General features: G+C 35.8%; 99 protein-coding genes and 1 tRNA gene (1 of these 100 only partly in view). 67 read left to right on the top strand and 33 right to left on the bottom strand.

The features are described 5' to 3' along the window. Positions 1-195: 195 nt before the first annotated feature. Positions 196-1,191, bottom strand: a complete 996-nt coding sequence (locus tag SKM54_RS08035; RefSeq protein ID WP_321086986.1) for a glycosyl transferase family protein — start codon at positions 1,189-1,191, stop codon at positions 196-198. A gap of 180 nt (positions 1,192-1,371) precedes the next feature. Between SKM54_RS08035 and SKM54_RS08040 the strand changes: the two genes are divergently transcribed. From SKM54_RS08040 to SKM54_RS08065, 6 genes are all read left to right on the top strand, one after another. After that, positions 1,372-2,514: an acyl-CoA dehydrogenase family protein gene (locus tag SKM54_RS08040; protein WP_321095086.1), complete on the top strand. Its 1,143-nt coding sequence runs from the start codon at positions 1,372-1,374 to the stop codon at positions 2,512-2,514. Positions 2,515-2,872: 358 nt separating this feature from the next. Further along, entirely contained in the window at positions 2,873-3,982 is a 1,110-nt protein-coding gene (pheA, locus tag SKM54_RS08045; protein ID WP_154772419.1) for a prephenate dehydratase, read from the top strand. Between the two features lie 70 nt (positions 3,983-4,052). Continuing rightward, positions 4,053-5,144 (top strand): histidinol-phosphate transaminase, encoded by a 1,092-nt coding sequence (gene hisC / locus SKM54_RS08050; RefSeq protein WP_321095087.1) that lies wholly within the window; start codon positions 4,053-4,055, stop codon positions 5,142-5,144. 3 nt (positions 5,145-5,147) lie between these two features. After that, positions 5,148-7,397: a bifunctional prephenate dehydrogenase/3-phosphoshikimate 1-carboxyvinyltransferase gene (locus SKM54_RS08055; RefSeq protein ID WP_321095088.1), complete on the top strand. Its 2,250-nt coding sequence runs from the start codon at positions 5,148-5,150 to the stop codon at positions 7,395-7,397. Between the two features lie 116 nt (positions 7,398-7,513). After that, a complete protein-coding gene (locus tag SKM54_RS08060; RefSeq protein ID WP_154772415.1) occupies positions 7,514-7,882 on the top strand; it encodes a hypothetical protein in 369 nt (122 codons plus the stop codon). Between the two features lie 37 nt (positions 7,883-7,919). Beyond that, positions 7,920-8,540: an FMN-binding negative transcriptional regulator gene (locus tag SKM54_RS08065; protein ID WP_321095089.1), complete on the top strand. Its 621-nt coding sequence runs from the start codon at positions 7,920-7,922 to the stop codon at positions 8,538-8,540. A 7-nt stretch (positions 8,541-8,547) separates the two neighbouring features. Here SKM54_RS08065 and SKM54_RS08070 read toward each other — a convergent pair whose 3' ends face one another. Beyond that, on the bottom strand, positions 8,548-9,072 hold the full coding sequence (locus SKM54_RS08070) for a DinB family protein (RefSeq protein WP_321095090.1): 525 nt from the start codon (positions 9,070-9,072) through the stop codon (positions 8,548-8,550). Positions 9,073-9,172: 100 nt separating this feature from the next. Further along, on the bottom strand, positions 9,173-9,805 hold the full coding sequence (locus SKM54_RS08075; protein WP_248102740.1) for an alpha/beta hydrolase: 633 nt from the start codon (positions 9,803-9,805) through the stop codon (positions 9,173-9,175). 124 nt (positions 9,806-9,929) lie between these two features. On the opposite strand from SKM54_RS08075, the gene yaaA reads away from it, so the two are divergent. Then, a complete protein-coding gene (yaaA, locus tag SKM54_RS08080) occupies positions 9,930-10,709 on the top strand; it encodes a peroxide stress protein YaaA (RefSeq protein WP_321086994.1) in 780 nt (259 codons plus the stop codon). 66 nt (positions 10,710-10,775) lie between these two features. On the opposite strand, the gene SKM54_RS08085 is transcribed toward yaaA, so the two are convergent. Beyond that, entirely contained in the window at positions 10,776-11,258 is a 483-nt protein-coding gene (locus SKM54_RS08085) for an FKBP-type peptidyl-prolyl cis-trans isomerase (protein WP_154772411.1), read from the bottom strand. Between the two features lie 234 nt (positions 11,259-11,492). On the opposite strand from SKM54_RS08085, the gene SKM54_RS08090 reads away from it, so the two are divergent. From SKM54_RS08090 to SKM54_RS08100, 3 genes are all read left to right on the top strand, one after another. After that, positions 11,493-12,314, top strand: a complete 822-nt coding sequence (locus SKM54_RS08090; protein WP_321095091.1) for a PhzF family phenazine biosynthesis protein — start codon at positions 11,493-11,495, stop codon at positions 12,312-12,314. Between the two features lie 132 nt (positions 12,315-12,446). Beyond that, entirely contained in the window at positions 12,447-15,212 is a 2,766-nt protein-coding gene (locus tag SKM54_RS08095) for a M16 family metallopeptidase (RefSeq protein WP_321095093.1), read from the top strand. A 221-nt stretch (positions 15,213-15,433) separates the two neighbouring features. Further along, positions 15,434-18,199, top strand: coding sequence for a M16 family metallopeptidase (locus tag SKM54_RS08100; RefSeq protein WP_321095094.1), 2,766 nt, complete (start codon positions 15,434-15,436; stop codon positions 18,197-18,199). Positions 18,200-18,286: 87 nt separating this feature from the next. On the opposite strand, the gene SKM54_RS08105 is transcribed toward SKM54_RS08100, so the two are convergent. Continuing rightward, positions 18,287-18,688: a DUF3144 domain-containing protein gene (locus tag SKM54_RS08105; protein ID WP_154772407.1), complete on the bottom strand. Its 402-nt coding sequence runs from the start codon at positions 18,686-18,688 to the stop codon at positions 18,287-18,289. Between the two features lie 109 nt (positions 18,689-18,797). Between SKM54_RS08105 and SKM54_RS08110 the strand changes: the two genes are divergently transcribed. Together SKM54_RS08110 and SKM54_RS08115 are read left to right on the top strand one after the other, a co-directional pair. Beyond that, entirely contained in the window at positions 18,798-19,430 is a 633-nt protein-coding gene (locus tag SKM54_RS08110; protein WP_321095095.1) for a hypothetical protein, read from the top strand. Positions 19,431-19,618: 188 nt separating this feature from the next. Continuing rightward, on the top strand, positions 19,619-20,083 hold the full coding sequence (locus SKM54_RS08115; RefSeq protein WP_321091727.1) for a hypothetical protein: 465 nt from the start codon (positions 19,619-19,621) through the stop codon (positions 20,081-20,083). A 93-nt stretch (positions 20,084-20,176) separates the two neighbouring features. Here SKM54_RS08115 and SKM54_RS08120 read toward each other — a convergent pair whose 3' ends face one another. After that, the gene (locus tag SKM54_RS08120) at positions 20,177-20,602 is read right to left on the bottom strand and encodes a hypothetical protein (protein ID WP_321095096.1); all 426 of its coding nucleotides are present in this window, start codon (positions 20,600-20,602) and stop codon (positions 20,177-20,179) included. A 181-nt stretch (positions 20,603-20,783) separates the two neighbouring features. Beyond that, entirely contained in the window at positions 20,784-22,244 is a 1,461-nt protein-coding gene (locus SKM54_RS08125) for a CYTH domain-containing protein (protein ID WP_321095097.1), read from the bottom strand. Between the two features lie 229 nt (positions 22,245-22,473). Here SKM54_RS08125 and SKM54_RS08130 point away from each other — a divergent pair, with 229 nt between their 5' ends. The 7 genes from SKM54_RS08130 (at position 22,474) to rapA (ending at position 30,206) form a co-directional block, all read left to right on the top strand. Further along, entirely contained in the window at positions 22,474-22,857 is a 384-nt protein-coding gene (locus tag SKM54_RS08130; protein ID WP_321095098.1) for a DUF962 domain-containing protein, read from the top strand. Positions 22,858-23,151: 294 nt separating this feature from the next. Continuing rightward, positions 23,152-23,775, top strand: coding sequence for a thiamine phosphate synthase (thiE, locus tag SKM54_RS08135; RefSeq protein WP_321095099.1), 624 nt, complete (start codon positions 23,152-23,154; stop codon positions 23,773-23,775). Between the two features lie 29 nt (positions 23,776-23,804). After that, positions 23,805-25,109, top strand: coding sequence for a glutamate-1-semialdehyde 2,1-aminomutase (hemL, locus tag SKM54_RS08140; RefSeq protein WP_321095101.1), 1,305 nt, complete (start codon positions 23,805-23,807; stop codon positions 25,107-25,109). A gap of 87 nt (positions 25,110-25,196) precedes the next feature. Continuing rightward, on the top strand, positions 25,197-25,613 hold the full coding sequence (locus tag SKM54_RS08145) for a GlcG/HbpS family heme-binding protein (RefSeq protein ID WP_321089624.1): 417 nt from the start codon (positions 25,197-25,199) through the stop codon (positions 25,611-25,613). A gap of 130 nt (positions 25,614-25,743) precedes the next feature. Continuing rightward, a complete protein-coding gene (locus SKM54_RS08150) occupies positions 25,744-26,448 on the top strand; it encodes a phosphopantetheine-binding protein (RefSeq protein WP_321087010.1) in 705 nt (234 codons plus the stop codon). A 132-nt stretch (positions 26,449-26,580) separates the two neighbouring features. After that, the gene (locus SKM54_RS08155; protein ID WP_154773400.1) at positions 26,581-27,225 is read left to right on the top strand and encodes an RluA family pseudouridine synthase; all 645 of its coding nucleotides are present in this window, start codon (positions 26,581-26,583) and stop codon (positions 27,223-27,225) included. A 152-nt stretch (positions 27,226-27,377) separates the two neighbouring features. Further along, positions 27,378-30,206 carry an RNA polymerase-associated protein RapA gene (rapA, locus tag SKM54_RS08160; RefSeq protein ID WP_321095102.1) on the top strand — a complete coding sequence of 943 codons (2,829 nt, stop codon included), beginning with the start codon at positions 27,378-27,380 and terminating at the stop codon, positions 30,204-30,206. 105 nt (positions 30,207-30,311) lie between these two features. Here the strand turns inward: rapA and SKM54_RS08165 are convergent, their stop codons facing one another. Then, the gene (locus tag SKM54_RS08165; RefSeq protein ID WP_171501338.1) at positions 30,312-31,538 is read right to left on the bottom strand and encodes a pyridoxal phosphate-dependent aminotransferase; all 1,227 of its coding nucleotides are present in this window, start codon (positions 31,536-31,538) and stop codon (positions 30,312-30,314) included. Between the two features lie 221 nt (positions 31,539-31,759). Here SKM54_RS08165 and SKM54_RS08170 point away from each other — a divergent pair, with 221 nt between their 5' ends. Then, complete coding sequence (locus tag SKM54_RS08170) at positions 31,760-31,942, top strand: hypothetical protein (protein ID WP_154773402.1); 183 nt, start codon at positions 31,760-31,762, stop codon at positions 31,940-31,942. Between the two features lie 55 nt (positions 31,943-31,997). Here the strand turns inward: SKM54_RS08170 and SKM54_RS08175 are convergent, their stop codons facing one another. Continuing rightward, complete coding sequence (locus SKM54_RS08175) at positions 31,998-33,437, bottom strand: sensor domain-containing diguanylate cyclase (protein WP_154773403.1); 1,440 nt, start codon at positions 33,435-33,437, stop codon at positions 31,998-32,000. 197 nt (positions 33,438-33,634) lie between these two features. After that, positions 33,635-34,417, bottom strand: a complete 783-nt coding sequence (locus tag SKM54_RS08180; RefSeq protein WP_154773404.1) for an A1S_2505 family phage non-structural protein — start codon at positions 34,415-34,417, stop codon at positions 33,635-33,637. Between the two features lie 222 nt (positions 34,418-34,639). Between SKM54_RS08180 and uvrB the strand changes: the two genes are divergently transcribed. The 5 genes from uvrB to SKM54_RS08205 all read left to right on the top strand — a co-directional run bounded on the left by uvrB (position 34,640) and on the right by SKM54_RS08205 (position 42,087). Beyond that, positions 34,640-36,667, top strand: a complete 2,028-nt coding sequence (uvrB, locus tag SKM54_RS08185; protein WP_321089629.1) for an excinuclease ABC subunit UvrB — start codon at positions 34,640-34,642, stop codon at positions 36,665-36,667. Between the two features lie 97 nt (positions 36,668-36,764). Further along, positions 36,765-37,355 (top strand): lipocalin family protein, encoded by a 591-nt coding sequence (locus SKM54_RS08190; protein ID WP_248103741.1) that lies wholly within the window; start codon positions 36,765-36,767, stop codon positions 37,353-37,355. A gap of 150 nt (positions 37,356-37,505) precedes the next feature. Continuing rightward, on the top strand, positions 37,506-38,450 hold the full coding sequence (gene rarD / locus SKM54_RS08195) for an EamA family transporter RarD (protein ID WP_321095104.1): 945 nt from the start codon (positions 37,506-37,508) through the stop codon (positions 38,448-38,450). A gap of 170 nt (positions 38,451-38,620) precedes the next feature. Next, positions 38,621-40,390, top strand: a complete 1,770-nt coding sequence (locus SKM54_RS08200) for a hypothetical protein (RefSeq protein WP_248104079.1) — start codon at positions 38,621-38,623, stop codon at positions 40,388-40,390. Between the two features lie 239 nt (positions 40,391-40,629). Continuing rightward, entirely contained in the window at positions 40,630-42,087 is a 1,458-nt protein-coding gene (locus SKM54_RS08205; RefSeq protein ID WP_171501341.1) for a glyceraldehyde-3-phosphate dehydrogenase, read from the top strand. Positions 42,088-42,147: 60 nt separating this feature from the next. On the opposite strand, the gene SKM54_RS08210 is transcribed toward SKM54_RS08205, so the two are convergent. Beyond that, on the bottom strand, positions 42,148-43,002 hold the full coding sequence (locus SKM54_RS08210) for an SDR family oxidoreductase (RefSeq protein WP_321089632.1): 855 nt from the start codon (positions 43,000-43,002) through the stop codon (positions 42,148-42,150). A 120-nt stretch (positions 43,003-43,122) separates the two neighbouring features. On the opposite strand from SKM54_RS08210, the gene SKM54_RS08215 reads away from it, so the two are divergent. Next, positions 43,123-43,494, top strand: coding sequence for a winged helix-turn-helix transcriptional regulator (locus SKM54_RS08215; protein ID WP_154773408.1), 372 nt, complete (start codon positions 43,123-43,125; stop codon positions 43,492-43,494). A 150-nt stretch (positions 43,495-43,644) separates the two neighbouring features. After that, entirely contained in the window at positions 43,645-44,238 is a 594-nt protein-coding gene (locus tag SKM54_RS08220; RefSeq protein ID WP_154773409.1) for a cold shock domain-containing protein, read from the top strand. A gap of 76 nt (positions 44,239-44,314) precedes the next feature. On the opposite strand, the gene SKM54_RS08225 is transcribed toward SKM54_RS08220, so the two are convergent. Continuing rightward, positions 44,315-45,511, bottom strand: coding sequence for an MFS transporter (locus tag SKM54_RS08225; protein ID WP_154773410.1), 1,197 nt, complete (start codon positions 45,509-45,511; stop codon positions 44,315-44,317). Between the two features lie 261 nt (positions 45,512-45,772). Here SKM54_RS08225 and cgtA point away from each other — a divergent pair, with 261 nt between their 5' ends. Then, the gene (gene cgtA, locus SKM54_RS08230) at positions 45,773-46,987 is read left to right on the top strand and encodes an Obg family GTPase CgtA (RefSeq protein WP_154773411.1); all 1,215 of its coding nucleotides are present in this window, start codon (positions 45,773-45,775) and stop codon (positions 46,985-46,987) included. Between the two features lie 29 nt (positions 46,988-47,016). Next, on the top strand, positions 47,017-48,150 hold the full coding sequence (proB, locus tag SKM54_RS08235; protein WP_321095105.1) for a glutamate 5-kinase: 1,134 nt from the start codon (positions 47,017-47,019) through the stop codon (positions 48,148-48,150). 708 nt (positions 48,151-48,858) lie between these two features. Here proB and SKM54_RS08240 read toward each other — a convergent pair. Together SKM54_RS08240 and SKM54_RS08245 are read right to left on the bottom strand one after the other, a co-directional pair. After that, a complete protein-coding gene (locus SKM54_RS08240) occupies positions 48,859-49,455 on the bottom strand; it encodes a phosphatase PAP2 family protein (RefSeq protein ID WP_321095106.1) in 597 nt (198 codons plus the stop codon). Between the two features lie 152 nt (positions 49,456-49,607). Further along, the gene (locus SKM54_RS08245) at positions 49,608-50,312 is read right to left on the bottom strand and encodes an SIMPL domain-containing protein (RefSeq protein WP_248103925.1); all 705 of its coding nucleotides are present in this window, start codon (positions 50,310-50,312) and stop codon (positions 49,608-49,610) included. A 462-nt stretch (positions 50,313-50,774) separates the two neighbouring features. Between SKM54_RS08245 and SKM54_RS08250 the strand changes: the two genes are divergently transcribed. The 10 genes from SKM54_RS08250 to SKM54_RS08295 all read left to right on the top strand — a co-directional run bounded on the left by SKM54_RS08250 (position 50,775) and on the right by SKM54_RS08295 (position 62,182). Beyond that, a complete protein-coding gene (locus SKM54_RS08250) occupies positions 50,775-52,148 on the top strand; it encodes a diaminobutyrate--2-oxoglutarate transaminase (RefSeq protein ID WP_154773558.1) in 1,374 nt (457 codons plus the stop codon). Next, positions 52,148-53,680, top strand: coding sequence for a pyridoxal phosphate-dependent decarboxylase family protein (locus SKM54_RS08255; protein ID WP_321087029.1), 1,533 nt, complete (start codon positions 52,148-52,150; stop codon positions 53,678-53,680). The genes SKM54_RS08250 and SKM54_RS08255 overlap by 1 nt, the downstream gene beginning before the upstream one ends. Before the next feature lie 185 nt (positions 53,681-53,865). After that, entirely contained in the window at positions 53,866-55,137 is a 1,272-nt protein-coding gene (locus SKM54_RS08260) for an amidohydrolase family protein (protein WP_321095107.1), read from the top strand. 265 nt (positions 55,138-55,402) lie between these two features. Beyond that, on the top strand, positions 55,403-56,428 hold the full coding sequence (locus SKM54_RS08265; RefSeq protein ID WP_154773561.1) for a substrate-binding domain-containing protein: 1,026 nt from the start codon (positions 55,403-55,405) through the stop codon (positions 56,426-56,428). Positions 56,429-56,517: 89 nt separating this feature from the next. Further along, on the top strand, positions 56,518-57,897 hold the full coding sequence (gene pstC, locus SKM54_RS08270; protein ID WP_154773562.1) for a phosphate ABC transporter permease subunit PstC: 1,380 nt from the start codon (positions 56,518-56,520) through the stop codon (positions 57,895-57,897). Beyond that, complete coding sequence (pstA, locus tag SKM54_RS08275) at positions 57,897-59,285, top strand: phosphate ABC transporter permease PstA (protein ID WP_248103934.1); 1,389 nt, start codon at positions 57,897-57,899, stop codon at positions 59,283-59,285. The genes pstC and pstA overlap by 1 nt, the downstream gene beginning before the upstream one ends. 14 nt (positions 59,286-59,299) lie before the next feature. Then, positions 59,300-60,220 (top strand): phosphate ABC transporter ATP-binding protein PstB, encoded by a 921-nt coding sequence (gene pstB, locus SKM54_RS08280; protein WP_154773564.1) that lies wholly within the window; start codon positions 59,300-59,302, stop codon positions 60,218-60,220. 154 nt (positions 60,221-60,374) lie between these two features. Beyond that, positions 60,375-61,337 carry a protease SohB gene (gene sohB / locus SKM54_RS08285; protein ID WP_248103936.1) on the top strand — a complete coding sequence of 321 codons (963 nt, stop codon included), beginning with the start codon at positions 60,375-60,377 and terminating at the stop codon, positions 61,335-61,337. Between the two features lie 161 nt (positions 61,338-61,498). Continuing rightward, positions 61,499-61,903 carry a hypothetical protein gene (locus tag SKM54_RS08290; RefSeq protein WP_228273471.1) on the top strand — a complete coding sequence of 135 codons (405 nt, stop codon included), beginning with the start codon at positions 61,499-61,501 and terminating at the stop codon, positions 61,901-61,903. Positions 61,904-61,930: 27 nt separating this feature from the next. Beyond that, positions 61,931-62,182 (top strand): hypothetical protein, encoded by a 252-nt coding sequence (locus SKM54_RS08295; RefSeq protein ID WP_248101874.1) that lies wholly within the window; start codon positions 61,931-61,933, stop codon positions 62,180-62,182. A gap of 203 nt (positions 62,183-62,385) precedes the next feature. Here the strand turns inward: SKM54_RS08295 and purB are convergent, their stop codons facing one another. The 4 genes from purB to SKM54_RS08315 are packed head-to-tail and all read right to left on the bottom strand — an operon-like array spanning position 62,386 to position 66,199. Continuing rightward, positions 62,386-63,774, bottom strand: a complete 1,389-nt coding sequence (gene purB, locus SKM54_RS08300; RefSeq protein ID WP_321087039.1) for an adenylosuccinate lyase — start codon at positions 63,772-63,774, stop codon at positions 62,386-62,388. A 56-nt stretch (positions 63,775-63,830) separates the two neighbouring features. Further along, positions 63,831-64,562 (bottom strand): high frequency lysogenization protein HflD, encoded by a 732-nt coding sequence (gene hflD / locus SKM54_RS08305; RefSeq protein ID WP_154773569.1) that lies wholly within the window; start codon positions 64,560-64,562, stop codon positions 63,831-63,833. Positions 64,563-64,575: 13 nt separating this feature from the next. Next, complete coding sequence (gene mnmA / locus SKM54_RS08310; RefSeq protein WP_321095109.1) at positions 64,576-65,709, bottom strand: tRNA 2-thiouridine(34) synthase MnmA; 1,134 nt, start codon at positions 65,707-65,709, stop codon at positions 64,576-64,578. 4 nt (positions 65,710-65,713) lie between these two features. Then, positions 65,714-66,199: an NUDIX hydrolase gene (locus SKM54_RS08315; protein ID WP_321089638.1), complete on the bottom strand. Its 486-nt coding sequence runs from the start codon at positions 66,197-66,199 to the stop codon at positions 65,714-65,716. 256 nt (positions 66,200-66,455) lie between these two features. On the opposite strand from SKM54_RS08315, the gene SKM54_RS08320 reads away from it, so the two are divergent. Continuing rightward, positions 66,456-67,754 carry a flavin monoamine oxidase family protein gene (locus SKM54_RS08320; protein ID WP_321095110.1) on the top strand — a complete coding sequence of 433 codons (1,299 nt, stop codon included), beginning with the start codon at positions 66,456-66,458 and terminating at the stop codon, positions 67,752-67,754. 174 nt (positions 67,755-67,928) lie between these two features. Here the strand turns inward: SKM54_RS08320 and SKM54_RS08325 are convergent, their stop codons facing one another. From SKM54_RS08325 to SKM54_RS08345, 5 genes are all read right to left on the bottom strand, one after another. Continuing rightward, positions 67,929-68,693 carry a hypothetical protein gene (locus SKM54_RS08325; protein WP_321095112.1) on the bottom strand — a complete coding sequence of 255 codons (765 nt, stop codon included), beginning with the start codon at positions 68,691-68,693 and terminating at the stop codon, positions 67,929-67,931. Positions 68,694-68,740: 47 nt separating this feature from the next. Beyond that, entirely contained in the window at positions 68,741-69,271 is a 531-nt protein-coding gene (locus SKM54_RS08330; RefSeq protein WP_321095113.1) for a gamma carbonic anhydrase family protein, read from the bottom strand. Between the two features lie 109 nt (positions 69,272-69,380). Beyond that, positions 69,381-70,529 (bottom strand): D-alanyl-D-alanine carboxypeptidase PBP5/6, encoded by a 1,149-nt coding sequence (gene dacC, locus SKM54_RS08335; protein ID WP_154773200.1) that lies wholly within the window; start codon positions 70,527-70,529, stop codon positions 69,381-69,383. 118 nt (positions 70,530-70,647) lie between these two features. Further along, positions 70,648-71,022 carry an MCR_0457 family protein gene (locus tag SKM54_RS08340; protein ID WP_321091132.1) on the bottom strand — a complete coding sequence of 125 codons (375 nt, stop codon included), beginning with the start codon at positions 71,020-71,022 and terminating at the stop codon, positions 70,648-70,650. Between the two features lie 178 nt (positions 71,023-71,200). Continuing rightward, on the bottom strand, positions 71,201-71,569 hold the full coding sequence (locus SKM54_RS08345) for an MCR_0457 family protein (protein WP_321095114.1): 369 nt from the start codon (positions 71,567-71,569) through the stop codon (positions 71,201-71,203). 108 nt (positions 71,570-71,677) lie between these two features. Here SKM54_RS08345 and surE point away from each other — a divergent pair, with 108 nt between their 5' ends. The 3 genes from surE (at position 71,678) to SKM54_RS08360 (ending at position 74,484) form a co-directional block, all read left to right on the top strand. Continuing rightward, positions 71,678-72,448, top strand: a complete 771-nt coding sequence (surE, locus tag SKM54_RS08350) for a 5'/3'-nucleotidase SurE (RefSeq protein WP_321095116.1) — start codon at positions 71,678-71,680, stop codon at positions 72,446-72,448. 186 nt (positions 72,449-72,634) lie between these two features. After that, on the top strand, positions 72,635-73,456 hold the full coding sequence (locus SKM54_RS08355; RefSeq protein ID WP_321095117.1) for a peptidoglycan DD-metalloendopeptidase family protein: 822 nt from the start codon (positions 72,635-72,637) through the stop codon (positions 73,454-73,456). 98 nt (positions 73,457-73,554) lie between these two features. Continuing rightward, positions 73,555-74,484, top strand: coding sequence for a LysR family transcriptional regulator (locus SKM54_RS08360; RefSeq protein ID WP_154773204.1), 930 nt, complete (start codon positions 73,555-73,557; stop codon positions 74,482-74,484). Positions 74,485-74,560: 76 nt separating this feature from the next. Here the strand turns inward: SKM54_RS08360 and SKM54_RS08365 are convergent, their stop codons facing one another. After that, on the bottom strand, positions 74,561-75,772 hold the full coding sequence (locus SKM54_RS08365) for an aspartate aminotransferase family protein (protein ID WP_321095118.1): 1,212 nt from the start codon (positions 75,770-75,772) through the stop codon (positions 74,561-74,563). A gap of 200 nt (positions 75,773-75,972) precedes the next feature. Between SKM54_RS08365 and grxD the strand changes: the two genes are divergently transcribed. Beyond that, positions 75,973-76,314 (top strand): Grx4 family monothiol glutaredoxin, encoded by a 342-nt coding sequence (grxD, locus tag SKM54_RS08370; RefSeq protein ID WP_154773206.1) that lies wholly within the window; start codon positions 75,973-75,975, stop codon positions 76,312-76,314. Between the two features lie 56 nt (positions 76,315-76,370). On the opposite strand, the gene SKM54_RS08375 is transcribed toward grxD, so the two are convergent. Further along, the gene (locus SKM54_RS08375; RefSeq protein ID WP_321095119.1) at positions 76,371-79,001 is read right to left on the bottom strand and encodes a Lon protease family protein; all 2,631 of its coding nucleotides are present in this window, start codon (positions 78,999-79,001) and stop codon (positions 76,371-76,373) included. A gap of 151 nt (positions 79,002-79,152) precedes the next feature. Between SKM54_RS08375 and SKM54_RS08380 the strand changes: the two genes are divergently transcribed. The 4 genes from SKM54_RS08380 to rpmE all read left to right on the top strand — a co-directional run bounded on the left by SKM54_RS08380 (position 79,153) and on the right by rpmE (position 83,300). Continuing rightward, on the top strand, positions 79,153-81,336 hold the full coding sequence (locus tag SKM54_RS08380) for an AmpG family muropeptide MFS transporter (RefSeq protein ID WP_407061300.1): 2,184 nt from the start codon (positions 79,153-79,155) through the stop codon (positions 81,334-81,336). A 1-nt stretch (position 81,337) separates the two neighbouring features. Beyond that, positions 81,338-81,739: a lactoylglutathione lyase gene (gloA, locus tag SKM54_RS08385; protein WP_154773207.1), complete on the top strand. Its 402-nt coding sequence runs from the start codon at positions 81,338-81,340 to the stop codon at positions 81,737-81,739. Between the two features lie 145 nt (positions 81,740-81,884). Next, positions 81,885-82,865, top strand: coding sequence for a bile acid:sodium symporter family protein (locus SKM54_RS08390; protein WP_321095120.1), 981 nt, complete (start codon positions 81,885-81,887; stop codon positions 82,863-82,865). Between the two features lie 207 nt (positions 82,866-83,072). Then, positions 83,073-83,300 carry a 50S ribosomal protein L31 gene (gene rpmE, locus SKM54_RS08395; protein WP_154773209.1) on the top strand — a complete coding sequence of 76 codons (228 nt, stop codon included), beginning with the start codon at positions 83,073-83,075 and terminating at the stop codon, positions 83,298-83,300. A 94-nt stretch (positions 83,301-83,394) separates the two neighbouring features. On the opposite strand, the gene SKM54_RS08400 is transcribed toward rpmE, so the two are convergent. Genes SKM54_RS08400 through epmB form a run of 3 tightly spaced genes read right to left on the bottom strand, consistent with a single transcriptional unit; the run spans position 83,395 to position 88,310 of the window. Further along, positions 83,395-85,554: an EAL domain-containing protein gene (locus tag SKM54_RS08400; RefSeq protein WP_321095121.1), complete on the bottom strand. Its 2,160-nt coding sequence runs from the start codon at positions 85,552-85,554 to the stop codon at positions 83,395-83,397. Continuing rightward, entirely contained in the window at positions 85,536-87,281 is a 1,746-nt protein-coding gene (locus tag SKM54_RS08405) for a GTPase (RefSeq protein WP_321095122.1), read from the bottom strand. The genes SKM54_RS08400 and SKM54_RS08405 overlap by 19 nt, the downstream gene beginning before the upstream one ends. A 12-nt stretch (positions 87,282-87,293) precedes the next feature. Continuing rightward, on the bottom strand, positions 87,294-88,310 hold the full coding sequence (gene epmB, locus SKM54_RS08410; RefSeq protein WP_154773212.1) for an EF-P beta-lysylation protein EpmB: 1,017 nt from the start codon (positions 88,308-88,310) through the stop codon (positions 87,294-87,296). Positions 88,311-88,680: 370 nt separating this feature from the next. Here epmB and efp point away from each other — a divergent pair, with 370 nt between their 5' ends. From efp to SKM54_RS08470, 12 genes are all read left to right on the top strand, one after another. Then, positions 88,681-89,250 carry an elongation factor P gene (gene efp / locus SKM54_RS08415; RefSeq protein WP_120402416.1) on the top strand — a complete coding sequence of 190 codons (570 nt, stop codon included), beginning with the start codon at positions 88,681-88,683 and terminating at the stop codon, positions 89,248-89,250. Between the two features lie 172 nt (positions 89,251-89,422). Then, positions 89,423-91,525, top strand: a complete 2,103-nt coding sequence (locus tag SKM54_RS08420) for a carbon starvation CstA family protein (protein WP_321091123.1) — start codon at positions 89,423-89,425, stop codon at positions 91,523-91,525. A gap of 12 nt (positions 91,526-91,537) precedes the next feature. Continuing rightward, the gene (locus SKM54_RS08425) at positions 91,538-91,840 is read left to right on the top strand and encodes a YbdD/YjiX family protein (RefSeq protein ID WP_154773214.1); all 303 of its coding nucleotides are present in this window, start codon (positions 91,538-91,540) and stop codon (positions 91,838-91,840) included. A 271-nt stretch (positions 91,841-92,111) separates the two neighbouring features. Further along, the gene (locus SKM54_RS08430; RefSeq protein WP_407061301.1) at positions 92,112-93,074 is read left to right on the top strand and encodes an AAA family ATPase; all 963 of its coding nucleotides are present in this window, start codon (positions 92,112-92,114) and stop codon (positions 93,072-93,074) included. A gap of 9 nt (positions 93,075-93,083) precedes the next feature. Beyond that, positions 93,084-93,989, top strand: coding sequence for a DUF58 domain-containing protein (locus SKM54_RS08435; protein WP_321095159.1), 906 nt, complete (start codon positions 93,084-93,086; stop codon positions 93,987-93,989). Positions 93,990-93,994: 5 nt separating this feature from the next. Further along, positions 93,995-96,010 (top strand): transglutaminase family protein, encoded by a 2,016-nt coding sequence (locus SKM54_RS08440; protein WP_321095123.1) that lies wholly within the window; start codon positions 93,995-93,997, stop codon positions 96,008-96,010. A 32-nt stretch (positions 96,011-96,042) separates the two neighbouring features. Continuing rightward, a tRNA-Val gene (locus SKM54_RS08445) sits at positions 96,043-96,119 on the top strand. A 706-nt stretch (positions 96,120-96,825) separates the two neighbouring features. After that, positions 96,826-99,057 carry an NADP-dependent isocitrate dehydrogenase gene (locus SKM54_RS08450; RefSeq protein ID WP_321095125.1) on the top strand — a complete coding sequence of 744 codons (2,232 nt, stop codon included), beginning with the start codon at positions 96,826-96,828 and terminating at the stop codon, positions 99,055-99,057. A 394-nt stretch (positions 99,058-99,451) separates the two neighbouring features. After that, positions 99,452-99,619 carry a hypothetical protein gene (locus SKM54_RS08455; protein ID WP_154773218.1) on the top strand — a complete coding sequence of 56 codons (168 nt, stop codon included), beginning with the start codon at positions 99,452-99,454 and terminating at the stop codon, positions 99,617-99,619. A gap of 364 nt (positions 99,620-99,983) precedes the next feature. Further along, positions 99,984-101,306 carry an NCS2 family permease gene (locus tag SKM54_RS08460; RefSeq protein WP_154773219.1) on the top strand — a complete coding sequence of 441 codons (1,323 nt, stop codon included), beginning with the start codon at positions 99,984-99,986 and terminating at the stop codon, positions 101,304-101,306. 64 nt (positions 101,307-101,370) lie between these two features. Next, complete coding sequence (locus SKM54_RS08465) at positions 101,371-102,372, top strand: adenosine deaminase (protein WP_321095126.1); 1,002 nt, start codon at positions 101,371-101,373, stop codon at positions 102,370-102,372. Between the two features lie 86 nt (positions 102,373-102,458). Then, positions 102,459-102,803, top strand: coding sequence for a hypothetical protein (locus SKM54_RS08470; protein ID WP_321095127.1), 345 nt, complete (start codon positions 102,459-102,461; stop codon positions 102,801-102,803). Between the two features lie 58 nt (positions 102,804-102,861). On the opposite strand, the gene SKM54_RS08475 is transcribed toward SKM54_RS08470, so the two are convergent. Further along, a complete protein-coding gene (locus SKM54_RS08475) occupies positions 102,862-103,416 on the bottom strand; it encodes a cytochrome b (RefSeq protein WP_311917638.1) in 555 nt (184 codons plus the stop codon). 212 nt (positions 103,417-103,628) lie between these two features. Between SKM54_RS08475 and SKM54_RS08480 the strand changes: the two genes are divergently transcribed. Both SKM54_RS08480 and rnhB read left to right on the top strand, forming a co-directional pair. After that, positions 103,629-104,006: a hypothetical protein gene (locus SKM54_RS08480; RefSeq protein ID WP_171501217.1), complete on the top strand. Its 378-nt coding sequence runs from the start codon at positions 103,629-103,631 to the stop codon at positions 104,004-104,006. Between the two features lie 61 nt (positions 104,007-104,067). Then, entirely contained in the window at positions 104,068-104,649 is a 582-nt protein-coding gene (rnhB, locus tag SKM54_RS08485; protein ID WP_321087070.1) for a ribonuclease HII, read from the top strand. 69 nt (positions 104,650-104,718) lie between these two features. Here rnhB and csrA read toward each other — a convergent pair whose 3' ends face one another. The 3 genes from csrA to alaS all read right to left on the bottom strand — a co-directional run bounded on the left by csrA (position 104,719) and on the right by alaS (position 109,245). Continuing rightward, the gene (gene csrA, locus SKM54_RS08490) at positions 104,719-104,973 is read right to left on the bottom strand and encodes a carbon storage regulator CsrA (RefSeq protein WP_154772205.1); all 255 of its coding nucleotides are present in this window, start codon (positions 104,971-104,973) and stop codon (positions 104,719-104,721) included. A 234-nt stretch (positions 104,974-105,207) separates the two neighbouring features. Next, a complete protein-coding gene (locus SKM54_RS08495; protein ID WP_321095129.1) occupies positions 105,208-106,488 on the bottom strand; it encodes an aspartate kinase in 1,281 nt (426 codons plus the stop codon). A gap of 63 nt (positions 106,489-106,551) precedes the next feature. After that, positions 106,552-109,245 (bottom strand): alanine--tRNA ligase, encoded by a 2,694-nt coding sequence (gene alaS, locus SKM54_RS08500; RefSeq protein ID WP_321095131.1) that lies wholly within the window; start codon positions 109,243-109,245, stop codon positions 106,552-106,554. Positions 109,246-109,648: 403 nt separating this feature from the next. Between alaS and SKM54_RS08505 the strand changes: the two genes are divergently transcribed. The 5 genes from SKM54_RS08505 to SKM54_RS08525 all read left to right on the top strand — a co-directional run bounded on the left by SKM54_RS08505 (position 109,649) and on the right by SKM54_RS08525 (position 114,883). Continuing rightward, positions 109,649-110,677 carry a type I glyceraldehyde-3-phosphate dehydrogenase gene (locus tag SKM54_RS08505; RefSeq protein ID WP_321095132.1) on the top strand — a complete coding sequence of 343 codons (1,029 nt, stop codon included), beginning with the start codon at positions 109,649-109,651 and terminating at the stop codon, positions 110,675-110,677. Positions 110,678-110,977: 300 nt separating this feature from the next. After that, on the top strand, positions 110,978-112,144 hold the full coding sequence (locus tag SKM54_RS08510; RefSeq protein WP_321095133.1) for an ATP phosphoribosyltransferase regulatory subunit: 1,167 nt from the start codon (positions 110,978-110,980) through the stop codon (positions 112,142-112,144). 70 nt (positions 112,145-112,214) lie between these two features. Continuing rightward, positions 112,215-113,534 carry an adenylosuccinate synthase gene (locus SKM54_RS08515; RefSeq protein WP_321087077.1) on the top strand — a complete coding sequence of 440 codons (1,320 nt, stop codon included), beginning with the start codon at positions 112,215-112,217 and terminating at the stop codon, positions 113,532-113,534. Between the two features lie 154 nt (positions 113,535-113,688). Continuing rightward, complete coding sequence (locus SKM54_RS08520) at positions 113,689-113,997, top strand: hypothetical protein (protein WP_321089659.1); 309 nt, start codon at positions 113,689-113,691, stop codon at positions 113,995-113,997. Positions 113,998-114,100: 103 nt separating this feature from the next. Continuing rightward, entirely contained in the window at positions 114,101-114,883 is a 783-nt protein-coding gene (locus SKM54_RS08525; RefSeq protein ID WP_321095134.1) for a M48 family metallopeptidase, read from the top strand. A gap of 147 nt (positions 114,884-115,030) precedes the next feature. Here the strand turns inward: SKM54_RS08525 and SKM54_RS08530 are convergent, their stop codons facing one another. Then, positions 115,031-115,343, bottom strand: partial view of an NADP(H)-dependent aldo-keto reductase gene (locus SKM54_RS08530; RefSeq protein WP_321095135.1) — the final stretch only. It continues 737 nt past the right edge of the window; 313 of the gene's 1,050 nt are visible here — the last part of the coding sequence; the start codon falls outside the window, past its right edge; its stop codon occupies positions 115,031-115,033.

The raw sequence follows: 115,343 nt of genomic DNA on the forward strand, positions 1-115,343 counted from the left end.
CAACTTGAAAGTAATACAATACTTATAATTAAAGTAAATAGTTTCATTTTAAATATTTGTTTTTTGGTTATTTTGATTTTTTATTATAGATTACAAAGAGACAGAATTTTTAATGTATAAAAAATATATACAATATTAAAACAAAAAGAAATTGTTTTAATATTTAGAAATAAATCTTTTAGATTCACATTATTACTAATGCTTATGTTGCCAAAGTTCTTTTGCTTTTAGCATTGCATCATTAAAGTTGGTACAAACTCCCATTGTATATAAAGCAATTCCTATGGTTTCTATAACTGCAATTTCACCATATTCATGCGATTGTTTGCCTTCCCAAACCGCTTTAAATACGTCTAAATTGAGCTCTTCTTCAATTGGGCTTCGGTTATCTGTTAGCTTTGGTAATTCGTGTTCGTATAATTCACCATTTTGAATGCCACAAATTAATGTTTTAGCATCAGGATTGCGTTCAAATTCGCCACCTTCACCTTTAATTACAGCACTATTTTTATATCCCAATTGAAAAGCGGCTTGTTGATGCGAACTTCTATAAGCAGGATGGAAAATCGCTTGCATGGTCGCTTTTGCATTAAATGGATTAATTAAACGTGCAAGAGTATGAATAGGCGAGCGCAAACCCATTACATTTCGTAGATTAATTAAGTCGCTTAGAATTGGTGAAATAACATCTAAAGGTAAATATGCAAAGTTTTTTTCTTGAAGTTGTTGTTCAACATTTTCTTGATTTTGGCAAATTTGGAAATCTAAAAATTCTAAAACTTGTTCTGTATATAAACGGTTGATGGTATGACCCGAAGCTCCATGCATCACTACTTTATAGCCATGTTTTGCAAGCGTAAGCGCAGCAAGTAAAAACCAAGGGTAGTGTTTCCGCTTACCTGCATAAGATGACCAATCTAAATCGACATCTAATGATTTAAAATTGAGTTGATCTTTCGTAGCTTGAACGAAACCTGTTAATTCATCGACAGATTCTTCTTTCACACGAAGAAGCATTAAGAATGCTCCAAGCTGAACATCTAAAACTTCATCTTTTAAAATCATAGAAAAAGCTTGATAAGCTTCATCGTAAGTGAGTGAGCGAGCACCGTTTTTGCCTTTCCCAACAATACGAACAAATTGTGCAAAAGGATGTTCAAAGTCTTTATAAAGATTGCGCTTGGTATTCATTAAATCAGCATCAACATATTACAGCTAAGACAATATGCCATAAAACGCTGCTGAAAATGTGTGAGAAATTTTTAAATATTAATTTAATGACCGATGTAGGTCATGACAACTACTTTAAAAGTGTATAGCATGAAAATTGGAAGAAAAATCAAACAATCAAAATAAGATAAGGGACTAATTATGTTGGCATATGATGCAGATTTAGAGTTATTTCGCGATAATTTTAGAAGATTTATGAAAGATCATATTGAACCTCATTATGCACAATGGGAGCGTGAAGGGAAAATTCCACGTTCTATTTGGGATATGTTGGGCGAAAATGGATTTTTATGTGTTGATATGCCTGAAGAATATGGTGGTTATGGTGTTTCAACACATTATTCTTTAATGTTAATTGAAGAGTCCGCACGAGCAGGCTATAGCGCGTTATCTACAGGAATGTCTTGCCATTCTGAAATTGCAGCGCCATATATTTTGCACATTGCAACAGAAGAGCAAAAACAACAATGGCTACCTAAAATGGTCAGTGGCGAAGTAGTTGGTGCAATTGGTATGACAGAACCTGGTGCGGGTTCCGACTTGCAAGCTATGCGTACAATTGCAATTTTGCAGGGTGATCATTACATTCTAAATGGTTCTAAAACCTTTATTTCGAATGGGCAACATGCAGACTTGGTTGTTCTTGCTGTTAAAACGGATCCTCAGGCACGGGCAAAAGGTGTTTCACTTATGCTTGTAGACGCACATTTGGATGGCTTTAAAAAAGGAACAAACTTAGAAAAAATTGGTCTACATTCGCAAGATACTTCCGAATTATTTTTTGATAATGTTCAAGTTCCTAAAGACCAAATATTAGGGCAAGCAGGGCAAGGTTTTGCATATTTAATGCAAGAATTACCACGTGAAAGAACAGCAATTGCAGCAACAGCTTTAGGTGCTATTCGTGGATCTATTGATGTCACTATTCAATATGTAAAAGAACGTCAAGCCTTTGGACAAGCCATTAGTCAATTTCAAAACACACGCTTTGTTTTGGCACAAGCAAAAATAGATGAGCTTGCTACATCTGCATTTTATGAAAGAAATGTAGAGCTTTATATGCAAGGTAAATTAGATGTTGAAACTGCGGCAGCGTTAAAAAGTTTTGCAACAGATATGCAAATGAAAGTTGCAGACAATTTGCTTCAATTGTTTGGTGGATATGGTTATATGACGGAATATCCGATTTCACGTTTCTTTGTGGATGCGCGTATTCAGCGAATTTATGGCGGTACAAATGAAATTATGAAAGAAATTGTCGCACGAGGAATGGTTGGGCGCTAAAGATAATTTTAAGTGTATGGAAAAATAAAAAGGGCTTCGGCTCTTTTTTTTATGCCTTATATTTCTTATAGGCTAAAGGAAAGGTTGTCATGAACTTCAATATTGAGCATGATTTTTAACAAATGAAATAAAAAATCTTAGAAAGAGTTATCACTTAAACTTCTACTATTTATAAAACCTTTTCAATATACAAACTCCTTGATTTAATGAATGATATTGAAGGTGAAAAAGACAATAGAATTGGTGAAATCTTCAACTGTGTAAATTTAAGGCTGAATAAAGCAAAGTCTTATTGCACAACAATTGAAAGCTAACTATTGTTATACTGTCGAAAACATGTTTTAAGGGCATCATAACAATGATCAACGACGATCAAAACACAATCACTTCTCTTGATTTAGGCAAAATTCGTGAGGATATTGACTCTGTAGACCAACAGCTTCAACAACTCATCAATCGCCGTGCGAAACTGGCTGAAGCTGTAGCGAAAGCAAAGTTTGCTGCTGAAGAGAAACCATTGTTTTACCGTCCTGAACGTGAAGCGCAAGTTTTGCGTAATGTTATGGAACGTAATGAAGGGCCTCTATCTGACGCGACAATGGCTCGTTTATTCCGTGAAATTATGTCTGCATGTTTGGCACTTGAGGCACCGCAAAGTATTGCGTTCTTAGGGCCTGTTGGAACATATACACATTCAGCAGTTTTAAAACATTTTGGTCAAGATGCTGTTGTGCGTCCATTGCCTACAATTGATGAAGTATTCCGTGAAGTTGAAGCGGGTAGCGCACATTATGGTTTAGTGCCTGTTGAAAACTCATCTGAAGGTGTGGTTAACCATACTTTAGATTGTTTCAAAGCATCTCCTTTAAATGTAATTGGTGAAGTTGAACTTCGTATTCATCACCAATTTTTAGTGTCTGAAAACACACGTAAAGACAGCATTAAACAAATTTATGCACATCAACAAACTTTGGCGCAATGCCGTGGTTGGTTAGATGCGCATTATCCAGGTGTTGAGCGTGTTGCATTAAGTTCTAATGCAGAAGCTGCACGTCGTATTCGTAACGAATGGCATTCTGCTGCTATTGCATCTGAAATTGCTGCCAATATTTATAATTTAGAAACTTTGCATAGCAATATCGAAGATAACCCAGAAAATACCACTCGTTTCTTGGTTATTGGTCGTGAAAAAGTGCCACAAAGCGGTAATGATAAAACCTCATTATTGGTTTCTGCACATGACCGTGCGGGTGCTTTACTTGAAATTCTTGCGCCATTTGCGAAGCACAATATTAGCTTAACCAGTATTGAAACACGTCCTGCATTACCTGAAAAATGGGCTTATGTTTTCTTTATTGACTTAGAAGGTCATATTGAACAAGAAAACGTAAAAGCAGCTATCGAAGAAATTCGTCCGTTAGTAAAAGAAGTACGTGTTTTAGGTTCGTATCCAATTGCAGTTTTATAAGTTCACATCAGTGGCTAATGTCTAGGGGAGATTAGCCACAACCATCACCTGAAATTTTTGGAAGTGTAAAATGACGTTTGTTCCAGCCAATGAAGGCATTGCAAAGTTAAACCCATATCAGCCTGGTAAGCCTATTAGTGAGCTTGAGCGTGAGTTGGGAATTACGGATATTGTCAAATTAGCGTCAAATGAAAACCCATTGGGTTGTTCTGATAAAGTGAAAGAAGCAGTTGCTGCTGAACTTGCTGAAATTGGTCGTTATCCAGATGGTGGTGGTTTTATTTTAAAAGACCAAATTCAGCAGCAATTTGGCGTTGCACATAACCAAATTACTTTAGGTAATGGTTCAAATGACTTATTAGAAATTTTTGCACGTGCATTTGTATCAGAGAAAGATTCTGTTGTTTATAGCCAACATGCATTTGCAGTTTATGCACTTGTGACTCAAGCAATTAATGCAGAAGCAATTGAAGTTCCTGCAAAAGGCTTTTCACACGATTTAGAAGCAATGGCTGCTGCTGTTAAAGCAAACACAAAATTAATTTTCATCGCTAACCCAAATAACCCGACAGGGACTTGGTTTGAAGAAGCTGAATTTGAAGCATTCATGCAGAAAGTTCCTGCAAATGTGATTGTTGTTCTAGATGAAGCTTATGTGGAATATTATCCTGAAAACTTCAATAGTTTGAAGTTCCTTGCACAATACCCGAACCTTATCATTAGCCGTACAATGTCAAAATGCTTTGGCTTAGCTGCGCTTCGTGTTGGTTTTGCTTTAGCTTCTGTAGAAGTAACAGATTTCTTAAACCGTATTCGTCAACCGTTTAACGTGAATCATTTAGCAATGGTTGCTGCAGTTGCTGCGTTAAAAGATGAAGACTTTATTGAAAAATCACGTGTTGTAAACAAAGCAGGTATGGCGCAACTTGAAGCAGGATTTAAAGCTTTAGGTTTAAATTATGTACCTTCACGTGCAAACTTTATTTTGGTTGATGTTCAGGCAGATCCTGCACAAACATTTAATGCATTATTAAAGCAAGGCGTAATTGTTCGTCCTGTTGGAATTGCAAATCATCTTCGTGTGTCTATTGGTACAGAAGCTGAAAATGCTAAATTCTTAACAGCATTGGCTAAAGTCTTGAATTTAGAGGCTACAGCGTAAAATATGTCTTTGCCACTGTTTGAAAAAGTTGCGTTCATTGGACTTGGGCTGATTGGCTCAAGTCTTGCACGTGTCATTATTGCTGAAAAATTAGCAAATCAAATTGTTGCATCTACACGTTCTCAAAAAACTTTAGATGATGCAAAAGCACTTGGTTTAATTCAAGAAGGTTATACAAACCCTATTGATGCGGTTCAAGGTGCAGATTTAGTTGTTTTAGCTTTGCCTGTGCGTGCAACACAAAAAGTACTTGAAATTATTCAGCCGTATTTGTCTGAAAAAACAATTATTACCGATGTAGGTAGTACCAAGGCAAATGTGGTTGAAGCAGCAAAAGCGGTGTATGGCGATGCATTACCAGAAGGTTTTGTGCCGGGACATCCTATTGCAGGTTCAGAACATACAGGCGTACATGCAGGTAAAGTCGATTTATTTGCGCACCATAAAGTGATTTTAACACCACTTCCAAGTAGCGCAGATTGGGCAATTCAAAAGCTTATTCAACTGTGGCAAGCATCTAAAGCAGAAGTGATTTGTATGGATGTAGAAAAGCACGATGAAGTGCTTGCACATACAAGTCATCTTCCGCATTTAATGGCATTTAACTTGGTCGAGCAACTTGCGAACCGAGAAGATAACCTAGATATTTTCCGCTATGCTGCCGGTGGATTTCGTGATTTTTCAAGAATTGCGGCAAGCGATCCACAAATGTGGCATGACATATTTTTTGCCAATAAAAAAGCAATTTTAAATGCCGTAGATGGCTTTGAAAAACAATTGGCAGTTATCCGTAAACTAATTGAAGATGAAAACTCTCAAGCTCTAATGGGCTTGTTAGGACATGCGCAGGCTGCGCGACAGCATTTTAATCATATGCTCGCGAATAGACCCTTGATGGAGAAAAACAAAGTGACGACACAGCAATTTACAATATTACCAGGCAAGAAAAATTTCCAAGGTAAATTTAGCGTGCCAGGCGACAAATCTGTGTCACACCGTTCTATTATGTTTGGTGCTATTGCAGAAGGTACAACGCATGTAACAGGTTTCCTTGAAGGTGAAGATGCACTTGCAACCTTACAAGCTTTCCGTGACATGGGGGTGAGCATTGAAGGTCCTAAGAATGGTGAAGTGACTATTCATGGTGTTGGTATGCATGGTTTAAAAGCACCTGCAAGCGAGCTCTATATGGGTAACTCAGGCACATCTATGCGTTTACTTTCGGGTATGTTGTCTGCGCAAAAATTTGATTCTGTAATGACAGGTGATGCATCACTTACAAAACGTCCAATGGAACGTATTGCAAAACCTTTACGTGAAATGGGTGCTTTATTACAAACTACGGGTGACCGTGGCACACCACCTATTTCAATTACAGGAAATCAAAAGCTAAAAGGTATTCATTACGACTTACCAATGGCTTCTGCGCAAGTTAAATCGGGTATTTTACTTGCAGGTTTATGGGCGGAAGGTGAAACTTCTGTGACAGAGCCAGAGCCAACACGTGATCATTCAGAACGTATGCTTCGTGCATTTGGTTATGAAGTTAAAACGGAAGGCAACCGCATTTCACTTCAAGGTGGCGGTAAGTTAACTGCAACTGAAATTCAAGTACCATCAGATATTTCATCTGCTGCGTTCTTTATGGTGGGTGCTGCAATTACAGAAGGTTCAGATGTAACACTTGAAGCTGTGGGCATTAACCCAACACGTACAGGTGTAGTTGAAATTCTGAAACAAATGGGTGCAGATATTTCAGTTGAAAATGAACGTATTGCAGGTGGTGAGCCAATTGCAGATATTCGTATTCGTGGTTCACGTACATTAAAAGGCATTCATATGCCTGAAGACCAAGTGCCTTTAGCGATTGATGAATTCCCTGCATTGTTTATTGCTGCTGCATGTGCAGAAGGACAAACTGTACTTACAGGTGCTGCTGAACTTCGCGTAAAAGAATCTGACCGTATTCAAGTGATGGCAGATGGCTTGAAAATTATGGGGATAGATTGCACACCTACAGATGATGGCATCATTATTGAAGGTAAAGGTAAGTCTGGCAAGTGGGATGCTATTTTTACAGGTGGTGAAATTGAATCTCATCATGACCACCGTATTGCGATGAGCTTCTCTATGGCAGGTTTACGTACTTCTGGTGAAATTAAAATTGTAGGTACTGAAACAGTTGCGACAAGTTTCCCAACGTTTACAGAACTTGCAACAGAAGCAGGTCTTGCAATTCAAGTCACTGAATAAAACATCATCGTAAAAATCATTAAATTTTAACTAAAAACAGCCAAGCAAATGCTTGGCTGTTTTGTTTTTATTGCTTATGCTAAAACCATACAACAATAAAGCCTTTAGGTAGTGTAATGCGTAAACTAAAATTTGTGGCGAATCGTGAAATAAAAAATCAACTAAAAGATTTTAGTGAAGTTCAAACTTATGTTGCCGATTTACTCGCACATGAATTGGTCAATCATGGTTTTGAAACTTTATCGCAAAGTGGGGCGCAAGTGGCTGTAAGTGTAGATGATCATGCATTGCCACTTTCTGTAAGCTGTGAATCTCGTAGTGAAGATGGTCATTTAGTATGTGAAATATCTTCTTATCCAGATGAAAATCAAGATTGGTTAGACCGAATTACAGAACAAAGTTTATTAAATCAATTGGCACAAGCTGTAGAAAGTACTTTAAAAGATCATGAATCTTTAAGTGAATTTGAATGGAAAAATCCTTAATTACTTTTAAAATTTTAAAAATGGGGCACTAAACTGAATGTATATACCTAAAGTTTTTGAAGAAACAAGAATAGAGGTTTTAACTGAATTAATTCAAAAACATGCTTTAGGATGTTTAATTCTACATACAGATGGTGAGTTGGATGCAAACCATCTTCCATTTGAATATGATGAAAAGTCACATTCTTTATATGCTCATATTGCAAAAGAAAATCCGTTATATGCACAGCTAAAACAGTCACAAAATGTTTTGGTTGTTTTTAGCATTGATCATGCATATGTATCGCCAAATTGGTATGTTGGAAAGTTTGAACATCACAAAGCTGTTCCTACATGGAATTATGTGGTTATACATGCCAAAGGAATGGCTGAAATCATTGAAGATGAAAAAGTTTTAAGAGGTATTTTGGCAAGATTAACGCGACAGCATGAAAGTAATCAGCCAAAGCCTTGGAAAATGTCTGATGCGCCAAAAGACTATATTCAAAATGAATTAAGTAAAATTGCTGCGATCCGTATTGAAATTTCAAGTTTAGTCGGTAAATTTAAACTGAGCCAAAATAGAGATGTTACCGATCAAGTAAATGTCGCGGAAGCATATAAGCAGAACAGCAAAAATACCTTAGCTGAGATGATGTTAAAAACTGAAAAAGGTTAGTAATAATTTAGCTTTGTATTTGTAAATCCTTTTGTTGTTCTATTAGCATATAAACTAAATCAAGTTCAGGGCAAGAGTAGCCTAAAGAAGTTAATGCTGCTGTTATTTGTCCTCTATGATGTGTTCCATGATTAAATACATGTAAGAGTGTTGCAGAATAAGGCAACGTTAATTCCATGCCTTTAGTTGTGGTATAGCTTAAGTTTCCATTGAGAAGTTGAACATCGATTTTATTTAAAAAATCTACCCATAAATGTGATTTATCTTTTAATTGCTTTAATAGCATTTGAGTATTCGTTTCTACAATTGAATCTAGTTGTACAGGTTTAGAAATAACTTGAGTGTTAAAACGGGGATACCAAAAAAAATGTTCCCCAACGAGTAAATGATTGAGTGTGCCAAAAATGCTTTTAAAGGGTAAGCCCACATTTGAATGCAGGTCTTCTTCAGAAACTTGAGAAATAGCAGTACATAATTTTTCTGTTGCCCAAATATTATATTGAGCTATTGTTGTTAGCATGTCTAAATTCATTTGTATTTCCAGTTAATTTTGTAATATTTATTATAAAGATATCATTTTGAACATAAAAAACCTCGCAATATGCGAGGTTTCTTGAATCAAAAAGTAATAATTAAGCTGAAACAAGGTAGCGTGAAATGGCTAAACGCAAATGTTTCAAATAGCCTGTAAAGAAGTGATTTGCACCCGGTAATACAGTCACCATATGACGCTGAGGTCTTGCCCATTCAATCATGTCAGATAGCAATGTTACATCGTCACCTTCGCCATGAATAAATAAAATGTCGCCTTTAATTTCAGGAGTGACATAATGACGCACGCCAGCAACTGTTGCAGTGGGCAAACCACATAAAATAGTTTGTACAGGTTGTAACTCGACAGGAAGAGTAGCATAACTTTTTGCCATTACGTGCGCACCAAAGCTAAAACCGCCCGCATAGAATGGTTTGCCAATATGCTTTAAGCGTGCATATTTAATAACGTCTAGCGTATCTTCAGTTTCACCAAAACCTTCATCATGCATGCCTTCACTTTCGCCAGAACCACGAAAGCTAGGGCGATAAACCACACAGCCACGTTCTAAGAACATTTGTGCTAAAAGATGAGGGACTTTGTGATGAGGTGTTCCACCTTGCAATGGGTGTGGGTGACAAACGACAGCGAATCCTTTCACTTCACCTTGAGGATAATCAACAAAAACTTGAATTTTACCCTCAGAGCCTTGAATGAAAAATGCTTCGGACATAGGATAGATATATATAGCAGGAGAAGGGCTGTATTTTACCGATAATGTTTATATAAAACACAGGTTGGTATTAAATAAAGTCTACTGTTATAGTCTGAATAGTTAATTTTCGATCAGGTCTTTTATGCTAGCCTTAATATCCCCCGCAAAAACATTAGATTACGAAACAACATTGCCAACAGATCAATTTACACTTCCAAGGCTTTTAGACCACTCAGAAATATTAATTCAAGATTGTAAAAAACTCTCTGCAACAGATATTGCAGGTTTAATGAGCGTGAGTGAAAAAATCGCAAAATTAAATGTAGATCGTTTTCAAGATTGGCAAACTGATTTTAATTTTTCAAATGCACGCCAAGCTATTTTTGCCTTTAAAGGCGATGTATATACAGGTTTAGATGCATACAATCTTACAGATTCAAATATAGACTTTGCTCAAGATCATTTACGTATGTTGTCTGGTTTATATGGATTATTACGTCCTTTAGACCTCATGATGCCGTATCGTTTAGAAATGGGAACTAAGCTTGCCAATGTACGTGGACACAATTTGTATGAATTTTGGGGGCAGAATATTACCAATTTAATTAATGAAGATTTAGCAAAAGCGAACTCTGAAATTTTGGTAAATATTGCATCTGATGAATATTATAAATCTGTAAAAGAAAGCAAAATTGAAGCTGAAATTATTAAACCTGTTTTCCTAGACCAGAAAAATGGTAAATATAAAGTCATTAGCTTTTATGCGAAAAAAGCACGTGGTTTAATGGCACGTTATATTATTGAAAATAAAATTGAAAAAATTGCAGATTTAAAATCATTTAATACAGATGGTTATTATTTTGATGCTGAAAGTTCATTGAAAGGTGAACTTGTATTTAAACGTGATGAGCAGGCAGCTTAACTCAATAAAATACAGACAACAAAAAAGGCAAAGTAAAAACTTTGCCTTTTTTTATTCAATGACAACTTAGTGGTGGTGACCGCCAGCGCCATGAACGTGACCGTGTTCTAATTCTTCAGCAGAAGCTTCACGAATTTCAACGATTTCAACTTCGAAAGTTAAGTCTTGACCAGCAAGTGGGAAGTTAGCATCAACAATTACGTTGTCGCCTTCAACAGATTTAACAGTAACGATTTGAACGCCATCATCAGTTTGAGCTTGGAACTGCATGCCCGCTTGGATGTTATCAACACCTTGGAACATTTGAGCAGGAACTTCTTGAACTAGGTCTGGGTTGTATTCGCCATAACCTTCAGCAGCAGGAACATTAACAGTGAATTTTTCACCAACTGTTTTGCCTAAAAGTGCATTTTCAAGACCTGGGATGATGTTACCTGCACCGTGCAAATAGGCAAGTGGTTCACCTTGAGATTGGTCCAGAGTTTCACCCTCTGCGTTAGTCAATGTGTAGTGGAAAGAAACCACAAGATTGTTTGCAATAGCAGTCATGTTATTGATCCAGTCAAATTTTAAGGGTACATCATAAAGCGAAAGCTAATTATGTAGAATAGATTTGAGCAAAATTCTACATTTTATTGATGTTTTCATATTTATATGGGCAGTTTAAACAAATTCAATGTCATTTCAATGAATAACTGACAAATAAGCGATTTCTTTTACTTTTCCTGATTAAAAAAATAGCTTATGGTGATTTTACAACAACATTTATATTAGGCAATCATCATGAAAATGTACCAAGTCGATGCTTTTACCACGCAACTTTTTAAAGGAAATTCTGCTGCGGTTTTGGTTTTAGACAATTGGTTAAATGAAGAACTTATGCAAAATATTGCCTTCGAAAATAATTTGGCAGAAACAGCATTTGTAAGAATTATTGATGATGAAAATTATGAAATCCGTTGGTTTACACCCACCACAGAAGTTGATTTTTGTGGTCATGCAACCTTGGCAAGCAGCTTCGTTTTATTTAAAGATTATACGCAAAAGAAGAAAATTCAGTTTCATGTAAAGCAGTTAGGTATTTTTATTGTTACAGAAGTAGATGATGGAAAAATCATTATGGATTTTCCAATTCGACCTGCAAAAAAGTTAGAAAGCTATCCAGAATTATTAGATAAAGCCTTCACTAAACCATTTAAAAATGTGTATTTAAATGAGCAAGCTTACATTGTGGAATATGAAAATAGCCAAGATATTTTAGATGAAATGCCAAATATTGAAATGTTGAAACAATTGGGCGAAATGAAAATAGCCAATTCAGTGAATACTTCATATCTTGATGTTGCAATTACAGCAAACTCAAATAAGTATGATTGTGTATCTCGTTATTTTGCACCTGCAAATGGAATTAATGAAGATCCTGTAACAGGATCAATTCATACGGCTATTATTCCAATTTGGGCCGAAAAATTAGGTAAAAATCAACTTTTAGCGTATCAAGCTTCAACTCGAGGCGGAGAGTTATTTTGTGAAATAAAGGCACCTGATCGAATAGAAATTTCAGGTTATGCAAAACTGTATATGCAAGCAGAAATTTTTATCTAATTTTCAGTTTTTAGTTAAAGCTACCGTTAATGGTGGCTTTTTTTTGCAAAATTTAACAGAAGGAATTTGACTGAAAGATATATTGAGAAGCTAGATAAAAAATAAAACGTCATATTTTAAATAGGTTTTTTTATGAAATTAAAACTCAAAAGATTAACGATTTTTGTATTGGCTTTAGGTTTAAGTTCAACTGTTTTTGCTAAGCCCGTATTACAACAAAGTTATAAAAATATTGAAGAATACAAACTCGATAATGGCTTAAAAGTTATTCTTTTTGAAAATAATAAAGAAAGCAAAGTTTATATGAATATGATTTACCAAACAGGTTCGTTAAACGATCCTCATGGTAAAGGCGGTATGGCACATTTGCTAGAACATCTTGCATTTAAAGGCACTAAGAATATTCAAGGCGAAGATTTTCAAAAGCGTTTAGATCAGTACACATTAACCAATAATGCAAGTACAGATTATTACGTGACTCAATATACAAATGAAGTTCGTGCCGAGAAAAAAGCAATAGATGAAGTTTTGCGTTTAGAAGCTGAACGTATGGATAAATTGGTGCTACAGCAAAAATTTGTGCCAGCAGAAATTGAAATTGTAAAACGTGAGCGTGAATTAACATCTGATCAGCCATTTGCGATTTTGATTGATCAAGTTTTTAAAGGCATTTATGGCAATAAAGATTTGGGTCGTGAGCCTATTGGTGATTTAGAAGAGCTTGAATCTATTAATATGGACGAGCTTAATGAGTTCTATCGTAAATGGTATACGCCCAATAATGCGACTTTTGTCATTTCAGGAAAATTCGACAAAGGAGCACTTTTGGAAAGTTTAGATCAAAAATTCAGTTCTATTCCTGCACGTAAAATTCCTGAACAAGCTGTAGTGCCTGATCTTGATTTAACTAAAGTAAAAGGACAAACATTTAGCGTTCAAAAAGGTAGTAGCTACCAAAAAATTAATTTATATATGACACCTAGAAACCCAAAAATTGAGCCAGTATTGGAAGTTGCACCGTTGCTTTTTGATATGGAGCCAAGTGGTCACTTATATAAAAATATAGTAGATACAGGTATTGTAAATGAAGCAATGCTTTCGCCTTGGAATACGAAGAATTTTAATTTAATGCTTGTGAGTGTAGATTATTCACCTTCACAAAATGTGAAAAAAATAGATAAAGAATTAATTTCCAATATGGAAAGTTTTAAGCCGTTTTCTGATGCTGAATTGAATCGAGTAAAAACGCTTTTTAAAAATGGGACAGAAGCTAATTTTAAAGATGCAAGTCAAATGGGGGATGTCCTAAGTCAGTCTGTTGCTTTAAATAATGGGGATTGGTTACGCTTTTTTAAAAATAGAGAGGCGATTCAAAATTTAAATGCAAATGGTGTAAATCAACAACTCAAAACATATTTTAAGCCTGAGAATCGGATAAAGACCGAAATTACACCAACACCTACGTCAGATATAAAATCTCAGCAAAATGAAGGAAATTTGATACTACAAACATTAAAAGATGATTTGGAACAGAAACCAGAACCTTTAAAAAATATTGAAGTATATAAGCGTGAAAGTGCTGCACATTTAAAAAGTATAAAAAACGTTTTAACTGCATCTGAGCGTAAGGTACAAAGTGGCTCATTAGATAACGGTTTAAAATACAAAATTTATTCGACAGAAACATCTGATGATATGGCTTATGGAACTTTTGTTATGAATTTTGGTACTCAAGATACTATGCAAAATCAAAAGCAGGTGATTGAATTTGTTTCATATTTAATGGCACGTGGTACGAAAGATCAGTCTTTACAAGATATTGCAGATCGTGGAATTGAAGCAAATGGCGAATTTTTAATTTTTCCAGATAAAAACTCGATTGAAGTCAAAGTATCGGCAGATCATGATAAATTTTTAGATTATTTTGCTTATGTTTTAGATGTAATTCAAAAACCATTATTTGATAAAGAACAATTTGATTTAGTAAAAACACGTTCATTAAATCAAATTAAGAAAGACAATAAATCCCCTGATATGGTTGCACAAGGCAAAATTAATGAGCTGAGTAATCATTATAGTAAAGGTGATTTACGATATAAGCCAAGTCCAAGCTTGCTTGAAAAACAAGTTAAAGCTGTGTCCTTAAAGAAAGTGCGTGATTTTTATAAAAATAATGTATCTGCAAGTCAGGGAGAAATAGTTTTAACAGGCAAATTTGATCATGAGCAAGCGAAGCAAATTTTGCAAAATAAATTGAGCCATTGGAGCAGTCATAATGAGTTTCGTTTGATCGAAAATGATTATGTTCCAGTAACTGCACAATCACATTATTTATTTGCTGAGCCACGTGAGTTTGGTGCTTATAAAAGCTTTATTGATATTCCTTTAAGTAAGCAAAGTGAAGATACACCTGCAATGTGGGTCATGAGCTATATATTGGGTGAGTCGCAGTTGTCTTCAAGACTGGGCAAAGAGTTACGTGAAAAAAATGCTTTGGTCTATGCATTTGGTTTTGGACTAGATTTAAATCAAGTGAATGAAGCAGGGCGAATTGCAATTGAGGCGAATTATACAGCAGGAAATGGCAAGCTTATTTCGCAAGCGATTCATAAAGTTTTAAATGATGTGCTAAAGAATGGTGTGACAGAGCAAGAAGTTGAATTTGCTAAAGCAGCATTGTTACAGCAAGATGCAACACGCTATGAAATAGACTTGGCAATGCATGACTTATTTGCAAAGCAGTTGAAGTTTAATCAGGATATGAAATATCAAATTGATAAGACCCAACAATTGGCAAAAGTCACTAAAGCGGATGTTGATGCTGTAATTAAGAAATATATTAAGCTTGATCAGTTTGTAGAAGTAATGGCAGACCAATACGGAAAGATGGAGAAATAAAACAGTAAACTTCATGTTTTATTTGTTGTTTAAATGAAAAAATCAAGTTTTTATAATTGATAATCGTTTACAATTATATTTAATGGTCAGTCTAAATTAGATTTTAATCTGATGAATGGACTGACCATTTTCCAATTTTAAATCTATGAAAATTAAAAGATTCCAGTTTTATTGAGCCTTTGTGTTTAAGTATAAGAGGAACTGAATCTTTTGGAGTGAACATGGCTTTTCGCTTTAATCAATATGTTGTATCCATCATTTTGTTGGGAATAGGGGCTTCTGTTTTTGCACAACCAGTGCTGTTAAAAACTGAGCAAAAAATTGAAGAATACAAATTAGATAATGGTTTACGTATTGTTCTTGCGGAAAATGATAAAGAAAATAAAGTGTATATGAGTACGATTTATCGGACAGGTTCTTTAAATGATCCTAAAGGTAAAGGTGGACTTGCGCATTTATTAGAACATTTAGCATTTAAAGGTACACAAAATATTAAAGGCGAAGAATTTCAACGCCGTTTAAATCAATACACCTTGTCGAATAATGCCAGTACAGATTATTACTCAACAAAATATATTAATGTGATTCGTCCTGAGAAAAATGCGATTAATGAAATTATTCATTTAGAAGCAGAGCGAATGGATAAGTTGGTACTACAAGAAAAATTTGTACCTTCTGAAATTGCAATTGTAAAACGCGAGCGTGAAGTTCGTTTAGATCAGCCATTTGCTGTACTTATAGATCAAGTATTTAAAACAGCTTACGGCAATCAGCATTTAGGTCGTTTGCCTATTGGAGATTTAAACGAGCTACAAACTATTCAAATGGGCGAGCTAAATACTTTTTATCGTAATTGGTATGCACCGAATAATGCTACGCTGATTATTTCAGGTAAGTTTGATAAAGCAGAAGTATTAAAGCAAATTGATGAAAAATTTAGTCCAATTGCTGCACGTAATATTCCACAGCAAGCTAAGGTACCAACATTAGATAATTCTAAATTTGCCAATAAAACGTTTGTGGTGCAAAAAGGAAGCGACTTAGCCAAATATAATATTTATTTAACTTCAGCCAATGAAAAAATAAAAACAGCTTTGGCAATGGCTCCAACTTTATATACCTTGCAACCAAGCGGTCATCTGTATCAAAGCATTGTAGAGTCTGGTACGGCAACAGCAGTTCCTGCAACAACATGGTTAGATAAAGATTTCAATATGGTATTTATGGGCGCTGTTTATGCACCAAATCATAATGAAAAAACAGTTCAAACGGCATTAAATAATGGTGTAGAGCAAAATAAACCATTTACGGATATTGAATTAAACCGTATTAAAAAAATGACCATTAACCAAGCAGATAGTATTAAAAATAGTGCTTCTGCATTGGGTTCACGTTTAGGCGATTATGCAGTCGCTTACAATGGTGACTGGAGCAAATATTTTAAAGATTTAGAAGAAGTTCAAAACTTAAAAGTTGATGAAGTGAATCAAGTCTACAAATCATTTTTAACGCCTCAAAACCGAATTATTGGTGATATTCAACCAACGCCTGAAGATCAGAAAAAAGCATTAAAATTGGATGTAAATGCAACCAATGCAAAAACTTTAGATGCATCGAGTGAAAAGCCTGAACCTTTAAAAGATATATCGACCTACAAAAAAGAAGTGAGTACTTTTGTAGAAGCTTCAAAAAAACATATTGAAACAACTGAACAAAAAATTGAACGTGGCGAATTTAAAAATGGCGTGAAATATGCGCTTTATCCAACGTCTACGCGTGACGATAAAACCTATGCCACTATTCATGTAGATTTTGGTACGGCTGAATCTTTATTTAACAAAGGGCAAGTTGTCGATTTAATGGCATATTTGATGCTACGTGGATCTGATAAATACAGTTTGCAAGATATTGCCGATAAATCGATTGAAGCGGGTGGTGGTGTTTCAGCTTCTGGTAGCGGTAATGGTGTAAATATTCAGGTTGTGGCGAAAAAAGAAAAGTTTGAAGAATTTTTCAAATTCGCAATTGAACTCATGAAAGCGCCTAAATTCGAACAAACACAATTCGATTTAATTAAATCGCAATCACTTTCAAGTTTAGACCGTCCATATACAGAACCAGATATGGTTTCTGCTTTAACCATCACACGTATTTTAGAAAAATTCCAACCAGGTGATTTACGTTATCACTTTGAGCCTGAATTTGCTAAAAAGGAATTAGAAGCTGCAACGAATGATCAGGTGAAAGCTTTATATCAACAATTTTTTGCCATGAACCATTCACAAATTGCTGTGACTGGAGATTTTGATGCGAAGAAAATGAAGAAGTTGTTAAAAGCTGAATTTTCGAAGTGGAATGGTAACGAAACGTATGAAAAGTTAATTACGCCATATTCAACATATTCTGCACAAAAGCATCATATGCTGGCGGAACAGCGTAAATTTGGTAGTTATGTGAGTGTCATGCCATTTCCTGTAGGTCAAGACCATCCTGACCGACCTGCGCTTGTGGTATTTGGAAATATTTTAGGTGTTTCACAGTTATCTTCACGTTTGGCACAAGAATTACGTGAAAAAAATGCTTTGGTTTATGGTTTTGGTAGCACATTAAACTTTAATGATAATAATGATAGTGGCGCTTTAGGTATTAGCGCAAATTACACAGCAGGTAAAGCAGCTCAAGTTTCGCAAGCTGTTCATAAAGTTTTAAATGACTTATTGAAAAATGGTGTAACAGAGCAAGAGGTTGAAGCAGCAAAAGCAGAAATCTTTAAAAAGCGTGTAACTGCATTAGAAGATGAGCGCCGTATTCACAGTATGCTTGCACCACAATTAGAACGTGGACGAGATTTGTATGCACGTGAAAAGCAAGATCAAGACTTTGCCAAAGTAACAAAAGCAGATGTAGATGCTGCAATTAAAAAATACATTAAGTTAGATCAATTTGTAGAAGTCATGTCTGATCAATATGGTAAAGCTGCTAAATAATCTTTAATATTTTCAATATTTAAAGCAATAAAAAAAGCCCAATTGGGCTTTTTTATTATGAGTTATAACTCAAAACACAAATGTGAATTAGTGTTTGTGGTCATGATCATGGTTGTGTTTATTTGCATGAAACTCTTCGTTATGACGGAAACGTAAATAGTTTTCGAACTGTTCACAATATTCGTCATAGTTATCTTCTAACATCATTTGGAATTGCTGAAGAATATAAGACATTACTTGATCTTTCGCATCACGCATTTCGTTGCCATCTTTAAAATTATTGGCAGCAACCCAAGTATTAAAACGAGCAGTACCAAATAGCATTGCAGCGCTTACTTGACCACGTTTTTCACTTGGTTTTTCCTGAGTTCCTTTTTCTACACGGCAAAACTCATTTGCTTGTTTGATAAATTCATCAGCGCGTTCAAAGAAAATAGCATTCAAAGCTTCTTCTTCAGTTACATCTGTCGCTTCGATCTTTTGAACCATGAGCTTTTCCTAGTATAAAAATCTGATGCTGCATTATAGGCAAAGGCTTGCAGAAACGGAACCTTTCGCTTAATCTAAAAATAGCCTAAGCATTATTCTGGAATATTCAATGCAAGATGCCATAGCGGTTCAAAGTTTAAAAAGTGACATTGCATTATTGCGCCAAAATATTTGGCCACCTGCAAATTTAGCTAATGTAGAAGGCTTGCCTATTTATTATGGTACAAAGTCTGAAGTAGGCGAATATTACAAACAATGGACGGGCTTAATTGAAAGGGCACAAGATTTATTTCAACCTTTCATGGAAGATGAAGTGCTTGATGAAATTCATTTGCCAAGTCACTTAAATTTGCCGTTATTTTATTTTCATGTAGACCGAATTCGTATTAATAAAACACGTGCGAAAGAATCGAAAACTTTTCGAGGTATTGCAAGTTTAATTGAAAAATGTGGGCAATTTGAACCTGAACAAATTTTAGCGATGTCTGAATGGTTAGATAGTGATGATACGGCTGCGTTAGTTGCACATCGTGAGTTTATTGATTTGAGAACTTATGTTTTTCAGCATGGTCAAAGTGATTACACGCGTACTCGTTTTTATGTGAATGGTATTGTGTTAAGCACGGAAGATGATTTTAAGTTGGTTGATGCGCGAGATAAGCCACGTAAGCAACGTAGCGATAGTTATAACGATCCTTTGGCAGATAACAATACGTGGAAAGTGTTTGGGAAGTATCGTTAAGAAAAATGATATAAAGTTGTGGAACATTGCTTAAATAATAAGCGTGGAACATGGAAAGCTGATAAAAAAACCCAACTCAGCTAAGTTGGGGTTTTTGTATTGGTGTAAAGTCATGATTTAAATAAGAAAATAACAACCATTTCGTATAGCGTGTATTATGTTAATTTTAGAAAATATAAAGAATCCAAATGAATGATGATAGTAAGTTTTGCTTCTGGTTAAAGTTGAATGTAGGCTTAATCACTCCTAAAGAAATTCAGACTTGGGCAGATAAAAAAATATTGGAAGACAATAACGATCAGTTTGTTCTAGATATTTGCTATCTAAAATCTGATGCTGAAGTTAAAAACTATTTTAATAAATTAATACGAGCTGATTTAGATATACATGATGAGCAGCTAATTTCTATCAATATTTTAAAAGAATACATATCTAAAAAAACTCCATCAAACTTAGATTCTGGGTTAAATCAATATATAACTGATGTTGAATTAATTTGTTGGCATATTAATGATTCAGATTTAACTTCTCTGCTATACATTTATAGTGACCAGATTAATTTAGCTTATCAAAAAGTTCTTACCATATCTGTTAAAGAAGCATTTGATGAATTTTCAAAGCATATAAATGAATGGCTAAAACAGTCCATTTAACATAATGGCTGTTATACGAAATGGGAAAAATCCTAGATCTGGGTCTAGGATTTAAATAAAAAACACTTATAAATTAATATGATAGTCTCAATATTAGCCCATTGTGACTTGTTTCAACTCTAATGAATCATCAAATTCAAAATGTAAATAGTTATCAAATATTCTGTATTTAAGCCAACTGTCACTTTCTTTTTCGGGGGTTCCAAATAGATTGGCTACAGATTGCTTCGTACTTTTATGATTAATACCTATGATCAGATCTTCTAAAAATGGGTATGGGTAATATTCTTCATTCTCTTTGACGTAAATGAAAATGGTATCTAGTATCTGATGTTCATTAAACCTGAACGTAACTCCTCTCTTAAAAAATTGCCAATAGAATAGCTTTTCTCCACCGAAATTAGTTTCTAATGAGTCAAACTCACTTGCAACAAGAATAACTGCTTTCAAAATATCTGAACTTGACTCTTTAGTTCCAAGACAGGACAAAAAAACCTCTACATCACCTGAAAAATTCACTTATTACATACCAATCAAAATTTTCTTTATCTTTTAGTTTTATCATATTTAAAGTGAAATCTCTGATGCAAAATTAAAATTTTCAAAAACTGCATCCATTTAACATAAAATCTCTTATACAAAATCTAAATATTTAATAAAAAAGCGAGGAGTCTATCCTCGCTTTTTTGTTTACTAAAACTTATTTCAAGAATTTACGACTCACCATAAATTGGTCAGTCACTTCCAATAAACGCTCTGCATAAACTTCTTGCTTTGCTGTAAGCCAACCTAAAACAAACCAATCACTCGCTTCCAATTCTGTTTGCTGAATATATAAAGCAGAAGAAGATAAAACCAAATATTCATGTGCTGCAAGTTGCGCGTCATTTAAAGCTTTGCTGTATTTTTGCAAATTTTTAACATCATAAATATGGGTTAAAATTGGAAAGCTAAACTTCAACTCACTAATATGCGTTGCAAGTAAATCTAGGCTTTCAAAATTACTGATGTCTGCTGCAATTAAACTTTCCTGCAAAATTTTATACTGATGTTGCAACGTATTTTGAGCAAAAGCCTTTAAATCTTGTTTTTGCTGAACATCATTTTCTTCTAAACTAAAAATTAAAAGCTCAAGAAAATGATGAACGTTTTGCGTAGATTTAACTAAATTATTCAACTTTTCTTTAGCGTAAAGAATGTCTTTTTCTAAGTTTGAAGATGTATTTGGGTTTTGTAAGAAAGTGCCCAAAGTATCTTGCATGTGTTGTAAATGCTGTAGGTTTTCAAATTGCTGTTTAAACGCATTTAACTGATTTGTCCATTTACTCGAAAGAGAAGGGCTCCAATCTTTAAATATATGCAAACTTAAATACAAATGATTCAGCGCTGTTTGAGCTTGTTCAATATGCGCTTTTTCAGCAAATCCTGCCGATATTGCAGCAATATTGGGCAATAAATGTTGAAGCTGTTGAGAAATTAATAAACGTAAATTTTTATCTGCGCTGTCTTTTTTACTTAAAATAAAGTCTTTTGCATATACAGCAGGACTTACATTTTGTTGTTGTGCCAATAAATTTCCAATTTCTGCTTTGCTACGTACATCTAACCAAAGTTGATACTTCTTCACCCATTCAAAACTAAAGGCAAGTAAACTTTTAATTGAGCCTTCTTTAAGTTCAAATTCCACTTCATGAACAGCTGTTTCTGCATGTTCAGAGCGAATTGAACCAATATCTAAACTTACTTCAATAGTTGTATCTTCAAAAGGAATAACACGGAAAGTACGTTCAATATCCGTTTCAAATTGGAGTTTTAACGCATCAAAATTTTGCCCTAACGCATTTGTTAAAATTTGAGTCGCTTCAGTATCGTCTTTATAAATATCTAAATTGAGTTCAGGAGCTTGCTCAGTTTCGCCTAAGTCATAATTATGTTCAAAACGTTGAATATGACTTTTTCCAGCTGCTTTTAGGGTTTGAATCCAGCGAGTACCTTCTAAACGTAAACGAAGTGCAGCATGATTTTGTGCCAATAAACGATCTTCGGTATCAAAATATTTTGCTTTTAATTGAATGATTTCTGACTTTTTAGGATCTATAGCTTTAAGTAAAGCATTGCGTCTTGATTCATGAATTTGAAATTTTAATTCAACTTCGGTCATAAGTTTTGTCCTAGTTTTAAATCTCAATATGTGAGATGCGTCAGTTCATGTGAATATGCGTTATTAAAGTTATGTATAAGCGCAAAAATTAATCTTGTATAAGTTCAGCTTTCGATTGTAGCGAAAATCTATTTTCATGTAAGACTTGACGAATCTAGATTACAAAGAAGTGGCTTTAATTTGAGCAAAAAATGGTTTAACGTGTTTAAAAAATATCAGGAAGATATAAATGAACATCAAGATGGATCAAAATTTCAATGTCGATATTCAACAAGAATACACATTACCAATTAAAAATTATCATGAATTTTATCGTTTTTATTTAACTGAGCATCGAAATATTATGAGCCGTCGCTTACATGTTGCAGGCAGTAGTATTGGCTTATATTTTTTTGCAAAAGGCATTAAACAACGTAAAGTAAAATATTTTGCCTATGGTTTGTTGTCTGGTTATGCGTGCGCTTGGATTGGTCATTTCGTATTTGAAAAAAATAAGCCTGCTAGCTTTAAACAACCTATTTATAGTTTTATTTCAGACTGGAAAATGTTTTCAGATGTTTTACGTGGCAACTTAAGCTTGAAAGATAGATCGCTTGATAGAATTAAAAATTGATGTAAATATATACAAAATTATCTGATTGGTGAAAATATTCTTATGATTCGTATAAAAAAATAAAATAAATGCTCTATTCTTTGTGAAAATAGAGTAGAGTAATCGAACATTAAATTTATTTAATGAAAAAATACAGAGTTTCCAAACCTAGAGTGACCTCTCTAGGTTTTTTTTATGCTTAAAAAAAGTAATAATCAAAATCCACCATAAAAATTATAAATTCCATTCGGTTTCACTGATTTATTATCTTGGGTTGTGAGATAATTCAACTTAAGACAAATTTCGGCAGATGTTATGCGCGGTTTATATTTAATTACGAATGATGATCCTATTGAACTTTTATTAGCGAAGCTTGAAGGTGCAATGGCAACTTATGAAGTGGCTGTATTGCAATACCGTCGTAAAAAAGTGGTTGATAAAGAAGCCAAAGCCTATGAAATTGGCTATATGAAGCATTTGTGCGATCAATATAAAGTGCCTTTTGTGATTAATGATGATTTAGATGCAGCAGTTGAATATGGCGTAGGCGTGCATTTAGGTCAGGGCGATGGTTCAATTGCTGAAGCTGTAGAACGCTTACATAAAAATGTACTCATTGGTCGTAGCTGTAATAACTCTATAGAATTGGCGGAACAAGCCATTGCTGATGGCGCAAACTATGTTGCTTTTGGTGCAATTTATGCCACAGGTACCAAGCCTGAAGCGGGTAATATTGGTCTGGAAACGTTAAAACAAGCAAAAGCGAAGTTGAATGTACCTATTTGTGCAATTGGTGGTTTGACTGTTGAAAATAGTAAAGAAGTGATTGAAGCAGGTGCAGACCTTTGTGCTGTGATTAGTGATGTTTTAGGTCGCTCAATGTCTACAGTTGGTCAACGTGTGTATGATTGGTCAGAATTATTTGCTGAACAAGCTTAATTTTTTTATTTTTGAGTTGAGTGATTTTCATGAGTTTATCTCCAAAGCAAGAACAACTGTTTAAACAAGCAAACAAACATATTCCTGGTGGCGTGAATTCACCTGTACGTGCATTTAACAGCGTAGGTGGAACGCCAGTATTTATTGAAAAAGCACAAGGTGCTTACCTTTATGATGTTGATGGCAAGCGTTATGTCGATTACGTTGGTTCATGGGGACCAATGATTTTAGGTCATGCTCATCCTGCAATTATTAAAGCTGTACAAGATGCCGCTGTAGATGGTTTAAGTTTTGGTGCACCAACGGTTCACGAAACAACTTTGGCAGATATCATCTGTGAAATTATGCCGTCTATTGAATTGGTTCGTATGACCAATTCAGGTACTGAAGCAACAATGACCGCAATTCGTCTTGCACGTGGTTATACAGGTCGTGACAAAATTGTGAAGTTTGAAGGCTGTTACCACGGTCATTCAGATTCACTATTAGTAAAAGCAGGCTCTGGCTTGTTAACAAGTGGTGAAGGTGAGGCGACATCGGCAGGTGTACCAGCAGATTTTGCTAAACATACACTAACGCTCCCATATAACGACATTGCTACTTTAAAAGAATGTTTTGCTAAATTTGGTTCTGAAATTGCAGGTGTAATTGTTGAACCTGTTGCAGGCAACATGAACTTAGTAAAACCAATTGATGGTTTCTTACAAGCCATTCGTGATGTATGTGATGAACATGGTTCAGTATTTATTATTGATGAAGTAATGACAGGTTTCCGTGTGGGTTTAGGCGGTGCTCAAGCGCATTATGGCGTAACACCAGACTTAACGACTTTAGGTAAAATCATTGGTGCGGGCTTACCTGTAGGTGCTTTTGGTGGTAAACGTGAAGTGATGGAATGCATTGCACCACTTGGTAAAGTTTATCAAGCAGGAACATTGTCGGGTAACCCACTTGCAATGCGTGCAGGTATTGAGATGTTCAAACATCTTCGTGCTGAAGGTTTTTATGAAAAACTAACAGCGCAACTTGAAAAGCTTTTAGTAGGTTTACAAGCGGCTGCCGATGAAGCAGGTGTACCGTTTAAAACTCAGCAAGTTGGTGGTATGTTTGGTTTGTACTTTACAGATCAACAAGATATTACTAGCTTTGACTCTATGTTGAAATGTGATGTAGATGCATTCCGTAAATTCTTCCACGGTATGTTGTCACGCGGTGTAAACCTTGCACCATCAGCATTTGAGGCAGGTTTTATTTCTGCTGCACATTCAGATGAAGATATTGAATTTACCATTAAAATGGCAAAAGAAGTATTTGCAGAAATAAACAACAAATAGTCTATAAATTAGCTAAACTAAAGTCCGTAGTAGATTTACTGCGGGCTTTTTTTAAGCATAAATTTTAGAATAATTTAAGGACATTTTATGAAAACTACACACACTTTAACTTTAGCAGATGCAGAATTTTTATTAGATCAATCACAAAAATATGCTGTTGAACATTCATTTAATGTCAGTATTGCTGTTGTAGATGTGACAGGTAGTCTTTTGATTATGAAACGTATGGATGGCGCTGCACCAATTAGTGCAACAATTTGCCAAGAAAAAGCAAAATGTTCTGCATTAAGTACAAAACCTTCTAAAGTATTTGAAGATATGATTAAAAATGGTCGTAATGGCTTTCTTTCAATTTCAAACTTTGTTGGTTTATTAGAAGGTGGTTTACCAATTGTTTATGAAGGACAAGTGGTTGGTGCTGTAGGTGTTTCTGGTGTTCAATCTCACCAAGATGCTGAAATTGCTCAACATGCAATTGATAAGTTTTTAGCTCAAGCGGGTTAATAAAACTCTAAATAGCGATAGTTAGATTTGTTTATTATTTAAATTTTGTCTATCTATCGCTTATTTTTTATATTATTTCATCATTGAATTACTCGTATAATTCATTTAATTGTCCCAAATCTTTTTCTCAATGTTCTATTCATTTCCAAAGAAAATTCAGTTACAAGCCAGTTTAGCCAAATGGGCACTTTCATCTACAGACAGTGTTTTACTTATTCTTGGTTTAGATGAATTACAACAAGATCAAAATTTTGAACATTCAGAATTGAATCAACATTTAACGAGTTTAGTTAAAAAAGCGAAAACGCTAGAAATTCCAATTGTATCTTTAAATACAAATGAACTTATGAACGGCATGATGTTTTTAGGTGAGCAAGTGAGCCTAAGAAAACAGCTTATTGTTACGGGAAAAATCACAGCTCAAGCAAAGCAATTAGTTGAATATTTGGGTTCAGTTACTGAAAATATTTGCGTGATAAATGATGCAATTTTACTTTCAAATATTGAACAACATATTCAATGGATTGAAAGTATTTCTAAGCAAAAATATCATCATACAAACATTTATACTTTATTGCGTTTGTGGACTTTAAGTGCGCCCAAAGAATTTATTCTTTCAAGTAAAGGAATTTTGTTGTCTATTGCAGAAGCTTTAGATATAGAAGCATTAGAAATTGATCCAACTATAGATTTAAAAAATTACGGATTAGATTCTGTATCTATAGTGAGTTTAGTTGGATTATGGCGTGCAAATGGCGCAAATATTCAATATGAAGATTTTACAAAATATCCAACACTTGAAAAATTATTGGCTTATTTAGTGAATCGGCAGTAAAAAGCGTAAATTGAAAATTTTATTGAGATAAATCGGAAATTTCGTCGGTTATTAACGCTTTAAACATTGTATTTTAAACCTAAGATTCTTATCATTGCTCGCTTGTTTTCGTGATCAGATTGGAATAGAAACTTGAGTAATTTTCTAAGCGAACACCTGATTCATCGTGATGAAGATTTCATGGTGATTCATAAACCAGAAGGAATACTCACTGTTCCCGGGAAAACAGCCGATTTACAAGATTGTGTCATCAATCGCTTATTAGACATTGAACCTAAAACGTTGCTTATCCATCGTTTAGATCGTGATACATCAGGTATTTTGGTTTTCGGTTTATCTAAATTTGGTCAAAACAGAATTTCGCGTCAATTTCAAGAAAGACAAACTTCAAAAATTTATCAAGCCGTTGTTGCCGGACATTTAGAAGGTGAGGGAACTGTAGATGTTCCTGTCATTTATGATCCATCTCGACCGCCATTGCATATTGCAGAACCATCTCATAATAAACCTGCGCTAACACATTGGCAGGCAACAGAACATTTTCAAATTCAGGGACAAGATGTAACTCGCGTAAAACTTACGCCAATTACAGGTCGTTCTCATCAACTCCGTGTACATATGCAATATTTAGGTCATCCAATTATTGGAGATACTTTGTATGCAACAGAAGAACAGCAAAAGCTTTCTGAAAGACTATGTTTACATGCGGAAAGATTAAGCTTTAATCATCCAAAAACAGAACAGCCAATTGATTTTTATTGTGCTGTGCCTTTTTAAGATGAAAGTGTTTCAAGAGATTTAATTTAGCTCACTTTTTAGTGGGCTTTATGTCAAAATATATTGCTTAAAGGTGTGGTTTTTTGATCAAATGCTAATCAATGGCATTGGATAAAAAATACATCCTAACTTCTAGATAAAGGTGGAAAAAATTGCAGCAGTTTGCTATTGGTCAACGTTGGCTTTCAGACACAGAAACAGAACTTGGTTTAGGAGTTCTCATTGATGTAGATGAGCGATCGGTCAGCATTTTATTCCCCAAAAGTGATGAAACTCGTGTCTATGCACGAAGCAATGCACCTTTAACCCGTATTATCTTTAATACTAAAGATGAATTAATGGATCAAGAAGGCACAACGTGGATTGTTGAGTCTTTTGAAGATCGCAATGGCGTTATTCGTTACGATGTTATTCGTACTCTTGAAGATGGTACGGAAGAGCGTAAATCTTTAAATGAAACCCGTATTGGCGCAACAATTCAGTTATCTAAACCGCTAGATCGTTTACTTGCAAGTCAAATTGATTATAAAGAATGGTACGATTTACGTATTGAATCTTTGCTTATGCAAGCGAATATGAAATCTAGTCCATTACGTGGCATGATTGGTTCGCGTGTGGGTTTAATTCCGCATCAGCTTTATATTGCACACGAAGTAGGTCAGCGTTTTGCACCACGTGTTTTACTTGCCGATGAAGTAGGTTTAGGTAAAACCATTGAAGCAGGTTTAATCATTCATCAACAACTTAAAACGGGTCGTTCTGAACGTATCCTAATTTTAGTGCCAGATTCACTGCAATATCAGTGGATGATTGAAATGCGTCGTCGTTTTAATCTTCAATTTTCATTGTTCGATTTAACACGTACTGCGTCTATTAAAGAACATGATCCAGATTTAAACCCATTCTTGACAGAACAATGCATCATCGCAAGTGTCGATTTAATGATTGACCATGATGATTTACGTGAACAAGCAATGGAAGCAGGTTTTGACCTTCTTGTTGTCGATGAAGCGCATCATTTAATGTGGAGCGAAGAAGATGGCGGAAACGATCGTTATGACTTGGTTGAAGAACTAGCACAACAAACTGCGGGTGTATTGTTACTCACAGCAACACCTGAACAGCTTGGTGTAGAAAGTCATTTTGCACGTTTACGTTTGCTCGATCCGCAACGTTTTAGTGCTCTAGATCGTTTCTTAGATGAAGAAGAGCAATATCAACAAACAGCTAAAATTGCTGAAGTGTTGATGTCTGACTTACCTTTAGAAGAAGCACATTTAGCTGCAATTGAAGGCTTATTAGGTCATCGTATTGAAGATCATCCTGAACAGCGTTTCCGTGCAATTCACGAATTATTAGACCGTCATGGTACAGGTCGTATTTTGTTCCGTAACACACGTGAAGCAATTCAAGGCTTCCCAGGTCGTGATTGTCAGCCTGCACCTTTACCAGCACCAGAAAACTGGTCTAAAGAAGGTAAACTACGTGAACAAATGTGGCCTGAAGAAGCACAATTAGACGGTGCTTGGATGGAAACAGATCCACGTGTTTCGTGGATTATGGAAATGCTTCGTACGCAGTTAAAACACAAAAAAGTGTTGTTAATTGCACGTAGTGGTCCAGTTGTTGAAGCTTTAGAAAATGCACTTCGTATTCATGCAGGTATTCGTACCGCAATGTTCCATGAAGGTATGAGCTTACTCGAGCGTGACCAAGCTGCAGCTTATTTTGCTGAAGACTCTTATGGCGCACAAATTTTATTATGTTCGGAAATTGGTTCAGAAGGTCGTAACTTCCAATTTGCATCTGACTTAATTCTATTTGATTTACCTGCAAACCCAGACGTACTTGAACAACGTATCGGTCGTTTAGACCGGATTGGTCAAGAAAAACGTATTCAAATTCATGTGCCTTATTTGCTTGGTACTGCACAAGAACGTATGTTCCGTTGGTACAACGAAGCTTTAAATATTTTTGGTAATATTTCACCTACAGCGCAAACTTTACAAGAAAACTTTATTGTAGATTTAAAAGACTGTTTGCTTACAGATATGGGGCAAAAGTTTGAAGAGTTACTTGAAGCGGTTGTTGTTCAGCGTGAAGCTTTAGAAGCAGAACTTCAAAATGGTCGTGACCGTTTGCTTGAGTACAACTCTTGCCGACCTATTGTGGCGCAAGAAATTGTTCAAGCACTTGAAGATTATGATGACAACACGACTTTGCCAATGTTTATGAAACGCTTTATGGCGTCTACAAACATCGATTTTGATGAGCAAAGTAACGGTACGGTTATTATTAAACCAACCGACCAAATGCAAGTTCAAGGTTTAACACTTGATGAAGAAGGCATGACGGCAACGTTCTATCGAGATCAAGCACAAATTCGTGAAGATGCTGAGTATTTAACGCTAGAACATCCATTTACAGAAAGCGTAATGGAAATGATTGGTACGCAAGGTTTTGGTAGTACAAACGTTGCTGTACTTAAATCTGCGGCTTTACCACAAGGTTCTGTGCTTCTTGAAGTTTGGTTTAAGGTAGATGTTGTTGCACCAAAAGCATTGAACTTACCATCTAGCTTACCGCAACAATTAGTACGTGTATTATTAAGTGAAAAAGGTCAGGATTTATCTCAAAAAATTGCACCTGAAATTTTAAAACCTTATATTCATCACTTAGATGGTAATAGCTGTCGTCAGGTTGTAAAAGCACGTCGTGATATTATTGAAGCGCGTTATGCACAAGCTTTAGATATTGCAAAAGCAGCTTTACCAAACTTCAAAGAACAAGCGAAAGAAGTGTATGGTAATAAGTGGCAATATGAAATTGACCGTTTAACTTACTTAAAACAATTTAATCCAAGCATTCGTGAAGATGAAATTGCACGCCTACAAAAATTCCAAAAAGAAGGAATTAGTTTGTTAGATGGATTGGCTGTAACACCAGAAGCAATTCAGGTGATGGTTGTTGTGAAACCATAAGTTAGAATAGTAAAAAAGCACCTTCGGGTGCTTTTTATTTGCTTATATTTTTCACATAAAAAACCCGCGAAAATCGCGGGTTTTTTAAATCTGTTTTAAAGCAGATTATTTTTCAGCAGCAATAGAAGCAATTGCAGCATCTACGCCTTCAATTGAGTCTGCAGCTTTTTTGATACGTGCAAGTGCATCAACAAGTACTTCGTCAGCAGTTGCATAAGAAATACGCATGAAACCGCCTAAACCAAATGCATCACCAGGAACAACTGCAACACCAGTTTCTTCCAATAACCATTCAGAGAATTCTGTGCAAGATTTCAAACCTTTCGCACGAATTAACGGACGGATGTTTGCGTATGCATAGAATGCACCATCAGCAGGTAAGCAAGAGATACCGTTGATTTCGTTCAAGCCGTTTACAACTAAGTCATGACGACGTTTGAATGCTTCAATCATTGGCTCAAGAACATCTTGAGGGCCATTCAATGCAGCTTCAGCAGCAACTTGTGAAATAGAAGTTGGGTTTGAAGTAGATTGAGATTGGATTTTTTTCATTGCACCAATAAGCTTAGCAGGACCCGCTGCATAGCCAATACGCCATCCAGTCATTGCATATGCTTTAGACACACCGTTAAGAACGATAGTGCGGTCATAAAGGTCAGGTGCTACAGTTGCAATGTTGTAGAATTCATCATCCCAACGAATTGGTTCGTACATATCATCAGAAGCGATATAAACTTCTGGGTATTTACGAAGAACTTCAGCTAACGCTTCTAATTCAGCTTTAGTGTAGATCATACCTGTAGGGTTTGAAGGGCTGTTTAAAACAACTAAACGAGTTTTGTCAGTAATCGCTGCTTCTAATTGAGCAGGTGTGATTTTGAAACGTTGCTCTTCACCACATTTTACAATTACAGGAACGCCTTCAGCGATGATTACCATATCTGGGTAGCTTACCCAAAATGGCGCAGGGATAATAACTTCATCACCTTTGTTTAACAAAGCTAAAGCTAAGTTAAAAAATGATTGTTTACCACCACAAGAAACCAAAATTTGGTTTGCAGCATAGTCAAGGTTATTGTCACGCTTAAATTTAGCAATAATTGCTTTTTTAAGACCTGGCGTACCGTCAACAGCCGTGTATTTTGTGAAACCATTGTTAATTGCTGCAATTGCTGCATCTTTGATGTGTTGTGGTGTATCAAAATCTGGTTCACCAGCACCCAAACCAATAACATTTTTACCTGCAGCTTTTAATTCAGCAGCTTTATTGGTAACAGCAAGTGTAGGGGACGGTTTGATGGCATTTACACGATCAGAGAGACGTACGTCCACGGCAGTATTCCTTCTTATGGGGTTTAAAAAATAAAAAGCATTTAATCTTATCCTAAAATGAGGCTGTTGGGCGTACATAATCTTTACAAAATCATAAAAAAAGTAAAAAAATGATAAAGCTCATGCATTTCCTTATATCCAATTTGTGCATTTAAGCGCAAAGGGTCGCGAAGCTTTCAAAAATTACGTACAATATGTGCAGTTATAATTGAGTGAATCTAATGAGCACCCAAAATACTCCCAAGAAAAAACCTGTGGTAAAGCTACCTTTCCCTGTGAAAGAAGTAAACGATGCAAAAAGTGCAGATGAGGAAGTGGAAGGTTTACGTCCTAAACCAACACCTTATGCTGACCGTACTTGGATGCCTCCACGTGGTACACGTCGTTCGATGGGTAAACGCTAAAAAAATAGGTGCATTAAGCACCTATTTTTTTTAATTTTAATAAACTCTTCAGCTATTAAGGCGTTGCTTTTAAGCCTTCGTAAAACTCTCTCTTCTGAACATACATAAGTTGATCTGCACGTTTTAGCATATCTTCAATTCTTTCATTTTCTTTAGAAGTTGCAGAACCAATAGAGAAACTAATTGGTTGATTAGAATAAAATTGATTATCGATGTGAATGAGTTCAATTAAGGCATCTAAGCAATTTTGTAGTGCTATTTCATCTGCACCTGGTAGTAAAACAACAAATTCATCACCGCCAATACGAGATGTGCTATAAAGCGTGTTTTGAATAAGTTGTGTCAAAATCCCGCCTGTACGTCTTAAAAGATCATCACCAACATCATGTCCTTGAGTGTCATTAACAGGTTTTAAACCATTCATATCCATAAAGATACAAGAAACGGGACGTAATGAATTTCGCTCTAAGCGATTAATTTCAGCAGTAAAGAAAGAGCGATTATAAAGCTTTGTTAAAACATCATGTTTACCCAAATATTCTAAATAGTTCTCTGCTTTTTTACGTGCTGTAATATCGGTTAATGCCAGTTGCGCCATGCTCCAATCATTTTCAAAACCAGGGAAAATAGTAAATTGAAGTAAAACATGTCGAATACTGCCATCTAAAGCGTAGTTCACAGCTTCACATTGATGGTGAATGTTGCCTTTCCAAAGTTCGATAAGTTGTCCACGGAAAGTTTGCAGGGTTTCAGGGCCAAATACTTTATAAATATTTTGCAGTAAGTGCTCTTTAGATGAAGCACCAAATAAATTTAGCGTTGCTTGATTTACATCAATAATTGAAATATCACGTAGACATTCAACAATAAAATCATTGTGAACATCTAAAAAAGTAACAAAGTCTTCAATACCTAAAGCTTTTAAATGATCTAGACGAGTTTTGATTCGACTAAAATCTTCCACCCATAAAGACGTGGGTGAATAAGTGAAACGTGCTTCTGCAATTGAACGACTGCGCATTTCTAAGCGGCAAGCATCTTGATAAGAAGTAATATTTTCTGTGCTGAGTAAAATGAGTGATAAATCATTTTCATGACCAGGTAACACTGTTCCTCTTAAATGAATATCAAGGCGTTTACCAGATAATGAATAATTCACAGCAGTATTTGAAAAACTGAGCTCTTTCTTCCAAAGCGCAAGTAACTCATGTATATGGCTTTCTGCCATATCATTGCTAAAAATTTTGCTTAAATTTCCCCGTAAATGATCTATATCTTTAGCTTCATAAAGATCTAAAGTTTTCTGATTTACTTTAATAATTTTAATTAAATTTGCGCAGTGTAAAACTCGAGAAGTATCTTCTTTTAAAAAGGTTTCTAAGTCTGTTACACCATCACTTTTCCATAGATCGAATTGGTTTTTGACTGCACTAAAATCTTCGAGCCAAAAAGGAATGGGGGACAAATCAAAAATAGAAGAATCAAGAATCTCCATTTTATTAATACCTAGCATTTTTATATGTTCTAATGTGTGAAATATATCACTAAAAAGTAAGTAATAACATAAGGATAGTGATGGAAGTGTTATGAAATATCTATTATTTTTATATTGTTAATCGATTTTATGAAACATACATTAATTAAACATAATATATGTTTCATGTGTTTGATTTGGGTGTAAAAGAGTAATGATTATTTTTTGGCTTTATGTGCAGGTTTGGGGGCTGATATTTCACGTGAACCATTCCATACATCTATAAAGTCAGATTCATTAATTATGTAGAGTTCGAGTATTGCCAATACAGCTCCACCTAAAATGAAACGTGATGCAGAAAGCGCTGGAAATTGAACTGCTTTTGAACTTAAGTTGTGTAAAATATCTTCAATTTCAAAAGTTCGATCTCGACCATTACTGTCATTTGGATACATTTGAGTGTTAATGATAATTTTCGCTAGGCTAATTTCATTGTCAGTTAAGTTAAATTGTTCAAGTGAGCGTTCATCTTCTTGAGCCGCATAAATACGGTCTTCATTAAAAAGTTCATGTAGAAATTTTTGATTGAGTTTAGGTAATGATTTTTCTACAAAAGGTCGAAAAGAAGCAGGAAAAATCACATTATGGCTAATGCCTTTAAACATCGGTGCGATTTCTTCAACTTTATAGCCTGCAATTCCACAGCCAATAGATGTTAAAAAATATTTATTTTTCGGATGATTTTTTGTATAAGTTTTAAAATCATCAATATAGTGCTGAATTTGAGAAAGTGGCATTTGTTGTAAATGCTCATTCATAGTTGGAATTGCAAAGCTTTGACCAGACCATCCACGACCTACGCCATTCAGCGCACCAAAATGCTCTAAAGCAGTTTTTGCCGCGCCAGAACTATGTTCACCTGCCAAATTACTTCCAAAGACAAAAGTAGTGTCTTCAGCTAAGGTTTTAATAATGCTTTCATCGTGATATTGGTAAGTCATGGCGTGCTACTGTATCTAGATTCTTCACTTCATGTTGCCTTTGAATAGCGGAGGGGTCAAGCAAAACTTAGTCAAAAAAAACTCTATAAAAATTGAATAAAACATAAAGACATTGATCAATTTTTTAACAATAAAATGAATGAAAAATTATGATTATTCTTTGTTGTGAGTGCGAATCTGCTAAAATCTTTTGTTCTAAAAATATATTGAGTAATAGATCTAGTGAGTGAGCATCAACCTTTCGAATTAGTAACTAACTATGCGCCAGCAGGTGATCAGCCTCAAGCGATTGAAAAGCTAGTACGTGGTGTTGAACAGGGTTTACGTGATCAATTATTACTTGGTGTAACGGGGTCGGGTAAAACCTATACCATGGCAAATGTTATTGCTAAAACGCAAAGACCAACTATTGTTATGGCACATAATAAAACTTTAGCAGCCCAACTTTACGGCGAATTTAAAGCATTTTTCCCACATAATGCGGTCGAATATTTCGTGAGTTATTACGATTATTATCAACCAGAAGCTTATGTGCCATCTTCAGATACTTTTATTGAAAAAGATTCGTCTATTAACGACCATATTGACCAAATGCGGTTATCTGCAACGCGTTCATTATTAGAACGTCGTGATGCCATTATTATTGCATCTGTTTCTGCAATTTATGGTTTGGGTGACCCAAATGCATATATGAGCATGTTGCTTCATATTGTGCAGGGCGATTTCATTAATCGAGATGACATTATTCGTCGTTTGGTTGAAATGCAATATTCAAGAAATGAGCTTGAATTTTTACGTGGTACTTACCGTATTCGTGGCGAAATAATTGATATTTTCCCTGCGGAATCTGAACAACATGCTATTCGAATTGAACTATTTGATGATGAGGTTGATTCGATTCGTTGGTTTGACCCAATTACAGGAAAAATGGTACGGAAAGTACCACGGGTAACAATTTATCCAAAGAGTCATTATGTAACGCCAAAAGATAATTTAGAGCGCGCAATTGGAACCATTAAAGAAGAATTAAAAGAACGTTTAGTTTTCTTTCGTGAAAATGACAAACTGCTTGAAGCTCAGCGCATTGAACAGCGTACACGCTACGATTTAGAAATGATGCAACAGTTGGGTTATACCAACGGTATTGAAAACTATTCACGTCATTTATCGGGGCGCCCTGCGGGTGAAGCACCACCTACATTGTTTGATTATATACCCGATGATGCATTGCTCATTATTGATGAATCTCACGTGACAGTTCCACAAATTGGCGCCATGTATAAAGGTGACCGTTCACGTAAAGAAAACTTAGTAAATTACGGTTTTCGTTTACCAAGCGCATTGGATAACCGACCAATGCAATTTGATGAATGGGAGCGTATTGTTCCTGCGACAATTTATGTGAGTGCAACGCCTGCACGTTATGAATTAGAAAAATCTCAGCAAATTGTAGAACAAGTTGTACGTCCTACAGGTTTGATTGACCCTGAAATTGAAATTCGTCCTGTGTTAACGCAGGTTGATGATGTTCTTTCTGAAATTAATATTCGTTCTGCGATGAATGAGCGTGTTTTGGTCACAACGCTGACCAAGCGAATGGCGGAAGATTTGACATCCTATTTAAAAGAATATGGTGTAAAAGTCGCATATTTACACTCTGATATTGATACTGTTGAGCGTGTTAAAATTATTCATGATTTACGTATGGGCGTACATGACGTTTTAATTGGAATTAACTTATTACGTGAAGGCTTAGATATGCCTGAAGTATCTTTGGTGGCAATTCTTGATGCTGACAAGGAAGGTTTTTTACGTTCTGAAAGATCGCTTATTCAAACCATTGGTCGTGCTGCACGTAATTTGAAAGGTAAAGCAATTTTATATGCAGACCGCATTACAGATTCTATGCAAAAAGCGATAGATGAAACAGATAGACGTCGTACCAAACAAATCGAATTTAACAAAGAGCATGGCATTACGCCACGTAGCGCAGTTCGCCAAGTGATTAAAGAAATTGATACGGGCGAGGTGTTAGATGATGATCAAATTGAACGTCAAATTTCAGAGCAAGATAAAGCAATTACAGCAGATGAACACCATTTAATGTCAGATCCAAAACTGTTTGCTAAGCATTTAGCGAAACTTGAAAAGGAAATGATTAAAGCCTCTAAAGAGTTGCAATTTGAACAAGCCGCTCGTTTAAGAGATGAGATATTACGTTTAAAAGCACAAATGATTCAGTTGAGTTAAATAGTTGAAATGTTTATTACATTTTTCAACATTTCAAGCTTAAAAAATAAGCTATTTTAAGAGTGAGAACATTAAAAATTTAACGAAAGGTGTATGTATGACAAAAGGAAGCGTTCCTAAAGCAAGTTATAAGCTTGCAAAAATTGCACTTGGTGGTGCAGTTTTAGTAGGTTTGGGTATGGCGACTATGGCATATGCAGAACAAAAGCCATTACATACGGTTGAAAAAGTTGAATTAGATAAATACTTAGGTGTTTGGTATGAGGTTGCTCGAAAACCTTTATCTTTCCAGAAAAAATGTGCAAGAGATATTTCCGCACGTTACACATTAAATGAAAATGGCAATGTTGTTGTAGATAACCGTTGTTATGATCAAGAAGGAAAATTGAGTCAATCTTTGGGTGAAGCATATGTGCAAAATGCACCTTTTAATTCGAAGTTAAAAGTAAGTTTCTTACCTGAAGCAGTTCGTTGGTTGCCTGTAGGGCGTGGTGATTATTGGATTCTTAAACTAGATGAAGATTATCAAACTGTTCTTGTCGGTGAGCCGAATCGTCAATATATGTGGCTACTTTCACGTGATACAGATGTAAAACCAGAAGTACTAAATGAGTATTTAGATTATGCAAAATCTGTTGGTTATGATTTGTCTGATTTAATTCAAACACCGCATACCAATAAAGACTAAACTTTATAAATAAAAAAGCCATGTTTTGACATGGCTTTTTTATTGAGTCTGTAAACTTTTATTTTTAGTTTAGAGATTTAGCATATTGAAATAGATATACTGAACATTAAAGAAATTTAGAACATGATATAAAGTGAACAGGGGTTGAAGATGTACAAAGGCGTAGCATTGTCGGTTTTGGCATCTCTTACTTTTGGTGTGCTGTATTTTTATACAGAAGTTTTAAAACCCCTAAATAGTGAAGAAACCTTTGCATGGCGAATGCTAGCAACAATTCCATTTGTTACTTTATTAATGTGGTGGATGGGCGACTTAAAACTTATTTCCGATATTTTAAACCGTGTAAAAAAACAACCTATATTAATTTTGTGGCTTATTTTAAGTTCCATATTGTGTACATCTCAATTATGGCTTTTTCTATGGGGACCTATTAACGGTCGGGGTTTACAAGTTTCATTAGGGTATTTTCTTTTACCTTTAGTAATGGTGCTCATAGGCTGTGTGCTTTATAAAGAGAAATTAACCAAGTGGCAGATTGCTGCAATTATGCTTGCTAGTGTAGGTGTAGGGCATGAAATTTGGCGTATTGGTTCTATAGCTTGGGAAACAGCTTATGTTGCGCTTGCTTATCCGTTATATTTTTATTTACGCCGTGTATTTAAAACAGATAATTTAGGCGGTTTTTGGTGGGATCTAGCTTTAATACTGCCACTTTCTATTTATTTGGCATTTGTGTATAGCGATACCATTTCAATTATTACAGCATTTCCATATTTAGTTTTATCAATTATTGGTTTAGGCTTTTTAAGTGCGTTAGGTTTGGGTAGTTATATTCTCGCAAGTCGTTATTTACCGTTTGTGATTTTTGGTTTGTTAAGCTATTTAGAACCTGTGCTTTTAGCATTTGCTTCAATATTACTTGGTGAGCGTGTTCATGCAGCCGAGCTATTTACTTACATTCCAATTTGGATTGCAGTATTGCTTCTTGTGATAGAAGGTACTTTGCATTTAATTCGTCAAAAGAAAAAGCAAGATGAACTTAAAATAAATGCCAAAAACTTGGAAGCTCGAATAGTGAGAGATGAAGATAAATAAATTTAAATTGAGTTGATTTAAATTTGGATATTTGCATGGAAATTACTTTTATTTTCTAAAAGAAAATTTTTCTTAATATATTATTGATTAAATATAAAAATGACAAGATATAAGCTATTATTTGCACAAATAATATTTAGATTAATGATCTTTAAATCAAGGGGCTTGGTGTGCAGTCAAATGCTATTCCATATCAAATACGTGCAAAATTATTGCAACTAGAGCCAAGTTTGGATTCGGATTGGCATCTTACGGTTCTAGAAGTTCTTAAAGATGCAGAGCAACAATTATGTGAAGATATTGATAGTCAAATACTAAAGCCCAAGGAAATTCATTGGAATCGCCTTGCGAATACTTTTGAATATAAAGCAAATACAAGTTTAGCAATTTTAAGACATCGTCTTACGCATCCTAAAATGGGCGAGTTTGCTAAAACATTAAGCGAGTCATTAGAAAGTTTAAAAGAACTTAGTGATAGTTTAAAAATTGCAGATTATTTAGAAAATGCAATTGAGCAAATTAATCAAATACAAGTTGAAGAGGACTTTGTACTTCAACGTGAGAAAATTTTAATTCATCGTACATTTTTATTAAATGCTGCAAAAATTATTAGAAGAATAAAAATAGATGAACTTCAAGGTTTAAGAAATTTAACGGAAGAAGAAATTAAAGGTTTTATTGTAGAAGTCTATATTAAGCAGCAACTTCTTGATTATTGGTATAAACCCTTATTAAAGAAGGATTCTGAACTAAATAAACTGCCAATCTTTAGATATTTGATTTTACGTGAACAAAAGGTTCGCCATTTTCATATTGTTAAAACGTCATCGTTTATTTATCTCGTTGCACCTGTCATGCATGTTGAAAATAACCCGTATTCAATTCGACGTTTTTTAATTGAGGAGCAGGGTGCGCTTCCAGATCAAATTTTCTTAAATGCAATTGTGCTGGATTTATCGAAGTCTGAAGAAATTCAGTATATTGAAAATTTAAAAAGCTTAATTAAGCGAATGGTGACTATTCAAAGTCAAATTCATTTAGATGTGATAGATGTTGTTCATCAACTAGAAGAAGTTTATGAAGATAAACTGATTCCTTTATTAATTGAACCTATTCAGTTTGTCGCAAAAAATGCAGATGTTGTTGCACAAATGCATTTAAAGAAATTTGAAAATGTATTAACAGGCGAGTTCTTTTCATTAATGCATGTGGCATCGAAAAAGCATTTATCTCATATAGAAGAATTTGATTATTTATATTTAAAAGGGCATCGATTACTTTCAGAATTATTGGCATATTACAGAGAGTTTAAGTCTCAACCATCATTAATATTTAATCATTATGTGCAAATGTTTGAATATAAATTATTTGCTTATGTGAAGTTACTTGAAAAACGCAAACAAGAATGTTTTGTTCCATTAAATGAAAATGATTGGAATTTTATGCATGAACGTTCAATGCAACCTATTCGTGCTTTGCAGTCTACAATAAGCCAGAACCTTGTAGATTATCGTGAACTTAGAATGTTTATTAATAAGTTTAAACGTGATCAAACAAAGCAGACATCGTTGTTAAAGCGCATGATGAAGTCAGATCAGGCAGAAAATGATTTGCTTGATGCTCAAAAATCTTCTATTGAATTAAAGCGGAAGATTTTCATGAGTATTCTAGATATTCCTCGCTCTTATCCAAATGCGAGCGTATTTATTGAATTTGAAAGTATGCATAATTTTACCGATAAACAGCGACATTATGCATTTCCATGTGGTGACAATGGCTTAACACGGTTGCCAATTTTATTAAGTGTACCAGATACCTATACAGAGTTTGATGTAGAGGAGTTTAATGCGCTTATTCAATACGATTTAAATTTTTCGTCATCTTCTAGAGCTGAAAAAATAGGTTTAGATGATCATTCACCTATTTCGTATAGCGTGTAAAGGTATTAATTGCATGTAATTTCATCAATTAAATGAATTATTTAAAACCGCTAAATATACGATTTAGCGGTTTTATTTTTTAAATCATGAAAATAATTGCTACTATTTCATAAATTTATAATGAATATACAAGAAAATAGTACAGTCTTATTCAGCTTTTGATACAAAGTTGCCTTTAATTCCATTACAATTATGGGGTTTATATATTTATGATTCGCAATTAATTAGAGGACGTATCTGTGAGCAAAGACAGTATCATTGCCCTACATACAGAGCACCAAGGTCGCTGGAAAAACCGTGAGGAACTAGCGGAACGTATGATTGCCCTAGTAGGTCAGTTGTATCGTGAAAAGAATATCGTAGTTACAGTTTATGGTCGTTCTTTAATTAACCGTTCTGTAATTCAGATTTTAAAAGCTCACCGCCGTACACGTGTATTAGACGTAGAGCTTTCTGCTGTTCATACTTTCCCAATCCTTGAAGCTTTGGCGAAAATTGAAAATATTGGTTCTGCAGAAGTAGATTTAGGCAAACTCGCAGTTGAATTCAATGCTAAAGGCGGCGATATCAATGCGTTTGTTGCAGAAGCTGTAAAACCTTTAGCGGGTAAAGACACAGCTGTAGAACATAAAGATGTTGTTCTTTATGGTTTCGGTCGTATTGGTCGTATCTTAGCGCGTTTAATCATTAGCCAATCTGGTCTTGGTCGTGGTTTAAATCTTAAAGCGATTGTTGTTCGTAAATCATCTGATGGTGATTTAGAAAAACGTGCTTCACTTTTACGCCGTGACTCTATTCATGGTCCATTTGCAGGCACAATTTCTGTAGATGAAGAAAACGAAGCAATTATTGCAAACGGTAACTTTATTAAAGTTATTTATGCATCTAACCCTTCTGAAGTTGATTACACAGCTTACGGTATTAACAATGCATTAGTCATTGATAATACGGGTAAATGGCGCGATTCTGAAGGTTTAGCTCAACACCTTAAATGCCCAGGCGCTGCACGTGTAATTTTAACTGCACCTGGTAAAGGTGAGATGAAAAACGTTGTATATGGCGTAAACCATGCAGACATCTTAGATGAAGACACAATCATCTCTGCTGCAAGCTGTACTACAAACGCAATTACACCAACACTTAAAGTGTTAAACGACAAATACACAGTGATTAATGGTCACGTTGAAACAGTTCACTCGTTCACAAACGACCAAAACTTAATCGATAACTACCATAAAGCTGACCGTCGTGGTCGTGCTGCTACATTGAACATGGTTATTACTGAAACTGGTGCTGCTAAAGCTGTTGCTAAAGCACTTCCTGTTCTTCAAGGTAAATTAACAGGTAACTCTGTACGTGTTCCTACACCAAACGTATCTTTGGCTATTCTTAACCTTACTTTAGGTCAGGATGTAGATCGTGATGAAGTAAACGAATATATTCGTCAAATTTCAATCAATTCTAAGCTACAAGGTCAAATTGGTTATACAAACTCTACAGAGGTTGTATCTTCTGACTTTATCGGTTCGCGTACTGCGGGTGTGTTTGATGCGCAAGCAACAATCACTTCAGGTAACCGTTTAACAGCTTATGTTTGGTACGATAACGAAGTTGGTTATAGCTGCCAAGTATTACGTATTGCTGAACAAATGGGTGGCGTAAGCTACATTAAAGTTCCTGCTGAAACAAATGCATAATTTGTGATGTAGACAAAAAAAGAGCCTCAATTGAGGCTCTTTTTTTATGTGATATTTGAATTATACAAGTAAAGATTTAATCGTTTCTTCAAGTGACGTAGTCGGGCGATTTAATAAAGTTTCTAAGTCTTTACTATCACTTAGCATTGCTCCATTTTGAGCTTCAATATCTGCTTCAACAATCACATTAACTAAACTTTCAGGTAAACCTGCTTGTAAAAGACCTTGTTTGTAATCTTCAGAGGATAAGTTGGTATAAGCCACAGTTTTATTGCTAACTTTCGAAATGGTTTCTGCCAAAATTTCTAAGTTAAATGCAGTAGAGCTTGCCAATTCATAAATTTTATTTTGATGAGATTCGCTAAGTAATACATTTGCAGCAGCTTCCGCATAGTCAGTTCGTGGCGCTGCGCTGATTTGAGCATTTTGAGTTGCTCCATATAAAATGCCTGTTTCAATATTATGAGCAATACCTGCTAAATAATTTTCGCTATACCAATTATTTCTTAAAAAGGTATAACTTAATCCGCTTTCACGAATCAATTGTTCGGTTTCACGGTGTTCTTGTGCTAAACCTAAAGGCGATTTGTCTGCTCGTAAAAGACTTGTATAGGCAATATAAGGGACTTTGGCTGAAACAGCAGCGTCAATAACAGCTTTATGTTGCGGTGTACGATGACCTACTTCGTTCGCTGAAATAAGTAAAATTTTATCTATACCTTGTAAAGCAGGAACAAGCGTAGCAGGTGAGTCATAATCGAAATAACGAATATCAACTCCTTGTGCTTTTAAATGTTCTGCTTTTTCTACATTGCGAACTAAGGCAACAATATTTTCAGCTTGAGTTTGTTTTAATAGGTGTTGAATAACGAGTTGACCAAGTTGACCCGTTGCGCCAGTAATTGCAATTTTCATATTTTAATCTCACATTATTTTGATGAATAAATAAACTTGATCGATGAATATTAATTTGTTAACTTACCAAAAGAAAGTACATACCAAAAAGTAAGTTAATTACTAAAAAGGAATATTTTTATGTCTAGCTATGAAACGAGTAAATTATTAGGTCAAGTTTTATCTACAGATTGTCCATCTCGGGAAATATTGGAACATTTAACAAACAAATGGTCTGTTCTAGTTTTGAGATGTTTAAGTGACGGGGTACATCGTTTTAGTGAGTTAAAACAGCGTATAGAGGGCGTGAGCGAAAAAATGCTTTCACAAACGTTAAAAATGCTTGAGCAAGACGGTTTTATTTTACGTACGGTTTATCCTGTTGTACCGCCAAAAGTGGAATATCAACTGACAATTTTGGGGTCACAAGCAGCCGAAAAGATGAATTATTTAATTCAGTGGATTGAGCGTAGTTTGCCTGAGATTTTAGATAATAAAAAAACAGGATCTTAGCTTGAATTATTATTTGACTCTTATTGTTTTTTATTAAACTTAAGTTTTGGGTAAATCGCTGTTAATCAATATGTTTTTGCTTATTTTGCACTAAAAACACTCAGTTTTTAGTGTATAATTATTTCTTTATTAAGAATTAAAGTTAGTCAAATGTTTTGTGAAGGTGTTGTAAAAACTTATAACGAAGATAGGGGTTTTGGTTTTATTAAAGTTGAAAATCAACAGAAAGATATATTTTTTCATATTAAAGATTTTCCTAACAAAAATATTCAACCAAAAATAGGTGAAAGACTTAAATTTAGAATTTCTAATGATCATAATGGAAAAGCTAAAGCAGAAAATATCGTACGTTTAGATGTTTATGTTGAAGAGCGTCAAAATATAAATTCGTCTGTAGCTTATTCAAAAAGACAAACCAACCGCAAAAAACAACAACCGAAAACTTTTAATTTTTTAAATTTCATATTGGGTTTTGTTATTATTGCTGTTTTTTTAGCAGTGTTTATTCCTTTTGTGACAGGGATTTATAAAAGAGAAACTTTAAAAAGACAAGTTGCTGAACCAATGGCAATGGTCTCCAAAACTACTGATAGCACTACAAACTCAAATTTTAGATGTGATGGGCGTAAGCATTGTAGTGAAATGAGCTCTCGTGATGAAGCTGTATATTTTATTAATAATTGTCCTGGAACTCTTATGGATGGCGATGGTGATGGTGATCCGTGTGAGGGGCAGTTTCGTTAGATCGAAAAAATTGAATTGATATGCTCTAAAAGTCGAAAAATACAAGATATATTTTTCGACTTTTATTAACAAACTGCTATGAGGTCGCTTTCATCTTTCTAAAATCCCATCGATCAATTAATAAAATTCCTATTGAGAAGACAAGACCAAGAACAACACAACCAATCCACTCATAATGTTCCCATGCATATACAGCCCCTAAAGAACCTAAGGCAGCACCTGTAAAATAAATGGTCATATACACGGCATTAATTCGTGAGCGAGCCTTACCATCAATGCGATAAACTAAATTCTGATTTAATACATGGAATGCTGTTAAACCAAAATAGCTCATTAGCACGCCAATCGCATAAATCCAAATATTTTGTTGTGCAAAGAACAACGGAATGCAAGAAAATAGCATGAGCATAATGCATAGCTTTGCGACAAAATTTTCTTTACCTAAGCCAACTGTTTTACCTGACCAACTTGAAGAATAAATCCCAATTACACCTAAAAGTCCAAAAAGACCAATTTCAAAGTCAGAGAAATAATAAGGCGCAGTACCCAATACAAGAGTCATAGAGGTAAAGACCATCGACAAAATGCCAAAACCTAAAGCACCTGCACAGGCACGGCGAATAAGATGTGGATTATCTTTCGCAATATTCCAAAGCGAACGATAAATTCCACCAACGGTTAAACCTGCTTGTGCAGTAGTATTTGGAAGTTTTTTCCACATAATGATGGCAAAAAGAAGAGTGATAATGCCACTTGAAAAATACACGCCTTCCCATGACCAATAGGTAGAAACAAATCCTGCAAATGTACGAGATAAAATGATCCCCATCACCAAACCACTCATGAGCTTTCCTACGGTTGCTGCACTTGACTCAGGAGGGCTAATGGTTGAAGCAAAAGGAATTAATACTTGGGCAGAAATTGCACCAAAAGTAGCACATAGGGTAAAAATATAAAGCGTAGATAATGTCGTACTAAAGGATAATAAAATTTGAGAGAGCGCGGCAAATACCATTAAGCTCACAATGAATTTTCGCTTATTTAAATAATCGCCTAAAGGAACAAGTAGCATTAAACCTAGAACATAACCAATTTGTGCTACAACCACTGCAAAACCTGCTTGGCTTGTTGTTACCCCTAAACCTTTCTCGATAGAATTAATTAAAGGTTGGTTGAAATAAGCTGAACCTGCACATAAACCACATGCAAGTGCCATCAGTAATACAAATTGAGATGACAAAGGTTGAGTGTTTTTCCTTTCCGCAGTAGACATAAGCATACTCAAAATTTTAATTGTGAAACTATAGGCAGGTGAATGCTAAAGTAGAAATAATTAAAAACAATCATTTAATTGTTGAAAGGTATAGATGATTGAATATATGAAAAATAAGCTAAAATAAATTAATTGAATAGGAAAATAATCAGGACGAGCTAAGCGAATCATTTCTTTATTGTATTGTGTGTAAATATAGTCGAGAAATTCTTTAAAATGTGGCAGAATATGGGGTTTTAAAGTTTTTAGAGGATTGGCAATATGCGCTTTGTTGATGAAGCAGTCATTACCGTAGAGGCTGGCGACGGTGGCAATGGCGTAGCCAGTTTTCGCCGTGAAAAGTTCGTACCATTTGGTGGTCCAGATGGTGGTGATGGTGGTCGTGGCGGTAGTATTCATATTCAAGCCGATGACGACACAAGTACACTTGTAGATTATCGTTATACCCGTAGATACCGCGCAGAACGTGGTAAAAATGGTCGTGGCGCAAACTGTGCAGGTCGTGGTGGTGAATCAGTAATTCTAAAAGTTCCAGTTGGAACAACTATTGTTGATGTAGAGTCTGGCGACATTATTGGCGATTTGATCGAAGACGGTCAAAGCGTAATGGTTGCCCAAGGTGGCGATGGTGGTTTGGGTAATACACACTTCAAATCATCTACAAACCGTTCACCACGTAAATGTACACACGGAACAAAAGGTGAGTTCCGTGAAGTACGTTTAGAACTTAAAGTATTGGCGGATGTTGGCTTGCTAGGCATGCCTAATGCGGGTAAATCAACCTTTATTCGAGCAGTTTCTGCTGCAAAACCAAAAGTTGCAGATTATCCATTTACCACTATGGTTCCAAACCTTGGTGTTGTAGATGCTGACCGTTATCGTTCATTTGTAATGGCGGATATTCCAGGTCTAATTGAAGGTGCATCTGAAGGCGCGGGTCTTGGTATTCGTTTCCTTAAGCATTTAGCACGTACACGTATTTTATTACACATTGTAGATGTTCAACCAATTGACGGTTCTGATCCTGCATACAATGCAAAAGCAATTTTGAAAGAGCTAGAAAACTTCTCTCCTACGCTTTCAAAATTACCAATTGTATTGATATTAAATAAAGTCGATCAATTAGCTGAAGAAACTCGTGAAGAATGGTGTAACCATATTCTTGAAGAATTACAGTGGAACGGTCCTGTATTCAAAACTTCTGGCTTAACGGCTGAAGGCACGAAAGATGTCGTTTATTACTTGATGGATCAAATTGAAGAACAACGCGAACGCGAAGTTGAAGATCCTGAATACGCAGCAGAAATGAAAGCATTCCGTGATCAGCTTGAAGCTGAAACACGTGAGCAAACATTGGCTGCGAAAGAGGCATATCGTGAAATGCGTCGTCAACAACGTCTTGCTGGTATTTTGGGCGAAGACGATGAAGATGATGAAGACGACGATAACGATGTAGAAGTAGTTTACGTACGTTAAGCTCTTATGGAAGAGTAACTGAGGACAAGATGATAGAAGTGGTAGATGGGCAACGTCAGCTCAAGGGTTGTAAACGAATCGTTGTTAAGATCGGATCATCTTTACTCACAGCAAATGGGCAAGGTTTAGATATAACTGCAATTTCGCATTGGGCTGAACAAATTGCAGATCTACACAATGCAGGACACGAGATTATTCTTGTGTCATCGGGTGCTGTGGCTGAAGGCATGGTTCGAATGAAACTTGAGAATCGACCCATAGATCTACCTAGTCTTCAGGCGTGTGCCGCCATTGGTCAAATGGGTTTAATACATACATGGTCAAGTGTGCTTGAAAAACATAGCATACAAACGGCTCAAGTATTATTAACCCATGATGACTTGGCAGATCGTCGACGCTATTTAAATTCATGTGATGCTTTGCAACACTTAATTGATTGGCGTGTGATTCCTGTTATTAATGAAAATGACACGGTTTCTACAGATGAAATTCGCTTTGGTGATAACGATACTTTGGCAGCAATGGTTGCGGGTCAGGTTCATGGTGATTTGTTAATTATTCTGACAGATCAACAAGGTATGTTCGATTCAGACCCTCGTTCTAACCCAAATGCTAAACTTTTTGACACTGTTCGTGCTTTAGATGAAAGTCTATTCGATATGGCAGGCGGTGGTGGTAAGTTTGGTCGTGGTGGTATGTTGACCAAAGTTCGTGCTGCTCGTTTAGCTGCAAAGTCGGGTTGTCCTACGCTTATTGCAAGTGGGGATAGTGATCGAGTTCTTTCTCGTTTAATGGCGGGGGAAATGCTCGGTACATTGTTTGTTACGGACAATGATCGTATTACAGCTCATCAACAATGGTTAGCTGCTCACTTGCAAACAGCAGGGCGTTTAGTCATTGATGATGGTGCTGTGAAAGCAATTAAAGAGAATCACCGTAGTTTGTTGCCTGTAGGTGTAAAAGTTGTAGAGGGGCATTTTGAGCGCGGTGATGTGGTTGAATGTGTCGATATTGATGGTGGTCGTGTTGCTGTTGGTCGTGTGAACTTTAGTTCTCGTTCGGCTGATATTGTAAAAGGCTTATCTTCAGATAAAGTTCATCAGGTTTTAGGTGAAGCTCGTTCACTTGAGATGATTCATAGAAATCATATGGCGATTTATTAATACATTTTTGAATAGATGTTGAAAGGCTTAATTCTGTAAAGAGTTAAGCCTTTTTTATTTTAATGTATTAAATTAATTCAACAAAATGATAGAGAATTTAAATTAAATCAGAGAGCACGTTCTTTTAATTTGATAGGGTAAAAGGGAGTAGTCTTTAGAAGGTATTCCTGAAATGATAGGTTTTCCATTTTTATCGTAAAAAAATGATATATTGTTCTGAGACTGAGTTTTACAATTTATTTCATATTTAATAATAGAATATTTTTCTGAACCAATATTTTGGTTATAGATGGATCTAAGTTCTATAAGGATTTTATTTTGGTCGTTCAATGGTTCTCTAATTAGGAGCATTTATTTGATAAAAAAATCAGTTTGGATCGAGCCTAAGACTTTAGTGCCTTTGGGAGGTGTTTTAAAATTTTCTTCAAATTCTTTTATATCAATAGATTCAATGGATGAAAAAACTTGAGAGCTAATTATTGTCGATAAAAATAATAAATATTTTTTCATTTGTATGAACCTTGAAGCAAGTTGTTATAATTATGGCTAATGAGGTGCTTATGTAAATAGGAAGTCTATAAATAATTTTGACTATATAAGCGCAAGAAAAGTGTAAAATTAGTAATGTACTTACATAGTATAAATATACATAATTTGCTTTTAAATTAGAAATTTTTAATAACATTTGATTTTAATAGCTATAATTTTTTATTGAATTAACCCTTTATTAATTAAAAAGGAAAATATTTTTCGGTAAAGCATCATCACCCAAGCCATAAGTCGCTCTTTATAGATATTCCATAGTTTTAGACCTGAAATATTTACAACAAAAGCAAAGAAAAAAGCACCAAACATATCTAAAGGGAAGTGAACGCCCACATAAACACGTGCCCATGCAACTAACCAAGCGACGGCAAGAAGTAATTTACCTAATTGTCTTTGTGATGAAAAATAATAAGACAAGGCGAGTCCACTAAAAATACTCATATGATTACTTGGAAAAGAGCCAGTAGGTGCGTGCGTTAAAATGGTTTCGCCAACGTTCATTACAAACGGTCTTGGTGTATCTAATACAAAAGATAAAATTTCACTAATGAATAACGTAATTGATGTAAATATAAATGCTTTTAAGATGTTCTTTTTAGTTTCAATGTTGCCAATAAGCCAAGCACAAATAAAACTTAAAAATACAATGTAAATTAAATCATGTGCGATAAAAGTTGCATACGACACCATAAAATGAGATGCCTGCTCTGGAACATTAAAGATGTGAAATAAATATAAATTTAAGTTTTGAAAGGGCATTTTTAAAGAAGATAAGAATAGAAATTTAATGATTCACTTTAACTAATTTATTATTTTTATTAAGTGGATTTATTGTTAGTTTGTTTTAATAAAGATCATATGAAAGAGAATCAAAACCGCAGTAATTGTATGCGGTTTTGATTTCATAAATCTTATTTTAATTGAATAGAGCCATTTGCATTTACGGTAATTTGAGATTCACCACTTGCCATTTCTTGTTCTGGCATTGCATCTGAACTTGAAGCTTTTAACATTGCCATACGTGGTACAGCTCGATTGGTATAACTATTTGTATTTAAATTCAGATTAATGAGTTGATAACTGGGTTTATTCCAAGCTTGAGCCAATGATTTTGCGCGTTGTTGAAAATTTTTAGATGCTTCAATCATGAGTTCATTTTCAACTTTCTTACGTTGACTATCTGAAACATTAAAGTTAATAGATTGGGTCAGGAAGTTTTGTTGAAGTTCGCTAATAAGTTGGCTTGCAGCTTTGAAATCTTTACTTTCTAAGCGAATTTCAGCACGACCACGCCATTCTTTTACTTTGCGATTATCATTGTCATAAATTGGATATGTACTTTGCGAACCTGTTTCAACCTTAATTTGCGTATATTTTTTAGCTGTATTAACGGCTTGTGTCATTAATTGGTTGATTTCACTTGAAAGCTGAGCAGGTTGTTTATTTGTCTTCTCTATATATAAAACAGCCGTCATTTCATCATTTGAAATTTTACGTGAAGCTTCAGCTTGAATATTAAGAACATTGTAATTTAAAACTTGGTTGTCTTGAGCAAAAGCTGGAGCAGAAATAGAAGTTGTTAAAGCAAGTGCTAAAGTAGTGTAAAAATGACGCATATTTATTCCTAATATTTAGCTATATTTATATTGTTTATAGCATAAAAATTTTATGTGCATCATTTATGCAGGAACTGTAGTTTCTCTGTAAAAATAGATTTCTCTGCTGAGTTAACTACGTTAAATAAAATTATTAATTTTTAGTGGGTTATCTATCGATTGAGTGTGCTTTTTTTAATCTAAAAATATATAATAAAAAATAGGCTTTTCTTTTATTTGTCACAGCGTAAGATGATAATTCAATCTATTGGGTAGTTGAATGTAATTTTCCAATAAATTAAGGGTAATTTAATTTCCTAAAAGTGTTTATTTTTTAGAAAAATTAGGTATTATCCGCCTCCTAGTTAGTGAATGCAGAATCTGCGAAATTAAACTAACTAGAAAACCATAAAGCACCGAGTCAAAAGACCGAAAGTCCCCCGACTTATTTCTTTCAACCCATATCAGAGATGGTAATTCGATATGAGCGTTTCTTCAGTAAATCCTGCCACTAAGTCTACTAACGAATACTACCTGACTCGCCAAAGTCAGATGGAATCTAATGTTCGTAGCTATCCACGTAAACTTCCACTTGCGATAGCAAAAGCTTTGGGCTGTTGGGTTACCGATGTTGAAGGTACAGAGTACCTCGATTGTTTAGCTGGGGCAGGGACTTTGGCATTAGGCCATAATCACCCTGCGGTCATTCAAAGTATCCAAGATACACTTGCAAGCGGTTTACCGTTGCATACTTTGGATTTAACAACACCTTTAAAAGATGCTTTCACTGAAGCACTACTTGAGCAGTTACCTGGTGGTAAAGCTGAGTATTGCCTACAGTTCTGTGGCCCGTCTGGTGCAGATGGTACAGAAGCAGCAATTAAATTAGCAAAAACTTACACTGGTCGTAGTTCAGTAATCAGCTTCTCAGGTGGTTACCACGGTATGACTCACGGTTCTTTAGCAATGACAGGTAACTTGTCTGCTAAAAATGCTGTGAATGGCTTAATGCCAGGTGTTCAATTTATGCCGTATCCGCATGAATACCGTTGCCCATTGGGTATTGGTGGTGAAGCAGGTGTTGATGCATTAACTTATTTCTTTGAAAACTTCATTGAAGATGTAGAAAGTGGTGTAACTAAACCTGCTGCTGTTATTCTTGAAGCAATTCAAGGTGAAGGTGGTGTGGTAACTGCACCTGTAAAATGGTTGAAAAAAATCCGCGAAGTGACAGAAAAACACAACATTGTGTTAATTCTAGACGAAGTTCAAGCGGGCTTTGGACGTTCAGGCAAAATGTTTGCCTTTGAACATGCGGGTATTGAACCAGATGTAGTTGTAATGTCTAAAGCTGTTGGTGGTAGCTTACCGCTTGCAGTGCTTGGTATTAAACGTAAGTTTGATGCTTGGCAGCCTGCAGGTCACACGGGTACTTTCCGTGGTAACCAACTTGCTATGGGTACTGGTCTTGCAACAATCAAAACCATCAAAGAACAAAACTTGGCTCAAAACGCACAAGAACGTGGCGATTTCTTACAAGCTGAATTTAAAAAATTAGCTGTAGAATTCCCATGTATTGGTAACGTGCGTGGTCGTGGTTTAATGCTTGGTGTTGAAATTGTAGATGAGCGTCAAGCGGCAGATCATATGGGTTCTTTACCAGGTGATTCTCAATTGGCAGCAGCAATTCAAGCAGCGTGTTTCGACAACAAATTGTTGTTAGAAAAAGGTGGTCGTAACGGTACAGTAATTCGTTTACTTTGCCCGTTAATTATCACTCATGATGAATGTGTTGAAGCCGTTGCTCGTTTCAAAAAAGCAGTTGCTGAAGCTCTAGTTGCAGTTCGAGGCGCATAATGGTTGATTTTGCAGAACATCGTAAAGCGTTATTCTGCAATGATGCACAATCCATTGCTGACTACCAGTCAGCAATGGATTCAGCTGTAAAAGCTGTATCTGCATGGTTGCAAAATGACAAAATGTACACGGGCGGTAGCATCAAAGAGCTTCGCTCTGCTATTGCATTCAATCCTTCGAAAGAAGGTTTAGGTGTACAAAAATCTCTTGATCGTATGGTCGAGCTTTTCTTAAATAAAAGCTTAAAAGTACATCATCCTCATTCTTTAGCGCATTTGCACTGCCCAACAATGGTAACAAGCCAAATTGCGGAAGTGCTGATTAATGCAACAAACCAGTCAATGGATTCATGGGATCAAAGCCCTGCAGGTTCATTGATGGAAGTTCAGTTGATTGACTGGCTTCGTCAAAAAGTGGGCTATGGTGCAGGTCAAGCAGGTGTATTCACCTCTGGCGGTACACAGTCTAACTTGATGGGCGTGTTGCTTGCGCGTGATGCGTGTATCGCGAAAAACTGGAAAGATGAAAACGGCAATCCGTGGTCTGTTCAGCGTGATGGCGTGCCTGCGGAAGCAATGCGTAATGTGAAAGTGATTTGCTCTGAAAACGCACATTTCTCTGTTCAAAAGAACATGGCGATGATGGGCATGGGCTTCCAATCTGTTGTGACTGTTCCTGTGAACGACAACGCACAGATGGATGTAGAAGCACTTGAAAAAACGATGGCTCACCTTCAAGCTGAAGGTAAAATCGTGGCATGTGTGGTTGCAACTGCGGGTACTACCGATGCAGGCGCAATTGATCCATTGAAAGAAATTCGTGAAATCACCAACAAATATGGCGCGTGGATGCATATCGATGCGGCTTGGGGTGGTGCGTTAATTCTTTCTAATGATTATCGTTCTATGCTAGACGGTATCGAGCTTTCTGACTCAGTTACGCTTGATTTCCATAAGCATTATTTCCAAACGATTTCATGTGGCGCATTCTTGCTGAAAGATGAAGCGAACTATCGTTTCATGCATTATGAAGCGGAGTACTTAAACTCTGCTTATGATGAAGAGCATGGCGTACCAAACCTTGTGTCTAAATCGCTACAAACAACGCGTCGTTTCGATGCATTGAAATTGTGGATGACGGTTGAAGCATTGGGTGAAGAACTTTACGGTTCGATGATCGATCACGGTGTTGGTTTAACACGTGATGTTGCAGAATATATTACTGCAACTGACGGTCTAGAAATGTTGGTTGATCCACAATTTGCTTCAGTATTATTCCGTGTAATTCCTGAAGGTTATCCAACAGAATTACTGGATACACTCAACCAAAACGTAGCAGATGAATTGTTTGCTCGTGGTGAAGCGAATATTGGTGTAACTAAAGTGGGTCAAGTTCAATCATTGAAAATGACGACTTTAAGCCCAGTTGCGACTTTAGACAATGTGAAGAACTTGCTTGCACTTGTGCTTGCAGAAGCTGATCGTATTAAAGATCCAATTGCAGACGGTACATATGTAACAGCATTAGATTAATTTAATGCTTTACATAAAATAGGCGCTCACTTGAGCGTCTTTTTTTTGAGAATTACATTACAATTTTTTGTGAATCATCATTATTATTTTTAAAGCATGATATATTATTTATAGGTTAAATAAGAAATGAAAACCTCAAATTACAAATAAAAAGACATCTCAAAATATGTGTCTACGGAGAGAAAATGAATACTAAAAAAATGGCATTCAAAACATTATTGCTTAGTGCATTTATAAGTACTCAAGCTTATGCAGCAGATATCATTATTAAGAATGCAAATGTATTTGATGGTACGGGTTCAGACCTGATTAAAAATGCAAATGTCATTATTGAAAATGGCAAGGTTAAAGCCATAGAAACAGGTAGAACTAAAGAAAAGGCTAATCAAATTATCGATGCAAAAGGTAAAACGGTAATGCCGGGAATTATCAATAGCCATTTGCATTTGTTTTGGAATATGTATGACTTACCACCTAAAATGCCGGCAACCAATGATGATCAAGCTAAACAATTTATTCATGGTGAGTTGAAAGAGCGATTACATGATCATTTAGCACATGGAATTACGTCTATTTTATCTCCAATTGATTTTTGGCCTTATATTGATGAAGTGAAAAAGAAAGTAGAAGCAGGCGAAATTTCGGGACCACGTGTATTTATGGCTGGTCCTGTACTCATTCAATCGGGTGATTATTATGCGTGTGCAGGTTTGTCAGGTGCAGAATTAAAATGGTGTGATGAGCATGTTCGTTTGCCAATTGATACGCCAAAACAAGCTAAAGCATCGGTACAAAAATTAGTGGGTTATAAAACAGATGTTGTTGTTTATGACGGTGTCACCAATCAAAAAAAATTTAATCTGCCATCTTTAAAAGCAATTGTTGAAGAAGCACATAAAAATAATTTGAAGGTGCTTGTTCATAATGCTGATGCTAAAAATGTCCCAGCGATGATTGAAGCGGGTGTAGATGTATTTATTCATCCACCTGCAATTACTAAAGATACAGATGGACGTTATTTAAAAGTATTAGGCGAGAAGAAAATGCCACTTGCGATTACGCTTGGCTTTATGGAGCGTTACATTGGGTTAGGTTTCGCTTCTGAAAAGGACAAAAATGATTATGACATTATGCAAAATAATATTCAGGTCATGCTAAAAGCAGGTGCAACGCCATTATTTACATCGGATGTGCCAGGTATTCCTGCAAAGGAAGTTATTCCAATGGTGACAGGTGTTATGAAAGGTCAGGGCATAGACAATAAAACAATTTTATTATCTGCTACACGAGAAGGTGCTAAAGCTTTAGGTGTGACAAATTTAGGGACGCTTGAGCAAGGTAAAATTGCAGATTTAATTCTTGTAGATGGTGACCCATTAAAAGATATTAAGGCGCTTGAACGTGTTCAATTGGTTGTAAAAGATGGTGCTGTTGTTGTAAATCATCTTAAAAAATAAGATATTCAAATATTGAGTTTTAAGTTATTTAAGAACTGGAATTCGATAGATAAATATTTAAAAATTATAAATATCCGTGCATTTTTGTGCGGATATTTTTATTGAATAGAAAGTATAAAATTTTTGATTGTGTGCCAAATATAATAAAATCGTAATATAGCTGTAATCTATCTGTCATATTATCTGCTCAAAATGCAATAACACAGAACAAGTACAAAACTAAAAAAAGTGGCGTACTCCAAGTTTGCATAAAAGAGAGATTCAAATGCGCTATACAAATATTGCAATTGCATTAGCAGTTTCAGCGGCAGCTGTAGCAACAACAGCAAATGCGGCTCGTGACACAATTCAAATCGCTGGTTCTTCAACAGTACTTCCATATGCAAGTATTGTAGCTGAAGAATTTGGTAACACTTTTCCACAATTTAAATCACCTGTTGTAGGTTCAGGTGGTAGTTCGGGTGGTTTGAAACAGTTCTGTAATGGTGTTGGCGATAACACGATTGATATTGCAAACTCTTCTCGTCAAATTAAAAGTACAGAGCTTGCTGCATGTAAAAAAGCAGGCGTTAACCAAGTATTAGAAATTAAAATTGGTTATGACGGTATTGTATTTGCATCAAACTCTAAAAAAGCGGCTTATAAATTACGCCCACAACATGTATTCGCAGCTTTAGCAGCTGAATTACCATCGAATGGTAAAATGGTTAAAAACCCGTATACGCGTTGGAACCAAATTGATAAATCACTTCCAAATGAACCAATTACTTTAGTAATTCCAGCTTCTAACCACGGTACACGTGAAGTGTTCCAAGAAAAAATGGTAGAAGCAGGTTGTGAAACATATTCAGCAATTAAAGCTTTAAGTAAAGATGAGCAAAAGAAAACATGTTCAACTTTCCGTAAAGATGGACGAGTAATTGAAATTGCTGGTGATTACACTGAAACATTAGCGCGTCTTAAGACATCGCCAAGTGCTGTAGGTGTGTTTGGTCTAGGTTTCTATGAACAAAACCGTGACAAGCTTCGTGTTGCAACAGTAAACAATGTTGCGCCATCTGAGCAAACAATCTTAAATGGTTCTTACCCTGTATCACGTCCATTGTTCTTCTACGTGAAAGGTGAGCACCTTAAATCAATCAAAGGTTTGTCTCAATTTACTGAATACTTCTTAAGCAAGAAAGTGTCTGGTAAAGGTTCTAAGTTAGATAAAGCTGGTTTGATTTCTATGTCAGACAAAGAGCGTGCTCAAGTTCTTGCGAACTTCAAAGCAGGCAAAGCAGTTAAGTAATACAGATAAGCTGATGATTAGTTCACTAATCATCAGCTTTTTTACGTTGTCACAATATTCAAAAATAGTTGGAAATTGGTGGAAAATACATGAATCTGCTACTTATTGGTGTGCTATTAGTACTTATTGCTATGGCTTATCAAATTGGGTTAACCAAAAGCCGCACACTAGCAGGTAAGGGAAATAACTCTGCGAAATTACATTCGCGCCCAGGCTACTATGGTGCATTGGTCGCTTTGTGGTGTGGTATTCCTGCATTCTTGATTTTATTGGTTTGGAATATTGTTGAACCAAGCATTTTAACGCATGTTGTACTCAATAATGTGCCTGCAACTGTTGCAGCAAGTCTAGATCCTGCAACGACAGGTGTTTTGGTAGATCGTGTGCAATCAATTGCTTCAGGTTTTGGGGTGAGTGATATTCCTGCAGCTTATGAAGTAGCAGCGGCAGAACAATTAGCAAAATTTCAAAGCATTGCGACTTTTGCCAAAATGGCACTTGTTGTGTGTGCTGCATTAATTGGTTTGGTTTTAGCGAAAAAGAGAATTTCTGAACAATTCCGGGCTCGAAACCAAGTCGAAAAAATCATGAATATTTCTTTGGCATTATGCTCTGGCGTTGCAATTTTAACGACCATCGGCATTGTTATGTCAATGTTTAGTGAAGCTTTAAGATTTTTCAATTTTGTAAATCCATTCGACTTTTTCTTTGGTACAGAATGGAATCCTGGTTTTAGTACATCAGGAAATGCAGAAGGCAGTTATGGTTTACTTCCATTGCTATGGGGTACCCTCATGGTTAGTGGTATTGCACTATTGGTTGCTGTACCTGTTGGTTTAATGATTGCAATTTATTTAGCTGAATATGCATCTTCAGGATTCCGTTCTTGGGCAAAGCCTGCAATTGAAGTTTTAGCGGGTATTCCAACAATTGTTTACGGTGTTTTTGCCTTAATGATTATTGGACCTTTTGCAAAACAAGCGGGTGCATATATTGGACTAGATATTAATGCAACAAGTGCTTTAACCGCAGGTTTTGTGATGGGGATTATGATTATTCCTTTTGTATCATCACTTTCAGACGACATTATTACCCAAGTTCCAAGATCACTTCGTGATGGTTCATTGGGCTTAGGTGCAACAAAATCTGAAACGATTCGTCAGGTGGTTTTACCAGCTGCATTACCTGGAATTATTGGTGCATTCTTACTTGCTGCATCTCGTGCGATTGGTGAAACCATGATTGTGGTTTTAGCAGCAGGAAATAGCCCATTACTTCATATTAATCCGCTAGAAGCTGTTTCTACAGTTACGATTACTATTGTGAATCAATTAACGGGAGATACAGATTTTGCAAGCCCACAAGCATTGGTAGCCTTTGCTTTAGGTTTAACATTATTTGTCATTACCTTGGGTTTAAACATTGTTGCACTTTACATCGTGCGTAAATATCGCGAGCAATACGACTAATGAGTAATACGAATACAAATACATTAAGTTCAGCAGATGCTAAAACTGCTGCTGAACTCAGAGAAGAGCGTAAAAATACGATTGCGGGTTCTTTATCTAAGCGTCACCGTAAAGAAAAGACATTTCGTGTTTTAGGTTTTTCCGCTGTAGTTACAGGTTTGTTTTTTGTCGTACTTTTATTCGGCAGTATTCTTGCGAAAGGCTTACCATCTTTTTGGCAAAGCAGCTTAACAGTTCCTGTATATTTCGATCCTGCAGTGATTAATGTTGGAGCGAAACCTAAGCCACACAGCAATGAAGAGCCTGCAAAATATCAAGAACGTTTGATTGAATGGCAAACTCAACTGGGTATGGCTGATTGGGATCTGTTGTTGGTAAATGGTATTATTTCAGAAGATCCTAAATTAGAATCTAAGCGTGATGACATTTCTTCACTGTATACAAGTTCTGAGTCATATCGTTTAAGAGATATGGTACTTGAAAATCCAAGCATTATTGGTCAAAAGCAAGAAGTTAAAATACTTGCAGATGCAAATATTGATGTTTGGTTGGCAGGTAATATTGACCGTTCTTTACCAGATGAACAGCAGCAGCTTAGCCCAGAAGTACGTCAATTAGCAGATGATTTAAAAGCACAAGGTATTATTGAAAATACATTTAACATGAATATTTTCTTTAGTCCTGACTCGCGTAGTTCACCTGCAACTTCAGGTTTGGCGGGTGCATTTATGGGTTCATTATTCATGATGTTTATCGTGATTCTGATCTCAATTCCAATTGGTGTTGCATCTGCAATTTATTTGGAAGAGTTCGCACCTAAAAACTGGATTACAGATGTAATTGAAGTAAATATTAATAACTTGGCTGCGGTTCCATCAATTGTATTTGGTTTGCTTGGTGCTGCCATCTTTATTGGATGGATGCATATGCCATTATCTGCACCTGTAGTGGGTGGTTTGGTATTGAGTTTAATGACTTTACCAACAGTAATCATTACCACACGTGCATCATTAAAAGCAGTACCACCATCTATTCGCCAAGCGGCATTAGGTTTAGGTGCATCAAATTTACAAACCGTATTCCATCATGTATTGCCTTTGGCTTTACCAGGTATTTTAACTGGTGCAATTATTGGTGTAGCGCAAGCATTAGGTGAAACAGCACCACTATTGTTAATTGGTATGAGTGCTTTCGTAGCAAGTGTACCAGTATCACCATTAGATCAATCTACAGCATTACCTGTGCAAATTTTCTTATGGCAAGGTAATGAACTTCGTAACTTCTTCGAAGGACGAACGGCAGCAGCAATTATCGTACTTTTAGCATTAATGATTAGCTTAAACAGCCTTGCTATTTGGTTACGTAAAAAATTTGAAGTTCGTTGGTAATTCAGGGCATGATTATGAATACAGTAACAGCTACAAAAACAAATTCCTTAGAACAGGATAAATCAGTGAACTCAGAACATACGCAATTTACATCTCCAAATGTAGATCAAAAACCTACAACTTCTTTTGTATCTCAGTTTGATACGCAAGCTTCGGCAAAAAAAGAGCCAAAGTCTTCTAATGTTAAATTGAGTACTTCAGACGTACATGTTTATTATGGTGAGTCTGAGGCGATTAAAGGAATTGACCTTAATATTTACGAAAATGAAGTGATTGCATTTATTGGGCCATCTGGTTGTGGTAAATCTACATTTCTACGTACTTTAAACCGTATGAATGACACGATTGATTCTTGTCGTGTAACAGGTAAGGTTTTACTAGATAATCAAGATATCTACGATCCTAACCTAGATGTGGTGTTGCTTCGTGCACAAGTTGGTATGGTATTCCAAAAGCCAAACCCATTTCCAAAGTCTATTTTTGATAACGTTGCTTATGGACCAAAATTACATGGCTTAGCACGTGATAAATACGATTTAGAAGAAATTGTAGAAAATAGCTTACGTAAAGCAGGCTTGTGGGATGAAGTGAAAGACCGTTTAAGTCAGCCGGGTACAGGTTTGTCTGGTGGTCAGCAGCAGCGTTTATGTATTGCACGTACAATTGCAGTTTCACCTGAAGTAATTCTAATGGATGAACCGTGTTCTGCGTTGGATCCAATTGCAACTGCAAAAGTTGAAGAATTAATTTCTGAACTTTCTACACAATATACAATTGCGATTGTAACGCACTCAATGCAACAAGCAGCGCGTGTTTCTGACCGTACAGCTTACTTCCACTTAGGTGATTTAATTGAAGTGAATGCGACTGAAAAAGTATTTACTCAGCCAGATCATCAATTAACTGAAGCCTATATTACAGGTCGTTTTGGTTAATATTGTGTTATTCGTAAAGTAAAAAATTAAAAGAGCCAAATTGGCTCTTTTTTTTTAATTATTCAATGAGAATTATTTTCAAATAGGCATTGATTTTTTGTTACAAAGCCCACATCTTATAAATCATAAATATGTATTAGATGAGCTTAATTATATGTTATTTCACGCAACTAAACTTCCTGCTGAAATTCGTGTGCATCATTTAAATGCTCGAGTAAATGAACAACGAAAAAAAATAGCTCAAACAACAGCATCTAAATTTGAACTTTTACAATTGACTCAACAGCTTGTAAAAGAATCGCGCGTACGTAAGAAAACCAATGAAAAAATTTATGTACTCGACTTTAAAGGTGATACAGCAGCATCTGCGGTAGAACAATTACGTGAAGAAATTACATTGGTTTTAGCAACTGCAAAAGCAGGGCGTGATCGTGTGGTTTTACGCTTAGAAAGCCCCGGTGGTATGGTTCATGGTTATGGACTTGCTGCTGCGCAATTGGTTCGTTTACGTGATGCTGGTTTTAAGCTTACTATTTGTGTAGATAAAGTCGCTGCAAGTGGCGGTTATATGATGGCATGTATTGCATCTGAAATTGTATCTGCGCCATTTGCTGTGGTGGGTTCAATTGGTGTAGTTGCACAAGTGCCTAACTTTAACCGTTTGCTGAAAGACAATAAAATTGATTTTGAGCTTTATACGGCAGGTCAATTTAAGCGTACAGTGACCATGTTTGGTGAAAATACCGAAGAGGGTAAAGCCAAGTTTGAAGAAGAGTTACAGCAAACACATAACTTATTTAAGCATTTTGTTGAAAAGTACCGTCCGCAATTAAATGTTGAAAAAGTTGCAACAGGCGAGCATTGGTATGGTCAAGATGCTTTAGATTTGAACTTAGTAGATGCTTTAAAAACGTCAGATGAATACATTTTAGGATTGTTACCTAAACACGATATTTATTTGGTAGAAACACGTAAAAAGCCAACATTTGGTGAAAAACTTGGTTTGCAAGCAGCACAAGTTGCAGACTCACTTGTACCTACAGTCTTAAATAAAGTGATGGAAACTTTAACTAAAGCAAATTCAAGTTTAGTACAAATGCGTGATCCTAAGCTTTAAGACTAGTTTAGTTTAAATATTTGAAAAGCTCACTTCGGTGGGCTTTTTTTTATGGGTAAAATTATATAGTTATGCTATAAAGATATTGATTTTATTCAATATAAATAATAATGCCTACGTTTTTGCTATTTTTAGGTTTTCTAGTAATTGTGCTGTGTCCAATGCTAAGTGTGTTATATGCTGAATCTAAGGAGATTACCCAAGATCAAAAGAAAATCATATTTCTTTTGGCTTTTATTCCAGGATGTTTAATTTTTGTTTTGGCGGCTGTGCTAAAAGAAGATCATCCACCTGTCATATCTAAAGCATGCGGCACCGTTAGTTTTTATAAAACTTATGCAGTTAGACATGATTATTTTGAACGGATTGCAATCCAATTTGATGGATCAAAATATAACAGGCATCTTAAATTTAATGATGATTTGATGCGGAAACAAAAAGGTGAGCGGGTCTGTTTTGAATTTTATGATCGATTGAAAAATAAAGATGTAAGCGAATCTAAAGTAATTCGATGGATTGACCTCGCTGAAATGCAAACTATTACGAGTTCTAATCAGATAAAATAAAGCATATTTCATTGTTAGAGCAGAAAGATGGCTGTCACAGAAGCATTTGTAGCAACGCAAAATTGCTATTTTAATTATGAGTTTGAAGAACTTTATTTAGATGATGATTTCCCAGAAGAACTCTCAATTTCTTTACGTGGCATGATGTTCCGTCATGAAATTCAATATCCTAACGCTACTTATTATATTTACTATAGCGATGTTCTCACGGGTTGTGAGTTGCAACGAATGAAAGATGATTGGGCGAAGTATTGTCCTGAAGATAAAGGTTTATTCTAAAAACTCCTTCTCCCTTTGGGAGAAGGTTGGGATGAGGGGATACCTCTCCCTAACCCTCTCCTAAAAGGAGAGGGAATTAAAACGTTGCGGAAATAAAAAAGCGAAGCCTAAGCTTCGCTTTTTTATTGTAAGTTTTTCAAATTTACACCCTCTTTGTATTTCTCCCAAAGGGAGACAAAAGATGTAGTGAAAAACTTAACTAATTAGATTTTAGAAATCAAGTCAGCAACTTGTTTTGCTTGTTCTGCTGCATTACCTGTGTAAGTCGCAGGCGTCATTTCAGCTAAACGCGCACGATCTTCAGCAGGAACAGCTGAAAGTTCGTTACCATTTACGAAATCAACCATCATGTCACGTGTCATTGCTTGACCACGAGTAAGGGCTTTTAATTTTTCGTATGGTTTTTCAACTGCATAACGACGCATAACTGTTTGAATAGGCTCTGCAAGAACTTCTTGAGCATTGTCTAAATCTTCAAGAATACGGTCAGCATTCAATTCAAGTTTGCTAATACCTTTAGAGCAAGCTTCAAAAGCAATTAAGCTTTGCGCGAAACCAACACCCATGTTACGAAGAACAGTAGAGTCAGTTAAGTCACGCTGCCAGCGAGATACAGGAAGTTTTTCACCTAAGTGACCAAGCACTGCATTTGCAATACCTAAGTTACCTTCAGAGTTTTCGAAATCAATTGGGTTTACTTTATGTGGCATAGTTGAAGAACCAACTTCGCCTTCTTTCAAACGTTGTTTGAAGAAACCAAGTGAGATGTAACCCCAAACGTCACGGTTAAAGTCGATTAAGATTGTGTTGAAACGACGTAATGCATCAAAAAGTTCCGCCATGTAGTCATGTGGTTCAATTTGAGTTGTGTACGGGTTGAATGCTAAACCTAAAGACTCAACAAATGCTTGAGAATGAGCAGGCCAGTTAATTTCTGGGTAAGCAGAGTAATGTGCGTTGTAGTTACCTACAGCACCGTTAATTTTACCCAATAATTCAACTTGTTTGAATTGTTTGATTTGACGTGCAAGGCGGTAAGCCACGTTTGCCATTTCTTTACCCAAAGTTGTTGGGCTTGCAGTTTGACCGTGTGTACGAGACAACATTGGTTGTTCTGCATGAGTTACAGAAAGAGCAACAATTGAATCGATGATTTGCTGCATAGCTGTAACTAAAACGTCACGACCATTTTTAAGCATTAATGCATGAGACAAGTTGTTAATGTCTTCAGAAGTACATGCAAAGTGAATGAACTCACCTGCATCTTTCAATTCTGCGATATTTGCAATTTGTTCTTTAAGGAAGTATTCAACCGCTTTAACGTCGTGGTTTGTTGTACGTTCAATTTCTTTAATACGGTTTGCATTGTCTTCTGAGAAGTTCGCAACAATTGCATCAAGAGCAGCATTTGTTTCTGCGCTAAAAGCAGGAACTTCAGTAATTTCAGGACGGTTTGCAAGTGCTTGTAACCAGCGTACTTCAACAGTCACACGAGCATGGATTAAACCAAACTCAGAGAGGAAAGGGCGCAAAGCATCACATTTGCTAGCGTAGCGTCCATCTAATGGAGAAAGTGCGGTTAAAGCGTTCATAGCGATTCCTTAAACTTTGGAACTAAACGAAAAAACAAAAACTCGATGTGCATCAGTTAAACCACCTGAAACTGTAATCGAGCCAGATCTTGAATATCTTTAAGTAACTTACGTTTGGTGAAGATCATGCTCCATGAACTTCCACCAGACTGGCGCCATAAATGCGCCATTTGTAAGCCTGTAAATAGCGATGCGCGAATACGATTGGTATGCGAACTGTCTTTAAAAGCTTCTGCATTGCCTTTCACCATAATACGTGGATTAATTTGTCCTGCTGTATCTACATAGGTTTGGGCTAAATTGGCAAGAATGCTTGGGTGTAAATAGTTATTGTCGAAAAAAGAAAGTTGCTGCAAGATTTTTTGTTGTGATTTTTCAATAATTTCTACAAATTTAGGATTGCTATAAACCTTCTTTTCTAAATGAAGAAGTGCCATTGCATAAGACATTGGTAGTTTCGTTTGTGAAAATTTTGGAAGTCTAGATTTTGGAGAAGGATTAAAAGGTTGGGTAATACTACTTTCTAAGGTTTTTAATCCTAAAGAAATATCTGCAAGTTGATTAAAATAATCTAAAGTTTGCGAACAAGGCTTGGCTTGTGGTCGAATATTTAAACTGGCTTTAATTAACTGTTCTAGATAAAAGTTACCGTTTTCGCCTGTGCTCTGTCGTCCAGATAGTGCTGTCATGTGCGTAAGCTGTGCCGATTGAAAAACAGCAGCCAACGCCAAAGCTCTATTTTGACGTACATTCAGAGTTTGAAGCGGCTGAAACGGTAACTCTGTCATGCCAAATATTCCTTTAAATAAAATCAGGTTTCGGGGCATTAGTATGATGAATCACACCGCCACCTAAACAAACTTCATCTGCGTAGAACACTACACTTTGTCCTGGGGTTACAGCACGTTGAGGTTCATCAAATTCGACACGAACACCATTTGGCATTGTCGGATCTTTGAATAAAACACAGTCTTGGTCGGGTTGGCGATAACGCGTTTTCGCAGTACAACGGAATCCTGTTTCAGGAATATCCTGTTCACCTGCAACCCAGTCAATTTCCTCGCTCCAAAGAGTAGAACTTTGCATAAGCGGATGTTCATGACCTTGACCAATCACAAGGCGGTTATTTTCGATGTCTTTGTATAAAACAAACCATGCACCTTCAGCAGCACCTTTTAAGCCACCTAAGCCAATACCGCCACGCTGACCGAGCGTATAGTACATTAAGCCGTGATGTTCACCAACCTCTTTACCATCATCAAGTACAATTTTTCCTGCTTGAGCGGGTAAGTATTGTTTTAAGAAGTCATTAAAGCGACGTTCTCCAATAAAACAAATACCTGTAGAGTCTTTTTTCTTCGCTGTAGCTAAACCAAGTTCTTCTGCAATACGACGAACTTCAGGTTTTTCAATTTCACCAACAGGGAATAAAGTCTTGTTAATTTCACGACCATGAACAGCATGTAAGAAATAAGTTTGATCTTTATTTTGGTCAAAACCACGAAGTAGAGGAGCGTATTCTTCGCCACGTGAATTTTTTAAAGTTTCACCACGACGGCAATAATGACCTGTTGCAATAAAGTCTGCGCCAAGGTTAATAGCATGATCTAAAAATGCGCGAAATTTAATTTCTTTATTACATAAAATATCTGGGTTTGGTGTACGACCTGCCGCATATTCTGCTAAAAAATGCTCGAATACACGATCCCAATATTCCATAGCAAAGTTTGCGGTATGCAATTTAATACCAATTTTATCGCAAACGGCTTGTGCATCGGCTAAATCTTCCATTGCCGTACAGTATTCCGTGCCGTCATCTTCCTCCCAGTTTTTCATGAAAAGACCTTCAACTTGGTAACCTTGTTGAAGAAGTAGTGCAGCAGAAACAGAAGAATCTACACCACCAGACATACCGACGATGACACGTTGTTGCATAGGATTAGGCATCCATATTTGTAAATAGGGGAGAATTTTGATGCTCGTAAATGAGCGATAAAGGATATTTTTGACCTTTTAAAGCATCTTCAACAGCTTTAGTCACTAAAGGACTACGCGCACGTGCAGATTCTTTTAGCTCATCTAATGACATCCAAACAGCACCGACAATACCTGTATCTAATTCAGCATTTTCATGATGATGAAGATCTTTGGCTAGAAAGCAAAAACGGTAATAGGTACGGTCTGGGAACATAGGTGGCGTATAGCTATAAATACCAAGCAATGATTCAATTTCTACATCATGCCCAGTTTCTTCTAGGGTTTCTCGAATAGCGGCTTGAATAAGCGTTTCGTTGCATTCAACATGACCCGCAGGCTGGTTAAATACAGTGTGTGTTACACCTTCTGTATGTTCTTCAACAAACAGAAATTTTCCGTTTTTTTCTATAACGGTAGCAACAGTCACGTGAGCTGTCCAAGCGTTCATTAAAAAACACCAAAGCAAAGGATGATCTATTGTATAAAATTTTGGAGTTTGTGGCTATGAAGATTGGCAACATTCATTAAAATTCGAAGAACATCATAATAATTGTAGATAAAAGGCTTTTTAAGTGCGGTCATTTAAAAACTTAAATGAAATGATGGGGATGATTTGGATATCAATAAATGAATTAACTGAAAAGCAACATGAAAATTTAAATGAAGAATTATATTTAAAAGCTATTTTATATGTTTGATTCGAAATGTTGAATAATTTAAATATAAATAACCGTTACGATGTTGTGATTATTGGCGCAGGAATTTCTGGGCTTGCATGTGCACGTAAACTAAAAGAATTGGGAAAATATGTTCTTGTTTTAGAAGCAAAAGAAAGAATTGGCGGACGTTTACATTCCGTAAAGTATGAAGATGAAACTTTCGATTTAGGTGCATCTTGGATTCACGGCATTGAAAATAATCCAATTTGGGAAATTGCTCAGAATAATGAAATTGAAACTGCCATATTTAATTATATAGGTTCAGATTTTTTTCATGAAAATGGTCAAGTATTTACAGCACAAGAAAAACAAGAATTTGTGGAATATATACAATGCATTGAAAAGCTATTTTTAGAATCTAAGCAAGATTCTGCGCAAAATGCGTTGAACGACATATTCAATAATTTAACCATAAATAGCCTAAGCTTTTCACATAATCAATTAAAGAAATTGCTGTATTCGTATTTTGAACGATTTGCCAATGATCCTTTTGCGACAGAACTAAATCAACTTTCTACGCAATTTCAAAAATATGAAGGTTATTTCAATGGTGATGAAGTTATATTCCCACAAGGTTACTCGCAAATTTTAAGCACATTCTGCAAAGACATTGCTATAGAAAAGAATATACAAGTTAATCAAATAGTTTTAGAAAATAATGCTGTAAAAATCATTGATGCAAATGATAGAGAATATTTAGCTTCTAAAATTGTAGTGAGTGTATCTTTAGGTGTTTTGAAAAAAAATTTAATTCAGTTTGTTCCTGAACTTCCACAGCAACATCAAAATGCTATTTCTAAAATGGGATTTGGTTCATTTAATAAAGTATTTTTTGAATTGGAAGATTCATTAAATTTACAAGCCAATTCAAATTCGAATAGTTTTTATTATTGTGTCAATGGTGCTTGGTTTAATGTTTTAGATTTATCCAAAATTTATAATAAACCGATTTATTTAATGTTATTTGGTGGTACTCAATCTGAATTTATAGATAGGGCGACAGATGTTGAAGTGTGGGATTTTATTTATAAAAACTTGAATATAAGCCTGACAAATTTACCAAATAAACCGAAACGAATATTCATTACGCGTTGGGGTGCGGATGAGTTTAGTTATGGTTCATTTAGTTTTCCTGCTCTTGGGCATAGTGAAAGTTTGGTTGCTACTTTAAATGAGCCTGTGGAAGATCGTATTTTCTTTACAGGCGAGCATTGTAGTTTGGAATATGCAGGTACGGTGCATGGCGCATATTTAAATGGTTTAGAAACAGCAGAGAAAATTTAAACTGTTTTAAAACCCATTCGTTTTTTAATATTCAGCATATTTTCCGTTGAAGTGAGTTGTTCTAAGGTCATAAATGCGACATCTAACGCTGTTTCAGGCGAAGAGGATGTAATGATATTGTCATCTTGAACAATTCTTTCATCGCTTAGTATTGCACCTAAATCTTGGAGTTCCTTAACTATTATTTTTAGATTCGAAATAAATGTCTCTTGTTTTTTGCCAATAATTAATAAAATCTTCAATACTAAAAAGTTCTTTATGAGGAATATTTAGGGTTTTTTTACGAGGATTTAATACACCTAAATCAGATAATTTATAATTATCATTTATTGAGAATATAATCTCGAAATAATAACCTTCAAAAATAGTATAAAAAGATAACTCATTGGTGCTTTTAGTTTGAACTATATTACAAATAAAATCTTTAAGATTGATATTTTTGAGAGTATTGGTGGTGTTGATTAATTTAAAAATTTTTACATAAATAAAGTTTTTATTGGGGATTTGGTTTTGAATAATACAAATTCTTAAATGATTCTCGATTTCATTTGAGAAATTAATATTTTGAAAAACTTTATGTTTTGAATGAATGGCTCTCCAAAAAATTGAAATGACGTACATAATTAAGCGAGATTGATTAATATTTTGAATTTGTAAGTAGTTTTGTTTGTTTTTATGCTTAACACCATTTTGTTTGTTTTTTAGGCTCCAAAGTGCGTAGTTTTCATAGCGACTATTAAGTAAATTTTCACACTGAGTACAGAGTAAATAAGAGGTCCAATGCTCATTTGTCTTCTCTATTTTTCTATCTTTTACATATGTTGTATAACCAAAATTACCCTCCGTGTTTTTAAATAAATTATTGAAAACAGATTTACCAATTATATGAGATCTTTGTAGTTCTGATGTGTTAAGACATAATTTGCAAGTTCCTAGCATTATTAAAAATCCGAAAAAGAATGTTTAAGATTGATGTGGCAATTTACTTATTTATAATTCCCTGAAACTTTCACATAGTTCTGAGCAGAATAAGGTAAAAATGCGAGTTCTTTTTCAGTCAATTTACGAACTTGCTTCACAGGACTTCCCACATACAAATAACCACTTTCCAAACGTTTATTGGGTGGAACAAGAGAACCTGCGCCAATCATCACATCATCTTCAACAATAACATCATCTAAAATAATTGTACCAATACCAATTAGAACACGATTACCAATAGTACAACCATGCAATTTCACATGATGCCCGACAGTCACATCTTCACCAATAATTAAAGGTGAACCTTCGGGCTTATCGGCTTTCTTATGACTTACGTGAAGCATCGAGTGATCTTGAACATTCGAATTTTTACCAATACGAATATAATTCACATCGCCACGAATTACCGCAAAAGGCCAAACAGACACATTTTCAGCTAAGACAACATCGCCAACAACAACAGACATTGGGTCGATATAACAAGAATCATCAATTTGTGGGGCAGTGTTTAAATAAGGACGAATGTTTTGGCTCATGGTATTAATCAAATTTTTAGCATTAAAGGAAGTATAAATAAAAAAGCACCTATACCGAAATATAGATGCCTTATCTTAAGTCTAAGAGAGAACTATCAAAGATAAATTCTTAGAATAAGTTCGCAAAGAATTGTTTAATATGATCGATCATACGAGAGAAGAAACCAGCTTCTTCAACGGCTTGTAAAGCTACAAGCGGTTTTTCTGCAATTACTTTACCATCTAAACTTGCAACAAATTTACCAACAACTTGACCTTTTTGAAGTGGTGCAGTCAATTTTGGTTGTACAACAAGTTGAGTTTTAATTTCGTTTGCTTTGCCTTTAGGCATAGTCACGTTAAAGTTTTCAGCTAAACCAATTTGTACGTCACTTTCTTTACCGTACCAAATTTTAGATTTAGCCAAAACTTGGTTTGCAGACTGAACTTTTACAGTTTCAAAGTTTGCATAACCCCAAGCTAGCAATTCACGTGTTTGTGTTGCACGTTCTTGCATAGAAGGCGCACCAAAAATCACAGAAATTAAACGCATTGGACCACGTTTAGCAGAAGTCGTTAAGCAGTAACCCGCTTCATTTGTATGACCAGTTTTTAAACCATCAACACTTGGGTCTGTGTAAAGCAAAGCATTACGGTTGCCTTGTTTAATACCATTAAATGTAAATTCTTTTTCAGAATAAATTGGATAGTATTTAGAGCTGTCATGAATGATGTGTTTTGCAAGTGTTGCCATGTCTTTCGCAGTTGAATAATGACCTTCTGCAGGCATACCTGTAGAGTTCATAAATTGCGTATTTGTCATGCCAATTTTTTTAGCTTCTTCATTCATCATGTGAACGAAAGTGCCTTCATTACCTGCAATATGTTCAGCCATTGCTTTAGAAGCATCGTTACCAGACTGAATAATAATACCGCGTAGCATTTCTAAAGCTGTAGCCGTACCATTAAGCGGAACGTACATACAAGATTCTGTGCTACTACCACGACACCATGCAGACTCGTTCATACGAACTTTTTCGTCTTCTGTAAGTTCACCTTTCAATAACTTCTGTTCAATAATGAAACTTGTCATCATTTTTGTCATTGAAGCAGGCGCTAATTTTTCATTTTCACCTTTAGCAGCTAAGATTTGCCCTGTCTCGTAATCCATCAAAACATAAGATTTATTATTGAGTTCTGGTGGCGTCGTTAAAACTGTCGCTGCATATGAAAAACTAGGTAATAAAATTAATGCAGCAAGGGCGCTTTTTCCGGTCATTTTTAGGTGTTTCCAATATTCTGATATAAGCACAACGTTTATGCATTCTAGGTGAAATGTAAGCCGACTTCTACGGGAAAAATCAGCTAATTGTCAAAACTATTGTAACTAAAATAAATTAATTGTTATAAGTCGCTACATCTTCGCAAATTGCTTTGTTTTTAGCATCGCCAGCTTTTTTAGCATCTGATTTTGCTTCATCTAAAATAGACTTAAAACTAGACTGTTTGGAAAGCAAATTTAAAGCTGCAACAGGATCTTTTTCTTTAGATAAATACTCAGTCACAAGCTTTTTATAACCTGCTTCAAATTGTTTTTGGCTTGAAACTTGGCTAGGGCAAATTTCAGATAAAACATAAATTGCAGCCAATTCTTGATGTGTAACATCTTGAATTGGTGTTACTTCAATATTTTCATCTTTTGCATTTGCAATTTGGCTTAACGTTAAGCTTAATGCAATTGCGCCAACTGTTTTTAAAACTTGATATTTCATAACGAATATTTGCCTAAAATTTTTGTAAGTGTTTTAACTTTATGATGATTGTATATTTTTATAAAAATGAAAAGATGCCGAATGTATAAAAGATGTTGAAAGTGCAAAGATTTTGCAAAAAATTAACAATTAAAAGATAAAAAACAGGTTGCATGATATTTCATACAACCTGTGAATTTTATAATTCGATATTTAAAGCTTCTTCGCAAGCAAGTTTATTTTCAGCTTGAGATGTTTCTTTTGCAGTAGAACGTGCTTCTTGAATTAATGTTTTGTATTCAGCATCAGATTGAAGCTTATCTAAAGTCATAGATGAATCTGAATAATCACGTAAATATTCTGAAATTAAATTTTTCATTTTTTGATCAAACGTTGCATTTTGACCAATAATCGCAGGGCACAGCTCTAACATAATTTGAGCAGATGCAACATCTTCTTTAATAATGCTATTGTTTTCAGCAGTATCTAAATCAGTTGTTGCATAAATATTGGGTGCTATAAATAGTATTAATCCTAATGAACAGCATAATGCTTTAAAAATTTGCATTTTAATCTCAATGTTTGAGTGGAACTGAAAGCAACAATATATATAATATTTATTATATTTCAATAAATTGTACTTATCGGTCAATAAATTTATCTACAAGAGATTTACGTGAATATTTTAATTTCAAATGATGACGGTGTTTTTGCTCCAGGTATACAAGCTTTAGCACAGGCATTGAAGCCTTTAGGTCGAGTTGTAATTGTTGCACCTGAAAGCGAACGAAGTGGTTTTTCAAGTGCTTTAACATTAGATCGTCCATTACGGCCTATTCAAATTTCACAAGATGTTTGGGCGGTAAATGGCACGCCAGCAGACTGTGTTTATTTGTCGATGAATGGCTTATTCGATTTTGAGTTCGATTTAGTTGTAAGCGGTATTAATAGCGGTGCAAATCTTGGTGATGATGTTTTATATTCAGGAACTGTTGGCGCAGCATTTGAAGGGCGCTTAATGGCTCAACCAGCATTAGCCATTTCATTTTGTGGCGCAAATGTTCGCTCATATAATGATGCGAAAGATTATGCGCAAGCAGCACAATGGGTTCATGATTTTATTGCACGTGGTTTACCTGAAGTTCCACCTCGTCATATTTTAAATATTAATATTCCAGATGTTCCCGAATTAAAAGGTGCAAAAATTACCTATCAGGGGCGTCGTAGCCAATCTAAACCTGTAACCAGTCTTGTTGATCCTCGAGGACGCCAAGTGTTTTGGATTGGACTTTCTGGCGAGTCTGTAACGGAACAGAAACATGGCTTAAATAATATTGAGTCTGACTTTTATGCTGTTGCAAATGGTTATGTCAGCATTACGCCAATTCAAATGGATGCAACTAATTATTCGATTCTAAATAATCTTCAGCGTACTTTAAGTGAGTAAAATTGAAAGTAATTTAATTTCATTTTATTTCTTTCACTTTTTGCATATAACTAAAATGTGAACGATTTATGTGCCTGAATGTTATAACTTTGTGAAAAAATACTTAATCTCGAATTTTAATGTATTTTTTTTGCTACTCTTAGTGTTAATGCACGGAATTAATTTAAAAATTAGTGGGGAAGATGAATGACTTTGGTGTCAAATTATCGTGGACTAGCTATGCCATTTAAACTATTGAAAACGATCGTAATCTCTACAGCTGTGATTTCGACAGTGGTGCTAAGTGGTTGTGCTTCTAAACCACAGATAAATAATGCTACACGTTATGCAGCAGCGCCAAATTATTACACAGTACGTGCAGGTGATACATTAAGTGGTATCGCGGCACGTTATGGTCTAAGTTATACCAGTGTTGCAGATATGAATGATATTGCAGCGCCGTATCGCATTTATGTTGGGCAATCATTGCGTCTTAAAAAAGGTAGTGCGCCACGTACAACCAACACTCAAGCAATGACTCAAGCTGCACCAATTCAGCGTCAAAAAATTGATCTTCCATCTGCAACAACACAGCAGCCTGTTGTTAAACCAGTAACACCTGTTACACAACCAACAGTTACTGCAAGTTCTGCATCTAGTACTTTAACTTGGGTGAAACCAAGTAATGGTACAATTATTTCTAAATTTGATGCTGCATCGAATGTAAAAGGCATTCGTTATGGTGGAAATGTAGGTGACCCAATTTATGCTGCTGCCAATGGTCAAGTGGTATATGCAGCAGATGGCTTAAAAGAATACGGAAATTTAGTTTTGGTTAAGCATATAGACGGTTATATCACTGCTTATGCACATAACAGTAAAATGTTGGTTAAAAGTGGTCAAAACGTAACGGCAGGTCAAAAAATTGCGGAAATGGGGTCTACAGGTGCAACTCGCACAATGTTAGAGTTTCAGGTTCGTTTAGATGGTAAGCCAATTGACCCGATGAGAGTTTTACCAACAAATTAAATTAAATTTTATAATGCAAAACATAAATTTCACCGTATAATACAATGAGTTGCTTTTACTTTTTAGTGGAAGCTTCTCGTAATTTCAGAGGGAAATTTATGTTAGATCAACTTCGTGCAATGGGCGTATTCGCGTGCGTTGTTGAAAAAAGTTCGTTTAGTGGTGCAGCTCGTGAGTTAGGAATTACTACGAGCGCGGTCAGTCAACAAATCCGTTCTTTGGAAAATGATATGGAAGTTACACTTCTACATCGTTCTACCCGAAAATTGAGTTTAACTGAAACGGGACAAGCTTTTTTCCACAGTTGTAAAGAAATGCTTGCTGCCGCTGAACGTGGGAAAATTAGGATTAATGAATTGCGTGATGACCTTGTGGGGGAATTGCGTTTAGCAACGACACCAGAGCTTGCTGCAAATCATGTTATTCCAGCATTGTCGCATTGGATGTCTGCTCATCGTGGTTTATCAATTCATATTGAAGCTGATAATCAATATATTGATTTGATTGAAGGTCGTATTGATATTGCGCTTCGTTTAAGCTTGAAAACAGAAGATTCTAATTTACAAGTTTTTCCGTTAACTCGGGTAGAGCAGGTATTAGTTGCATCTCCAAGTTATTTAAATCATTCTACTCCAGTATCACGCCCTGAAGATTTTCGTAATCATGACTTAATACCTGTGAGTTTATTAAAAAATTCTCAAAACTTTACATTCCAGCATATATCTACTGCTGAAACGATAAGTCTGGATATGGATTCACGCTTTACAACAAATAATGTCATGGTTGCGAAGTCATTGTGTTTGCAAGGACATGGTATCGCAAGATTAACTTATCTTGATGTGCAAAATGAACTGAAAACAGGGGCTTTAGTTGAAGTGCTGCCTGAATGGAAATTGCCTGCATTCACTTTAAATGCAATTACATCCAGACATGATCAACAGCCTATGAAAATTCACCGTTGTTTAGATGCGTTGAAACAGTATTTTAGTCAGCTTTCTAGCGGTCGTAATTTTCAAGAAGCATCATAATTCACTTGAATTATTAAACGTAAAAAAGCCGCTTAATGCGGCTTTTTTAGATCTTAAAAGTATTTTAAATGCTTAATTAAGCTAGGAAAGCTTTAACCATTTTAACAATACGTTCAACGAGTTGGTCTGCTTGTGCTTTATCAATATTTAAAGCAGGAAGTAAACGAATAACAGAGCCAGCAGTGACATTAATAATCAGCTTATATTCATCGCGTGCAACGTCAACCAATTCAGGGCAAGCTTTAGGTAGTTCAATACCAATCATGAGACCAAAACCACGAACAGTGACATTTTGATCTGCAAGTTGTTGTTTAAATTGCTCAACAATATAAGCACCCATATTGGCAGCATTTTCTACTAAGTTTTCTTTTTGAATCGTATCAATAACTGTATACACAACACGTGAACCTAGTGGTGTTCCGCTATAAGTTGAACCATGATTGCCCGCAGTTAAAACGCCAACGCCACGACCTTGTGTCATTACAGCGCCAATAGGGAAGCCATTACCTAAACCTTTAGCAGTTGTAATTACATCAGGAATAATATTGGTATGTTGGTAAGCAAAATATTTACCTGTACGACCATTACCAGTTTGAACTTCATCTAACATCATTAACCAGTTATGTTGGTTACAAATTTGACGAATTTCTTCTAAGTAGCTAAAGCCTTGAGGTGCAGTATTTACACCGCCTTCACCTTGAATAGGCTCAACCAAAATTGCAACAATATCTGGATGATTAATTGCTGCTTCTTCAATGGCTTCAATATCGCCAAATGGAACACGAATGAAACCTTCAACAAGTGGCCCAAAACCTTCTTGAACTTTTTTGTTGCCCGTTGCAGAAAGTGTTGCCATTGTACGACCATGGAATGAATGATCGGCTACAATAATTTTAGGGTTAGCAACACCTTGCATATGACCAAATTTACGTGCAATTTTAATTGCACCTTCATTCGATTCTGCACCACTGTTTGAGAAGAATACCTCTTCCATACCTGCAACTTTTGCAAGTTTTTGCGCAGCAGACGTTTGCCAAGGCACTTCAAATAAGTTACTTGTATGAATTAAAGTTGAAGCTTGGTCTACAATTGCTTCTGTAACAGCAGGGTGAGAATGCCCTAAACCACAAACAGCAATACCTGTAAGTGCATCGAAGTATTCCGTACCATCTGCTGTATATAGATAAGAACCTTGTCCTCGGACAAAGCTGATCTGCTGACGGCCAAATACAGGCATCAAGTGTGATGGTTGATCAGTTTGCACGGGAGCAAAGGTAACGTTATTCATGGCTAACTCTTATCTGTTAGTTGATTGGGAAATTTGGATATTAATGCTAGAGAGATCAAAGGCATTAAGATGTTCTATATAAGCAAAATCTACCTGAAAATTAAAGCCCGATTGCAAATAAAAATGGATTTATTGCTTTTGACATACTGTTTTGCGTAGATTTGGGTATAATGCCAAACAGAATTATTGAGGATTTATCAATGACTGAACAAGCACGCGATACCGAAGCGTTAATTCGTGACCAAATTGCTAAACATGCAGTTCTTCTTTACATGAAAGGCACTCCACAATTTCCACAATGTGGTTTCTCTGCACGTGCGGTAGAAGCGCTTAGTCAAATTGGTCGTCCATTTGCTTATGTAAATATTTTGGAAAACCAAGATATTCGTACAACTTTGCCACAAATTGCAAATTGGCCTACATTCCCGCAATTGTGGATCAATGGTGAATTGATTGGCGGTAGCGACATTATGCTAGAAATGTTCCAAACAGGTGAATTAAAAACCTTAGTTGAACAATACAGCGCAGCACCTGAAGCTTAATTCAGTTGCTAAAAAATAAAAAAAGCGCCTAAAGGCGCTTTTTTTACGGCTAAGACTTAGCTCGCATCAGGTTTTTCATCTGAATTTTCAGTTGTCTGTTCTACAACTTCTTGCTCTTTAGCTTTCGATTTTTCCTTTTTATTGGCTTTGGATTTTTTCTTCTTCTTTTTCTTTGGCTTTTCTTCTTCAAGAACAGCACCATCTTCTATCGCTTGCCAATATTCAAGTTGCTCCATAACAGCCGCATAAATTGAACCTTTGGTGTATCGACCTTTTTTATCGAGTGTTCCAACAGAGCGTGCCATGAGTATTTCAAGCGCTTGGTCGATGGTATCAATCGCATGAATATGGAATTGACCTTCTTTAACGGCTTCAATCACATCTTTACGTAACATTAAATGTTCCATATTTTGACGTGGAATAATCACACCTTGTTTGCCTGTTAAGCCTTGAAGTTTACATGCGTCAAAGAAGCCTTCAATTTTTGCATTTACACCACCAATAGGTTGAACTTGACCTAATTGGTTCATAGAACCTGTAATTGCCCAAGATTGATCAATTGGTAATTGGCTAATTGCAGAAATTAATGCAGATAGTTCAGCAACGGTTGCACTGTCGCCATCAACTTGACCATAACTTTGTTCAAATGCCAATGCCGCAGAAAAATGAAGAATTTGTTCACGACCAAAATGTGCTTTTAAGAAGCTCGACATTAGCAACACGCCTTTGGCATGTAGCGATCCGCCTAATTCAACACTGCGTTCAATGTCTAGAATATCTCCGCCACCTTGATATACAGATGCAGTTAAGCGAGAGGGTAAGCCAAATTCTACATCTGCATATTGAATAACAGAAAGGGCATTAATTTGTCCTAAACGATGTCCACGTGTTTCAATAAGCTGTGTACCACGTGATAGGTCTTGCCAATACAGTTCACGTAAATAACCTAAACGATATTTACGGTGGTCTAGTGCAGTATTGATGTGTGCTTCGGTCACCATTTTGTCATCTGCTTTGGCAGCATGATGATGTGCTTCACGAATCAAATCACCCAAAGTGAGCGCATGTAATGACAATGAACTTTGATCTTCTGCTTGGCGACTTGAATCTGTTAGTAAAGCAGCGAGTGCACTACGGTCAAATGGAAGTAATTTGTCCGATTGAACATAGTCTGCAATAAGCTGCATATACGCTTGTTCGTTTAATTCATTGCGTTGCAAAGTATCTGTAAAATCTGCACGAATTTTGAAAATGCTACCGAGTTCAGGTTCAAGTTCTAAAATTTCATAATAGATTTCAGGCTCTGCAAGTAAAATCACTTTAATATTTAAAGGAATTGCCGCAGGTTCAATAGAAATGCTACCTGTTAGGGTAATCATGTGTTCTAAAGATGAAAGCTTGAGCTGTCCTGATTTGAGCGCGCGCTTCAAACCTTGCCATGCATAAGGTTGTTCTAGCAATTGCTCGGCTTCAAGCATTAAAAAGCCACCATTGGCTTTATGCAATGAACCAGGGCGAATTAAGGTGAAATCTGTAGTAATTGTACCTGTTTGAGTTAGTTGCTCCACATGACCCAGTAAGTTGTAATGGGTAGGGAAGTCTTCAAACACAACAGGCATACCTGAATTTGGTTTGTGTGTAACGACAATATTGGCTTGATAGCGCGGTGGCACACGACTAAATGAACCTGCTGTAAAATCATCTTCTTCTTGTTCTAATACAATTTCAACATTATTAATAATGTCTTCTGCATAATGTTTTAGGTATTCGGCTAAACCATCTACATCTTTAAATTTGTTCAGAATAGATTCAATGCGTGGCACTACAACTTGTTTTGCAATATCGCGGTTAAGAACTTGAACTTTGTCACGTGCATGATCTTCTAAATCGCCCAAATGCATGCCTAAGCGTTCAAGCTTTTTATTCATATAACGCACATTGGTTGAAATTTCTGCACGTTCTTTACTGTCTAATGCATTAATTTCTGCTTGCGTCATTTCTTGCATTTTATTGTATTTTAAATGCACAGGAACAAAGCAATGTTCTTCATTGGTTGAAATGAGTTTTAAATCTAACTCTTCACCTTCTTTGGTTAGTTCAATGAGCGCTAAATGTTGTTCATCACCTGCTTGCTGACGAATCATTTCAATACGATTGTGATACGTTTCTGCGGTAAAGCGACGCTCAAGCTGTTTTAAAACTGTTTGCCAAGTTTGGTGTAATAATGTTTGAAATTTTGGTGCTTGTCCTGCAGGCATTTGAAGGGCAATAGGTTGACGAGGATGTTGAAAGTTATAAACATAAACCCAGTCATTTGGTGTAGGCATAGTTTTCGCGTGTTGTTCTAGTAAGCGCTTCACCATTGTGCGCTTGCCTAAACCTGCTGTACCCACAGCAAAAATGTTATAGCCTGAATATGGCAAGGCAATGCCTGCTTCTACAGAAGCGCGTGCACGGTCTTGTCCTAAGAAATTATTTAAAGGTTTAATGCGTTTTGTTGATGTTGGAATTTTAACGTAATTTGGCGTATGTGTAAGCTGTGACGCTTCAAGCTTAGTTTGAGCAAGCGTAGGATGAATTTGTGTCTGATCAAATGCTGAAATAAGGCTAGTTTGTGTTGTTTCTTGAGTTGTGGTTGTTGTGTTAGTCGCTACAGCAGTTTTAACTTGATCGAGTTTTTTGGGCACAGTTTAGATCCAAAACAAAATTAAACATTAGAAGTTTAAGATATACAGGTTTAATGAAAAAATTCAAGCAAACATAAACCTTTTCTCAATAAAAATAAGAATGTTTTCATAATTCATGTTGAATCTATTTGTATTAAGCGTTTGAATAGCAATGACTCATTTTGCAGAAAATAAAAAAGCAATGACAACACAAACCACAGGATGGAAATCGGCGTTTACCGCATTTTTAGATCGACGTGCATTAATCATGTTGTTCTTAGGTTTTTCAGCGGGTATTCCAATCTTATTAATCTTTTCTAGTTTGTCTTTATGGTTAGGTGAAGCGGGCATAGATAAAAGTGCAATTACATTTTTTAGTTGGGCTGCACTGGGTTATTCCTTTAAGTTTGTTTGGGCGCCTTTGGTCGATGAACTTCCTGTTCCTGTTTTAACAAAACTGTTAGGGCGCCGTAGAGCATGGTTATTGGTCGCGCAATGCTTAATTATTCTCGCAATTTGTATTATGGCTTTTTCAGATCCATCTTTAGGACAGGCCTATATTTACCAAATGGCTGTGGGCGCTGTATTACTTGGTTTTTCTGCGGCTACGCAAGATATTGTCATTGATGCTTACCGAATTGAACTTGCTGAAACCAAAATGCAGACGGTTTTAGCATCTACCTATAATGCAGGTTACCGTATAGGGATGATTGTTGCGGGTGCGGGCGCATTATTCTTAGCTGCATCATTAGGTACGGCAAAAGGTAATTACATTTACAGTGCTTGGAAAATCACTTATTTAGCGATGGCTGCGGTCATGTTCGTGGGCATTATTACCACATTATGTATTCGTGAACCGCAAGTAGATCGTATTCGTAAAGATTATAAGCGCAGTGATTATTATCGTTTAGTCACAGTATTCTTTATCGCCGTAATTAGCTTTGTTTTAAGCTATGTCTATTCGGGCAATTTAACTGAACTTTTAAAAGCACAATTCCAAATTAAAGATTCATTTTTATTATTTTGTTTTGAAGCTTTACGCTTTTTAGCTTCAGGTGCTGTTGCTGTATTTGTTGGTTCAGCTTTGGTAAAAGCTGGTGCTGTAAATAAGCAAATGGCATTTGAAACTTGGGTCAATCCTATTGCTGATTTCTTTAAACGCTATGGAATGAAACTTGCTTTAGTCTTGTTATTACTTATAGGTTTTTACCGAATTTCCGACATTATTGCAGGTGTTATATCTAACGTTTTTTATCAAGACTTAAACTTCACCAAAGAACAAATTGCCGAAGCAGTAAAAATTTATGGCGTAATTTTCAGTTTGGTCGGTGGCTTTTTAGGTGGCTTATTAGCACAGCGTATGAACATCATGAAACTGATGTTTGTTGGTGCAATTTTAGCATCTGCAACAAATCTTATTTTTGTCGGTTTAGTGAAGTCGGGGGAACAGCTTAACGATGTTCAAATTCAGGTAGGCGCAGAAAAATATACAGCGCAGGTTGATGAAGTTGGTTATTGGAAAGCTAGTATTCCAAGTCAAGTTTTAGCGCAAAGCCAAGAAATTGATGTAAAAGCAAGTTATGCAAAATCTGAAGAAAGCGTGGTTGTGAATTTACCGTACTTGGTACAAAACAATCATCAAACGGTCATGCAACTATTGCCTATAACAAGCAATAACACAATTTCTGAAAAAGAAAAAAGTGGTAGTTTAGTTATTCGAGGACAGTATTTTGGACAGCCTTTAACTGAGCAGCAAAAAATTGTTGTAAGTTTAGATGATGAAAAATTTGATGCCAAATTAGATAAAAATGGCATGTTTAGCACTGCAATTGATGCTAAAAAATTAGTGAATTCATCATCTAAAAATATTACGGCAGCACTTGTGGAAAATGATCAACAATCTTCTCAAGTTCAGCATGCTTATCGTGTAGATACATCTGCACAAAAAAATACCTTAGATATCGATTTACAACCAATACCTGCAATTGATGCAAGCTCAAATGGAAACGCCGAAATTTCAGGAAAAGTGGTTAAGCCATATAGTACGGGTTGGTTGTATTTTGCAATTATTGTAGATAATTTAGCTTCAGGGCTTGCTGGTGCAGCATTTATTGCATTTCTATCAAGTTTAACAAGCGTGTCTTTCACTGCGGTTCAATATGCAATTTTCAGCTCATTAATGACGCTTACACCTAAGATTTTAGGTGGTTATTCAGGTACTATAGTGACCAATATTGGTTATCCTAACTTCTTCTTAATGACAACTTTAATTGGTATCCCAATTTTAGTTTTAGTTGTTTGGGTTGGAGTTTTATTGAAAAATCATCAAAAATTGACTGTAAAAGAAGGTGAATAATATGCGAATGCTGCATACCATGTTACGTGTAGGCAATTTAGAACAATCTTTAGCGTTCTATACTGAAGTACTGGGTATGACTTTGCTTCGTAAACGTGATTATGAAGAAGGTCGTTTCACATTGGCTTTTGTTGGCTATGGTGATGAAGAAAATAATACCGTGCTAGAACTAACTCATAACTGGGATACAGACAGTTATGAATTGGGTAATGCTTATGGTCATATTGCAATTGCGGTAGATGATGCATACAAAGCATGTGAAGACATTAAAGCGCGTGGCGGTAAAGTTGTACGTGAAGCTGGTCCAATGAAAGGCGGTGTTACGGTTATTGCATTTGTTGAAGATCCTGATGGTTATAAAATTGAGCTGATTCAGCAAGATTTAAATGCACGTAATAACTAAGTAGAACAAATATATTGTAAGAAAATAATGAACATTTCATTTGAAATGGTCGCAAAAATTGAAAAGCTCAGTAAGATGGTTTATCGGAAGGTAAATTTTCATACTGAGCTTTTTAATGTCAGTAGACAAATACAAGGATAGGGTAATGTTGAAATTATTGGCTTTAGATCGATTTACTATTTTATTAATGGTCATGGTGGTCTTGGCATCTATTGTGCCTGTTTCAGGTCAAGCCGCATATTACTTTGGTATTTTAACGACAGTCGCAATTGCAATTTTATTCTTTCTACATGGTGCAAAATTATCACGTGAAGCAGTTGTGCAAGGCATTATGCATTGGAAACTTCATGCACTTGTATTTGCCTTAACTTTTGCTGTATTTCCAATATTAGGTTTAATGGCAAAACCAATTCTTGAACCCATGTTAGGTCGAGAATTATATTGGGGCTTTCTGTTTATGTGCTTTTTGCCATCAACTGTACAATCTTCTATTGCATTTACTTCGGTAGCAAAAGGCAATGTTGCTAGCGCCGTATGTAGTGCATCTTTTTCTAATATTATTGGCATGTTTATTACGCCAATTCTTGTAAGTATTTTTATATTAGGTCAGTTAAAACACGACTTCGATCCAACAGCATCTATTATTCAAATTACATTATTGCTGTTTGTTCCTTTTGTATTGGGTCAAATTTTAAGACCTTGGATTTTTCCTAAAATGCAAAAAATTCCTAGCCTTGTAAAAGCATTTGATCAGGGTTCAATTTTGATGGTGGTGTATGGTGCATTTAGTGGGGCAGTCGTTGCGGGTTTATGGAAAGTTGTGAGTTTTAATACACTCATGTTGCTTATATTGGCATGTTCTGTTTTATTAACCGCAATTATGCTTTTAGCTTTATACATTCCAAAATGGATGGGCTTTAATAAAGAAGATCAAATTGCCATTTTCTTTTGTGGTTCTAAAAAGACTCTTGCTAGTGGCGTACCAATGGCACAAATTTTATTTATTGGACAGCCATTAGGAATGATTGTTTTACCTATTATGATTTTTCACCAAATTCAGTTAATGGTATGTGGTGTAATTGCAAATTATTGGTCTAAACAAGCAGAAGTTAAAGAGAAAGAATAGTTCGCTTTATATTAAATTTAAAGTATAATAACGCCCACTTGTTGCGCTTAGCTCTGACGGTATCCGTCTCGGTGGGCCAAAAGAATGGTCTGTTGTGGTGTTGATCTGCTGAGGTAATTTAATTACTTCGCCTTTTCCTCATTTTTATGATGAGAGTGATCAATTGCGATGACAGCTAAACCTTCTTTAATCTTAGGAGAATCGACGATGCGCGCCGATATTCACCCAAAATATGAAAACTTAGTTGCTACTTGTTCATGTGGTAACGTAATCGAGACTCGTTCTGCACTTGGTAAAGAAACTATTTACCTAGATGTATGTTCAGCTTGCCACCCATTCTATACTGGTAAACAGAAGAATGTTGACACTGGCGGTCGTATCGACAAGTTCAAACAACGTTTCTCTGGTATGTCACGTTCTATCAAACGCGATTAATACAGAAATAAAAAAAACGGGCATTATGCCCGTTTTTTTTATTTCTAAAACTAATACAAAATAGTCATTAATAATTTTAAGTATGTACAAGACCTTAAAGGTCTTGTACATCAATAAGCTGATCTAATTTTTTCTGGAAATAATCGCCCTGAATAAAGCGCGCTTCAACATTCCATGCATTTGCGAACAAATTCATATCGTTTAATTCACGTAATAACATAAGTGATGGACGAATCTCTTGGAAAGCTAATAATTTCTCATTGAGTTCTTGAGTGCTCGCTTCATCAGACAACATTTGTGTTAAATCTGTATGTAATGCTAGACAATCAATATCAAGTTGTTTTAATAGCGTTTCGCTATACATTGAGCGACCAAAATTACGCATTGAAACTTGAGCGCCATGTGCACGTAATTGTGTAATTTTCTTTTGTGCTTCATCAATGTGCTGATGAATATCTTCTTCGGCAAATTGAAGAATAAGCGGATATTCTGCTGAACTACCAATAATTGTAATTAGTTTTGCCACAAATTCAGGGAAAGTTTTATCTTGCAATAAAATATGCTTATTTAAATTGATAATCAGTTTTGCAGTTGGATATTGAGTAATAAAATTATGTAATTGTTTGCAAGATTCCACTAAAATCCAACGATCTAATTTAATAGATAATTCTGGATCATCTACAAGTTCTAAGATATCGCAGCAGTTTTTCCAGTTTGTTCCATCAATAAAGCTACTGGTAACTTCATAGGTATAAAGATTTGTATCTTCTTTATCGTATAGTTGCTGATATTTAAGATGAATTTCCCCTTTATTTAAGCACTCAGCAAGACGGCTAAGCGTATTATCTTGCTGTGGTGCAATAAATACAGGTTCAACTGGTTGAGTAGCAACAGGTACAATCGAAATTGCTGGACTTTCAAGTTGACTTGTTGGGATTTCAATATTTGGTGAAAAATCTGTATCTAAACCAAAATCGATTGTCGTCTTTTCACATGGAATAGGCAGTTTAGTGCTAAATGCCTGAGCAATGTAATTTTCGAAATCAAGTTCATCTTTAATTGTACTGTTGAGTAAGCTAAAACCCATACGTAAGTTTAATGGGTAAGATGAGCCATTTACATCAATAAGTTGTGGTTTAGTTAACGTGCTGAGAGAAGTTAATTTAGAGTCCAAAATTTCTTGGGTATCTGCTTGAAATAGCCCGATATAAACTGAAGTATCAACTTTAAATAATGGAACTTTTGTTTGTTCTTTTAAAAATGCGCGAATATTTTGGAAATAGGTTTTAGATGTAAGCCAATCTGATAGAAAAATTTGTTCAGGGCAATTTGCTAAAGAAAAACTCACTAAAGCATTTTTTGCAGCAGGTTGCTTTTGTAAAGTACGATTAATTTGTTGGAATACATGCGGATTTTGCGCTGCTGTTTCTACAGAATTAGATTTAGCTGCTGTAGATTCCATATCAATGGTAATTTGAATTGCATCTTCTTCAGTTGCTTTTATAAATTCAATGGTAAGAGGGTTTTTATTCGCAAGATTGGTGTTTAATGATTCTAAGCTAAATGCACCTGCATCAAGCTGTCCCTGAGATGCTTTTTTAATACGCGTTTTTAACTCTGCAATATTCTTGGGTTTAAGTAAATCAAGTAATGGTAAACCAATAATTTCATCTTCAGATTTAAAACCAAAGAGTTCTAAATATTCAGGATTAGCTTGTACGTGAATACCTTCTTGAATAATAGCTAAAGCTTTATTGCTGTCTTCAACTAAAGATTGTGCTTGAGTTTGCGCAGTTTCAAGTTCATCCATAAGGTTTTCTTGCTGTTGCTGTAAACGGCTAAAAGCAATAGTACGAATAAGACCGTAATAGAAACGTTCTGGATGGTCGATATTTAAAACATCATACAAACCTTTATGAATATAACTTGTATATTGTTCATATTCATAATCATCAGGATTGAGTAGTAAAAGAGGTAAATCTGGTTGTGTTGAAGACCGAATGAGAGCAATTGCTTGATCTACTTTTAAATCATAAGCACGACCAAAAATGACAACATCCCATTTAAAATTCAATTGTTTTTCAAAGTTTTTAACATCATCTAAAAGCGTTGCTACAACACTAAAGTCATTTTCTTTTAGTTGATCACAAATTTGATTAAATCGAATCTGATTGTCATCGATAATGAGTAAACGTGCTTCCGAACGCTTATGCTTTTTAGAAAATAATGGATTTCTCACTTCAATGTTTCCCATAAATCATGATGTTTTACTTCATTTAACTGTTTATGGATAAAATTATCCAAAATTGGTCTTTGTTGCTCATTCAGTAATTCAAAGTTAAAACGCATGAAACTTTGTGTAATTAATAATGGCTTAATTAAAAATACTTTCAACTCATCTGTGCCCAAACGAAGTTGGATAGATTGCTTATCTTTTAATAAACCAATTCCAGGTAAAATTAATGTGGTAGATATTTCATCTAATTGTGTATTCTGCATAATAAGAGCAGGGTGGTAATGACCTGTGTTACGGTCGACTTGTAAGTAGCAAGCACATGGTGCAATGTCTTGAGCAAGAATTTCTAAACCAAGTTCTAAACTTTGCTCAGATGATTGTTTAATCCAGCGAATAACACCACCACGCCATGGGCTACGTGAGTTTTCTTGAACTAAAATAAACTCACCTGTTTTTAAATTTTTAGGCGTTACACCAGTCCATTGAATACGGTAACCAGTAACACTAATATCGAGTACATCCACTTGGTGGATTTTTTTGGATTCTCTATCTATATTTTTTAATGGGGTTTCATTGATCGGAATTGTTTGATTGCTTGGATCTAGAAAATTACTTGCACCTTTAATTTGATAATTAGAACCTAGCACCAATGTTTCATTAAAGTTTTTAGCTTTAGATAAATAAAAATGAGCAGCACTTAATCCAAAACAAATTTTAATACGTGCATTATATTCGTAACGTTCATAACGACGTTCGGCTGTATTGGTTAAAATATTATGAATGTGGAAGTGTAGCGCAGGGGTTAAAAATAGCTTTTCATTTGGAGATAGTTTATCGTTGTTTCTACCCTGATTTTCATTTAAATATTCAAGCAATGCTTGCGTTGAAATATAAATATTCGTATTGCAATTCGTTTCTTGAACTGTGTTGAAAATTGGTGCGATATCTTTGGTTGAGTCTACAACATAGCGAGAAAGTGTAGATTCTTTTGGTAGAACTTGAATGAGTCTTGCCCACTCATAACTGCATAAAAATAAACCTTGAATTTCAGCAGGTCGTATTTGATGCGTATTGAAAATATCAAGTAAAACAATTTGAGCATAAGCTTGATTAATATTTTTAATTTGATGCTTAGTACCTAATATTTGGTTGATATTGGTCAAATTAAAATTGTTCTTCATTGCATTCGCTAAAAGCGAATGAGTGATGAGCCACTGACCTGTTAATGCTGAGTTATATAGCATTTGTTGGTGATAAAACAACAAAGCAAGTTGTTGTAAAGCATAGTAAGTTGCAACAGTTTGAGCTGTTTCCAAGTTCTTTTTAGATTTAAATGAAAAAAATGAAAAACTTTGATCTTGTAGTTGTTGCTTACTACGCTGTGCGATATCAATATAAATTTTAGATAAATGAATTCTAAGAGATAATGCTAATTCAATAATTTGAGTATTACGACTATCAGATATAAGTGATTGATTAAATGAGTGTTTTTCTAGACTATTTAAGATATTGTCAATAATTGGATGAATGGCTTGAATTAAGTCAAAACGCAGTGTTTCTTTACAATTTAGCTCAGAAATTTCAACAATTGCATTGAATAAAGCGCGTGCGGAATCACCTAAATGATGAATTTCTAATTGACCTGACCATTGCTGAATACTTGTTACAGAGTTTTGGCAAAAACTAAGCTGCTCCAACGTTAATTCGTTGCTGGTTTGAAAGATATCATTCGCCGTTTTATCCATAATTCATTTAACTCAAAAAGTTTCCGTTCCCAAAAGTGGTGTTTTATTTTTCTCCCCAGCAATTTCTCGTACAAGCTTTGGTACTAGATAGCCGGGTAAAGTAGCAAGTAATTCTGTATAAATTTGATTGATTGTGTCTGGTTCTAAATCGAAATGATGAGCACCTTTCACTTTATCCAATACATGTAAATAGTATGGCATTACCCCAATATCAAATAATTTATAACTTAAATTTGCTAAAATGTTCGCTGAATCATTGACCCCTTTTAACAACACAGCTTGATTTAATAACGTGATTTTATTTTCCACAAGTCCATTTAATTTTGAACATGTATATTCGTCTAATTCTAGAGCATGATTCGAGTGTATCACTAGAATAATTCGTAGCCTACTGTTTTTTAAGATAGAAATAAACTCATCATCAACTCTGCTAGGAATGACGACTGGAACACGTGAATGAATTCTCACGTATTTTAGTTGTTTAATTGATTCTAAACGCTCAATCCACAATTGAAGTTTTCTATTTGAAATTGTAAGTGGGTCACCACCACTTAAAATCACTTCATTAATTTCGGGTTTAGATTCAATGTAATTTGCAATATTTATCCAATCATCATTTTTAGGTAAATTTTCTTGATATGGGAAATGACGTCTAAAACAATATCGACAATGAACAGCACAAGCACCTGTAAGTGTAAGTAAAAAGCGTGACTTATACTTATGTAAAACGCCTGGTTGTTGATTCGCTTCTTCTTCACCTAAAGGGTCTGTAATAAAACCTTCGTGATCTTCAAGTTCTAAATGATGAGGTAAAACTTGTAAGAGTAAGGGATCGAGTGAATTACCTTTTTCAATTTTTTCAGCAAACGCACGAGGAACACGAAGCTTAAATGTTTCAGATGCTAAAAGTGCGCCAGACAATAATTGGTCAGATGATAAGTCGAGTAGGTCTAACAGTTCTTTAGGCTGAGTAATAAGATCACTCATTTGAGATTGCCAATTTTGCTCTTGATATAAATAATTTGTCATGTTTATGCTTAAAAATATAAATTGATCTTAGATTCAAACGAGTAGGTAGATACGAATTACGTATAGATTGAAAAAATAAAAATCATAAAAGGATAAAGAAGGAGATTGAATAAAATTTGAAATTCAAATTTAGTGAATTTTACCTCTTTTTAGCAATGCTATAAATAAGAAGAATTGATGTATGTGTATAAGTTAATCAGCTTAAGTTCGATATTCAAGAATTTTTCATTGCGACAAAGTGTATTGGTCATTTAGAATACGTCACATCACATAAATGTGCATGTGGCATAAGTGTGCGAGTTAGCTTGCTAAATGATTCGTACAGCCCGTAGCGCTAAAGATTATAGTTAGTAAGTTTGGAGTGCCAGTCATGGCCTATTATTCTACGAATGATTTCAAGTCAGGCCTTAAGGTTATGCTTGATGGTAACCCATGTTCAATCATGGAAAATGAATATGTTAAGCCTGGTAAAGGTCAAGCATTCAACCGCGTAAAATTGCGTAACCTTCGCAGCGGTAAAGTTTTAGAAAAAACTTTTAAATCAGGTGAAAACTTAGAAGCTGCAGACATCGTAGAAGTAGAAATGGAATACTTGTACAACGATGGCGAAATGTGGAACTTCATGGATCCTGTTTCATTTGAACAGATTGCTGCTGATAAAACAGCGATGAGCGATGCTGCTAAATGGTTAAAAGACGATTCAAATGAAAAATGCACAATTATGTTGTTCAATGGCGTTCCTTTGAACGTTACAGCACCTAACTTCGTTGTATTGAAAATTGTTGAAACAGATCCAGGTGTACGTGGCGATACTTCAGGCGGTGGTGGTAAACCAGCTAAGCTTGAAACAGGTGCAGTTGTACGTGTTCCATTGTTTGTTCAGCAAGAAGAAAGCGTTCGTGTAGACACTCGTACAGGTGACTATTTAGAGCGTGCATAATGGTGTAGAAATATACTATTATCGAAAGGGATGATCTTAATCATCCCTTTTTTTATGCCAAAGTCTTAGATTAAAAGAAGGATGTGAGGAGTAAAGTTGTTCAGGATGAAACAGCTGTACCTCAAAAAAAATAATTAAGCTGATTTAGAACATACATATATGAGGGATTTAAATGGAATCAGTTCAACCAAAGTTGACAACAACTTCTAAAATTATATGGCTGCTTGTTGCCATATTGGGCGCAATATCCTTCGGGATACTTGCGGTAAGTCGTGGAGAGCATGTGAATGCGGTATGGCTCATTCTTGCAGCCGTCTGTGTATACAGCATTGCATATCGTTTCTATAGTTTATTTATTGCCAATAAAGTCTTTGAGCTGAATGAGCGACGTTTAACACCTGCACATCGTTTAGCAGATGGCTTGGATTATGTTCCAACCAATAAAGGCGTTTTGTTTGGACATCACTTTGCTGCAATTGCAGGTGCAGGTCCGCTTGTAGGTCCAATTCTTGCTGCACAAATGGGTTACTTACCAGGTACCATTTGGCTTTTAGTAGGTGTTGTACTTGCAGGTGCGGTACAAGACTTTTTAGTACTTTTCATTTCTACACGTAGAGATGGGCGCTCTTTAGGTGAAATGGCGAAGCAAGAGCTTGGTTCATTTGCTGGTGTAATTGTAATGCTTGGTGCGCTTGGCGTAATGATCATTATTCTTGCAGTATTGGCACTGGTTGTTGTTAAAGCATTAACAAACAGTCCATGGGGTGTATTCAGTATTGCAGCAACCATACCAATTGCGCTGTTCATGGGTGTTTACATGCGATTTATCCGACCGGGTAAAATTGCAGAAGTGTCGATTATTGGTTTTGTGCTGATGATGGCAGGGATTATCTATGGTGAAAGTATTGCTCAACATCCATATTGGGGGCCATTATTCACATTAACAGGTACTGAATTAACTTGGTGTTTGATTGCATATGGTTTCATTGCATCAGTTTTACCTGTTTGGTTGCTTTTAGCACCGCGTGATTACTTATCTACATTCTTAAAAATTGGTGTAATTGCAGGTTTGGCAATTGGTATTGTATTTGCAATGCCTGAAATGAAAATGCCAGCAATCACACAATTCGTTGATGGTACAGGTCCTGTATTTGCAGGTTCAATGTTCCCATTCTTATTTATTACCATTGCCTGTGGTGCAATTTCGGGTTTCCACGCACTTGTGTCATCGGGTACTACACCAAAACTTGTGAATAAAGAAACTGATATTCGCATGATTGGTTATGGCGGTATGTTGATGGAATCATTCGTTGCAATTATGGCGATGGTTTGTGCAACAGTATTAGATCCTGGTGTTTATTTTGCCATTAACTCGCCTGCGGCAGTTATTGGTACATCTGTAGAGTCGGCTGCGGAAGCGGTACGTAATTTAGGTTTTGTCATTACACCTGAAGCATTAACGCTACTTGCACAAGAAGTGGGTGAAAGCTCAATTTTATCTCGTACAGGTGGTGCGCCAACATTTGCAATTGGTATGGCCCATATCATTACTGAAATTTTCAACAGTCGTGAAATGATGGCATTTTGGTACCACTTCGCAATTCTATTCGAAGCATTATTCATTTTAACTGCGGTAGATGCGGGTACGCGTGCTTGCCGTTTCATGGTTCAAGATACAGTTGGTATTGTTGTTCCTGCGGTTAAAAACTCTAAGAATTTTGTAGGTAACTTAATTGGTACAGCTGTTGCAGTTTCAGGATGGGGCTTCTTCGTATACCAAGGCGTAGTCGATCCATTAGGCGGTATTAACAGCTTATGGCCGTTATTCGGTATTGGTAACCAAATTCTTGCAGCAATGGCATTGATGCTAGGTACGGTTATTCTATTCAAGATGAAGAAAGAGAAATATGTTTGGGTGACAATCGTTCCAACTATTTTCTTGTTCATTACATCGATGACTGCTGGTTGGCAAAAGATTTTCCACGAAAATCCAAAAATTGGTTTCTTGGCACAAGCAGACCGTTTCAAGGACGCAATTGCACGTGGTGAAATTTTAAAACCTGCGAAATCAATTGAAGAAATGCAAACAATCATTATGTCTAACCAAATTAATGCAGCGTTATGTGCATTCTTTATGATTGTTGCTTTTGTGATGTTGTTTGCTGCAATTCGTGTGGTGCGCCGTGCATTGGCTTCGCCAACACCAACTGTGAATGAAGCGGAAGCAATTTACGTTGATCCTGCTGAAATTGAGCCATCAAAATCTGCACATTAATGAGGATTTCGTATGAACCTTAAATTTGCTAAAAGTGGTAAAACGGTGATTTATAAAATCATCAAAATGACCATTATGTCGCAGAAGGAGCTTATTCTTAATCCTAAGAATTGGTCTCGAATTGCAACACTTTGGCAGCGTTTACAGCAAAGTTTTCGCTTGATGGTGGGTGTGCCTGATTACCAAAATTATTTGGAACATATGGCAAAACATCATCCAGATTTGGAAGCTATGGATGCTAAAACTTTTTATCGTTATTGCGTGGATGCACGTTATCCAACAGCAGGTGGCGATATGAAGAAATGCCCTTGTTAATATTTGATTAATAAAAAAGCGTCCTAACGGGCGCTTTTTTATGGTCGTTATTTATGTATTGTTCATAATCTAAAGCCTGAATTGCCCCAAATTTTTTGTGAGTTAGAAGCACAACAAAAACATGAGCCAGATCTTAAGTCTGAAACTGTAAAAATTGAGGATAAAGTCGCATAACCATCTTAAAAATAACACTTTAGAGAGTATTGAATTCTTTGGAAAAAATCTAAAACAGTGTATGTTATTTAAAACTGATTTTATTTGGGGAATGTAGGTGATTTGGGGAATGAAAAAGGCAAACGAAGAAGCTTCATACCAAAGTGAGCATAATTTGGATGCATCAATCGAAAAATATACTCCAAAAATTACTGAATTTTTAACGCAAATTAATCGCATTATTTTAGATAAAGAACAGCAAACAAAACTTGCATTGTGTTGCTTACTTGCAGGTGGGCATGTGTTGTTTGAAGACCTACCTGGTTTAGGTAAAACAACATTATCTAGCGCATTAGCAAGACTTGCAGGACTTCAATTTCAACGTATTCAATTTACCAATGACATGCTTGCAAGCGATGTGATTGGCGTGAATATGTTTAATCAAAAAGAACATCAATTCGAGTTTAAACAAGGTCCAATTTTCACCCAAATTTTACTTGCAGATGAAATTAACCGTTGTAGCCCAAAAACGCAAAGTGCATTACTCGAAGCAATGGAAGAGGGTTATGTCACCATAGATGGTACACGTCACGAACTACCAAAACCATTTTGGGTTATGGCAACGCAAAATCCATTATTTCAAAGTGGTACATACGCTTTACCAGAATCTCAGTTAGACCGTTTTTTAATGCGGTTATCTTTGGGATATCCATCAAGACAAGCAGAAAAACAATTACTACAGCAAAACTCGAGACAAGCGCTAATTTCTACTTTAAATCATGTGTTTTTAGAATCTGAAGTACTTGAATTACAAAATATTGTTAAAGATATTTTTGTATCTGATGCAGCTTTGGAATATTTACTAGATTTAGTTGAAGAGTCACGAAAAGGGCATCACGGATTGTCTACACGCGGTGCTTTGGCTTTAAAGAAAGCGGCACAGGCGCATGCGCTCATTATGCAACGTAATTTTGTAACTTCAGATGATATTCAGGCTGTATTTAGCGCTGTTACTTCACATCGATTGGGGCTTTCAGAATCAGAAGCTTTACATTTAATGAAGCAAGTAGGTGCGAGTTAATTGTATATGCTGAAGAAATATTGGCAGAGTTGGGTAAATAAAAGATTTAAATTTGAACAATTTAAGCAACTGACCCAAAAAGATATTTTGATATTTATTTATCAGCAAGGTTATTTGTTTCTTGTTCTGATATTTATCACATTTATTGCAGGTGTAAATTACGCGAATAATCTTATTTTAGGTTTTTGCTTTTTAATAAGTTCTATTTTATGTATTAGCTTTTATTTAACTTTTAAACAGCTTTATGGTTTAGAAATTACATCTGCAATATCTGAAATTGGGCAGGTTGGAAATTCGGTAGAACTCACATTATATTTTGAGCAAAAACTACCGCAAACTCGTTATCTTTGGATTAAAACAGAACATCATTTAGAGAAAATTTTAGTCCAGAATTTAAAAGAAAAAATCACATTAAATTTCTATGCAGAAGAGCGTGGAAAATTTGAATTACCTAATGTTCAAATTTATTCAGTTTATCCATTTGGGCTAGTTCGAGCGTGGACGTATTTATATCTTCAAAATTGTGTATGGATTGCACCAAGAGCCAAAGAGTTTCAAACAGATAACAAGTTTGTGCAGCAAAACTTTTCTCAAGATGTAGATGAGTTTAGAGAGTTGAGAGAATATCAAACAGGTGAGTCTCTACATGCAGTTTCATGGAAGCAAGCAGCACGTGGTCATGGCTTATATATTAAAATATTTGAACAATATGAAGATCAACATCACGTGAATATTGTTTATGAAAATATGCCTGCAAATTCACATGAAGAGCGTTTAAGTTTAATGATGGGATTGGTCGAACAATGTGAGCAATTACAACATGCTTATAATTTGGTATTACCACGTGCAGAACTTGAACTGGGTTTAGGTGAAAAACAGCTATATCAAGCGAAACTTCTGTTAGCACAGGCGTAATGACAATGAATAGATTAATTAATAATTCAATTATATTAACGCTTGGTATTATCCTCATTACGCAAAGTATATTTTTACCATTTGCCGTTAGTGCATTATTCGCAGTTGTAATTATTATTTTGTATTTTAAATTAGCTAAACAAGAAAAACGTATATCGAAAGTAATTACATTTTTGTTTGTTATAGTCTCTTTAGCAGCTATTTTCTTTTCTTATAAAACTTTTATTGGTATTGAAGCTGGCGTTGCTGTTCTAGCTACGTTTCTATTTGCTAAAGCAATGGAAATTAAGGCTAAACGTGATGTGATTATTCTTTTGAATTTTGCATTATTTGTAAGTGCAAGTAGCTTTTTATATAGCCAATCTTTATGGATGGCATTACTGGTTATATCGTGTTTATTGAGTTGTTTGGTTGGATTGTATCGCCTACAAACAAGTGAGTTTTCGAATCATCAAATATCTAAAATAAGTATATTTCAGGATGCACGGCATGTTGGAAAGTTTATTGTTTTTGCACTCCCATTTTTTATTTTACTCTTTTTGTTTTTTCCAAGATTACCGCCGCTTTGGCACATTCCAATTCCAGACCAAAATAAAGGTATAACAGGAATTAGTGAGACAATGTCTCCAGGGGACATTGCTGAGCTATCGCAATCTTCTGAATTGGCTTTTCGAATAATTGGCGATATGAAAAAATTGCCTAATCAGTCGGATTTATATTGGAGAGGACTGGTTCTTGATCAATATGATGGGCAACAATGGACAAGTAATTTTGCTAATCAGCAACCATCACTGAACGCTCATTTTGAAAAAAGTAGTCAAAATTTTGAGTATGAATATTTAGCAGCTGATGTTCGAACAAAATGGGTGATGTCTTTAGAAAAATCTGTTCCTATTCAAGAAAAATATGTATTAAGAACAGATTGGAGTGTTGTTCCAATTCGACCAAATGGACGAATTCAACCTGTAAAAATGCAATGGATTGGCAAAGCCCAATTTAATTTAAATGTTAATGTTGTGCCTAATTGGGTTCAAAGTAGTAATACTCGAGCTCCAACTCAATTTGACTTGCAAGCACAGCAATTTGCGCAAAATTTATTTGTGAAAAGTAATAGAAATCCTGAGCTGTATATTCAAAATTTACTTAAATGGTATAAAGAAAATAATTTTACTTATACATTAAGTCCTGGTTTATTAGGACAAAATAGAATTGATGAGTTTTTATTTAAATCTAAACAGGGTTTTTGTGAACATTATGCTTCTAGCTTTGTCATGCTTATGCGTTACGTAGGTATTCCTGCTCGTATCGTTGTTGGGTATCAAGGTGGGCAGTTGGCACCAGATAGTGAAAGTTGGGAGGTTCGTCAATTAGATGCACATGCATGGACGGAGGTGCTTATCGGTCAGGAATGGGTTCGTTATGATCCTACCGCAATAATCGCACCTGAACGTGTAGATCGTGGCATGCAAAATTTAATTGCGAATAATCAGCAAGTTTTTGGTGATAGTCATACCAACTGGAAATATCAGCAATTCAATTTTTTAAATAAAGCTCGAATTTGGAGTGATTACTTAACTTATCAATGGCAAAGTAAAGTTGTTGGTTATGATGTTCAAAGCCAGAAAAAGTGGTTTGATCGTTTAGGTTTTAGTAATACTTATACTGCAATTTTAGTTTTAATTTTTGGCATTTTATTGATTGTTAGCGCATATTTTTCTTGGATATATTATTTAACTTTTAAACGTAGAGATAAGGTGCAATGGGCTTTAAATCGATTGTCGAAACAGTTACCTATTCATCTTCAGAAAAAGCCTTATGAATCTGTTGCGAGTTGGTTGATTTACGTTTCTTCAGCCTTAGAGCTAAATGAACATGAACAAGCTTTGATTTGTGAGCTTATAAATTCATATCAAAAGTATGTTTATGGCGCTAATAAAGATGAAAAAGATATTCAAATACTATTAAAATTGATTAATAGTTGTTCTGCTATGTTGGCTCAATATAAAAAAGGCTTGTCTTAGAATTTTAAAATGACTATGATTTTAGCCACTTTAGGTGTATAGCTCAGTTGGTTAGAGCGCTACGTTGACATCGTAGAGGTCAGCAGTTCGAGTCTGCTTATACCTACCAAAATTTAAAGCTATAAAAAGGTTTTAAGCAAAAAAAGCTTAAAACCTTTTTTATTGTTTGAACTAAAGTGAATCGTTCATGGTAAAGTTTTTATAATTAAAGGAAGTTAGATTAATTATTGAGGTAATGAATCTTCAATAATCCTATTATAAATTCCCAATAAATGATTAAAAATTACGACAAAAGCAGATGCTTTTAATCACAAAAACAGTCAATTTAAGACATTTTTTCTATTAAAATACAAATATGTTTAAAGTTTATACTGTCATTTAGTTGGTGAATGGTGTTTGCTATGAAAGCAATTCAATAACTTTAGTCTATATTGACTTTAGGATTATAAAAAATGGTGTTTGAATTGTTCATATTGTGTACTAATTTAGATATGTGTTTTATAAGTGATTTTATTATATTCTTAATTTAATTAATGACTTATTTGAAAAATAAATTGAATTATAGTGTCATCACATTTGAGAATACCTAACATTTTGCACTTCGAAAAACAGCAAATATCAAGTAGAATAGTGGCACAAGAAAATAGTATAGGTGTGAACAAACGTTAAGCGACATCACAATATGAAATGATATTTCATTGACGGATAAGCTTTGAGCATCGATACTCTTTATGTTTTATTCAAGCAAACCGGTTCGCAGAAATTGAGTCAAAAGCTCAGTTCTAAAAAACTTAATCTATCGCAAGGGGCTATATATGGCTGGTGGAAAGTCAAAAATCATTTATACACTGACCGACGAGGCGCCATTATTGGCAACTTACTCACTACTGCCGATCATTGAGACCTTTACTAAGCCAGCTGGCGTAGAAATTGTTAAAAGTGACATTTCTGTAGCTGTACGTGTACTCGCAGAATTTGCAGATTATTTAAAAGACGAACAAAAAGTTCCTGATACTCTTGCAGAGTTGGGTCGTCTTACTCAAGATCCAGATACGAATATTATCAAGCTTCCTAACATTAGTGCGTCTGTTGGCCAATTAACAGCATGTATTAAAGAGCTTCAATCTAAAGGTTATGCGATTCCTGATTACCCAGAAAATCCTACAACTGAAGAAGAAAAAGCGATTAAAGCTCGTTATAGCAAATGTTTAGGTTCTGCTGTAAATCCAGTTTTACGTGAAGGTAACTCTGACCGTCGTGCACCTGCTGCAGTTAAAAACTACGTTAAAAAACATCCACACTCTATGAGCGAGTGGAAGCAGTGGTCACAAACTCACGTTTCACATATGAGCGAAGGTGACTTCTATCACGGTGAAAAGTCTATGACTTTAGACCGCGCTCGTGACGTGAAAATGGAATTAGTGACTAAGTCTGGTCAAACAATTGTTCTCAAGCCAAAAGTTGCGCTTAAAGACGGTGAAATTATCGATTCAATGTTCATGAGCAAGAAAGCGCTTTGCGATTTCTATGAAAAAGAACTTGAAGATTGTCGTGAAGCAGGAATTTTGTTCTCTTTACACGTTAAAGCAACAATGATGAAAGTTTCACACCCGATCGTATTCGGTCACTGTGTGAAAATATACTACAAAGAAGCTTTTGAAAAGCACGGTAAATTATTCGAAGAGCTAGGCGTAAACGTAAACAACGGTATGGCTGGTCTTTATGAAAAGATTGAAACTTTACCGACATCTGTACGTGAAGAAATCATTGCAGATTTACACGCTTGCCAAGAACACCGTCCTGCTTTAGCAATGGTTGATTCTGCAAAAGGTATCACAAACTTCCATTCACCAAACGACGTAATTGTAGATGCTTCTATGCCTGCAATGATCCGTGGTGGTGGTAAAATGTGGGGTGCTGACGGCAAACCTTACGACTGTAAAGCTGTAATGCCTGAATCTACATTCGCTCGTATTTACCAAGAAATGATCAATTTCTGCAAGTGGAATGGCAACTTCGATCCAAAAACTATGGGTACTGTACCTAACGTTGGTTTGATGGCGCAAAAAGCTGAAGAATACGGTTCACATGACAAAACTTTCGAAATTTCAGAAGATGGTGTTGCGAACATCGTTGATCTTGAAACTGGCGAAGTGTTGATGTCACAAAATGTGGAAGAAGGCGATATCTGGCGTATGTGTCAGGTGAAAGACGCACCGATCCGTGACTGGGTGAAACTTGCGGTAACACGCGCGCGTAACTCTGGCATGCCGGCAATCTTCTGGCTTGACCCGTACCGTCCACATGAAAATGAATTAATCAAGAAAGTTGAAAAATACTTGAAAGATCATGACACTGACGGTTTAGACATCCAAATTATGTCTCAAGTACGTGCAATGCGTTACACACTTGAGCGTGTTGCTCGTGGCTTAGACACAATTTCTGTTACTGGTAACATTTTACGTGACTACCTAACAGACTTGTTCCCAATTATGGAATTGGGTACTTCTGCGAAAATGCTTTCTATCGTGCCTTTAATGGCTGGTGGTGGTATGTACGAAACTGGTGCTGGTGGTTCTGCGCCTAAACACGTACAACAACTTGTAGAAGAAAACCATTTACGTTGGGATTCTTTAGGTGAGTTCATGGCTCTAGCTGTGTCACTTGAAGAAATGGGTATTAAAGAAAATAACCCAAGCATTAAATTGCTTGCTAAAACTTTAGACCAAGCAACTGGTAAATTACTTGATAACGACAAGTCTCCATCACGTCGTACGGGTGAGCTTGATAACCGTGGTAGCCATTTCTACCTTGCTAAATTCTGGGCTGAAGCGCTTGTTGAGCAAGATGAAAATGCTGAGCTTAAAGCACAGTTTGCTCCATTAGCAAAAGCACTTGCTGAAAACGAAGATAAAATCGTTGCTGAGTTAGCTGCTGTTCAAGGCAAAGCTGCTGATATCGGTGGTTACTATGCTGTAGATCAAGAAAAAGTAAATGCTGTTATGCGTCCAAGCGCAACATTAAATGCAGTACTTGCTTCTGTTTAAGTATTGATAACTATGTCACTTATTTAAATAGGTGTTTTAGTAAAAGCCGATGTTATTACATCGGCTTTTTTATTTCACTGTTTTATTGGTATTTATCTTTTAAAATAATAATTTACTAAATACACTTAGGTGTTGAGGTGTTGAGGTGTTGAGGTGTTGAGGTGTTGAGGTGTTGAGGTGTTGAGGTGTTGAGGTGTTGAGGTGTTTATTTAAATATATCCAATTGTTTTATTTAAAATATTTATATACCTTCAAAAGGTTGGTATAATTTTTTCCTTATGCTTAAAAATACATAAAAAAGCGAGTTAGTGACTTAATTAAAAGATATAGTGTTAATATTTGCTAAATATTTAAATAAAAAAAACTAAATTTATTGAGGCTTAAAGTGTTCAAAATGATTGCGGGAGTAACTTTTATTGTTGTTCTAATACTTGGATTTATTGTCCATCAAGATATGAAAGAAAAGCAGCATAAAGAATTAAAATTGCTTATAGAGGATGCTAGAAGTTCAATGGGTGAAACAGAGCAAAATAAAAATTATTATGCACCTAAAAATAAATAGTTTTTATACTGATAGTTTGAGTAACAAATAGATTTAAATTTTTCTTAACTAAACAATCCTTAAAAATGAAAAATTTAGAAACTTTAAAAAATCAATGTGATATAATTACAATATTGGAAGGTTGAATTAAATATTTTTTTAAATTATATATTTAATTTCAAGTAAATAGATAGGGCTGCATATTATTTATGCAGCTTTTTTGTTTACTGATTTAATAGATTCATTTGGTTATTTTTGTTGCCAAATTAATTGAAGACCTCATTTTTTAAATTTGGCATAACCATTGCAACAAGTTTTTTAGGAATATACCTTTTTAGTATATTTAAAAAATCTTGGCATTAAGTTTATTAACAGGGGCTAGGTCATGACGACTCCTAATCCGTCTTCAGTGAGTGTGCTAGAGCGCTTGTTTAAGCTCAGCGAAAACAAAACGACTTTTCGTACAGAAGTTCTAGCAGGTATAACGACATTCTTAGCAATGAGTTATATCATTATTGTCAATCCAATGATTTTATCCGCAACAGGGATGGATCATGGGGCTGTCTTTGTTGCAACATGTCTTGCAGCTGCAATTGGCTGCGTAGTAATGGGCATAATTGCAAATTATCCTATCGCTCTTGCACCCGGTATGGGGCTTAACGCTTACTTTACCTATTCAGTTTGTTTGGGTATGGGTGTGCCTTGGCAAACGGCTTTAGCAGCAGTTTTTGTATCGGGTATTGTTTTTATTGCTATTAGTATGTTCAAAATTCGTGAAGCCATTGTGAATGCAATTCCAATGTCTCTGAAATTTGCCATTGGTGGTGGTATTGGTTTATTCCTTGCATTAGTTGCATTAAAGAATGCTGGTATTATTGTAGATAATCCTGCAACGCTAGTAGGTTTAGGTGATTTAAAACAGCCATCTGTATTACTTGCACTTTTAGGTTTCCTTTTAATTGTTGTTATGCACCATTTTAAAGTTCGTGGTGCAATTGTCATTAGTATTTTGGCAATTACAGGTATAGCAACAGTTTTGGGCTACAACGAGTTTAAAGGCGTTGTTGGTGAAATTCCTTCTTTAGCACCAACGCTTATGCAGATGAACTTTGAAGGTTTATTTACTGCAAGTTTAATTGGCGTTATTTTTGTATTTTTCTTGGTCGATTTATTTGACTCAACAGGTACATTAGTTGGTGTTTCACACCGCGCAGGTTTACTGAAAGATGGTAAATTACCACGCTTGAAAAAAGCTTTATTTGCCGATTCATCTGCAATTGTTGCGGGCGCTGCGTTGGGTACATCTTCAACTACGCCTTATATTGAATCTTCAGCAGGTGTTGCAGCAGGTGGTCGTACAGGCTTAACTGCTGTTGTTGTGGGTATTTTATTTATTCTGTGTTTATTCTTAGCACCATTGGCTCAATCTGTACCAGGTTTTGCAACTGCTCCGGCATTATTATTTGTTGGTGTGTTGATGATTCAAGGTATTACCAATATTGATTGGGAAGACATCACAGAAGCAGTTCCAGCATTTTTAACCATTATTTTCATGCCATTTTCATATTCAATTGCAGATGGTATTGCAATGGGCTTTATTAGCTACGCATTAATTAAACTATTTACAGGTAAAGCGAAAACTGTACCTTATATGGTTTGGATTGTTGCTGCGCTTTGGGTATTAAAATTTGCATTGTTTGGTGGCTAATTACACCAAGTAAAGCAAAGGGTGTAAACTTTGTTTACACCCTTTTTTATTTTCGAGGATATAAATGAATCAATTAGATTTTATCCGTGCATTGCCAAAAGCTGAGTTGCACGTACATATTGAAGGGACATTTGAACCAGAACTTATGTTTACAATTGCGCAGCGTAATGAGGTGGAAATTCCTTATAAATCTGTAGAAGAAGTAAAACAGGCGTACAATTTTCACAACTTACAATCGTTCTTAGATATTTACTATGCGGGTGCAAATGTACTTATTCATGAACAAGATTTTTATGATTTAGCTTGGGCATATTTTGAAAAATGTGCAGAAGATAAAGTTGTGCATACAGAAATGTTCTTCGATCCGCAAACACATACAGATCGTGGAATTGCATTTTCAACAGTAATAAATGGTTTACAACGCGCTTGTGATGATGCAAAAGAAAGATTTGGAATTTCATCTCATTTAATCATGTGTTTCTTACGCCATTTAAGCGAAGAAGCTGCATTTGAAACACTTGAACAAGCATTAGCTTATAAAGATCAAATTATTGGTGTTGGCTTAGATTCGAGTGAAGTTGGACATCCACCATCTAAGTTTGAACGTGTATTTGCTAAAGCGCGTGAAGCAGGCTTTTTAGTGGTAGCGCATGCAGGTGAAGAAGGCCCAGCAGAATACGTGTGGGAAGCTTTAGATTTATTAAAAGTAAATCGTATTGATCACGGTGTTCGTTCTGAAGAAGATGAAACACTTATGGCACGTTTAATTGCAGAAAAAATGCCATTAACGGTTTGTCCATTAAGTAACTTAAAGCTTTGCGTTGTAGATGATATGGCGAAACATAATATTCGTCGTTTATTACAAAAAGGCGTGCATGTTACTGTAAATTCAGATGATCCATCATATTTTGGTGGTTATATGAATGATAACTTTATTGCAATTACTGAAGCCTTAGATTTAACAAAAGATGAGCTTAAGCAATTGGCAATTAATTCATTTGAAGCGTCTTTTATTTCAGATGATGAAAAGCAAAAATGGTCTGAACAAATTCAAGCAATGGCTTAAATTTCTGACATATTATAAAGCAGTGAATATTCACTGCTTTTTTTAGATTAAAGAAAATGCTATGAAAAAAAATATTTAAATTTATCGTGTTGATCTTATTTGTATTTATTGCTGTGATTGTCTATTTGGCGATAGCACATCCTACAATCATCACGAAAACAGCGCTTAAGCCTGTTATTGAATATCAATGTAAAACTGAATTACAAGCAACAAAAGTTTGGAAAACAGCATCTATTTTTATGACAGAAGATGAACAGCAAAAAAGTTTATCTCAAGTTTGTGGTTGTGTTTCAGAGCATGCAACAGATGATGTAGCTGTAAAAGAACTCATTCATGCATTGCTTGATGAGCAAGCAAAGAACGAATTGGTATCTAAAGCAATAACTAACAGTGTACGAGGTTGTGTTGTAAAAGCACTGAATGAAAGATAATTGTATAAAAAGCCACTTTAAAGTGGCTTTTTATTGGGCTAAATCATTGTAAAGAAATCTATTTAGGTTGTTTTGTCATGCTAACTAAAACAGTATCTTTATCTATAAAGTGATGTTTTAATGCCGCAAGAATATGACCTGCAAGTAATATACCCGCTGCCCAAGATATATAAATATGCAAAGGTTTAACAATCGCTGTAATTTCAGGGTTTTCTGAAATTAAAGTTGGTAAATTAAATAAGTACAATACAGGTGCAGGATGCCCAGCGCTCCAACTAAATAAGCAACCAGTAATTGGTAAAGCAAGTAGCATAAAATACAGCGCTAAATGTCCAAAATGAGCCAGGCGCTTCATAGTGGGAGACATGGTATTTGGTAGTTCAGGCGCAGGGTGCGTATAACGCCAGAAAATACGTACAACAACTAAGAAGATAATAACCGTAGCAATATTTTTATGTAATGTAATGACAGTACCTTTAAAGCTACCATCAACATCATAGCTTAAAAAATTACCACTGTAGAAGCCAATAATCCATGCGGCAATAAAAATAATAGCCATTAACCAATGCAGTATTTGGGCTGTTCGCGTGTAATATTGTGAACGATTTTTCATGTAAATTGAGTCTATTTTATAAGCATCATTATATTAAAGCACTAGAAGAAATTCGTGAATAATCTATTTGCAACACATTGTTGAAAATATGGAACGATATAGTTTGTTGGGAATTTACCCAGATAGGTCATTTTAATGATTTAAACATTTCTAATTTGGACTAAATTCGGCAAAATAGAGCGACATTTATTTTGTATAAAAAGGACAATATTGTGAAAAAGCTAATTGCTGTAATTGCGCCACTTGCACTTATTTTATCTGCATGTGCAACAACAGATACAACAACTACAGGTGCAGCATCTACAACTCAACAATTAGGTGCAGCTGCGCTTAAAATTGCAGTAAATGCAAAATGTACAACTGAGTTAAATAATATTCAAGCTTGGAAAACAGCAACTACATTAATGACTGCTGAGAAAAAGCAAAGCATTGAAACTGAAATTTGTGGTTGTGTAAGTGAAAAAGCACCACAAAGTGTAACGGCTGTAGATTTAGCAACAGCTGCATTAGATCCTGCTGCACGTACGACAATTGTTTCAAATGCAGTAACGAAAACAATAAATGCTTGTGTTGCTGAATCTGTAAAATAATTAAAATTTTGTTATGAATTAGGCTGACTTGTTCAGCCTATTTTTTTAAGGTTATAAATGTATGAAAATAATTGCAGGAACAGATGAAGCAGGGCGCGGGCCATTAGTTGGTTCAGTGGTTGCAGCGGCTGTTATTTTAGACCCAAATAATCCGATTGAAGGGTTAAATGATTCTAAAAAATTAACAGAAAAAAAACGTGAAATGTTATTTGTTGAGATTCAAGAAAAAGCATTGGCATGGGCAATTGCAGAATCGAGTGCTAAAGAAATTGATGAATTAAATATTTTACAAGCATCTTTATTGGCAATGCGTAGAGCAGTTGAAAAGCTTCATATTCAGCCAGATCATGTTTTGGTTGATGGAAATAAAGAACCCAAAGGTTTGCTTATGAGCTGCGAAGCTGTTGTTGGTGGAGATGCGCTTCATGCTGAAATTTCGGCTGCTAGTATTCTGGCAAAAGTAACTCGTGATCATGACATGGTAGAGCTAGACCAGAAATATCCGCAATATGGTTTTGCTAAACACAAAGGGTATCCAACAAAAGCACATTTTGAAGCTATTGCACAACATGGTGTTATTGATGAACACCGTAGAAGTTTTGGTCCCGTTCGAAAAGCATTGGAAGCGATGAATAATCACTAAACTGATACAAAATTTAGGCAAATTTAAAGCGGCAATGTAGCCGCTTTATACTCACAAAATTAAATTATCTTAGCGATTAAAATTATTTTGTTGGTTGTTTTCTTCTTCGATAGAAGGTTGATAATCTTGATCGATGTGTTGAAGATGTTCATGCATAGCACGTTCATGCTGAATGCGTTGATAAATCTCTTCACGATGAACAGAAACTTCTTTGGGAGCATTTACACCGATACGGACTTGATTGCCCTTAACACCAAGAACAGTAACACTGACTTGATCCCCAATCATTAATGTTTCACCGACACGTCGGGTAAGAATCAGCATGTTTATCTCCTTGCAATATGCTAAACGTGCAAATGTTAAAAATAGGAAATTACACAACCCTAAAACTTGTTAAATTCTAACAGATATTCCATATTAAACTTTGATATGACATCAAAGCAAAATAAATTAAATATTAAGTTATAGTTAAATATAACAGAGCCTCTAATATAAATACTAGGGGCTCTATCGGTTCTATATATAAAATTTTACAATTTGGTTAAATATACCAATTGATTAAGCACGAACGGTTGACTCGCCGCTTTCACGATCTAGGTTAAATGCAGTATGAAGTGCACGTACAGCAAGTTCTAAATATTTCTCATCAATAATGACTGAAATTTTAATTTCAGACGTAGAGATCATTAGAATATTAATGCCTTCTTTTGCAAGTGCTGTAAACATTGTGCTTGCAACACCAGCATGAGAACGCATGCCAACACCTACGATAGATACTTTTACGATATCTGAACGTGTAGCAACTTCACGTGCACCAATTTCTTTTGCTGTTGCTTCAAGAATTGATTTCGCTTTTGCTAATTCACCACGGTTAACAGTAAACGTGAAGTCAGTTGTACCGTCTTCTTCGACATTTTGTATGATCATGTCGACTTCAACATTTGCTTCACCAATAGGCGAAAGAATGTTTGAAGCAATACCTGGTAAATCTGGTACACCAAGAATAGTTAATTTTGCTTCGTCACGGTTAAACGCGATACCTGAGATAATTGGTTGTTCCATGTTGTCTTCCGCTTCAGTCGTGATTAGTGTTCCGACATTTTGTTTAAAGTCTTCGTCGAATGCGCCATCATCGTCATTATCAAAACTAGATAATACGCGTAAAGGCACTTGGTATTTGCCTGCAAATTCTACTGAACGAATTTGAAGAACTTTAGAGCCAAGAGATGCCATTTCAAGCATTTCTTCAAAAGAGATACGATCTACTTTTTTAGCTTTTGGTGCTACACGTGGATCTGTGGTGTAAACACCGTCAACATCTGTGTAAATTTGGCATTCATCTGCTTTAAGCGCAGCAGCAAGTGCTACACCAGAAGTATCTGAACCACCACGACCTAAAGTTGTTGTATTGCCGTTTGAATCAAAACCTTGGAAACCAGCAACAACAATCACTTGACCTGCGTCTAAGTAGCTTGTCATTACATCTGTATCAATTGCTTCAATACGAGCTTTGGTATATGAGCTGTCAGTTTTAATGCCGACTTGGCGACCAGTAAGTGATGTTGCTTTTACACCAATTGTATTCAGTGCCATCGCTAACATGGAAATCGTTACCTGTTCACCTGTAGACACCATTTGGTCTAATTCACGTGGGTCAGGGGTTTCGGTAATGGCCTTCGCTAAAGCAAGCAGACGATTGGTTTCGCCACTCATTGCAGAAACCACAACCACAATTTTGTGACCATGATCGTGCCAACGCTTCACACGACGAGCAACATTTAAAATGCGCTCGGGAGTACCCATAGAGGTACCGCCATATTTTTGAACGATTAATGCCATAGTTGTTCCATAAAAGCCATGACTCTGAATTACCTATCAGAGTCAGTTACACAAAAGGTGAAGTTATTTTGCTTCAAGCCAAGCAGCTAAGCTTGTCATTACAGGTTCTAACTTCTCGTTAAGTGGCGCGCCACCTTGTGCCAAGTCAGGTTTACCACCACCTTTACCACCTAGTTCTTGACCTAAGTGTTTGATGATGTCACCCGCTTTAATAGACGCAGTAAATTCTTTTGCCACAGATGAAATCAGGCTAACTTTGTCGCCATCTACACCCGCAATAACAATTACCGCATTGTCTAATTTAGATTTCACACCGTCGTGTAAGTTGCGAAGTGATTTCGCATCTGTATTTTGAACAGTTGTGATTAATGTCGAACGACCAGCAATAGTTTGAACTTGGCTTAAAAGTTCAGTTGCTTGGAAGTTTGCAAGTTTTTGATTCAATTGCTCGATTTGTTTCTGCAAGCTAGATGCAGTTGATGCAAGATTTTCAACTTTTTCTAAAGTTTGATCTTTCTGAGCTTTCAACAAATCATTAATTGATTGAATGTCACGATCAGTTTTTTGAGTCGCTTCAATTGCTTTAGTGCCCGTAATTGCTTCAATACGACGAACGCCCGCAGCAACACCACCTTCAGAAGTGATTTTGAATAAACCAATATCACCTGTACGTTTTACGTGAATACCACCACAAAGTTCGATAGAGAAGTTCTTATCTTCACTTACAGAACCCATAGAAAGTACGCGAACTTCATCACCATATTTTTCACCGAACAACATCATTGCGCCTTTTTCTTTCGCAGCGTCAATGTTTAAAAGTTCAGTTGTTACAGCAGTGTTGGCAATCACTTCGCGGTTAACAATACGTTCAATTTCTTGAAGTTGTTCAAAAGTAACAGGTTGATCATTTGCAAAGTCGAAACGTAAAAGTTCGCTTGCAACCAATGAACCTTTTTGTTGAACATGAGCACCCAATACTTGACGCAGTGCAGAATGTAACAAGTGAGTTGCAGAGTGGTTGCGTGCAGTTGCATCACGTAAATCTGCTTTTACAATTGCTTCTACAGATTGAGCAGCTTTTAAGTTGCCCATTGTCACGATACCTTGGTGTACAAATGCACCACCAGATTTTTTCGTGTCTTGAACTTCAAAAATACCTGTTTCGTTTTTGAAGATACCTGTATCACCAATTTGACCACCGCTTTCTGCATAGAAAGGGGTTTGGTTTAATACGATAAGCGCTTCGTCGCCTTCAAATACTTCATTAACTTGTTCGCCATCTTTGTAGATTGCAACAATTTGACCTTGACCTTGAGTTGCATCGTAGCCATCAAATTGAGTTTCGCCTTCTACATTTACAATTGAGTTGTAATCGATAGCGAATTTACCAGCATCACGTGCGCGTTGACGTTGAGCAGCCATTTCAACTTCGAAACCAGCTTCATCAATTGTTAAATCACGTTCACGTGCAATGTCGGCAGTTAAGTCTGTTGGGAAACCGTAAGTATCGTAAAGTTTAAATACTGTTTCGCCAGGAATAACATTGCCTTTAAGATTCGCAAGTTCGCCTTCAAGCAATTTAAGACCTTGCTCAAGCGTTTTTGCAAATTGTTCTTCTTCTTTTAGAAGTTGAGCTTCAATACGTGTTTTTTGAGCTTCAAGTTCAGGATATGCAGCACCCATTACATTAATTAATGGTTGAAGCATTTTGTGGAAGAATGAACCTGTAGCGCCTAATTTATTACCGTGACGAACTGCACGACGAATAATACGACGCAGTACATAACCACGACCTTCATTAGAAGGGTTTACGCCATCTGCAATTAAGAAGCAGCATGAGCGTGCATGGTCAGCAACAACTTTAAGAGAAGCAGGGTATTCAACAGGTTTATTTTCTGCTTGTGCTTTCGCTTCAAGTTCAGAAGTATCTAAACCAATAATTTGCGCAGCATCTTTAAGTAAGTTTTGGAATAGGTCAATTTCGTAGTTCGAGTTTACGTGTTGTAAAACTGCAGAAATACGTTCTAAGCCCATACCTGTATCTACAGATGGAGCTGGAAGAGGGTGTAATACGCCATCAGCAGTACGGTTAAATTGCATGAATACGTTGTTCCAAATTTCAATGAAACGGTCGCCATCTTCTTCAGGTGTGCCTGGTAAGCCACCCCAAATATGATCGCCATGGTCAAAGAAAATTTCAGAACAAGGACCACAAGGACCAGTATCGCCCATTGCCCAGAAGTTATCTGATGCGTATTTTTCGCCTTTGTTATCACCAATACGGATAATGCGAGAAGCATCTAGACCAATTTCTTTGTTCCAGATATCAAAAGCTTCGTCATCTGTATGGTAAACAGTGGCATATAATTTGTCTTTTGGAAGAGCTAACCATTGCTCAGAAGTTAAGAAATCCCAAGCGAATTTAATTGCATCGCGCTTGAAATAATCGCCAAACGAGAAGTTACCTAACATTTCAAAGAAAGTATGGTGACGTGCTGTATAACCAACGTTATCTAAGTCGTTGTGTTTACCGCCTGCACGTACACATTTTTGTGAAGATGTTGCGCGAACATAATCACGTTTTTCCAAACCAAGGAAACAGTCTTTAAACTGGTTCATACCTGCGTTTGTGAATAATAAAGTCGGGTCGTTGGCGGGTACTAGTGAACTCGACGCGACACGTGTATGCCCTTGCGATTCAAAGTAACGCAAAAATGCTTCACGAATTTCAGCTGATGTCATAAAACGAGTACTCACAACCAAGTCACTCCATAGATTTTGTATTGGCTAATGTGTAACTGCATAAATTCATCTAAAAATGATTCACCACAGTACACGCGGGCTTAAAATTTTAAAACGCCAAATTATAACGGAAAATATACGTCTCACCAATGATTTTAAGGTCTTTTGGTGACATTTCTATTTAAAGCTTAGTTTTATACAAGGTTTGTGAAAATTGATAAAGACAAGAATGAAGAAAACGCTTTAAATGTATAAAATTCTCGTTATTTCGCTACGTTATATTGCATGAAAGTTTAATTTTTTATAAATCAATTTTACTGACTTGTAATAAACTTAGAATTTATATCTGTAATGTGCCGAAATCTATTAACATAATAGAAGTAGTGACAATATTTCACATGAAGTAAAGGGTCTTTTCATGCAGCAAGTGGCGATAAATGGATTTGGTCGAATTGGACGTAATGTATTGCGTGCATGGTTTGAAAATCCTAAAGATTTTGCATTTGAAATTGTTGCAATTAATGATGTTGCAGATGTTGAAACCCTTATTCACTTATTTAAGTACGATACAACTCATGGTCGTTTTCAGGGCAATGTTGAGTTGTGTTATATCGATCAGCAAGCGTATTTAGAAATTTCCGCAGGCAATGCGAAGTTAAATGTTCAGGTGCATAATTGCGAGGATCCTGAACAATTGCCTTGGGAAAAACTAAATATAGATGTTGTTTTAGAATGCACAGGATTATTCCGTTCTCGCCAAGCTGCAACTAAGCATCTTACAGCAGGGGCAAAGCGCATTATTATTGGCGCTGCACCGTTTGATACTGTAGATGCTGCAATTGTATATGGTGTAAATCATCATGAAGTTAAAGCGTCTGACCAAATTATTTCAGGCGTTTCTTGTACTACGCAGGCTTTAGTGCCTTTAGTTAAAATTTTGGATGATGTTTTTGGTATAGATACCGCACTCATGACCGAAATTCATGCCGTAACAGCAGATCAGTCTGTGTTAGATCATGCGCATCGCGATTTGCGACGCGCTCGTGCTTCGGGGCAAAATATTATTCCAACAACATCTTCAGCTTTGGGCGCACTTAAACGTGTAATGCCTAAAATGGAAAATCGAATAGATGGTTATTCTATTCGTGTACCTACTATTAATGTTGCAGCCATAGATTTAACTTTTATTGCACAAACAGACATTAATTCACAAATGGTGAATGATGCTTTGGTACATGCAGCACGTTATGACTATTCAGAAATTATGCAAGTGACCGATGAAGCTTTGGTTTCAAGTGATTTCAATCATTCACCATATTCATTAATTGTCGATTTAACCCAAACAATGGTGGTGGGTAAGCAAGCGAAGGTTTTTGCTTGGTATGACAACGAGTGGGGTTATGCAAATCGTTTATTAGATTTGTGTGAATCTTTTACACAAAGTTGAAATAAATAGATGGTGTATAAAATTAGTAACTACTAAGATGAAAAAACAAGTGTTTTTAGCAGCGCTTAAAGCAGGTATTTTACATTTTTAAATAGTTTTGAAACTGTCTTAAACTTGATTTGAAATATAGGCTTAACTTAAATAATTTTATGATTTGTTTAAAATAGAAATTATTCCTGCTGAAAATTAAAAAAGTCGATGCACAGCTAAAACTAACGTGCTAGACTTAGAGAAATCGGGTGTGTTCCCGATTTTTTTATGCGGATTCGTTCCGCGCTTACAAGTATTTAGGTTTGCAACATGCCCATTTCAGAGACATGGTTATTACCTGATGGTGTAGCTGATGTATTACCAGAGCAAGCGCAAGTCATTGAAACTTTGCGCCGTGACGCATTGGATTTCCTCGCATCTCGAGGATATCAATTGGTGTACACGCCTTTCATCGAATACATAGAATCTCTATCTTCTCTTTCAGAATCGAATCAAGATTTAGACTTAGCCACTTTTAAAGTGATCGATCAGCTATCTGGTCGTTTACTTGGTGTGCGTGCCGATATGACACCACAAGTGGCTCGTATTGATGCGCATGTACATCAAGTGCAAGGTATTGCTCGTTACTGCTACGCAGGAACAGTTTTACACACTAAACCACAAGGGTTTAATACCACACGCGCACCACTACAATTGGGTGCAGAGCTTTTTGGTTCAGATAGTATCGATGCAGACGTTGAAATGATCGATGTGATGCTGAACTTGCTTAAAACGGCTGGTTTTGACCGTGGTATTCATTTAGATATTGGTCATGTTGGCTTATTCCGTAGCTTGGTAAAACATGCAGGATTAAGTAAATCAACAGAAAATCAATTGTCTGATTTATATCAGCGTAAAGCATTGCCAGAGCTTGCAGAATTTACGCAAGATATTAAGTTTGGTGCAGACTTCTATACGTTGGGTCGTTTCTCAAGTGACCTAGATGCATTGCAAGCAAACTTAAGTGCAGAACTTCTTGCAGATGAATCATTTAAGCAAGCATTTGATGCATTACTTACAACGAAGTCTGAAATTCAGGCACGTTGGCCAAATTTAGATATTGGTATAGATGTTGTTGAACTACGTTCATATCATTATCACACTGGTTTAATGTATGCAGTGTACGCACCAAATCGTGCGGCACCTGTAGCACAAGGTGGTCGATACGATGGTATTGGCGAACACTTTGGTCGTGCGCGTCCTGCAACAGGATTCTCTTGTGACTTATATGCACTGTGTGCAGGTCAATTCAAGAAAATTGAAAAAGTTGTAGCGCCAAAAGGTACAAACAAAGATTTGCTTACAGCAATTGAAAATGCACGTGCACAAGGCTTAAGTGTAATTCAATTGTTAGGTAACGATGATTTAAACTCAGTTCCGTATGCAACTCACCAAATGGTGAATACTGCGGGTGAGTGGAAAATCGAAAAAATTTAATCGCAGAACTGAATGTTCATGTCATTCGGTTTTGTTCTCAATTTTAACAGCATGATGTAATGAGGCTATTATGGGCAAGAATGTTGTGGTACTTGGTACCCAATGGGGCGACGAAGGTAAAGGTAAAATCGTCGACCTGCTCACAGATCAAGCGACTGCGGTTGTACGTTATCAAGGCGGACATAACGCGGGTCATACTCTCGTGGTTGGTGGTAAGAAAACTGTATTACACCTCATTCCATCTGGTATTTTACGTGAAAACGTACTGTGCTTAATTGGTAACGGTGTTGTACTTTCACCTGAAGCACTTATTAAAGAGATGGCTATTTTAGAGAAAGAAGGCGTACCTGTTAAAGAACGTCTACGTATTTCTCCAAACTGTCCTTTAATTTTGCCTAACCATATTGCACTTGACCAAGCGCGTGAGAAAAAACGTGGTAACGCGAAAATTGGTACTACAGGTCGTGGTATTGGTCCAGCTTATGAAGATAAAGTTGCGCGCCGTGCAGTACGTGTTGCTGACTTAGTTCGTGGTGGCGATCATCTTAAAGCTCAATTAGAAGAGCTTCTTGAATACCATAACTTCCAATTAACTCAATTCTACGGTGTAGAAGCAGTTAAATTAGAAGACGTACTTGCGCTTTGCGATGAGTGGCGTGAAGTTGTTGCACCATTAGTGATTGATGTAACTGGTGAACTTCATAAGTACCGTAAAGCGGGTGACAACATCATGTTTGAAGGTGCTCAAGGCTCACTTCTTGATGTTGACCATGGTACATATCCGTATGTAACTTCTTCAAATACAACTGCTGGTGGCGTAAGCTCTGGTTCAGGTCTTGGTCCATTGCACCTTGACTATGTATTGGGTATTACTAAAGCGTACACAACTCGTGTAGGTGCAGGTCCATTCCCAACAGAATTAGTTTACGATGCTGCTAACGATGTTGGTGATGCAATTGGTAAACACCTTGGTACTGTAGGTTCTGAGTTTGGTGCTTCTACTGGTCGTCAACGCCGTTGTGGTTGGTTCGATGCAGAAATTCTACGTCGTTCTGTAGAAGTAAACTCACTTTCAGGTATTTGCTTAACTAAGCTAGACGTTCTAGATGGCTTAGAAGAAATCAAAATCTGTGTAGGTTATGAAGCTGCAGATTCTGGTTGTGTAGGTTCTTCTGATGCGCTTGCATTTGAAACTTTAAAACCAATTTACGAAACAATGCCTGGTTGGACAGAATCTACTTTTGGTGCTAAATCTTTAGACCAATTGCCAGAAGCTGCAATCAACTACATTAAGCGTATTGAACAGTTAATCGAATGTCCAATCGACATCGTTTCTACTGGTCCAGATCGTGACGAAACTATCGTGCTTCGTCATCCATTTGATGCTTAATTTTTTTGCATTAAATTGATCGAAAAGCCCTGTATTATGCAGGGCTTTTTTTATAGCTAAGTAAAATAGCCGACTAAAGTTGCAAGTTGTATTGCTATGCAAATTTTGAACAATTGCTACAATACAAAAATTCATAAATATTGAGACATGCAGGATGCAGAACAATATCGGCAGCACTATTTTCTATTCGTTTTTATTTGCAATGGGTGGGGCACCTACAATTGCGATGTTGCTTATAAAAACACAGCAGGTTGATGAAGCGGTTTTTTATCAGGTGTTTATAGGTTTAAGTGTGATGATTGCTTGTGTATTGGTTCCAATTATTTTAATTCAAAATACATATTTGCTCTTTAAAAGAAAAAATTCTGTGTTAGAACAAAAAATTAAGCCAATAAGTCAGTTTTACTTTGTACTTAATGCACTTTGTTTAGTGTTTTGGCTTACTATTCAATTTATGCTTTGATTCAAATAAAAAATTAATACGAAATATAATGAAAAGCAGTTGAATATTCTTTTTCATGCTGCATCAATTCACTATAATGGCGAAAATAGATGGAGACATTAGAATGAATAAAAAATTGTGGATGGCATTATGTGCTTCTAGTGTAGTTACAATTTCAGGTTGTGCAACATTTGCAGAAATGGCAGGTGCTAACACGGCAACTTTAAATGCTGTTGCAACTGAAGGTTTTAATAAAACTTTAACTGAAGCGCGTTCAAAAAATACTTTAGATACATCATCTTCGGTTTATAAGCGCGTTAATGCCGCTTTTGTGAATTTGAAGCCTTATGCAGATCAAATGAATCAAACTGGAGTGAAGTTTAACTGGGAATTGGCTGTATTAAAGTCTGACCAAGTAAATGCTTATGTTGCACCAGGTGGTAAGGTTGTATTTTATACAGGTATTGTAACTAAGCTTAATCTTACAGATGCTGAAATTGCGGCAATTATGGGTCATGAAATGATTCATGCTTTAGAAGAGCATTCTAAGCAAAAAATTGGTGCTCAAGCTTTAACAGATTTAGCATTAGGCATTGGTTTGAGTGCTGCAGGTGCGGGTCAAGGTGCAGCAGCGGCAGCACAGTTAGGTAGTCAAATTGGCGTGGGTTTACCATATTCACGTAGTCTGGAAAGCCGTGCCGATGAAGGTGGTTTAATGCTCATGGCGCGCGCGGGTTATCAACCTCAAGCAGCAATTACATTGTGGGAAAAAATGCAAAAATATTCAGGTGGAAGTAATTCAGCATTTTTATCAACTCACCCATCAAATGCTCAGCGTATTCAAGCAATGCGTGAAAACTTGCCTGCTGCACAAGCAATCTATCAACAAAGTGCAATTAAGCGTTAATTGTTTTTATATAAAAAGGATGCTTATGCATCCTTTTTTATTTTTTGGTTAATGTATTTTTAATTCAAATTTTGTACTGTTCTAAAAATAGATTAAAGCAGGATTTTACATTTCTAATTAAAATTTAAAGGAGTCCTTAAATTTTAATTAGGGAGCGGGGTTCGGTTGCTGTTTGTGAATAGCTTCAATTCCTTTAAGAACATCTTCTGATAAATCGATATCGAAAGCATCAATATTTTCTTTAAGCTGTTCTAAATTTGTTGCACCAATAATTGTTGAGCTTACAAAGAACTGTTGCTTAATGAATGCTAATGCAAGCTGAGTTAATGTTAAACCATGTTGTTCTGCAAGCTGTGCGTACTGCTCTGTTGCCCATTCACTTTCTGGGTTGGTGTAGCGGCTAAAACGTGAAAAGCGTGTTACGCGCGCATTCTCTGGGCGTGCGCCGTTACGGAATTTA

Source organism: Acinetobacter faecalis, from assembly GCF_034187745.1.
GTDB classification, from domain to species: Bacteria; Pseudomonadota; Gammaproteobacteria; order Pseudomonadales; family Moraxellaceae; genus Acinetobacter; species Acinetobacter faecalis.

Excerpts from the sequence above, each read along its gene's own strand:
- SKM54_RS08475 (WP_311917638.1), bottom strand. The coding sequence starts at position 103,416 with ATGAAAAATCGTTCACAATATTACACGCGAACAGCCCAAATACTGCAT.
- SKM54_RS08035 (WP_321086986.1), bottom strand. The coding sequence starts at position 1,191 with ATGAATACCAAGCGCAATCTTTATAAAGACTTTGAACATCCTTTTGCA.
- SKM54_RS08255 (WP_321087029.1), top strand. The coding sequence starts at position 52,148 with ATGGTTGATTTTGCAGAACATCGTAAAGCGTTATTCTGCAATGATGCA.
- SKM54_RS08365 (WP_321095118.1), bottom strand. The coding sequence starts at position 75,772 with ATGAATAACGTTACCTTTGCTCCCGTGCAAACTGATCAACCATCACAC.
- SKM54_RS08100 (WP_321095094.1), top strand. The coding sequence starts at position 15,434 with ATGGCTTTTCGCTTTAATCAATATGTTGTATCCATCATTTTGTTGGGA.
- hflD (WP_154773569.1), bottom strand. The coding sequence starts at position 64,562 with ATGACAGAGTTACCGTTTCAGCCGCTTCAAACTCTGAATGTACGTCAA.
- SKM54_RS08095 (WP_321095093.1), top strand. The coding sequence starts at position 12,447 with ATGAAATTAAAACTCAAAAGATTAACGATTTTTGTATTGGCTTTAGGT.
- SKM54_RS08040 (WP_321095086.1), top strand. The coding sequence starts at position 1,372 with ATGTTGGCATATGATGCAGATTTAGAGTTATTTCGCGATAATTTTAGA.
- hemL (WP_321095101.1), top strand. The coding sequence starts at position 23,805 with ATGAGTTTATCTCCAAAGCAAGAACAACTGTTTAAACAAGCAAACAAA.
- proB (WP_321095105.1), top strand. The coding sequence starts at position 47,017 with ATGATAGAAGTGGTAGATGGGCAACGTCAGCTCAAGGGTTGTAAACGA.
- dacC (WP_154773200.1), bottom strand. The coding sequence starts at position 70,529 with ATGACCGGAAAAAGCGCCCTTGCTGCATTAATTTTATTACCTAGTTTT.
- SKM54_RS08180 (WP_154773404.1), bottom strand. The coding sequence starts at position 34,417 with ATGACTTACCAATATCACGATGAAAGCATTATTAAAACCTTAGCTGAA.
- SKM54_RS08240 (WP_321095106.1), bottom strand. The coding sequence starts at position 49,455 with ATGCCCTTTCAAAACTTAAATTTATATTTATTTCACATCTTTAATGTT.
- SKM54_RS08065 (WP_321095089.1), top strand. The coding sequence starts at position 7,920 with ATGTATATACCTAAAGTTTTTGAAGAAACAAGAATAGAGGTTTTAACT.
- sohB (WP_248103936.1), top strand. The coding sequence starts at position 60,375 with ATGTTATTTCACGCAACTAAACTTCCTGCTGAAATTCGTGTGCATCAT.
- hisC (WP_321095087.1), top strand. The coding sequence starts at position 4,053 with ATGACGTTTGTTCCAGCCAATGAAGGCATTGCAAAGTTAAACCCATAT.
- SKM54_RS08125 (WP_321095097.1), bottom strand. The coding sequence starts at position 22,244 with ATGACCGAAGTTGAATTAAAATTTCAAATTCATGAATCAAGACGCAAT.
- SKM54_RS08345 (WP_321095114.1), bottom strand. The coding sequence starts at position 71,569 with ATGCAAATTTTTAAAGCATTATGCTGTTCATTAGGATTAATACTATTT.
- SKM54_RS08210 (WP_321089632.1), bottom strand. The coding sequence starts at position 43,002 with ATGAAAATTGCAATTACTGGCGCAACGGGTCAACTTGGTCAACTCGTT.
- epmB (WP_154773212.1), bottom strand. The coding sequence starts at position 88,310 with ATGACAAATTATTTATATCAAGAGCAAAATTGGCAATCTCAAATGAGT.
- rnhB (WP_321087070.1), top strand. The coding sequence starts at position 104,068 with ATGAAAATAATTGCAGGAACAGATGAAGCAGGGCGCGGGCCATTAGTT.
- purB (WP_321087039.1), bottom strand. The coding sequence starts at position 63,774 with ATGAACGCTTTAACCGCACTTTCTCCATTAGATGGACGCTACGCTAGC.
- SKM54_RS08425 (WP_154773214.1), top strand. The coding sequence starts at position 91,538 with ATGAACCTTAAATTTGCTAAAAGTGGTAAAACGGTGATTTATAAAATC.
- SKM54_RS08070 (WP_321095090.1), bottom strand. The coding sequence starts at position 9,072 with ATGAATTTAGACATGCTAACAACAATAGCTCAATATAATATTTGGGCA.
- SKM54_RS08190 (WP_248103741.1), top strand. The coding sequence starts at position 36,765 with ATGACAAAAGGAAGCGTTCCTAAAGCAAGTTATAAGCTTGCAAAAATT.
- SKM54_RS08380 (WP_407061300.1), top strand. The coding sequence starts at position 79,153 with ATGACTCATTTTGCAGAAAATAAAAAAGCAATGACAACACAAACCACA.
- SKM54_RS08420 (WP_321091123.1), top strand. The coding sequence starts at position 89,423 with ATGGAATCAGTTCAACCAAAGTTGACAACAACTTCTAAAATTATATGG.
- SKM54_RS08440 (WP_321095123.1), top strand. The coding sequence starts at position 93,995 with ATGAATAGATTAATTAATAATTCAATTATATTAACGCTTGGTATTATC.
- SKM54_RS08390 (WP_321095120.1), top strand. The coding sequence starts at position 81,885 with ATGTTGAAATTATTGGCTTTAGATCGATTTACTATTTTATTAATGGTC.
- SKM54_RS08250 (WP_154773558.1), top strand. The coding sequence starts at position 50,775 with ATGAGCGTTTCTTCAGTAAATCCTGCCACTAAGTCTACTAACGAATAC.
- SKM54_RS08400 (WP_321095121.1), bottom strand. The coding sequence starts at position 85,554 with ATGGGAAACATTGAAGTGAGAAATCCATTATTTTCTAAAAAGCATAAG.
- rpmE (WP_154773209.1), top strand. The coding sequence starts at position 83,073 with ATGCGCGCCGATATTCACCCAAAATATGAAAACTTAGTTGCTACTTGT.
- rarD (WP_321095104.1), top strand. The coding sequence starts at position 37,506 with ATGTACAAAGGCGTAGCATTGTCGGTTTTGGCATCTCTTACTTTTGGT.
- grxD (WP_154773206.1), top strand. The coding sequence starts at position 75,973 with ATGACTGAACAAGCACGCGATACCGAAGCGTTAATTCGTGACCAAATT.
- SKM54_RS08455 (WP_154773218.1), top strand. The coding sequence starts at position 99,452 with ATGATTGCGGGAGTAACTTTTATTGTTGTTCTAATACTTGGATTTATT.
- SKM54_RS08405 (WP_321095122.1), bottom strand. The coding sequence starts at position 87,281 with ATGGATAAAACGGCGAATGATATCTTTCAAACCAGCAACGAATTAACG.
- SKM54_RS08090 (WP_321095091.1), top strand. The coding sequence starts at position 11,493 with ATGAAAATGTACCAAGTCGATGCTTTTACCACGCAACTTTTTAAAGGA.
- SKM54_RS08175 (WP_154773403.1), bottom strand. The coding sequence starts at position 33,437 with ATGGAGATTCTTGATTCTTCTATTTTTGATTTGTCCCCCATTCCTTTT.
- pstC (WP_154773562.1), top strand. The coding sequence starts at position 56,518 with ATGAATCTGCTACTTATTGGTGTGCTATTAGTACTTATTGCTATGGCT.
- SKM54_RS08115 (WP_321091727.1), top strand. The coding sequence starts at position 19,619 with ATGAATGATGATAGTAAGTTTTGCTTCTGGTTAAAGTTGAATGTAGGC.
- SKM54_RS08225 (WP_154773410.1), bottom strand. The coding sequence starts at position 45,511 with ATGTCTACTGCGGAAAGGAAAAACACTCAACCTTTGTCATCTCAATTT.
- SKM54_RS08325 (WP_321095112.1), bottom strand. The coding sequence starts at position 68,693 with ATGCTAGGAACTTGCAAATTATGTCTTAACACATCAGAACTACAAAGA.
- SKM54_RS08260 (WP_321095107.1), top strand. The coding sequence starts at position 53,866 with ATGAATACTAAAAAAATGGCATTCAAAACATTATTGCTTAGTGCATTT.
- SKM54_RS08360 (WP_154773204.1), top strand. The coding sequence starts at position 73,555 with ATGTTAGATCAACTTCGTGCAATGGGCGTATTCGCGTGCGTTGTTGAA.
- SKM54_RS08170 (WP_154773402.1), top strand. The coding sequence starts at position 31,760 with ATGAGCACCCAAAATACTCCCAAGAAAAAACCTGTGGTAAAGCTACCT.
- SKM54_RS08215 (WP_154773408.1), top strand. The coding sequence starts at position 43,123 with ATGTCTAGCTATGAAACGAGTAAATTATTAGGTCAAGTTTTATCTACA.
- SKM54_RS08515 (WP_321087077.1), top strand. The coding sequence starts at position 112,215 with ATGGGCAAGAATGTTGTGGTACTTGGTACCCAATGGGGCGACGAAGGT.
- SKM54_RS08315 (WP_321089638.1), bottom strand. The coding sequence starts at position 66,199 with ATGAACGCTTGGACAGCTCACGTGACTGTTGCTACCGTTATAGAAAAA.
- csrA (WP_154772205.1), bottom strand. The coding sequence starts at position 104,973 with ATGCTGATTCTTACCCGACGTGTCGGTGAAACATTAATGATTGGGGAT.
- SKM54_RS08060 (WP_154772415.1), top strand. The coding sequence starts at position 7,514 with ATGCGTAAACTAAAATTTGTGGCGAATCGTGAAATAAAAAATCAACTA.
- SKM54_RS08130 (WP_321095098.1), top strand. The coding sequence starts at position 22,474 with ATGAACATCAAGATGGATCAAAATTTCAATGTCGATATTCAACAAGAA.
- SKM54_RS08105 (WP_154772407.1), bottom strand. The coding sequence starts at position 18,688 with ATGGTTCAAAAGATCGAAGCGACAGATGTAACTGAAGAAGAAGCTTTG.
- SKM54_RS08525 (WP_321095134.1), top strand. The coding sequence starts at position 114,101 with ATGAATAAAAAATTGTGGATGGCATTATGTGCTTCTAGTGTAGTTACA.
- SKM54_RS08460 (WP_154773219.1), top strand. The coding sequence starts at position 99,984 with ATGACGACTCCTAATCCGTCTTCAGTGAGTGTGCTAGAGCGCTTGTTT.
- SKM54_RS08340 (WP_321091132.1), bottom strand. The coding sequence starts at position 71,022 with ATGAAATATCAAGTTTTAAAAACAGTTGGCGCAATTGCATTAAGCTTA.
- gloA (WP_154773207.1), top strand. The coding sequence starts at position 81,338 with ATGCGAATGCTGCATACCATGTTACGTGTAGGCAATTTAGAACAATCT.
- pstB (WP_154773564.1), top strand. The coding sequence starts at position 59,300 with ATGAATACAGTAACAGCTACAAAAACAAATTCCTTAGAACAGGATAAA.
- SKM54_RS08330 (WP_321095113.1), bottom strand. The coding sequence starts at position 69,271 with ATGAGCCAAAACATTCGTCCTTATTTAAACACTGCCCCACAAATTGAT.
- SKM54_RS08520 (WP_321089659.1), top strand. The coding sequence starts at position 113,689 with ATGCAGAACAATATCGGCAGCACTATTTTCTATTCGTTTTTATTTGCA.
- cgtA (WP_154773411.1), top strand. The coding sequence starts at position 45,773 with ATGCGCTTTGTTGATGAAGCAGTCATTACCGTAGAGGCTGGCGACGGT.
- SKM54_RS08075 (WP_248102740.1), bottom strand. The coding sequence starts at position 9,805 with ATGTCCGAAGCATTTTTCATTCAAGGCTCTGAGGGTAAAATTCAAGTT.
- SKM54_RS08145 (WP_321089624.1), top strand. The coding sequence starts at position 25,197 with ATGAAAACTACACACACTTTAACTTTAGCAGATGCAGAATTTTTATTA.
- SKM54_RS08450 (WP_321095125.1), top strand. The coding sequence starts at position 96,826 with ATGGCTGGTGGAAAGTCAAAAATCATTTATACACTGACCGACGAGGCG.
- pheA (WP_154772419.1), top strand. The coding sequence starts at position 2,873 with ATGATCAACGACGATCAAAACACAATCACTTCTCTTGATTTAGGCAAA.
- SKM54_RS08465 (WP_321095126.1), top strand. The coding sequence starts at position 101,371 with ATGAATCAATTAGATTTTATCCGTGCATTGCCAAAAGCTGAGTTGCAC.
- SKM54_RS08320 (WP_321095110.1), top strand. The coding sequence starts at position 66,456 with ATGTTGAATAATTTAAATATAAATAACCGTTACGATGTTGTGATTATT.
- SKM54_RS08085 (WP_154772411.1), bottom strand. The coding sequence starts at position 11,258 with ATGACTGCTATTGCAAACAATCTTGTGGTTTCTTTCCACTACACATTG.
- thiE (WP_321095099.1), top strand. The coding sequence starts at position 23,152 with ATGCGCGGTTTATATTTAATTACGAATGATGATCCTATTGAACTTTTA.
- efp (WP_120402416.1), top strand. The coding sequence starts at position 88,681 with ATGGCCTATTATTCTACGAATGATTTCAAGTCAGGCCTTAAGGTTATG.
- SKM54_RS08110 (WP_321095095.1), top strand. The coding sequence starts at position 18,798 with ATGCAAGATGCCATAGCGGTTCAAAGTTTAAAAAGTGACATTGCATTA.
- SKM54_RS08150 (WP_321087010.1), top strand. The coding sequence starts at position 25,744 with ATGTTCTATTCATTTCCAAAGAAAATTCAGTTACAAGCCAGTTTAGCC.
- SKM54_RS08295 (WP_248101874.1), top strand. The coding sequence starts at position 61,931 with ATGGCTGTCACAGAAGCATTTGTAGCAACGCAAAATTGCTATTTTAAT.
- yaaA (WP_321086994.1), top strand. The coding sequence starts at position 9,930 with ATGCTAGCCTTAATATCCCCCGCAAAAACATTAGATTACGAAACAACA.
- SKM54_RS08290 (WP_228273471.1), top strand. The coding sequence starts at position 61,499 with ATGCTAAGTGTGTTATATGCTGAATCTAAGGAGATTACCCAAGATCAA.
- SKM54_RS08505 (WP_321095132.1), top strand. The coding sequence starts at position 109,649 with ATGCAGCAAGTGGCGATAAATGGATTTGGTCGAATTGGACGTAATGTA.
- SKM54_RS08245 (WP_248103925.1), bottom strand. The coding sequence starts at position 50,312 with ATGCGTCATTTTTACACTACTTTAGCACTTGCTTTAACAACTTCTATT.
- SKM54_RS08055 (WP_321095088.1), top strand. The coding sequence starts at position 5,148 with ATGTCTTTGCCACTGTTTGAAAAAGTTGCGTTCATTGGACTTGGGCTG.
- SKM54_RS08355 (WP_321095117.1), top strand. The coding sequence starts at position 72,635 with ATGACTTTGGTGTCAAATTATCGTGGACTAGCTATGCCATTTAAACTA.
- SKM54_RS08220 (WP_154773409.1), top strand. The coding sequence starts at position 43,645 with ATGTTTTGTGAAGGTGTTGTAAAAACTTATAACGAAGATAGGGGTTTT.
- pstA (WP_248103934.1), top strand. The coding sequence starts at position 57,897 with ATGAGTAATACGAATACAAATACATTAAGTTCAGCAGATGCTAAAACT.
- mnmA (WP_321095109.1), bottom strand. The coding sequence starts at position 65,709 with ATGCAACAACGTGTCATCGTCGGTATGTCTGGTGGTGTAGATTCTTCT.
- SKM54_RS08510 (WP_321095133.1), top strand. The coding sequence starts at position 110,978 with ATGCCCATTTCAGAGACATGGTTATTACCTGATGGTGTAGCTGATGTA.
- SKM54_RS08265 (WP_154773561.1), top strand. The coding sequence starts at position 55,403 with ATGCGCTATACAAATATTGCAATTGCATTAGCAGTTTCAGCGGCAGCT.
- SKM54_RS08495 (WP_321095129.1), bottom strand. The coding sequence starts at position 106,488 with ATGGCATTAATCGTTCAAAAATATGGCGGTACCTCTATGGGTACTCCC.